Source organism: Kitasatospora sp. NPDC085879 (assembly GCF_040686255.1).
Classification (GTDB): domain Bacteria; phylum Actinomycetota; class Actinomycetes; order Streptomycetales; family Streptomycetaceae; genus Kitasatospora.
This window is the reverse complement of the sequence record NZ_JBFBJZ010000002.1, coordinates 220,446-328,806: the sequence shown is the minus strand read 5'-3', so window position 1 is coordinate 328,806 and position 108,361 is coordinate 220,446. Positions and strand designations below refer to the sequence as shown.

Annotated in this window: 91 protein-coding genes and 2 pseudogenes (1 of these 93 running past the window's edge); 42 read left to right on the top strand and 51 right to left on the bottom strand. The window is 72.3% G+C overall.

Going from position 1 to position 108,361, the window contains the following annotated elements:
- Both AB0P35_RS03190 and AB0P35_RS03185 read left to right on the top strand, forming a co-directional pair.
- Positions 1 to 819 (top strand): AbfB domain-containing protein (locus AB0P35_RS03190; protein WP_363505735.1); only part of this gene is annotated, 819 nt, incomplete at its 5' end.
- 78 nt (positions 820 to 897) lie between these two features.
- The gene (locus AB0P35_RS03185; RefSeq protein ID WP_363505732.1) at positions 898 to 2,826 is read left to right on the top strand and encodes an autotransporter; all 1,929 of its coding nucleotides are present in this window, start codon (positions 898 to 900) and stop codon (positions 2,824 to 2,826) included.
- Positions 2,827 to 3,396: 570 nt separating this feature from the next.
- On the opposite strand, the gene AB0P35_RS03180 is transcribed toward AB0P35_RS03185, so the two are convergent.
- The 5 genes from AB0P35_RS03180 to AB0P35_RS03160 all read right to left on the bottom strand — a co-directional run bounded on the left by AB0P35_RS03180 (position 3,397) and on the right by AB0P35_RS03160 (position 8,759).
- Positions 3,397 to 3,789, bottom strand: a complete 393-nt coding sequence (locus tag AB0P35_RS03180; protein WP_363505729.1) for a hypothetical protein — start codon at positions 3,787 to 3,789, stop codon at positions 3,397 to 3,399.
- Between the two features lie 725 nt (positions 3,790 to 4,514).
- A complete protein-coding gene (locus AB0P35_RS03175; protein WP_363505726.1) occupies positions 4,515 to 5,141 on the bottom strand; it encodes a class F sortase in 627 nt (208 codons plus the stop codon).
- Positions 5,142 to 5,253: 112 nt separating this feature from the next.
- Entirely contained in the window at positions 5,254 to 5,790 is a 537-nt protein-coding gene (locus AB0P35_RS03170; RefSeq protein WP_363505723.1) for a hypothetical protein, read from the bottom strand.
- 349 nt (positions 5,791 to 6,139) lie between these two features.
- Complete coding sequence (locus AB0P35_RS03165) at positions 6,140 to 6,670, bottom strand: CBS domain-containing protein (RefSeq protein WP_363505720.1); 531 nt, start codon at positions 6,668 to 6,670, stop codon at positions 6,140 to 6,142.
- Between the two features lie 1,027 nt (positions 6,671 to 7,697).
- Complete coding sequence (locus AB0P35_RS03160; protein WP_363505717.1) at positions 7,698 to 8,759, bottom strand: amidohydrolase family protein; 1,062 nt, start codon at positions 8,757 to 8,759, stop codon at positions 7,698 to 7,700.
- A 91-nt stretch (positions 8,760 to 8,850) separates the two neighbouring features.
- Between AB0P35_RS03160 and AB0P35_RS03155 the strand changes: the two genes are divergently transcribed.
- Positions 8,851 to 9,585, top strand: coding sequence for a TetR/AcrR family transcriptional regulator (locus tag AB0P35_RS03155; RefSeq protein ID WP_363505714.1), 735 nt, complete (start codon positions 8,851 to 8,853; stop codon positions 9,583 to 9,585).
- A 185-nt stretch (positions 9,586 to 9,770) separates the two neighbouring features.
- On the opposite strand, the gene AB0P35_RS03150 is transcribed toward AB0P35_RS03155, so the two are convergent.
- Complete coding sequence (locus tag AB0P35_RS03150; RefSeq protein ID WP_363505708.1) at positions 9,771 to 10,496, bottom strand: GntR family transcriptional regulator; 726 nt, start codon at positions 10,494 to 10,496, stop codon at positions 9,771 to 9,773.
- A gap of 160 nt (positions 10,497 to 10,656) precedes the next feature.
- Here AB0P35_RS03150 and AB0P35_RS03145 point away from each other — a divergent pair, with 160 nt between their 5' ends.
- Together AB0P35_RS03145 and AB0P35_RS03140 are read left to right on the top strand one after the other, a co-directional pair.
- Complete coding sequence (locus AB0P35_RS03145) at positions 10,657 to 11,196, top strand: YbhB/YbcL family Raf kinase inhibitor-like protein (protein ID WP_363505705.1); 540 nt, start codon at positions 10,657 to 10,659, stop codon at positions 11,194 to 11,196.
- 8 nt (positions 11,197 to 11,204) lie between these two features.
- Positions 11,205 to 11,897, top strand: a complete 693-nt coding sequence (locus AB0P35_RS03140) for a metal-dependent transcriptional regulator (protein ID WP_363505702.1) — start codon at positions 11,205 to 11,207, stop codon at positions 11,895 to 11,897.
- Between the two features lie 249 nt (positions 11,898 to 12,146).
- Here the strand turns inward: AB0P35_RS03140 and AB0P35_RS03135 are convergent, their stop codons facing one another.
- Complete coding sequence (locus AB0P35_RS03135; RefSeq protein WP_363505699.1) at positions 12,147 to 12,899, bottom strand: hypothetical protein; 753 nt, start codon at positions 12,897 to 12,899, stop codon at positions 12,147 to 12,149.
- A gap of 282 nt (positions 12,900 to 13,181) precedes the next feature.
- On the opposite strand from AB0P35_RS03135, the gene AB0P35_RS03130 reads away from it, so the two are divergent.
- Entirely contained in the window at positions 13,182 to 15,539 is a 2,358-nt protein-coding gene (locus tag AB0P35_RS03130; protein ID WP_363505696.1) for an isoamylase, read from the top strand.
- A 127-nt stretch (positions 15,540 to 15,666) separates the two neighbouring features.
- On the opposite strand, the gene AB0P35_RS03125 is transcribed toward AB0P35_RS03130, so the two are convergent.
- The 8 genes from AB0P35_RS03125 to AB0P35_RS03090 all read right to left on the bottom strand — a co-directional run bounded on the left by AB0P35_RS03125 (position 15,667) and on the right by AB0P35_RS03090 (position 27,261).
- Positions 15,667 to 16,341 carry a CBS domain-containing protein gene (locus tag AB0P35_RS03125; RefSeq protein ID WP_363505693.1) on the bottom strand — a complete coding sequence of 225 codons (675 nt, stop codon included), beginning with the start codon at positions 16,339 to 16,341 and terminating at the stop codon, positions 15,667 to 15,669.
- Positions 16,342 to 16,375: 34 nt separating this feature from the next.
- On the bottom strand, positions 16,376 to 16,837 hold the full coding sequence (locus AB0P35_RS03120) for a universal stress protein (protein ID WP_363505690.1): 462 nt from the start codon (positions 16,835 to 16,837) through the stop codon (positions 16,376 to 16,378).
- A 122-nt stretch (positions 16,838 to 16,959) separates the two neighbouring features.
- Positions 16,960 to 17,745, bottom strand: coding sequence for a pyruvate formate-lyase-activating protein (gene pflA / locus AB0P35_RS03115; RefSeq protein ID WP_363505688.1), 786 nt, complete (start codon positions 17,743 to 17,745; stop codon positions 16,960 to 16,962).
- Between the two features lie 78 nt (positions 17,746 to 17,823).
- On the bottom strand, positions 17,824 to 20,091 hold the full coding sequence (pflB, locus tag AB0P35_RS03110) for a formate C-acetyltransferase (protein WP_363505686.1): 2,268 nt from the start codon (positions 20,089 to 20,091) through the stop codon (positions 17,824 to 17,826).
- Positions 20,092 to 20,174: 83 nt separating this feature from the next.
- Positions 20,175 to 22,811, bottom strand: coding sequence for a bifunctional acetaldehyde-CoA/alcohol dehydrogenase (gene adhE, locus AB0P35_RS03105; RefSeq protein WP_363505684.1), 2,637 nt, complete (start codon positions 22,809 to 22,811; stop codon positions 20,175 to 20,177).
- Between the two features lie 222 nt (positions 22,812 to 23,033).
- Positions 23,034 to 23,891 (bottom strand): universal stress protein, encoded by an 858-nt coding sequence (locus AB0P35_RS03100; RefSeq protein WP_363505682.1) that lies wholly within the window; start codon positions 23,889 to 23,891, stop codon positions 23,034 to 23,036.
- A gap of 145 nt (positions 23,892 to 24,036) precedes the next feature.
- The gene (locus tag AB0P35_RS03095) at positions 24,037 to 24,837 is read right to left on the bottom strand and encodes a universal stress protein (protein WP_363505680.1); all 801 of its coding nucleotides are present in this window, start codon (positions 24,835 to 24,837) and stop codon (positions 24,037 to 24,039) included.
- A 39-nt stretch (positions 24,838 to 24,876) separates the two neighbouring features.
- On the bottom strand, positions 24,877 to 27,261 hold the full coding sequence (locus AB0P35_RS03090; protein ID WP_363505678.1) for a phosphoketolase family protein: 2,385 nt from the start codon (positions 27,259 to 27,261) through the stop codon (positions 24,877 to 24,879).
- A 240-nt stretch (positions 27,262 to 27,501) separates the two neighbouring features.
- Between AB0P35_RS03090 and AB0P35_RS03085 the strand changes: the two genes are divergently transcribed.
- Positions 27,502 to 29,091 carry an oleate hydratase gene (locus AB0P35_RS03085; RefSeq protein ID WP_363505675.1) on the top strand — a complete coding sequence of 530 codons (1,590 nt, stop codon included), beginning with the start codon at positions 27,502 to 27,504 and terminating at the stop codon, positions 29,089 to 29,091.
- A gap of 147 nt (positions 29,092 to 29,238) precedes the next feature.
- Here AB0P35_RS03085 and AB0P35_RS03080 read toward each other — a convergent pair whose 3' ends face one another.
- The 5 genes from AB0P35_RS03080 to AB0P35_RS03060 are packed head-to-tail and all read right to left on the bottom strand — an operon-like array spanning position 29,239 to position 34,821.
- On the bottom strand, positions 29,239 to 30,018 hold the full coding sequence (locus tag AB0P35_RS03080) for an HPF/RaiA family ribosome-associated protein (protein WP_363505672.1): 780 nt from the start codon (positions 30,016 to 30,018) through the stop codon (positions 29,239 to 29,241).
- 22 nt (positions 30,019 to 30,040) lie between these two features.
- Complete coding sequence (locus tag AB0P35_RS03075) at positions 30,041 to 31,036, bottom strand: carbamate kinase (protein ID WP_363505669.1); 996 nt, start codon at positions 31,034 to 31,036, stop codon at positions 30,041 to 30,043.
- Between the two features lie 2 nt (positions 31,037 to 31,038).
- The gene (gene argF / locus AB0P35_RS03070; RefSeq protein WP_363505666.1) at positions 31,039 to 32,043 is read right to left on the bottom strand and encodes an ornithine carbamoyltransferase; all 1,005 of its coding nucleotides are present in this window, start codon (positions 32,041 to 32,043) and stop codon (positions 31,039 to 31,041) included.
- A 23-nt stretch (positions 32,044 to 32,066) separates the two neighbouring features.
- Entirely contained in the window at positions 32,067 to 33,290 is a 1,224-nt protein-coding gene (locus tag AB0P35_RS03065) for an arginine deiminase (RefSeq protein ID WP_363505663.1), read from the bottom strand.
- 19 nt (positions 33,291 to 33,309) lie between these two features.
- Positions 33,310 to 34,821: an amino acid permease gene (locus AB0P35_RS03060; RefSeq protein WP_363505660.1), complete on the bottom strand. Its 1,512-nt coding sequence runs from the start codon at positions 34,819 to 34,821 to the stop codon at positions 33,310 to 33,312.
- A gap of 406 nt (positions 34,822 to 35,227) precedes the next feature.
- On the opposite strand from AB0P35_RS03060, the gene AB0P35_RS03055 reads away from it, so the two are divergent.
- Both AB0P35_RS03055 and AB0P35_RS03050 read left to right on the top strand, forming a co-directional pair.
- Positions 35,228 to 35,878 carry a hypothetical protein gene (locus AB0P35_RS03055; RefSeq protein WP_363505657.1) on the top strand — a complete coding sequence of 217 codons (651 nt, stop codon included), beginning with the start codon at positions 35,228 to 35,230 and terminating at the stop codon, positions 35,876 to 35,878.
- A 253-nt stretch (positions 35,879 to 36,131) separates the two neighbouring features.
- Complete coding sequence (locus AB0P35_RS03050; RefSeq protein ID WP_095871543.1) at positions 36,132 to 36,830, top strand: response regulator transcription factor; 699 nt, start codon at positions 36,132 to 36,134, stop codon at positions 36,828 to 36,830.
- 99 nt (positions 36,831 to 36,929) lie between these two features.
- Here the strand turns inward: AB0P35_RS03050 and AB0P35_RS03045 are convergent, their stop codons facing one another.
- Positions 36,930 to 38,627 carry a GAF domain-containing protein gene (locus AB0P35_RS03045; RefSeq protein ID WP_363505654.1) on the bottom strand — a complete coding sequence of 566 codons (1,698 nt, stop codon included), beginning with the start codon at positions 38,625 to 38,627 and terminating at the stop codon, positions 36,930 to 36,932.
- Positions 38,628 to 39,443: 816 nt separating this feature from the next.
- Between AB0P35_RS03045 and AB0P35_RS03040 the strand changes: the two genes are divergently transcribed.
- Genes AB0P35_RS03040 through AB0P35_RS03015 form a run of 6 tightly spaced genes read left to right on the top strand, consistent with a single transcriptional unit; the run spans position 39,444 to position 44,505 of the window.
- Positions 39,444 to 40,619, top strand: coding sequence for a 4Fe-4S dicluster domain-containing protein (locus tag AB0P35_RS03040; RefSeq protein ID WP_363505651.1), 1,176 nt, complete (start codon positions 39,444 to 39,446; stop codon positions 40,617 to 40,619).
- Positions 40,616 to 41,071 (top strand): cyclic nucleotide-binding domain-containing protein, encoded by a 456-nt coding sequence (locus AB0P35_RS03035; RefSeq protein WP_363505648.1) that lies wholly within the window; start codon positions 40,616 to 40,618, stop codon positions 41,069 to 41,071. Before AB0P35_RS03040 ends, AB0P35_RS03035 begins: the two co-directional genes overlap by 4 nt.
- A complete protein-coding gene (locus AB0P35_RS03030) occupies positions 41,068 to 41,865 on the top strand; it encodes an FAD/NAD(P)-binding protein (protein ID WP_363505645.1) in 798 nt (265 codons plus the stop codon). Before AB0P35_RS03035 ends, AB0P35_RS03030 begins: the two co-directional genes overlap by 4 nt.
- Positions 41,866 to 41,867: 2 nt before the next feature.
- Positions 41,868 to 42,701 carry an oxidoreductase gene (locus AB0P35_RS03025; protein ID WP_363505642.1) on the top strand — a complete coding sequence of 278 codons (834 nt, stop codon included), beginning with the start codon at positions 41,868 to 41,870 and terminating at the stop codon, positions 42,699 to 42,701.
- The gene (locus AB0P35_RS03020; RefSeq protein WP_363505639.1) at positions 42,698 to 44,044 is read left to right on the top strand and encodes a nickel-dependent hydrogenase large subunit; all 1,347 of its coding nucleotides are present in this window, start codon (positions 42,698 to 42,700) and stop codon (positions 44,042 to 44,044) included. Before AB0P35_RS03025 ends, AB0P35_RS03020 begins: the two co-directional genes overlap by 4 nt.
- Positions 44,041 to 44,505, top strand: coding sequence for a hydrogenase maturation protease (locus AB0P35_RS03015; RefSeq protein ID WP_363505636.1), 465 nt, complete (start codon positions 44,041 to 44,043; stop codon positions 44,503 to 44,505). Before AB0P35_RS03020 ends, AB0P35_RS03015 begins: the two co-directional genes overlap by 4 nt.
- A gap of 117 nt (positions 44,506 to 44,622) precedes the next feature.
- Here the strand turns inward: AB0P35_RS03015 and AB0P35_RS03010 are convergent, their stop codons facing one another.
- On the bottom strand, positions 44,623 to 45,288 hold the full coding sequence (locus AB0P35_RS03010; protein WP_363505633.1) for a DUF4389 domain-containing protein: 666 nt from the start codon (positions 45,286 to 45,288) through the stop codon (positions 44,623 to 44,625).
- Between the two features lie 310 nt (positions 45,289 to 45,598).
- Between AB0P35_RS03010 and AB0P35_RS03005 the strand changes: the two genes are divergently transcribed.
- The gene (locus tag AB0P35_RS03005) at positions 45,599 to 45,847 is read left to right on the top strand and encodes an SHOCT domain-containing protein (protein ID WP_363505630.1); all 249 of its coding nucleotides are present in this window, start codon (positions 45,599 to 45,601) and stop codon (positions 45,845 to 45,847) included.
- Positions 45,844 to 46,482, top strand: coding sequence for a hypothetical protein (locus AB0P35_RS03000; protein ID WP_363505627.1), 639 nt, complete (start codon positions 45,844 to 45,846; stop codon positions 46,480 to 46,482). The genes AB0P35_RS03005 and AB0P35_RS03000 overlap by 4 nt, the downstream gene beginning before the upstream one ends.
- A gap of 173 nt (positions 46,483 to 46,655) precedes the next feature.
- On the opposite strand, the gene AB0P35_RS02995 is transcribed toward AB0P35_RS03000, so the two are convergent.
- A complete protein-coding gene (locus AB0P35_RS02995) occupies positions 46,656 to 47,096 on the bottom strand; it encodes a universal stress protein (protein ID WP_363505624.1) in 441 nt (146 codons plus the stop codon).
- Positions 47,097 to 47,457: 361 nt separating this feature from the next.
- On the opposite strand from AB0P35_RS02995, the gene AB0P35_RS02990 reads away from it, so the two are divergent.
- Positions 47,458 to 48,318 carry a universal stress protein gene (locus tag AB0P35_RS02990; RefSeq protein ID WP_363505621.1) on the top strand — a complete coding sequence of 287 codons (861 nt, stop codon included), beginning with the start codon at positions 47,458 to 47,460 and terminating at the stop codon, positions 48,316 to 48,318.
- A 39-nt stretch (positions 48,319 to 48,357) separates the two neighbouring features.
- On the opposite strand, the gene AB0P35_RS02985 is transcribed toward AB0P35_RS02990, so the two are convergent.
- The 3 genes from AB0P35_RS02985 to chrA form a co-directional block, all read right to left on the bottom strand.
- Positions 48,358 to 49,341 carry a CapA family protein gene (locus tag AB0P35_RS02985; protein WP_363505618.1) on the bottom strand — a complete coding sequence of 328 codons (984 nt, stop codon included), beginning with the start codon at positions 49,339 to 49,341 and terminating at the stop codon, positions 48,358 to 48,360.
- 381 nt (positions 49,342 to 49,722) lie between these two features.
- Positions 49,723 to 50,487 (bottom strand): hypothetical protein, encoded by a 765-nt coding sequence (locus tag AB0P35_RS02980; RefSeq protein WP_363505615.1) that lies wholly within the window; start codon positions 50,485 to 50,487, stop codon positions 49,723 to 49,725.
- A 95-nt stretch (positions 50,488 to 50,582) separates the two neighbouring features.
- Positions 50,583 to 51,770 carry a chromate efflux transporter gene (gene chrA / locus AB0P35_RS02975; protein WP_363505612.1) on the bottom strand — a complete coding sequence of 396 codons (1,188 nt, stop codon included), beginning with the start codon at positions 51,768 to 51,770 and terminating at the stop codon, positions 50,583 to 50,585.
- Positions 51,771 to 52,052: 282 nt separating this feature from the next.
- Here chrA and AB0P35_RS02970 point away from each other — a divergent pair, with 282 nt between their 5' ends.
- The 3 genes from AB0P35_RS02970 (at position 52,053) to AB0P35_RS02960 (ending at position 53,557) form a co-directional block, all read left to right on the top strand.
- Positions 52,053 to 52,334 carry a dsRBD fold-containing protein gene (locus AB0P35_RS02970; RefSeq protein ID WP_363505609.1) on the top strand — a complete coding sequence of 94 codons (282 nt, stop codon included), beginning with the start codon at positions 52,053 to 52,055 and terminating at the stop codon, positions 52,332 to 52,334.
- A gap of 79 nt (positions 52,335 to 52,413) precedes the next feature.
- Positions 52,414 to 52,836 (top strand): universal stress protein, encoded by a 423-nt coding sequence (locus tag AB0P35_RS02965; RefSeq protein WP_363505606.1) that lies wholly within the window; start codon positions 52,414 to 52,416, stop codon positions 52,834 to 52,836.
- 22 nt (positions 52,837 to 52,858) lie between these two features.
- Positions 52,859 to 53,557: a pyridoxamine 5'-phosphate oxidase family protein gene (locus AB0P35_RS02960; RefSeq protein WP_363505603.1), complete on the top strand. Its 699-nt coding sequence runs from the start codon at positions 52,859 to 52,861 to the stop codon at positions 53,555 to 53,557.
- A 70-nt stretch (positions 53,558 to 53,627) separates the two neighbouring features.
- Here the strand turns inward: AB0P35_RS02960 and AB0P35_RS02955 are convergent, their stop codons facing one another.
- Entirely contained in the window at positions 53,628 to 53,843 is a 216-nt protein-coding gene (locus AB0P35_RS02955) for a BON domain-containing protein (RefSeq protein ID WP_363505600.1), read from the bottom strand.
- Between the two features lie 511 nt (positions 53,844 to 54,354).
- Between AB0P35_RS02955 and AB0P35_RS02950 the strand changes: the two genes are divergently transcribed.
- Both AB0P35_RS02950 and AB0P35_RS02945 read left to right on the top strand, forming a co-directional pair.
- Positions 54,355 to 54,930: a DUF6529 family protein gene (locus AB0P35_RS02950; RefSeq protein WP_363505597.1), complete on the top strand. Its 576-nt coding sequence runs from the start codon at positions 54,355 to 54,357 to the stop codon at positions 54,928 to 54,930.
- A 131-nt stretch (positions 54,931 to 55,061) separates the two neighbouring features.
- The gene (locus AB0P35_RS02945; protein ID WP_363505594.1) at positions 55,062 to 55,592 is read left to right on the top strand and encodes a hypothetical protein; all 531 of its coding nucleotides are present in this window, start codon (positions 55,062 to 55,064) and stop codon (positions 55,590 to 55,592) included.
- 483 nt (positions 55,593 to 56,075) lie between these two features.
- Here AB0P35_RS02945 and AB0P35_RS02940 read toward each other — a convergent pair whose 3' ends face one another.
- The 6 genes from AB0P35_RS02940 to AB0P35_RS02915 all read right to left on the bottom strand — a co-directional run bounded on the left by AB0P35_RS02940 (position 56,076) and on the right by AB0P35_RS02915 (position 64,782).
- A complete protein-coding gene (locus AB0P35_RS02940) occupies positions 56,076 to 56,933 on the bottom strand; it encodes a thermonuclease family protein (RefSeq protein WP_363505591.1) in 858 nt (285 codons plus the stop codon).
- Positions 56,934 to 57,343: 410 nt separating this feature from the next.
- Positions 57,344 to 60,376, bottom strand: coding sequence for a glycoside hydrolase family 38 C-terminal domain-containing protein (locus AB0P35_RS02935; protein ID WP_363505588.1), 3,033 nt, complete (start codon positions 60,374 to 60,376; stop codon positions 57,344 to 57,346).
- Positions 60,377 to 60,404: 28 nt separating this feature from the next.
- The gene (locus AB0P35_RS02930) at positions 60,405 to 61,658 is read right to left on the bottom strand and encodes a glycosyl hydrolase (protein ID WP_363505585.1); all 1,254 of its coding nucleotides are present in this window, start codon (positions 61,656 to 61,658) and stop codon (positions 60,405 to 60,407) included.
- A 29-nt stretch (positions 61,659 to 61,687) separates the two neighbouring features.
- Positions 61,688 to 62,530 (bottom strand): carbohydrate ABC transporter permease, encoded by an 843-nt coding sequence (locus tag AB0P35_RS02925; protein ID WP_363505582.1) that lies wholly within the window; start codon positions 62,528 to 62,530, stop codon positions 61,688 to 61,690.
- A gap of 3 nt (positions 62,531 to 62,533) precedes the next feature.
- Positions 62,534 to 63,406, bottom strand: a complete 873-nt coding sequence (locus AB0P35_RS02920) for a sugar ABC transporter permease (RefSeq protein WP_363505579.1) — start codon at positions 63,404 to 63,406, stop codon at positions 62,534 to 62,536.
- A gap of 89 nt (positions 63,407 to 63,495) precedes the next feature.
- A complete protein-coding gene (locus AB0P35_RS02915) occupies positions 63,496 to 64,782 on the bottom strand; it encodes an extracellular solute-binding protein (RefSeq protein WP_363505576.1) in 1,287 nt (428 codons plus the stop codon).
- A gap of 123 nt (positions 64,783 to 64,905) precedes the next feature.
- On the opposite strand from AB0P35_RS02915, the gene AB0P35_RS02910 reads away from it, so the two are divergent.
- The 6 genes from AB0P35_RS02910 to AB0P35_RS02885 all read left to right on the top strand — a co-directional run bounded on the left by AB0P35_RS02910 (position 64,906) and on the right by AB0P35_RS02885 (position 74,937).
- The gene (locus tag AB0P35_RS02910; RefSeq protein WP_363505573.1) at positions 64,906 to 65,925 is read left to right on the top strand and encodes a LacI family DNA-binding transcriptional regulator; all 1,020 of its coding nucleotides are present in this window, start codon (positions 64,906 to 64,908) and stop codon (positions 65,923 to 65,925) included.
- A gap of 102 nt (positions 65,926 to 66,027) precedes the next feature.
- Positions 66,028 to 68,439, top strand: coding sequence for a discoidin domain-containing protein (locus AB0P35_RS02905; RefSeq protein ID WP_363505570.1), 2,412 nt, complete (start codon positions 66,028 to 66,030; stop codon positions 68,437 to 68,439).
- 205 nt (positions 68,440 to 68,644) lie between these two features.
- Positions 68,645 to 72,844, top strand: a complete 4,200-nt coding sequence (locus AB0P35_RS02900) for an NEW3 domain-containing protein (RefSeq protein WP_363505567.1) — start codon at positions 68,645 to 68,647, stop codon at positions 72,842 to 72,844.
- A complete protein-coding gene (locus AB0P35_RS02895; RefSeq protein ID WP_363505564.1) occupies positions 72,841 to 73,536 on the top strand; it encodes a hypothetical protein in 696 nt (231 codons plus the stop codon). Before AB0P35_RS02900 ends, AB0P35_RS02895 begins: the two co-directional genes overlap by 4 nt.
- Before the next feature lie 35 nt (positions 73,537 to 73,571).
- On the top strand, positions 73,572 to 73,712 hold the full coding sequence (locus AB0P35_RS02890) for a hypothetical protein (protein ID WP_363505561.1): 141 nt from the start codon (positions 73,572 to 73,574) through the stop codon (positions 73,710 to 73,712).
- Positions 73,713 to 73,914: 202 nt separating this feature from the next.
- On the top strand, positions 73,915 to 74,937 hold the full coding sequence (locus tag AB0P35_RS02885) for an alcohol dehydrogenase (protein WP_363505558.1): 1,023 nt from the start codon (positions 73,915 to 73,917) through the stop codon (positions 74,935 to 74,937).
- A gap of 66 nt (positions 74,938 to 75,003) precedes the next feature.
- Here AB0P35_RS02885 and gndA read toward each other — a convergent pair whose 3' ends face one another.
- The 3 genes from gndA to AB0P35_RS02870 all read right to left on the bottom strand — a co-directional run bounded on the left by gndA (position 75,004) and on the right by AB0P35_RS02870 (position 77,496).
- The gene (gene gndA, locus AB0P35_RS02880; RefSeq protein ID WP_363505555.1) at positions 75,004 to 76,446 is read right to left on the bottom strand and encodes an NADP-dependent phosphogluconate dehydrogenase; all 1,443 of its coding nucleotides are present in this window, start codon (positions 76,444 to 76,446) and stop codon (positions 75,004 to 75,006) included.
- A 9-nt stretch (positions 76,447 to 76,455) separates the two neighbouring features.
- Complete coding sequence (locus AB0P35_RS02875) at positions 76,456 to 76,716, bottom strand: co-chaperone GroES (RefSeq protein WP_363505552.1); 261 nt, start codon at positions 76,714 to 76,716, stop codon at positions 76,456 to 76,458.
- Positions 76,717 to 77,244: 528 nt separating this feature from the next.
- Positions 77,245 to 77,496, bottom strand: coding sequence for a hypothetical protein (locus AB0P35_RS02870; RefSeq protein ID WP_363505549.1), 252 nt, complete (start codon positions 77,494 to 77,496; stop codon positions 77,245 to 77,247).
- A 99-nt stretch (positions 77,497 to 77,595) separates the two neighbouring features.
- On the opposite strand from AB0P35_RS02870, the gene AB0P35_RS02865 reads away from it, so the two are divergent.
- The 4 genes from AB0P35_RS02865 to AB0P35_RS02850 all read left to right on the top strand — a co-directional run bounded on the left by AB0P35_RS02865 (position 77,596) and on the right by AB0P35_RS02850 (position 80,666).
- Positions 77,596 to 77,892 (top strand): hypothetical protein, encoded by a 297-nt coding sequence (locus tag AB0P35_RS02865; RefSeq protein ID WP_363505546.1) that lies wholly within the window; start codon positions 77,596 to 77,598, stop codon positions 77,890 to 77,892.
- Entirely contained in the window at positions 77,811 to 78,341 is a 531-nt protein-coding gene (locus AB0P35_RS02860; protein WP_363505765.1) for a transposase, read from the top strand. Before AB0P35_RS02865 ends, AB0P35_RS02860 begins: the two co-directional genes overlap by 82 nt.
- 106 nt (positions 78,342 to 78,447) lie before the next feature.
- The gene (locus AB0P35_RS02855; protein ID WP_363505762.1) at positions 78,448 to 79,206 is read left to right on the top strand and encodes a site-specific integrase; all 759 of its coding nucleotides are present in this window, start codon (positions 78,448 to 78,450) and stop codon (positions 79,204 to 79,206) included.
- A gap of 902 nt (positions 79,207 to 80,108) precedes the next feature.
- Positions 80,109 to 80,666 carry a DUF3291 domain-containing protein gene (locus AB0P35_RS02850; RefSeq protein WP_363505543.1) on the top strand — a complete coding sequence of 186 codons (558 nt, stop codon included), beginning with the start codon at positions 80,109 to 80,111 and terminating at the stop codon, positions 80,664 to 80,666.
- A 154-nt stretch (positions 80,667 to 80,820) separates the two neighbouring features.
- On the opposite strand, the gene AB0P35_RS02845 is transcribed toward AB0P35_RS02850, so the two are convergent.
- On the bottom strand, positions 80,821 to 83,046 hold the full coding sequence (locus AB0P35_RS02845) for a hypothetical protein (protein ID WP_363505540.1): 2,226 nt from the start codon (positions 83,044 to 83,046) through the stop codon (positions 80,821 to 80,823).
- Positions 83,047 to 83,295: 249 nt separating this feature from the next.
- Between AB0P35_RS02845 and AB0P35_RS02840 the strand changes: the two genes are divergently transcribed.
- Positions 83,296 to 84,123 carry an NRDE family protein gene (locus AB0P35_RS02840; RefSeq protein WP_363505537.1) on the top strand — a complete coding sequence of 276 codons (828 nt, stop codon included), beginning with the start codon at positions 83,296 to 83,298 and terminating at the stop codon, positions 84,121 to 84,123.
- 455 nt (positions 84,124 to 84,578) lie between these two features.
- Here AB0P35_RS02840 and AB0P35_RS02835 read toward each other — a convergent pair.
- A pseudogene (locus AB0P35_RS02835) lies at positions 84,579 to 85,939 on the bottom strand (flavodoxin domain-containing protein); the annotation flags it as partial.
- Between the two features lie 291 nt (positions 85,940 to 86,230).
- Positions 86,231 to 86,794, bottom strand: a complete 564-nt coding sequence (locus AB0P35_RS02830) for a PadR family transcriptional regulator (protein WP_363505534.1) — start codon at positions 86,792 to 86,794, stop codon at positions 86,231 to 86,233.
- Between the two features lie 162 nt (positions 86,795 to 86,956).
- Here AB0P35_RS02830 and AB0P35_RS02825 point away from each other — a divergent pair, with 162 nt between their 5' ends.
- Positions 86,957 to 87,358: a nuclear transport factor 2 family protein gene (locus tag AB0P35_RS02825; RefSeq protein WP_363505531.1), complete on the top strand. Its 402-nt coding sequence runs from the start codon at positions 86,957 to 86,959 to the stop codon at positions 87,356 to 87,358.
- Between the two features lie 93 nt (positions 87,359 to 87,451).
- Here AB0P35_RS02825 and AB0P35_RS02820 read toward each other — a convergent pair whose 3' ends face one another.
- Together AB0P35_RS02820 and AB0P35_RS02815 are read right to left on the bottom strand one after the other, a co-directional pair.
- Entirely contained in the window at positions 87,452 to 87,838 is a 387-nt protein-coding gene (locus AB0P35_RS02820) for a VOC family protein (RefSeq protein WP_218835696.1), read from the bottom strand.
- Positions 87,839 to 87,939: 101 nt separating this feature from the next.
- Entirely contained in the window at positions 87,940 to 88,542 is a 603-nt protein-coding gene (locus AB0P35_RS02815) for a TetR/AcrR family transcriptional regulator (RefSeq protein WP_179419265.1), read from the bottom strand.
- A gap of 167 nt (positions 88,543 to 88,709) precedes the next feature.
- On the opposite strand from AB0P35_RS02815, the gene AB0P35_RS02810 reads away from it, so the two are divergent.
- Positions 88,710 to 89,516 (top strand): class I SAM-dependent methyltransferase, encoded by an 807-nt coding sequence (locus AB0P35_RS02810; RefSeq protein WP_363505526.1) that lies wholly within the window; start codon positions 88,710 to 88,712, stop codon positions 89,514 to 89,516.
- A 50-nt stretch (positions 89,517 to 89,566) separates the two neighbouring features.
- Here the strand turns inward: AB0P35_RS02810 and AB0P35_RS02805 are convergent, their stop codons facing one another.
- The 5 genes from AB0P35_RS02805 to AB0P35_RS02785 all read right to left on the bottom strand — a co-directional run bounded on the left by AB0P35_RS02805 (position 89,567) and on the right by AB0P35_RS02785 (position 95,187).
- Positions 89,567 to 90,754, bottom strand: coding sequence for a ferritin-like protein (locus AB0P35_RS02805; RefSeq protein ID WP_363505523.1), 1,188 nt, complete (start codon positions 90,752 to 90,754; stop codon positions 89,567 to 89,569).
- A 257-nt stretch (positions 90,755 to 91,011) separates the two neighbouring features.
- Positions 91,012 to 91,464, bottom strand: a complete 453-nt coding sequence (locus AB0P35_RS02800) for a DUF5990 family protein (protein ID WP_363505520.1) — start codon at positions 91,462 to 91,464, stop codon at positions 91,012 to 91,014.
- A 149-nt stretch (positions 91,465 to 91,613) separates the two neighbouring features.
- Positions 91,614 to 92,414: a VOC family protein gene (locus AB0P35_RS02795; protein WP_363505517.1), complete on the bottom strand. Its 801-nt coding sequence runs from the start codon at positions 92,412 to 92,414 to the stop codon at positions 91,614 to 91,616.
- A gap of 93 nt (positions 92,415 to 92,507) precedes the next feature.
- Positions 92,508 to 93,842 carry an MFS transporter gene (locus AB0P35_RS02790; RefSeq protein ID WP_363505514.1) on the bottom strand — a complete coding sequence of 445 codons (1,335 nt, stop codon included), beginning with the start codon at positions 93,840 to 93,842 and terminating at the stop codon, positions 92,508 to 92,510.
- A 103-nt stretch (positions 93,843 to 93,945) separates the two neighbouring features.
- Positions 93,946 to 95,187, bottom strand: coding sequence for a hypothetical protein (locus tag AB0P35_RS02785; RefSeq protein ID WP_363505511.1), 1,242 nt, complete (start codon positions 95,185 to 95,187; stop codon positions 93,946 to 93,948).
- Positions 95,188 to 95,426: 239 nt separating this feature from the next.
- Here AB0P35_RS02785 and AB0P35_RS02780 point away from each other — a divergent pair, with 239 nt between their 5' ends.
- Both AB0P35_RS02780 and AB0P35_RS02775 read left to right on the top strand, forming a co-directional pair.
- A complete protein-coding gene (locus AB0P35_RS02780) occupies positions 95,427 to 95,675 on the top strand; it encodes a hypothetical protein (RefSeq protein ID WP_363505508.1) in 249 nt (82 codons plus the stop codon).
- 140 nt (positions 95,676 to 95,815) lie between these two features.
- Complete coding sequence (locus AB0P35_RS02775; protein WP_363505768.1) at positions 95,816 to 96,184, top strand: hypothetical protein; 369 nt, start codon at positions 95,816 to 95,818, stop codon at positions 96,182 to 96,184.
- Between the two features lie 90 nt (positions 96,185 to 96,274).
- On the opposite strand, the pseudogene AB0P35_RS02770 reads toward AB0P35_RS02775, so the two are convergent.
- Positions 96,275 to 96,399, bottom strand: a pseudogene (locus tag AB0P35_RS02770) (cytosine permease); the annotation flags it as partial.
- Positions 96,400 to 96,893: 494 nt separating this feature from the next.
- Between AB0P35_RS02770 and AB0P35_RS02765 the strand changes: the two are divergent.
- From AB0P35_RS02765 to AB0P35_RS02755, 3 genes are read left to right on the top strand one after another with little or no spacing between them, the layout of a single operon-like run.
- Positions 96,894 to 97,625, top strand: a complete 732-nt coding sequence (locus AB0P35_RS02765) for a WXG100 family type VII secretion target (protein ID WP_363505505.1) — start codon at positions 96,894 to 96,896, stop codon at positions 97,623 to 97,625.
- Positions 97,622 to 101,479, top strand: a complete 3,858-nt coding sequence (locus AB0P35_RS02760; protein WP_363505502.1) for an RHS repeat-associated core domain-containing protein — start codon at positions 97,622 to 97,624, stop codon at positions 101,477 to 101,479. The genes AB0P35_RS02765 and AB0P35_RS02760 overlap by 4 nt, the downstream gene beginning before the upstream one ends.
- A 6-nt stretch (positions 101,480 to 101,485) precedes the next feature.
- Positions 101,486 to 101,926 (top strand): SUKH-3 domain-containing protein, encoded by a 441-nt coding sequence (locus tag AB0P35_RS02755; RefSeq protein ID WP_095871585.1) that lies wholly within the window; start codon positions 101,486 to 101,488, stop codon positions 101,924 to 101,926.
- 283 nt (positions 101,927 to 102,209) lie between these two features.
- On the opposite strand, the gene AB0P35_RS02750 is transcribed toward AB0P35_RS02755, so the two are convergent.
- The 4 genes from AB0P35_RS02750 to AB0P35_RS02735 form a co-directional block, all read right to left on the bottom strand.
- Positions 102,210 to 103,697, bottom strand: coding sequence for an NCS1 family nucleobase:cation symporter-1 (locus AB0P35_RS02750; RefSeq protein ID WP_363505499.1), 1,488 nt, complete (start codon positions 103,695 to 103,697; stop codon positions 102,210 to 102,212).
- Positions 103,698 to 103,799: 102 nt separating this feature from the next.
- Positions 103,800 to 104,816 carry a TIGR03842 family LLM class F420-dependent oxidoreductase gene (locus AB0P35_RS02745; RefSeq protein ID WP_363505496.1) on the bottom strand — a complete coding sequence of 339 codons (1,017 nt, stop codon included), beginning with the start codon at positions 104,814 to 104,816 and terminating at the stop codon, positions 103,800 to 103,802.
- 7 nt (positions 104,817 to 104,823) lie between these two features.
- Positions 104,824 to 106,224, bottom strand: a complete 1,401-nt coding sequence (gene hydA / locus AB0P35_RS02740) for a dihydropyrimidinase (RefSeq protein WP_363505493.1) — start codon at positions 106,222 to 106,224, stop codon at positions 104,824 to 104,826.
- Positions 106,225 to 106,238: 14 nt separating this feature from the next.
- On the bottom strand, positions 106,239 to 107,081 hold the full coding sequence (locus AB0P35_RS02735) for a nitrilase-related carbon-nitrogen hydrolase (protein WP_095871589.1): 843 nt from the start codon (positions 107,079 to 107,081) through the stop codon (positions 106,239 to 106,241).
- A 264-nt stretch (positions 107,082 to 107,345) separates the two neighbouring features.
- Between AB0P35_RS02735 and AB0P35_RS02730 the strand changes: the two genes are divergently transcribed.
- Positions 107,346 to 108,361 carry the beginning of a DUF3516 domain-containing protein gene (locus tag AB0P35_RS02730; protein WP_363505490.1) on the top strand. It continues 1,528 nt past the right edge of the window, so 1,016 of the gene's 2,544 nt are visible here — the first part of the coding sequence; its start codon is at positions 107,346 to 107,348; the stop codon falls past the right edge of the window.

The window sequence follows — 108,361 nt, the reverse complement described above, 5'->3', positions numbered from 1 at the left end:
ACCCAGAACATCATCGACACCCAGATCATCGAGGTGCCGTCGGGCGTCGGCAACTTCCGCTACGTGCGGGCCTCCGGTGACGGACAGATCACCCTCGAGGGCAGCAACTCGATCCTCGGGACGTGGACCAACCTCGGCAACCTCTCCGGCATCGGCCTCACCGGATCCCAGGTCGAGGGCCCGATGTGGATGAAGTTCAACGGCACCGACAAGTGGGCCCTCTACCTCGACCAGTACGCCAGCGGCGGCGGCTACATGCCCGTCCTGACCACCGACCCGTCCAACCCGGCCGTCTACCAGCGGCAGGCGTCGAGCGACTACAACATGGGCGGCACGAAGAAGCGCCACGGCTGGATCCTCAACCTGACGGCCGCCGAGGAGAGCCGGGTGCTCGCCCGCTGGCCCAACACCCCCGCCCAGCGGCTCCAGTCGTTCAACTTCCAGGACCGGTACGTGCGGCACACCAACTTCGACGTGCGCATCGACCCGAACGTCAACCCCGCCGACGACTCCCGGTTCCGGCTGCGGACCGGCCTCGCGGGCACCGGCACCGTCTCCTTCGAGTCGGTGAACTTCCCCGGGTACTTCCTGCGGCACTCCAACTTCGACTTCCAACTGGCCTACAACGACGGCAGCAGCCAGTTCGCCCAGGACGCGACCTTCCGCCAGGTCGCCGGACTCGCCGACTCCACCTGGTCGTCGTTCCAGTCGTACAACCACCCCGACCACTACATCCGGCACTACGCGTACGAGTTGAAGCTCGACCCGATCACCACCGCGACCGGACGCGGTGACGCCACCTTCCGCGTGACCAGCTGACCCGACCGGGTGCCGGCGCCTCCGAGGAGCGTGCCGGCACCGCCTTCCTTCTCTGCCCGGCACCCAGGAAGCACCCCGATGAAACGTTCATGGCATGCACTGCTGGCGTCCGCGATCGTGGCGGCGACGACCGTGCCCGTGGCCCTGGCGCCGACCGGCGCCGTCGCGGCCGACGGTGACATCACCTCGTCGATCCTCGCCAACAGCGACGTGGTCCTCGGCGGAAACGCCGTCGTGAACGTACCGCCCGGGTCGCACACCTACTCGGGGGTGATCAGCGGGCAGGGGTCCTTGCGGGTCTCCGGCACGGGCACCTTGATCCTCACCAGGGACAGCACCTTCACCCTGCCCGGCTCCCAGCAGGGCCAGTCCGTCAGCATCCCCGGCGGGAACCACCCCTATGTGGTCGTCAACAACCCCGACCGGCCTGCGATCACGGTCGACGCCGGCGCCACCCTGCAGTACGGCAACGGCGGAACCACCGGCCTGATCGGCGCCTTCCCCTACAACTCGCCCGGCTACCAACAGAACCAGGACAACATCCGGGTCGACGGCACGCTCAACCTGTCGCTCACGCGGCTGTTCAACCTGGGCACCATCAGCGGCTCCGGGACGATCTTCCAGCCCCGCAACATGTGGGGCACGCTCCAGCTGTGCGGACGCAGTCCCTTCTCCGGGGTGTTCGACATCGGCACCGGCGCCAACTACGCCGCCACCACCTGCGCGGCCGACCTGCCGAACGCCAAGGCCGTCCTCAACCGCGGCTCGTGGATCATCGACACCCCGCTGAACCAGACGGTCGTCCAGCGCCAGAACTTCTACAGCCGCGAATACGGCAACGACGTCAACGTCCACTCCCGGCCCGGCAGTAAGGTGGTCCTGACGGGCACCTACAGCTACAGTGACAACACCGGCACGGCCTCGCCGGCGCTGCGCAACGGCAACCTCAACCTGGTACCGATCGCCCACCAGTTGAACAAGCGCGGCACCAACATCGAGGGCGCCGACGTCCAGTGGGGGGACGGCACCACCCACCAGATCTTCATGCCGGGCACGGCCGAAACGGCGTACATCAACCTGCACGCCAACTCGCGGCGCTCGCGGCTGACCTTCAACTACAACGGCCCGGTCACCCTCGGCCTGCCCATCGGCGGCGGGAAGTACCACGACACCCTCGCCGCCCCCGGGGCGGGCGACATCGTCATCGCCGGCACGTCCGGGAACGACGTCACCTTCGCCGCCGCGCAGTTCTACGACGGCTCCACCACCATCCAGCGGGGTGCCACGCTGCGCTTCGGATCCGGGACGGCAGGAGCGGACGGGAGTCTCTACACGAAGGGTGCTCTCGACGCGATCAGCGACGAGGGCTCGCTGATCATTCAGAACGTCCGGACGCCCGTCACCCTCCCGGCTGTGTCCGGCTCCGGATCGGTCACACAGAACGGCACCGCGACGACGACGCTGACCGCCGCCTCCTACACCGGCGCCACCACCGTGGCCAAGGGGACGCTCGCGGTGGCCGGTGCCTCGCTCGCCTCGTCCAGCGGGGTCGCCCTCACCGGTGCGTCCGCGGTCCTCGACCTCGGCGCGGCGAAATCGACGACGCTGCGCAAGCTGGAGGTCGTCACGGGCGCGAAGATCATTCTGCCCGGCGGGGTCCGGAGCTTCACCGTGGGCTCGCAGGACGCCGCGCTCTCCGGCGACACCCTCAGCGTGGGAGGAGCGGCCTTCTCGGTCGCCCGCACGGCCGGTCACATCGAGCTGACGGCCACCGAATCCGCTTCCCCGTCGGCAAGCCCCTCGAACGGGCCCCCGGGCCAGGCCGCCCCTTCGGCCCCGGCGGGGTCCACCGACGGCACGGCCGCCGCCCGGGCGGGCGGTATGGCCTGGGGGACACTCGCTTCGGTCGCCGCCGCCCTGGCGACCGCGGCCGGCCTCGTCCTCCTCGCCCTCAGGATTCGGCGCAGACACGGGCCCATCGACCGCCACCGCTCGCGCGGCCACTGACACCAGCCCACCAAAAGCACTTCGCACGGGGACGATCGAAGGCGGCCCTGAGCGCGCGGTACCTGGCCGAGCAGACAGACAGGGCGACCGCGGACCTCGTCCAGGCTGGGTGGGAGCCGCTCGCCGACTACCCGGGTGTCCACCAGGGCTGGAAGGCGCTGCACGCGGTGTGCGGACAGATCCGCTACCCCCGCCCCGCCGAGATCCGGGCGAGTGAGGTGTGCTGCTCGGCGTGCAACGGGTCGGTGCGCCTCAGCGGCGAGGAGGCCGAGGAGTTCATGCGGTCGGCCGGCTTCACGCCGGTGGAGCCCTCCCCCGGGAGCCGTGGCGCAGCCGGTGCCTGCGATGCGGCTCCGCCGTGCGGCCGCGCTTCACCTCCGTACGGATGGGGTCCGGGTGCAAGCCGTGCGGGGAGATCACGCGCGTGGCGACCCGCCGGACCAACTTCTCGGTGCAGGCGGTGGCGGAGATGCGAGTGTCCCGCGTCAGACTTTGTGGCAGGGCTCGTCTTTTGCCCTGCCTTCACCAGCGTGTCCCCGGAGACGCTGCAGAGCTGAGCGGATCGACGGCTCAGCCGAGGAAGGGAAAGGTTGCCATCGTCCAGCACGCGGCCTCCTCCGGGACCCCCGGCTTCAGCGGGGCGGGGGAGCCCATCCCGATCACGTAGAGCCAGCTCAGAACGGCAGCCGCGACAGCCATAGCCGGCAGCAGACACCAGCGGCCCTTCGGCAGACCGTGGAGCACCGCGCCGAGCACAAGCAGCGTGACGATCATGATGGCCCACACCGCCATGAAGGCCATGAACCCGTCGGGGTCGGGCTCATGGTCCTGTGTCAAGCACCAGTGCCACGTCGCTCGGACGCGGTCCGAGGCAAAAAGAAGGCCGCCCGTCGCGAAGACCAACGCCGCCAGCACCCGCACCAACGCCCACACACAGCCAACGGCCCTGCGCCGGTCGTTCACTGACTCCATGCCGCCCCCAAAGTGATCACCGCTGTCTCCGGATCCGGACGCGCCCGGCCGGGGTCCGGTTCCGGAGGGCCAGCGGTGGAAGACCGGGGAGCTCGTTTCGCCGCTGCCGACCCGCCCCAGCCTGGCGGGGCACCTTCGGGGCCTCACTCGATCGGGTGGTGGGGCCAAGTGGGTTCGGAACTTCTGACAGGTACCTCGCCGGGTCGCTCGTCCGGAGCACCGGTAGAGACACCCGGTCGCTGCTCGCAGATGTGCGGCCCTGTGGCGGCCACCCGCTTCTACGCGGAGGAGGCGACCGACGCCCCCCGGGGGGAGAGACCGGACGTATCAGGAACCACCCACTGGAACAGCTTCATTGGGCGGGAAGCGGCGGCCGGACGGTACCGGCGACGAACCCGGCGCAGGTGGCCGTCCACGGTGCCGTACGTGTCGGCGTACCACTCGATGCTCTGCCTGGTGCGGGCTGGAAGCGGGACGTCGCGGTAGTCGCCTGCGGCTCGGCCCGACCCACTGCCGCCGGTGCCGTCGGGCCTCTCGTGGGTTCGGCAAGGTGCAGAGCCTCGGCCGCCCGGTCGCGGGGTGCCGAGTGTGCGCAGGAGTCCCGTCGCCCACCCGGATTCACGCCCGCCCGCCTGCATGCACGACGGCTCGTCCGGTCTCTTCTTCCACCAGGCCAGAGCCCCGGATCGGGGCGGCGTCGACGACGGTCGAGAACGTCAGGAAGCGGGCACAGCCCGGGTGAAACGACCGTAGACGATCACCGTGCCCTGGTAGCCGGTGGTCTTGGTGTACGCACCGCCGCAGGTGACGAGGCGCAGTTGGGGTTGGTCCGCAGCGCCGAACACCCGATCAGCAGGGACGGCGTCCTTCGGGTAGACCTCGACGGCATCGGCCGTGAACTCGGCAATACTGCGGTCAGCGCGGGTGATCTCGATGGTGTCGCCCTTGTGCAGCGCGCCGAGGGAGTAGAAGACGGCCGGTCCGTCGAGGCCATCGACATGGCCGTCGATGACGGCATTCCCGGCGGTTCCGGGCGCAGCGCTCTGCCGGTACCAGCCGGCCGGCCGGCGGTCTGCTGCCGACGGTGCCGGCAGGTTCCCGTTCGCGTCGAGGTCGACCTCGACGATCGGGGCGTCGACGCCGATCCTGGGGATCCGGATCCGCGTCGGCTTGGAGAACGCCATTCCCGACACGGCGGATTCTGCGTCGGGTGGGGTGGTACGCGGTGTCGGAACGGGATGACGCCACGCGTCGGCGGCGCTTGGACGCGGCGGGGCCGACGTCCGGGTCCCCGTCTGGACCAGCCACACTCCGACACCCACCGCGGCACCGGCCAGGATCAAGCCCGCACGGCCCCCTGGTGAGAGTGGTCGTCCCACCCGTTTCACCTTCCGATCGTCGCCCGGCCGCCGACGGCGCTCCCCCGGAGAGCACACGTCGGCCGGCGTGGGCCGGTCACTCGGCGCTGCCGACCCGGCGTCGGCGCAGCACGACGGCAGCGCCGGCGATCCCGGCTACGGCGAGCGCGCCACCGGCGGAGCTCTTGATCACGTCCACTCCGGTGACCGAGCCCCCGGTTCCCGCCAGGGTCGACTTCGGTACGAACGCGGAGGTCGCCGGAACGAGGCTCTTGGGGCAGGTGACCACAGCGCTGGCGCCCCCGAAGCTCACCTCGACGCCGCCGTTCTGCAGGGGCGGGAACTTCTTCCCGGTGTCGAGGGTCTTGAACGCGGCCCCGGCCGGTGTGGTGAAGCTCGTGCCGGGCCCGTCGGTTTGACGGAACTTGCCCTCGGTGTCGGCCACCACCACCTGGTTCTCTGCGAAGCAGACAATGATGTCCCCGCTCCGCACAACGAGGTTTCCGCTCTCGGTGCGGCCCTTGAACGGCGAAGAGACCCCGTCCCCGTACGCAGGGCCGGCGAACACGAAAACTGCGGCCAGAGCCCCAGTTGCAACTGTCGTGGCAGTTATTCTCCTGGTCAGTGCTGACATCCGCGCTCCTCGTACGTCATGGGCGGCAGGATCTCCGCCGCACCCGAGCATGAGGATTCCCGGGGGCAACTGCCCGCCGGCGCAGCCAAATGGGTACTCAGCGCTTGGCAAGCCTCCTTCGACGGCCCCGCCACAGCGCACGGAATCGAGACCGGACGGCGCTGCCCGGCTCGGGCCGTGATCGCCCGGCCGGCGGCTGCGGGACAGCAGCCGTTGAAGGCCGTCAGGGGTGGCGTGGTTGTCCCCCGGTCGAAAGCCTCGTACCGCCTCGACAACCAGTACGGCACGCCTTCACGGTCCCGCGTGCTCCTTCTCGCGTCGGATGCGCCCTTCGCACCGTGTGCCCGCCTCACGGCACCCCGGTCCGGCGCTCCTGCCGGCGTGGCGGAAGACCGGGCAGCAGGACGTGCGGCCCGCCGCCGGGCGGGCCGTCGGCCGGAGCCGTCCAGGCGGCCGGCTGCTGGCCGGCGAACGCGGCGACCACATCGCCGGCCGTCACCAGGCCCACCAGGATCCCGCGTTCAGCAGCCACCACGAGCGCGTCGGCACCGGCAAGGCTGAGGACGACCGCCGCGCGGTGCAGCGTGTCGCCAGGGTGAACCTGAGCAGGGCGGCGGCCCCGCAGCAGCTCACGGACGGTCGTTCGCGACAGCGCGGTGGCCGGTTGAGCGCACGCGATCGCGAGGTCGGCCTTGTCGAGCAGTCCCGCACAGCGGCCGTCCACGCGCACCACCGGCAGGTGCCGGCCCCCCGACCTTTCCAGCAGCTCCCACGCCACCAGAACGCTCTCTTCCTCAGTGACGGCGTACAGCGCGGTTCTCATCACGTCGGCGACCAGCCGTTCGCCTGGCGGCGTCTCAACGCGGGGCGGCGGTTCCATGGCATCTCCTCCGTAGCGGCGGCGCCGACGCACCGGACCGCGGCGGTCGCCTCGTCGTCGCCATGACCTCAGACTCCCCCGCCGACCGGGACGGCGAGCAAGGGTCCATCGGCCCCGCCCGAGGTTCGACCGGTCCCGGACACGGATTGCCGTACGGGCCGCGAGACGACCGGCCCCGGCCGCACCCGCGCCCGTCACCGGACCGGAGCGAGTCCAAGGTCCCGGTGACGGCGGCCCGGACCGCATCCGACGGTGCCGGCCGCACGACGACCGCCCGAGCGTGGCCGGGCGAGAAGGCCGGAACGCCCCTCCAGACGTGGGTCGACGACGGTGACCGGATCATCTTCGCCCCGCTCAGCCACGGGCGCGAACGCCTCGCCGCGGCCCGCTGGTGGCCGCCGTGCGACAGGGGATCCGCCCACCTGATCAAGGCGGAAAGCCGTACTCTCCGCGGAGGCAGACGAACCGCGCCGGGACGAGAGCCCGCTGCCGTCCCTGCCCCGCGGCCGTCCGCCGCAAGGCCACGACCTCCTCCCGGCCACCCGGCACGATCGGCTGGACGAGACAGCCCGAACGCCCGCGCGTGAGCCCGGTCAGGCTATGGGGCGAGTGTCCAGCGAGCAACTCTCCGACGGCCTCCGTCTTGCGAGCCCCGGGCTACGACACCTGTCCCGTCCGTACCCCCGCCGCCCCGTGCAGCCCCGCAGGTCGACTGCGGGGCTGCAAGCCGGGCCCGTTCCCTTCCCCAGGCCGAACCTGCAAGGTGGGCTCCCTGCGCCGGTATTGTCCGGATCCGGTGGTGGAGGTCGCCGTCGGGGTCTCGTCGACCGCGCTCCGGCCTCTCAGCCCGGCCGTCTGATCCAGTCCAGGACAGTGCAGTTGACAGTGCTGGACCATTCCGGGCCGGCGCGGTTGGCGGCGGAGGTACCCAACCGCCGATCCGCCGCTTCGGCGAAGGCGCCGTTGCTCACCGGCCGCTGGCGGATCTGGTCGTCGGGGGCGGTGGTCCTTGTGATGGCAGGCGTGGTCAGGCGTGTGACAGGCCTTGCCGAGGTCGCCGGGTGTGGTCTGTGGCGCGGGACGTGAGGTGTTCCCAGTTGCGGTGCGCGATGTCGGCCTTCTGCTCGTCGGTGAAGGGGGCTTCTTCCAGGAAGGACCGGGCGACGCCGGCGCTGGTGTCCACGAAGGGGAAGCCGCCGGGGCGGAACCCGTAGGTGAAGGGGTAGTCGGTGGAGTACAGCATCCGCTCGGTCCCCACGACCTCGGCTGTCCACCGGAGGTAGCGGGGGCTGACGGTGCCGCTGCCGGCGACCCAGAAGTTCTGCTTGAAGTAGTCGGCGAGCGGGCGGGCCAGGCCACCGGCATCGGCGAAGAACCCAATGTGGTCGAGATAGAAGAGCACGACCTCTCCCCAGTGGCCGGCAATCACCTGGAGATCGGGGTACCGGTCGAAGACACCGGAGAAGATCATCCGCAGGTACTGCACGCCCAGGTCGTAGTACCAGCCGATCGCAGGGCCCGCCAACGCGGTCCCGATGGGGCCGATGTTGGAGTAGTAGGCGTCCATCACCGCCTGCACGGGCATCTGCGGATGGAAGTGGAGGGGGACCTGAAGCCGCTCCGCAGCGGCGTACAGCTCGTCGTGCTCGGGGTCGTCGGCGAGCTTGGATCCGGTGCGCCCGTAGAGCATGGCGCCGGGGAAGCCCAGCTCGGTGACCGCCCGCTCCAGCTCCGCGGCCGCGGCCGACGGCGACCGTGTCGGGATCGCAGCGAACGCCTGGAAGCGGTCGGGGTTACCGGCCACGATCGCCGCGAGCTGGTCGTTGGTGTCGCGGGCCGCGGCGACCGCATCCGCGTCGGGCAGGTTCTGCACGCCCGGCGAGGAGATCGACAGCACCGCCACGTCCACTCCCTGGTCGTCCATGTGCGCAAGCCTCGTCTCCGCTGTGTCGCGCAGTCGGCGGGCGACGGGGCTGTCGCCGAACCCCAGGTTCGGCAGCTCCGGCACCCCTGCCCGCGACCATGCCTCCATGATCGCGGGCAGGGCGACGTGCTCTTCCAGCGCGATGATCCGCAGTCGGTCGGACATGCAGTGCTCCTCCGTGCCTGTTTCCAGTGGAATCACAATGAGCGTATCACTGATACTAACGACGGAACCGTTCACGCGATATCATTGATCCATGCCACTGCGTCCACCCAGCGGGAGCCGCGCCTCCGACGCTGCGCCCACCGGCCGCGAACAGACCCGGCAGCGGGTCATCGAGGCCACCATCGACCTGCTGACCCGAGGCGGGCGCGAGGCGGTCACCACCCGCGCGGTCGCCGAGGCAGCGGGCCTTCAGCCGCCGGCCATCTACCGGCTGTTCGGCGACAAGGACGGACTGCTCGATGCGGTGGCCGAGCACGGCTTCGCCGCGTTTCTCGCCACCAAGCACGTCGACCCCGACCCGCAGGACCCCGTCGAGGACCTGAGGGCCGGATGGGACGTCGCGGTCGAGTTCGGCCTGGCCAATCCCGCGCTGTACACGCTGATGTACAGCGAGCCCACGAGGGCCGCCTCGGCCGCCTTCAGCGCCGGCATGGAGATCCTGATGGGCCGCATCCGGCGCCTCGCCGCCGGCGGCTGGCTCCGCGTCGACGAGGAACTCGCGGCCCAGATCATCCATGCCACAGCGCGCGGCGCAGTGCTCACCTGGCTGTCCCTGCCGGAGCACCGGCGCAACCCGGCCCTGTTGACCACTCTGCGGGAGTCCATGGTCGCCGCCGTAACCAATGAACGGCCGTCCGTGCAGGACGCGGGCCCGGCGGGCGCCGCCCGCGCCTTGCGCGCAGCGCTGCCAGAGCAGACGACCCTCAGCAGCGCGGAGCAACATCTGCTGAGGGAGTGGCTGGGCCGCCTCGCCGCCGACGGTTGAGGCATAGTCGGCACGGACGACCCGCCGGGGTGAGGCTTCCCGGCGGGTCGTCCGTGCCGAGGTCACTGCGGAGGTTCCCGACCACCCGGCGACGGAGTCCGCAGCTTTCTTCAGCCCTGTGGCCGCCTGGCCCGCAGGGCTGCGGCGAGGATGTCAGTCCAGTCGGCCGCGGAGATCCGGCCGATTCATCGGTCTCGGCGAGGCGATCGGGCTTCCTCCACGGATTCGTGGGGGTTGCAGCCGGTCAGTCCGTCAGCGGTCAGAGTGAGGTGCCGGGCCAGCACCTCGGCCGCCGTGTCGGCGTCGCGGGCCAGCGCCGCCTCCTCCAGCCGACGGTGCTCGCCGACGTGGTCCCGGTCGGGGTGGCGGTGAGCGGACCAGCGGCGGGCCAGCTCGCTCGCGGTCCACATCCGGTCGAAGGTCTCCAGTAGGACGGGGTTGCCGCAACCCTCCAGCAGCGTGCGGTGGAAGACCCGGTGGGCCTCCGACCATGCGCCGCTGTAGTACTCGCCCTCCTCCGGCACGTGCGTCGGGGTGCGGGCCAGACGGTGGTGGGCGGCTCGAACGCGGGCCTCCCAGTCGACGTCGCCTCGCTCGACGGACATGCGCAGCACGACCGGTTCGACGGTCCGTCGGGCCTCTGTGATCTCCTGCCAGCGGCGGTCGGAGAAGGCCGGGACGGCGAAGCCGCGGTTGGGCAGCCGGTCGGCGAGGCCATCGCCGACCACCCGCACGAGCGCTTCGCGCACGACGGCCAGACTCACGCTCTGTTCCCTGGCCAGGTCCTGGGGCTTGAGGGCATCACCGGGGGCGTAGTCCCCGCGCAGGATCGCGTCCCGCAGATGCGCGTAGACCTGCTCGGAGAGCATCTGCTTCCCCGACGAGGTCGAGGTGTGGGCCGTCTGGGTCATCCCGACAGCATAGACGATCTCACAAATAATCGATTATCGGTGCTATCGTCGATTGTGTTCGATGAACGGTGACGGGGTGTCTCCGCGATGGACGCTGCGGGGCCTCCGTCGGCCGCATCGCCTCCGCCACCCCGCAGAACGGACTGAAAGGAACGACGCGATGAGCTCCAACGACCCCTTCGCCCGCCTCCCCGAGGCGGCCTGCTTCACCGTCACCAGCACCACCGTCACCGACGGCGGCGCCTGGTCGCCCGAGCAGTTCTCCGGCATCTTCGGCATCCCCGGCGGGCAGGACGTCTCCCCGCAGCTGTCCTGGAGCGGCGCCCCCGAGGGCACCAAGAGCTACGCCGTCACCGTCTACGACCCCGACGCCCCCACCGGGTCCGGGTTCTGGCACTGGGCGGTCGCCGACATCCCCGCCACCGTCACCGAGCTGTCCGAGGGTGCCGGCGACGACACGGGCTCGGGCCTGCCCGAGGGCGCCTTCCAGCTGCCCAACGACGCCCGCGCGGCCCGCTTCATCGGGGCCGCCCCGCCGGCCGGGCACGGCCCGCACCGCTACTTCGTCGTGGTGCACGCCCTCGGAGTCGAGTCCGTCGGCGTCCAGCCCGACGCCACCCCGGCCGTCCTCGGCTTCACCATGGCCGGCCACGTCCTCGGCCGCGCGGTCCTGACCGCCACCGCCGAAACCCCCGCCTGACCACCACCATGTCCCAACTCATCGACACCACGGAGATGTATCTCCGCACCGTCCTGGAGCTCGAGGAGGAAGGCGTGGTCCCCATGCGTGCCCGCATCGCCGAGCGCCTGCACCAGAGCGGCCCCACCGTCAGCCAGACCGTCGCCCGCATGGAGCGCGACGGTCTGCTGCACGTCGCCGGCGACCGGCACCTCGAACTGACGGAGGAGGGCCGACGGGCCGCCACGCGCGTGATGCGCAAGCACCGGCTCGCGGAGTGCCTGCTCGTCCACGTGATCGGGCTGGAGTGGGAGCAGGTCCACGCCGAAGCCTGTCGCTGGGAGCACGTGATGAGCGAGGCCGTCGAGCGCCGCGTCCTCAAGCTGCTGAGACACCCGACGGAGTCGCCCTTCGGCAACCCGATCCCGGGCCTGGAGGAGCTCGGCGGGAAGAGCGCGGCGGATCCGTTCCTCGACGAGTGCACGGTCAGCCTCGGCGACCTGGAGCCCGGGCCGCACGGCGCGAGCGCGGTCGTACGGCGCATCGGGGAGCAGATACAGACCGACCCCCAGCTGATGTACGTCCTGCGGCTCGCCGGAGTCCAGCCCGGCGCGGTCGTGAACGTGACGTCGCTGCCCGGCGGCGTGATGGTCGGCAGCGGCGGGGAGGCCGCTGAACTCCCCGCACAGACCGCCGCGCACGTCTTCGTGGCCAAGCGCTGAGCCCTGCCGGGCGTGGCCCGTTGCCGTGGCCCGTGCGGGCACGAGGATGGTCCTGGAGCACGATCGTGTTCCAGGGCCATCCTCGGTGCGGGAACCCCTGCGCAGGCCCGGTCGACCCGCAGCGGGGTCACGACGTCGGAACAACGGCACGGCACCGGTCGGCGCGACATGCCGACCGGATCCCCGAGTTGGCCATGGGACCGCTGCGTGCTCTGCACCAGCCCACCGAGGCGGGCCGGTGGGGTCCGGTCAGGGAGTGGGCGTGTCCGACGCCGGTGTGCGCTTCACATCGGTCACCTGCACGTCCTCCCGCTCGGACGCCCCGAACGGTTCGACGGTCACGCCGCTCCCGGTGCCGGTGACTTCCAGGGCCAGGTTGTTGCCCATGAAGCGCAGGTCGATCCGCACCCGCGGCGCGCCCGCCCGGTCGGGCATGCGGTGGATCCGCGAGGCCGGGTAGTCCAGGCCGGCCAGCCTGTCGCGCATCGCCTCGAAGCCGGCTGCGCGGCTGTTGGTGAACGCCTCACGGATGCGCTCGGCGTGTTCACGGGCGGCGCACTCGTCGACGCCGACCAGCGGCACCTCCCCGACCGGCTCGGGACCGGCGGGGGCGGAGGCCGGCCCCGACGGCTCGGGGGCGTCCGGGGGAAGCGGGACCGGTATGTCCCCGTCCGCGTTCGGGGTGCCCGGCGGCGTCTGCCCCGGACCGTACCGCGGTGTGACCTCCTCCCCCGCGGCCGCCAGGTCCCCGGGTCTGGGCACCACGCCGCCGCCCTTGTCGCTCGGGGCGTTCGGTGCACACTTCTGCGTGACGCGGGTGACCAGCGCGAGGAAGCGCATCTCCGGGTCACCGGAGTTCGACAGGGCATCGGCCGGGTTCGACGCCGAGTCGAAGCTGCCCGCGAGGGTGTGACCGGCGCCGGGCTGGGGGGCGCAGCCCGCCAGGACCAGGCAGCCGAACGCAGCGGCCAGGACGGGGGCGGGGAGAGAGATCTTTCGCATGCCGCAATCCTGGAGGCCGGTGATCCCCGCGACCATGAGTACGCATACTCACCTCCACCGCCTGACACTCAACCACCCGCGCCCGGCGCTCGGCCCGTTCGCCCGGTCAAGGGCCACACCGCCGCGCCCGCGTCGCTTGCCGCATGCGAACCGTGCGCGACGCCTTTACGCGCAGCTCAACCACCGCTACCTTGCAGCAAAATCCTGCAAACACTTGCAGGAAGTCGGTGCGACCGCCCGGGCATCCGCGGCCGCTCCCCCACCCCGACTTCAGGAGTTGCCATGCCCTTGCCCAGCCATGCCCGCAGCCGGAGATCGACCCGCCTCGGATCGCTCGCCGTCGCCACCGCGACCGCGCTGGCCACGTCCCTGGCCGGCCCCGGGGGCTTTGCTCCTCCGGCTGCCGCGGCCTCCAGCCAGGCCCTCGGCGCCCATGACGACGGCACCGGGACAGGCATCGACTTCCGGCTCTACTCCTCCCGGGCCACCAGGATCGAGCTCTACCTCTACGCGGCGGCCTCCGGCAGTCAGGAAGCCGCCAGGATCACGCTGGTGAAGGACGCCGCCACGAACGTGTGGTCGACGAGCGTGCCGGTGGCAACCCTGCAGGGCCAGTACGGCATCACCGGGCCGGTCTACTACGGCTACCGCGCCTGGGGGCCGAACTGGCCGTACGACCCGTCCTGGACGAAGGGCTCCTCGGCCGGCTTCGTCTCGGACGTGGACGCAGCCGGCAACCGGTTCGACCCGAACAAGCTGCTCACCGATCCGTACGCGCTGGAGCTCAGCCACGACCCGCTCACCCCGGGTGGCCCGTCGAAGACCGTCTACGGCACCGGCCCCCAGTACCGGGCCGTCGACAACGGCGCGCAGGCCCCCAAGGGCATCGTGCTGGCCGCCGACACCACGGCCACCGGCAGCAAGCCGACCCGGGCGCTGAAGGACGACATCGTCTACGAGGTCCACGTCCGAGGCCTCACCAAGAACGACCCGAGCGTCCCCACGGCCTATCAGGGCACCTACAAGGGAGCAGCATTGAAGGCCAGCCAGCTGGCCGCGCTCGGCGTGACGGCGGCGGAGTTCCTGCCCGTCCAGGAGACCCAGAACGACACCAACGACGCCGACCCCACCGGCACTACGGGCGACAACTACTGGGGCTACGAGACGCTCAACTTCTTCGCTCCTGAGCGCCGTTACTCGTCCGACAAGACGGCCGGCGGCCCCACCCGCGAGTTCAAGGAGATGGTCAGGGCCTACCACGACGCCGGGATCAAGGTCTTCACCGACGTCGTGTACAACCACGCCGCCGAGGGCGGCCCGTGGAACGCCGGCGACAAGAGCACCTACAGCCTGTTGAACATGCGCGGCCTGGACAACCCCGCCTACTACTCGCTCACCAGCGACATGCAGGCCTCCTGGGACAACACCGGCGTCAACGGCAACCTGAACACCTACAACCCCGCCACCCGCAACCTCATCACCGACTCCCTCGCCCACTGGAAGGACACCCTGGGCGTCGACGGCTTCCGCTTCGACCTCGCCCCCGTCCTCGGCAACACCTGCCAGCACGGCTGCTTCCAGTACAGCCGCACCGACCCCGACACCGCCCTCAACCGGATCACCGCGGCCATGCCCGGCCGACCCGCGGCCGGCGGCACCGGCACCGACTGGATCGCCGAGCCGTGGGCGCTCGGCGCCGGCACCTACCAGGTCGGCAACTTCCCCAACGGCTGGTCGGAATGGAACGACAAGTTCCGCGACACCGTGCGCCGCGACCAGAACGCCATGGGAAGCGAGAACGTCACCCCGAGCGACCTTGCCACCCGCTTCGCCGGCTCCTCCGACCTCTACCAGGCGGCCGGCCGCAAGCCCTCGGCCTCCGTCAACTTCCTGGTCGCCCACGACGGGTTCACCCTCAAGGACCTGTACTCCTGCAACGGCAAGAACAACAACCAGTCCTGGCCGTACGGCCCCTCCGACGGAGGATCGGACTACAACATCTCCTGGGACCAGGGCGGCATCGCCGCCGACCAGCGCAAGGCCGCCCGCAACGGCTTCGCCCTGCTGATGCTCTCCGCCGGCACCCCCATGATGACCGGCGGCGACGAGTACCTGCGCTCACTCAACTGCAACAACAACTCGTACAACCTCGACTCCTCGGCCAACTGGCTCACCACCTCCTGGACCTCGGACCAGAGCACCTACCGCACCTACGCCCAGCGCATGATCGCCTTCCGCAAGGCCCACCCCGCGCTGCGCCCCGCGGACTTCTACTCCGCCACCGACGGCAACGGCAACGGCATGGGCCGGCTCGACTGGTTCACGCCCGCGGGCACCGCCCCCGACGGCACCTACTGGGGCAACCCCGACAACCACGCCCTGGCCTGGCGCTACGACGGCACCGAACTCGGTGACCCCAGCAGCGCCGTCTACGTCGGCTACAACGGCTGGTCCGGCAACGTGGACTTCACCCTCCCCTCCCCGGGTCCGGGCAAGAGCTGGTACCGCGTCACCGACACCTCGACCTGGGCAGAGGGCACCGACCAGGTCGCCCAGCCCGGCACCGAGGCCTTCATCGGCGGCGCCGGCACCGTGTACCGCCTCCACGGGCGCGCCACCCTGCTCCTCATCGCCAAGTAGCCCGACCCCGCCTCACCGCCTGCTTCAAGCGGCTGAGCAGCCGGTGAGGCACCGGATCGGGGCCCTCCGCGCGCCGCCTCGCGCGGAGGCCCCGCCGGGCGGACGCCCGGGCCCGGCAGGCGGCGGGTCAGCGGGCCGGGGACACCGCGGTGGTGTCGTCGGCGCAGCGGTCGAAGCGGACGGTGACGTCGACGACGCCGTCCACGCTCCGGCACAGCCGTTCCAGCACGGGCACCAGGCTGCGGCGCTCGACCGTGCCGCTCAAGGTGACCCGCCCCTCGTGCACCCGCACGTCGATGCAGTCCGGGGAGAGTCCCAGGACGCGGTCGAGGACGTCCTGGCGGATCTCCTCGCGAATGGCCTGGTCCCGGCGCAGGAAGACGCGCAGCAGGTCGCTCCGGCTGACGATGCCGATCAGCCGGCCGGCCTCGTCGACGACGGGGAGCCGCTTGAGGTGCTCGCGCTGCATGAGGCGGGCGGCCTCGACCACCGTCCACTCGGGGCGGGCGCAGACGGCCGGGCCGGTCATCAGGCCCTCGGCGGTGGTGGCCCGGCTGCGGGCGCGCTCTCGCGGCGCCAGAACCGGGGTCAGCAGCAGTCCGGACGGGTCCTCCTGGGCCGCCTCGTTGAGCAGCAGGTCGGCCTCGGAGACGATCCCGAGCGGCCGGTCCTCACGGTCCAGAACGGGTACGGACGTGATGTCGTGGTCGGCGAGGAGCCGGGTGATCTCCTTGAAACCCGTCTCGGGCCGCGCGTGGACAACGGCACGGGTCATCAACTCGCCCACGGTGCGGTGTCGCATGGTCGGCTGTCTCCTTCTCGGTGGGGCCGTCGGGTCATCCGACGGGCTGTCGGACCTCGCGGTGGCGGACCACGACGACCGGGCAGGGCGCGTGCTGGACGCAGTGCTGGCCGACGGATCCCAGGAGCGCGCCGGTGAAGCCGCCGTGTCCCCGACTTCCGACCACCAGGAGCTCGGCGCCTCGCGCGGCGTCCAGCAGGGCCGGCACCGCGCCGCCCTCCACGACCCGGGCGCCGATCCAGACCGGGCGTTGCGGGTCGCTCACCTCCGCGATGGCTTCGTCGAGGATCTTGCGCGCGATGCCGGCGCCGAACCCGTCCTCGGTGGTCGGCCCGGTCCAGCCGGGGGTCACGGGATACTCCCAGGCGATCACTGCCTCGACGACGGCGCCGACCTCATGGGCCTGGCCGACGGCCCAGCGCAGTGCGTCGATCGAGGACGGCGATCCGTCCACTCCGGCCACGATCCTGCGCCGCGTCACGTCCTGCTCGGTCATGGTGTTCCTCTCTCTTCTCGCGGTTGTCCCCACTCTCCGCCGACCGGGGCCCGGCGGCGAAGGGCCGGAGGGGCACGTACGGGCGGGACCTTCAGCCCCGGGCGGCACCCGTGCTCCAGCGGTCAGACGGCGTGCAGGCCGTGTGCGGCGAAGACCGCGCGGGCCGCGGCCGTCTGGCCGGCGGTGGGTGACGGGGTGTCGGCGAGCGTGAAGTCGAGGCCGAGCGTGCGCCATTTCGCGGCGCCGAGCTTGTGGAAGGGCAGCACGTCGACGCGGGTGACGTTGCCGAGCGAGGCGGTGAACTCCGCGACGCCGTCGATGTTCGCGGGCAGGTCGGTCAGCCCGGGGACGAGGACGAAACGTACCCACACCTCCGTGCCGAGGCCGGCCAGGCGCCGGGCGAAGTCCAGCGTGGGGGCGAGGTCCCGGCCGGTGAGGTGCCGGTAGAGCGCGCGGTCCCAGGACTTGATGTCGAGCAGGACGAGGTCGGTGTCGGCGAGCAGCGCGTCGGTGGCGCGGGCGCCCAGGAAGCCGGAGGTGTCGAGGGCCGTGTGCAGGCCGAGTTCGTGCTTGAGCCGGTGGAGCAGTTCGCCGGTGAAGAGCGGCTGGAGCAGCGGTTCTCCGCCGCTGACGGTCGCACCGCCGCCGGCGGCACGGATGAACTCGGTGTACTTGGCGGCTTCCCCGACGATCTCGTCGGCCGAGGTGCGGCGGCCGTCGCGCATGTACCGGGTGTCGGGGTTGTGGCAGTACAGGCAGCGCAGCGGGCAGCCGGCGAGGAAGGCGACGAAGCGGGTGCCGGGGCCGTCCACGCCGGTCGACAGGTCCCAGGAGTGCAGCATGCCGGTCACCGCGCGCCGGGTGGCGGCGCCGGCGGGGGTCGCGGCGGGTACGGCGGGCTCGGTCATTCCGGTTCTCCTCGCTCGGGGGCGCGGTGCCGGCTCCCGAGGTCGGGGGCGACCGGCACCGCGTCGGGGCGGACGCTGCTACAGCGCCTCGTGGAAGGTGCGGTTGACGACGTCGAGCTGCTGCTCGCGGGTGAGCCGGACGAAGTTCACCGCGTAGCCGCTGACGCGGATGGTCAGCTGGGGGTACTTCTCCGGGTGCTCCATCGCATCCAGCAGGGTGTACCGGTCGAGGACGTTGACGTTCATGTGGAAGCCGTGGCAGGCGACGTAGCCGTCCAGCACGCCCACCAGGTTGGCGATCCGCTCCTCGTCGGTGCGGCCGAGCGCGGCCGGCGTGACGGTGTTGGTGAGCGAGATGCCGTCCTCGGCCCGGTCGTAGGGAAGTTTGGCGACCGACAGGGCGGCGGCGACGTACCCGTGGTGGTCTCGGCCGTTCATCGGGTTGGCCCCCGGGGAGAACGGCAGGCCCGCACGGCGGCCGTCCGGGGTGTTGCCCGTCTTCTTGCCGTAGACGACGTTGGAGGTGATGGTCAGGACGGACTGGGTGTGCTCGGCGCCCCGGTAGGCCGGGTGCTTGCGCACCTTGCGCATGAACTCCTCGACCAGCCGGACGGCGATGGCGTCCGCCCGGTCGTCGTTGTTGCCGTACGCCGGGTACTCGCCCTCCACGAGGTAGTCCACCACCAGTCCGGTGTCGTCCCGCACGGGCCTCACCGCGGCGTGGCGGATGGCGGACAGTGAGTCGGCCGCCACGGCGAGGCCGGCGATGCCGCAGGCCAGGGTGCGCCGGACGTCCCGGTCGTGCAGGGCCATCTCGATCCGCTCGTAGGCGTACTTGTCGTGCATGTAGTGGATGACGTTCAGCGCGTGCACGTAGGTGGCGGCCAGCCAGTCCATCTGCAGGTCGAGCCTGGCCAGCACGTCGTCGTAGTCGAGGAGGTCGCCGGTGACGGGGCCGGTCCGCGGGCCGACCTGGGCGCCGGTCAGCTCGTCGCGGCCGCCGTTGATCGCGTACAGCAGGGTCTTGGCCAGGTTGACCCGTGCGCCGAAGAACTGCATCTGCTTGCCGACCGGCATGGCGGACACGCAGCAGGCGATCGCGGTGTCGTCGCCGAAGCGCGGGCGCATCAGCTCGTCCGACTCGTACTGGATGCTGGAGGTGTCGATCGACACCTTGGCGCAGAACTCCTTGAACGCCTGCGGCAGTCGGGGCGACCAGAACACGGTCAGGTTCGGCTCCGGGGCGGGCCCGAGGTTGTAGAGGGTCTGCAGGTAGCGGAAGGACGTGCGGGTGACCAGGGGGCGGCCGTCCTCGGCGATGCCGCCGATCGACTCGGTGACCCAGGTCGGGTCTCCGGAGAACAGCTCGTCGTACTCGGGGGTGCGCAGGAACCGCACGATGCGCAGTTTGATGACGAAGTCGTCGACCAGCTCCTGGGCTTGTTCCTCGGTCAGCAGGCCGGCGGCGAGGTCGCGCTGGAGGTAGACGTCCAGGAAGGTGGAGGTGCGTCCGAGCGACATCGCGGCGCCGTTCTGCTCCTTGACGGCCGCCAGGTAGGCGAAGTACAGCCACTGGACCGCCTCGCGGGCGGTGGTGGCCGGCCCGGAGACGTCGTGGCCGTAGCCCGCCGCCATCCGCTTCAGCTCGCCCAGGGCCCGGATCTGCTCGGCGAGTTCCTCGCGCTCCCGGATGACCTCCTCCAGCCCGGCCGGATCGCGGGGCGGGGTGTCGAGCTGCGCCTTCTCGGCCCGCTTGGCCCCGATCAGCCGGTCCACGCCGTAGAGTGCGACCCGCCGGTAGTCGCCGATGATCCGCCCCCGCCCGTACGCGTCGGGCAGACCGGTGATGATGCCGGCCTTCCGGGCGGCGAGGATCTCCGGCGTGTAGGCGTCGAAGACGCCGTCGTTGTGGGTCTTGCGGTACTCGGTGAAGACCTTCTCCAGCTCCGGCGGTACCGGGTAGCCGTAGGTCCGCAGGGCGCCGGCCACCATCCGCCAGCCGCCGTTCGGCATGATCGCGCGCTTCAGCGGGGCGTCGGTCTGCAGGCCGACGATCAGCTCCCTCTCGCGGTCTATGTAGCCCGGCGCGTGGGCGGTGATGCCGGCGGGGACGCCGTACGCGACGTCGAGGACACCCTTGGCGCGCTCCTCGGGCAGGAGGTCGGTGATCTGCCTCCAGACCGCCAGGGTCCGCTCCGTCGGGCCGGCCAGGAAGGCGGCGTCACCGTCGTACGGGGTGTAGTTCTGCCGGATGAAGTCGCGCACGTCGATCGCGTCGCGCCACAGCCCGCCCCGGAAGCCGTCCCAGGCTCCGCGGGTGGCCGTCTCCGTCTGCCGGACACTCATGTTCGCTGCTCCTGTCGTGGTTTCTCGGCACCGCGGTGCGCCCGCCCCGGATCCGTGCGGCTCCGGGGCCGGTCCGCCGGTCTTCAGTCGCGGACGCCGTAGTAGGCCTGGCGCATCAGCTGCTGCATGTCGGCGAGCATCGGCATGCGCGGGTTGGCCGGGGCGCACTGGTCCTCGTAGGCGTTCATCGCCTGCTGCGGCAGGGCCTCCAGGAAGGCCGCCTCGTCGACTCCGGCCTCCTTGAAGGAGCGCGGGATGCCCACCCGGTCGCGCAGGTCCTCGACCGCGGCGGCGAGGGACTCGACGCCCTGCTCCGGGGTGTCGGCGGGCAGGCCGAGCATCCGCGCGATCGCCCGGTAGCGCTCGGGGGCGATGTAGCTGCGGTACTTCGGCCAGCTGGTGACCTTGGACGGGGCCGAGCCGTTGTAGCGGATGGCGTGCGGCAGCAGGAGCGCGTTGGTGCGTCCGTGGGCGATGTGGAAGGTGGCGCCGAGGGTGTGCGCCATGGCGTGCACGACCCCGAGGAAGGCGGAGCCAAACGCCATGCCGGCGATGGTGCCGGCGTTGTGCATCTTCTCCCGCGCCACCGGGTCGTCGGGCCCGTCGAGGACGGCTCGCTCCAGGTGGTCGAAGATCAGCCGGATGCCCTGGAGGGCCAGGCCGTCGGTGAAGTCGTTGGCGTAGACCGAGACGTAGGTCTCGATGCAGTGGGTCAGGGCGTCGAAGCCCGAGTCGGCGGTGACGTCCTTCGGCAGGCGGGTGGTCAGCGCCGGATCGACGATGGCCACGCTCGGGGTGAGCGCGTAGTCCGCGAGCGGGTACTTCTGGCCGGTGGCGGTGTCGGTGATCACCGCGAACGGGGTGACCTCGGACCCGGTGCCGGAGGTGGTGGGGATGCACACCAGTTTGGCCTTCTCCCCCAGGTCGGGGAAGGTGAAGGCGCGCTTGCGGATGTCGAAGAACTTCTCCTTCAGGTCCGCGAACTCCACCTCCGGGTGCTCGTACATCAGCCACATCACCTTGGCCGCATCCATCGGCGAGCCGCCGCCGAGCGCCACGATGGTGTCCGGCCGGAACCCGCGCATCAGCTCGGCGCCCTTCCGGACGGTGTCGATGCTGGGGTTCGGTTCGACGAAGTCGGCCACCCGCACCTCGACCGGCTCGCGGCGGCGGTCGAGGATGCCCCTGATCCGCTCCAGGTGGCCGACCTCGACCATCGTCCGGTCCGTGACGATCACGATCCGGTGTGCATCGGGCATGCTCGCCAGGTACTTGACGGAGTTGCGCTCGAAGTAGATCTTCGGCGGGACCTTGAACCACTGCATGTTCGTGTTGCGCCGCCCGATCCGCTTGATGTTGACGAGGTTCAGCGCCGAGACGTTCCCGGACACCGAGTTGTGCCCGTAGCTGCCGCAGCCGAGGGTCAGCGAGGGCAGGAAGGCGTTGTAGACGTCGCCGATCCCGCCCTGGGAGCTCGGTGCGTTCCAGATGATCCGGCACGCCTTGACCGCGTGCCCGAACTCCTCGACGAACGCCGCATCCTCGGTGTGCACCGCCGCCGAGTGCCCGAGACCGTTGAACTCCACCATGGCAGCGGCGAGTTCGACACCGCGCTGGCGCGACTCGGCGGTCAGCACGGCGAGCACCGGGCACAGCTTCTCCCGGGTCAGCGGTTCCGACGGCCCGACCCGCTCGGCGTCCACCAGGATCACCGAGGTGTCGGCGGGCACCGAGAAGCCGGCCGCCTCGGCGATCTGCGCGGCCGACCGCCCCACCACGTCGGCGTTCAGCCGGTCCCCGGCACAGGAGTCGCCGTCACCGGCGCCGAACAGGTGGCGCTCCAGCAGCGCCTTCTCCTCCGTGCTCGCGTGATGTGCCTTCAGCGTGCGGAACTCGGCCAGCGCGGCCTCGCGGATCTCCGCGTCCAGCACGACCGCCTGCTCGGAGGCGCAGATCATGCCGTTGTCGAAGGTCTTCGACAGCACGATGTCGTTCACGGCGCGCTTCAGGTCGGCGCTCTTCTCCACGTACGCGGGGACGTTGCCCGCGCCGACGCCCAGGGCCGGCTTGCCGCAGCTGTACGCGGCCCGCACCATCGCGTTGCCGCCCGTCGCCAGGACGGTGGCCACGTCCGGGTGGTTCATCAGGGCGTGGGTGGCCGCCATCGACGGCTCCTCGATCCACTGGATGCAGTGCTCCGGCGCCCCGGCCGCCACCGCCGCGTCCCGCACGGTCCGGGCGGCCTCGGCGGAGCAGCGCTGCGCCGAGGGGTGGAAGGCGAAGACGATCGGGTTGCGGGTCTTCAGCGCCAGCAGGCACTTGAAGATCGTGGTCGAGGTGGGGTTGGTCACCGGGGTGACGCCCGCGACGACCCCGACCGGTTCGGCGATCTCCACGATCCCGTCGATCTCGTCCCGGCGCACCACCCCCACCGTCTTCGTCCCGGCCATCACATGGGTGACGTTCTCGCAGGCGAAGACGTTCTTCACCGCCTTGTCCTCGAAGATCCCGCGCCCGGTCTCCTCGACCGCCGCCACCGCGAGGCCGGTGTGGCGGGCCAGTGCCGCCAGGGACGCCTTCTTGACGATGTGGTCGATCTGCTCCTGGGTGAAGTCGGCGTACTCCCGAAGGGCCGTCAGGGCGTCGGAGACGAGCGCGGCAACGGCCGCCGGGGCGTCGCCCGGCGCGGGCTGCTGCTCGGGGTGCGGGCGGCGGGACATGGCAGGACCAGCCTTTCGGATCGGGGTCGTCGAGGTGCGAGGCGCTGTCGGTGGTCGCCCGCGCCTCCGGCTCCAGACTGCCGCCCGGGCACCTGGCCCAGGGGCGGCCGATGGGGGTACACCGGGGGGCCGAAGGTCCCGCCCTCGTCCGGCCCGGGCGGACGCGGCCGTGGCCCGGACCGCTGGGCGGTCCGGGCCACGGGAGGCGGTCTGCGGACGGACTCACCCGTGCGGCACGACGGCGACCGGGCCGTGCGCGTGGTGCAGGACGGTGTGCGCGGTGGCGCCGAGCCGCGGCGCCGCGGGGAGCAGCCGCGGCGTCCGGCGGCCGAGCACCACCAGGGCGGCCGAGCGCGACGCCTCCACCAGGGCGCGCCCGGCCGGCCACCCGGTGACCTCGGCCTCGGCCTCGACCTCGGGGTACTTCTCCCGCCAGCGCGCGAGCGCGTCCTGCAGCCGCACCAGCTCGAACTCGGCCACCGCCACCCTGATCTGCGGCTGCGCCAGCGGGGCGTCCGTCACATAGGGCCCGGCGGGCAGGGTCAGGCTCTCCATCGCCCGCAGACCGGCACCGCGCTCGGCCGCCTGCGCGAAGGCGAAGGCCAGCACCTCGTCGCAGGGTCGTCCGCCCTCCACCCCGACCACCACGTCGCCGCTCGCACGGCCGCCGTCCGCGCCCGCCCGGACCAGGACCACCGGGCAGCCGGCGTGCGCCGCCGCCTGCAGCGCCACCGATCCGACGAGCAGCCCCGCGAAACCGCCGAGACCGCGCGAGCCCAGCACCAGCAGCCCCTCCCGCTCCCCGGCGGCGACGAGCGCGTGGGCCGGGCTCCCGGGCACGTGCTCGCACGAGACCTCCAGATCGGGCATCACGTCCACCAGCCGGTCACGAAGCGCGCGGACCACGTCCGGCAGCGACTCGGCCGGGTTCCCGGGCTGCTCCGACAGCGGGGCCTCCGGTCCACCGGCGTGGACCATCCGCAGTGCCCGGCCGCCGCGGTGGGCCTGCTGCGCCGCCCACTCGGCCGCCGCTGTGCTCTCCGCGGAACCGTCGACCCCCACCACCACGGACTGAGTCATGATCACAACCTCCTTCGCTCGGCGTCGCGCGGCATCGGTGCGCGCGACCTCGTGTCTGCAGGACAGGTTCTCGGCGGGCGCCCGCCCGCCACAGGGGCCGGGAAGCCCCGGACCGGGCCCGAAGGTCCCGGGTCCGGGGGCGTGTTCACGCCCCCGGCACGACCGCCACCGGGCAGGCCGCGTGGTGCAGGACGGCATGGACCACCGGACCGAGCAGGGCGGCCGGGCCCGCCGGCCGGCGCCCCACCACCAGCAATCGGGCCTTGGCCGACGCCTCCACCAGCACCCGGCCCGGTCCGCCGCTCTCGGCGTCCGCGACGACCTCGACCTCGGGACGGGCCGCCTTCCAGGGCTCCAGCGCGCCGGCCAGCAGCGCGGCCTCACCGCCGAGGTCCGCCCGCGGCACGGAGCCGGCGTGAACGGCCCGCAGCGGCAGGCCGTAGCGGTGTGCGGCGGCGAAGGCGAAGTCGAGGGCCGCCTCGGCGGGGCGGCGGGCGTCCACGCCCACCACCACCAGGTCGCGCGGGTGCGGGCCCGGCGGTTCCACCGGGAGCACCACCGTCGGGCAGCCCGTCCGGGCGGCGAGGAGCAGGGCGGTCGAGCCGACGCGCAGCTCCGGGAAGCCGTCGCTGCCGCGGGCTCCGAGCACCAGCAGGTCGGCGTCCTCTCCCGCGGCGAGCAGCGCCGCGCCGGCGGCGTCGTGGGCCTCCTCGGTGCGCATCCGCAGGTCCGGATGGCGCATCGCCAGGACGTGCTCCACCTCGTGGAGCAGGTCGCCTCCCGGCCGGCCGCCGGCGGCCCGGGCGGGAAGCAGGTGGGGCATCAGCGGCAGGGCGTGCAGGACGCGCAGGGGGCGGTCGCGCAGCAGCGCCTCACGGGCGGCCCAGTCGGCGGCCGCCAGGCTCGATTCCGAACCGTCGATGCCGACGGTGACGGGCAGGTCCATGGTGTTCGTCTCCTCACGGTAGCCGCCCTCGATGTCGGGTCAGCCGCTCCAGCTCCAGTCGGCGACCTCCGGCAGGTCGGTGCCCTGCTCGCGGATCCAGGCGTGGTGGCGGGTGCGCCGGTCGGCCATCTCCTGCCGCACGGCGGCGGCCCGGACGGCGAGACCGGGGACGCGGTCGACGACGTCCATGACCAGCCGGTAGCGGTCGAGGTCGTTGCGGACGACCATGTCGAACGGAGTGGTGGTGGTACCGGACTCCTTGTAGCCGCGCACGTGCAGCCGGGGGTGGACGGCCCGGCGGTAGGCGAGCCGGTGGATCAGCCACGGGTAGCCGTGGTAGGCGAAGACCACCGGCCGGTCGCGGGTGAACAGGGCGTCGAACTCGGCGTCCGGCATGCCGTGCGGGTGCTCCTCGGCGGGCATCAGCCGGGCCAGGTCGAGCACGTTCACCACCCGCACGGCCAGGTCGGGCAGGTGGCGCCGCAGCAGGTCGGCCGCGGCCAGGACTTCCTGGGTGGGGACGTCGCCGGCACAGGCGAGCACGACGTCGGGTTCGCGGCTGCCGTCCTCGGTGCCCGCCCACTCCCAGATGCCGGCGCCGCGGGCGCAGTGGGTGCGGGCCTCGTCCAGCGTGAGCCAGTCGAAGCAGGGCTGCTTGCCGGCGACGACGACGTTGACGTGGTCGCGGCTGCGCAGGACGTGGTCGGCGGTGGCGAGCAGGGTGTTGGCGTCCGGCGGGAAGTACACCCGGACGGCCTCCGGGCTCTTGTTGAGCACGTGGTCGACGAAGCCCGGGTCCTGGTGCGAGAACCCGTTGTGGTCCTGGCGCCAGACGTGCGAGGTGAGCAGGTAGTTGAGCGAGGCGATCGGCGCGCGCCAGGGCAGTTCCCGGGTGGTGCGGAGCCATTTGATGTGCTGGTTGACCATCGAGTCGACGATGTGGACGAACGCCTCGTAGCAGGAGAACAGGCCGTGGCGGCCGGTGAGCAGGTAGCCCTCCAGCCAGCCCTGGCAGGTGTGTTCGGAGAGGATCTCCATCACACGGCCGTCGCGCGCGAGGTGCTCGTCGACGGGCCGGGTATCGGCCTGCCAGGCCTTGCCGGTGACGCTGTAGACGTCCTCGAGCCGGTTGGAGGCGGTCTCGTCGGGGCCGACCAGGCGGAAGTCGCGGCGCTCGGCGGTCGCCGCCATCACGTCGGCCAGCAGGCCGCCCAGGACCCGGGTCGGTTCGTGCCGGGTGGTGCCGGGCTTGTCCACGGCCACCGCGTGGCGCTCCAGCTCCGGCAGCGGGAGGTCACGCAGCAACAGGCCGCCGTTGGCGTGCGGGTTGGCCCCGAGCCGGCGCGTGCCGGCGGGTATGCACGCCAGCACGTCGGCGGTGGGCCTGCCGTGCTCGTCGAAGAGCTCCTGCGGACGGTAGGAGCGCAGCCAGGCCTCCAGTTGGGCGAGGTGCTGCGGGTTGTCGCGGACCTGGTCGAGCGGCACCTGGTGGGCGCGCCAGGTGCCCTCCACCGGAAGGCCGTCGACCTCCGCGGGACCGGTCCAGCCCTTGGGGGTGCGCAGCACGATCACCGGCCAGTGCGGGCGGCGTTCGGAGCCGTTGGTGCGGGCCTCGTACTGGATCGAGGCGATCCGGTCGAGGGCGGTGTCCATGGCTTCGGCCATGGCCCGGTGGACGGCTGCCGGGTCGGCGCCGGTGACGTACAGCGGGAGGTGTCCGTAGCCGCGCAGCAGGGCGTCGAGTTCGCCCTCGGGCAGCCGGGACAGCACCGTCGGGTTGGCGATCTTGTAGCCGTTCAGGTGCAGGATCGGCAGCACCGCGCCGTCGTGCACCGGGTCGAGGAACTTGTTGCCGTGCCAGGACGCGGCCAGCGGGCCGGTCTCGGCCTCGCCGTCGCCGACCACGCAGGCGACCAGCAGTCCGGGGTTGTCCAGGGCGGCGCCGTAGGCGTGCGAGAGCGCGTAGCCCAGTTCGCCGCCCTCGTGAATGGAGCCGGGCGTCTCGGGGGCGACGTGGCTCGGCACTCCCCCGGGGAAGGAGAACTGACGGAACAGCCGGGCCATCCCCGCCTCGTCCCGGCTCACGTCCGGGTAGGTCTCCGAGTAGCTGCCCTCCAGCCACGAGTTCGCCAGCACGGCAGGGCCGCCGTGCCCGGGCCCCCAGACGCAGATCGCGTCGAGGTCGCGGTTCCTGACGACCCGGTTGAGGTGGGTGTGCACCAGGTTCAGTCCCGGCGAGGTGCCCCAGTGGCCGAGCAGCCGCGGCTTGATGTGCTCGGGGATCAGCGGCTCGCGCAGCAGCGGATTGGCCATCAGGTAGATCTGGCCCACTGCCAGGTAGTTGGCGGCCCGCCAATGGGAGTCGAGAGACCGCAGCTCCTGCTCGGACAACGGACCGGGCACCGGGTTCGGGGTAGCGGGCATGTCGGCGGTCTCCTCCGCATCGGTCCGGCCGGTCCGTCGGAGCGACGGGCCGGGCCCCATCGTCACCCGCTGCGATCGTCCGAGCACAGGGCCGATCGGGCCACGGAACCGGGCCCCGGCCAGGACCTGCGGCCCCGGGGAGAGGGACTGCAGGGCCCTGCACGGCGCGATCCGGGTCCCGGAGGCTTGACGGCGCCTGCCGGCCGGTGCAGGCGGACGCGACGAGGACTGGGACAGGGCATGATCGACAGCGGGCGCACCACGAAGGCGTATCTGGTCGGCGGCGGGATCGCCGCACTGGCAGCCGCGGCCTTCCTGATCCGGGACGGCGACGTCCCCGGCGAGAACATCCGCATCCTGGAGCAACTGCCGCTCGCGGGCGGCTCGCTCGACGGGCTGGGCACACCGGAGGGGGTCTACGTGACCCGTGGCGGGCGCATGCTGGAGGACGAGGCGTACACCTGCCTGTGGAACCTGCTGGAGTCGATCCCCACCCTGGACGACGAGGCCGTCTCCGTCCGCCAGGAGATCACCGACTTCAACCGGGCGTGGCCGACCGACGCCAGGGCCCGGCTGATCGACCGCGACCACCGGATCGTCGACGCGTCGCGGCTCGGTCTCGACGCCCGTGACCGACTGGAGCTGACCCGGCTGCTGGTCACACCCGAGTCGGTGATCGGCGCCCGCCGGATCGACGAGTTCTTCTCCGGGCACTTCTTCGCCACCAACTTCTGGGCGATGTGGCGCACCACCTTCGCCTTCCAGAACTGGCACAGCGCGATCGAGCTCAGGCGCTACTTCCTGCGTTTCCTCCAGGAGTTCCCGCGCATCCACACGCTCGCGGGCGTCCGCCGCACCCGGCTCAACCAGTACGACTCCATCGTCCGGCCGCTCACCAGGTGGCTGCTGGAGCGCGGCGTGCGGATCGAGCACGGTGTCACCGTCACCGACGTCGACTTCACCGAGCAGAACGGAATCCGCCGCGCCAGGCGCCTCCACCTGCGGCGCGAGAGCGGGCCGGAGACCGTCGAACTCGCTGATCTGGACCTGGCGTTCATCACGCTCGGTTCGATGACCGCCGATACCGCCCACGGTGGCGACGACACCGTGCCCGAGCTCGTCCGCGACAAGCGTGACGGCAGCTGGACACTGTGGGAGACCCTCTCCCGCAAGGCGCCGGACTTCGGCCGGCCGGCGGTCTTCAACGGCAGTGTCGCCGAGGCCGCCTGGGAGTCGTTCACGCTCACCATGCGAAGCCCCGCCCTGCTCAAGCGGATCGAGGCGTTCAGCGGCAACGCCCCGGGCACCGGTGCGCTGATGACCTTCAAGGACTCGCCCTGGCTGATGTCGGTCGTCGTGCCCCGCCCGCCGCACTTCGACGGGCAGCCCGAGGACGTGTTCACGCTGTGGGGGTACGGCCTGTTCATGGACACTCCCGGTGAGTACACCGGCAAGGCCATGGCCGAGTGCACCGGGCAGGAGGTCCTCACCGAACTCCTCGGGCAGCTCGGCTTCGAGGACATCGCCGAGGAGGTCCGCGCCACCACGACCGTCATCACCGTGATGATGCCCTACATCACCAGCCAGTTCGCCCGCCGGTCGGTGCACGACCGACCCCGGGTGATCCCGCACGGCGCACGGAACTTCGCCTTCCTCGGCCAGTACGTCGAGATCCCGGAGGACGTCGTCTTCACCGTCGAGTACTCGGTGCGCGGCGCCATGCACGCCGTCCATCAGCTGCTCGGCCTCGACCTGCCGGTCCCGCCGGTCCACCACGCCCTGGCCGACCCGGCCACCGTCCTGTCCGCACTGCGGACCGCCCTCGGCTGAGGGCCGTTCCCGCGGCCGCGGGAACGGCCGGCCGGCTGCGCCACCGGACGGGAACACGCAGGAACCGGGGACGGCCCCCACGCCGTCCCCGGTTCCGCGTTCCGTTCCCGGCCGGCCCCCACAGCCGCCGGGCAGGACCCGCGCCTACTACAGCGCGGGAGTGATCAGGCCGTAGTGGCCGTCGTAGCGGTGGTACAGCACGTTGCCGCGACCGGTCGCGGCGTCGGTGAAGAACACGAACGGCAGGCCGCCGAGATCGAGGCGTCCGACCGCCTCGTCGACGGTGAGTTCCGGCGCGCCGAGCGCGCTTGCCGGCAGGCCCGGGACCTGCTCGGCCCGGGGATCGGCCGTGGCCAGCCGGTACCCGCCGGCGGCGTCCCGGTGGACCACGCTCTCGCCGCCCGCCGTGTCCGTGAACAGGTGGAAGTCGTGGTCCATCGCCTCCAGTTCGAGCACCGCCTCCCAGGCGGTCCGCCGCGCCGGGCTGTAGGACCTGTGCCGCACGATGCGGCGGTCCTCGGGGCTCCGGGTGTGCCGCTGCGGACGGTGCCCGTGCCCGGCACCGTCGCCTCCGGCGTCCGGGGCCGTCCCGTGGTGGCGGTGGTGGTCGCGGTGGTGGCGGACGCGGGCGATCCGGGCGTTCAGCCGGTCCTGGAGGCGGTCGATCGCCTCCTGCATGGTGGCCGCTGCGACATGGGCCCGGACCGGCCGGCCGTTGAGGTCGACCACGGCCTGGGCGGTGGAGGGCTCGGCCACCGCGTGGTTGGACTCCTGGGTGAGCTTCACCCGGGCGGCGAGGACCGGTTCGTCGAGCCGCTCCAGCACGGCGATCATCTTCGTACGGGCGTAGTCGGGTGCGGCCAGGGTGACGGCGCCGCGGGTCTCCACCACGACGGCGGTGGCGCTCAGGGTCTGCGGACGGTTCATCGGAGTTCTTCTCCTGGTGGGTTCAGACTGCCGTGCGCGGTACTGCCGGGCCGAGGGCCGAAGGTCCCGCCGGCAGTGACGTCCGTCCCGAGTCACCCACCGGCGACGGCGCGCGGACGGAGGTGCCCGTGGTGCCGAGGAGTGCGCCGAGGGCGTCGTCCAGCGGGCCGATGACGGCGAGGCGGCCGGTCCGTTCGGCGAAGGCGGCGACGGCCTCGGTCTTGGGCCGCATCGACCCCTCGGGCAGGTCGAGTTCGCGCAGTTCGCCGGGGGTGGCCGTGATGAGCGGGCCGGGGTGGGCGGCGCCGAAGCGGGTGAACACATGGGTGACGTCGGTGAGGATCAGCAGGGCGTCGGCGTCGAGCCGTTCGGCGAGCAGGGCGGCGGTGAGGTCCTTGTCGACCACGGCCTCGACGCCGCGCACCCGTCCGGTGTCCGGATCGCGCGTGATCGGCACACCGCCGCCGCCGGCGGCAACGACGACGATTCCGGCGGCCAACAGGGCCCGGATCGCGGGCAGTTCGGTGATCGCCTCGGGCCGGGGCGAGGGAACGGTGCGGCGCAGCCGGGCACCGTCCCGGGCGGTGGTCCAGCCGCGTTCGATCTCCATCAGCCTGGCCTGGCGGTCGGTCAGTTGGCCGCCGATGAACTTGCTCGGCCGGCGGAGTGCCGGGTCATGCGGATCGACCTCGGTGTGGGTGACCAGTGCGGTCACGGTCCGCCCGGGCAGGCGGGCCGTCAGCTCGCGGACGAGCAGGGTACCGATCATGCCCTGGGTCTCGGCGCCGACGACGTCCAGCGGGTAGGGCGCGGTCAGTGCCGGGTCGGCCTCACTCTCCGCCGTGAGCAGGCCGACCTGCGGCCCGTTGCCGTGGGTGATCACCACCTCGTGTCCGGCGAGGACGAGTTCGGCCAGCGACCGGGCGGCCTCGCGGACGTGGTGCTGCTGGACGGCGGCGTCGGGGTGTTCTCCGCGCCGGAGCAGGGCGTTTCCGCCGAGGGCTGCGACGATGCGCACGGTCAGTCCTTCCCGAGGGTGGCGACGAGGACGGCCTTGATGGTGTGCATCCGGTTCTCGGCCTGCTCGAAGACCAGGGACGCGGGCGACTCGAACACCTCGTCGGTGACTTCGAGGGCGTTCAGGCCGTGCTGCTCGGCGAGTTCGGCGCCGAGGTCGGTGCGGCGGTCGTGCAGGGCGGGCAGGCAGTGCAGGAACGCGGTGTCCGGGTTGCCGGTCGCGGCCATGGTCGCGACGTTGACCTGGTACGGCAGCAGCAGGTCGATCCGCTCCTTCCACCGGTCGTGGTCCTCGCCCATCGAGACCCAGACGTCGGTGTACAGGTAGTCCGCGCCGCGCACGGCCTCGTCGACCTCGTCGGTGAGGGTGAACCGGGCGCCGCTGTCCCGGCCGCGCAGCAGGCACTCCTGCACCAGGGACGGGTCCGGCCACAGCTCGCGCGGCGCGGCGACGCGCACGTCCATCCCGAGCAGACTGCCCATCGCCATCAGCGAGTTGGCGGTGTTGTTGCGGGCGTCGCCCAGGTAGCAGAAGGAGATCTGCGCCGGCGGCCGGCCGCTGTGCTCGCGCATGGTGAAGACGTCGCACAGGCTCTGGGTGGGGTGGCACTCGTCCGTGAGGCCGTTGTACACGGGGACGCCGGCGTGCGCGGCGAGTCCGGTGAGGGTGGCCTGGGCGTAGCCGCGGTACTCGATGCCGTCGTACATCCGGCCGAGCACGCGGGCGGTGTCGGCGACGGACTCCTTGTGGCCGATGTGGGAACTGTCCGGGCCGAGGTAGGTGGTGGTGGCGCCCTGGTCGGCCGCGGCGACCTCGAAGGCGCAGCGGGTACGGGTGGAGTTCTTCTCGAAGATCAGGGCTAGACGGCGGCCGGCCAGCCGCGGGACCTCGGTGCCGGCCCGCCTGGCGGCCTTCAGCTCGGCGGCGAGGTCGAGCAGGTGGTGGATCTCGGCGGCGGTGTGGTCGAACTCGCTCAGGTAGTGGCGGCCGTGCAGGTTGACGGTCATGGCGGATTCCTCCTCCGTGGTGGTCAGTCGACGGGATCGCGCTGGATCGGGCAGCTCATGCAGCGCGGTCCGCCGCGGCCGCGGCCGAGCTCGGAGCCGGCGACGGTGACGATCTCGATGCCCTGCTTGCGCAGGTGGGTGTTGGTGGTGGTGTTGCGCTCGTAGCCGACGACCACGCCGGGTTCGAGGGCGAGGAAGTTGCTGCCGTCGTCCCACTGTTCGCGCTCGGCGGCCCGTACGTCCTGCTCGGCGGAGAGGAGGCGGACCTTGTCCACACCGAGGGACTCCGCGAGGGAGGCCGCCAGATCCGGGTCGGGGGCGACGTCGAACCCGCTCGGCCGCTCGGGGTCCGGGGTGAGGGTCCAGGAGCGCAGCCGGTGCGCCAGGCCGGGGTGGACGGCGAAGGTGTCCCGGTCGATCATCGTCAGAACGGTGTCGAGGTGCATGAACGCCCGGCTCTCCGGCAGCCGCACGGCGATCAGCCGGTGCGCTGCGCCGAACAGGAAGAGGTTCTGGGCCAGTTGCTCGACGGCCTGGGCGGTGGTGCGCTCACCCATGCCGACCATGACCACACCGGGGGCGATGACGTGGACGTCGCCGCCCTCCAGGCTGAGCCCGGGGCGGGCCGCGGTACCGTCCAGCAGCGGCGGGGCGGTCTCGGCGAACAGCGGATGGAAGCGGTAGATCGCGGCCGTGTGCAGGCTCTCCCGTCGGCGGGCGGGCCTGGCCATCGGGTTGATGCTGTAGCGGGACCCGATCCAGCAGGAGTTGTCGCGCGGGAAGAGGTGGTTGGGCAGCGGCGGGAGGGCGAAGTCCTGCTCGCCCAGCGTGTTCCACAGCAGGCTGTGGGGCTTGCGGATCGGCAGGTCGTCCTTGAGGACGCCGCCGATCAGGTACTCGGCGAGCGCCGCACCGTCGAGCTGCTCGCACAGCTCCCGCACCGGTTCCACCAGGGCCGGGCCGACGGCGGCCGGAGTGACGACCTGGCCGAGCAGCCAGGCGCGGGCCGGCGCCAGGTCGAGGGTCTCGGCGAGCAGGTCGGCGTAGTGGTGGACGCGCACGCCGTGGTCCCGCAGCACCTGGGCGAAGGCGTCGTGCTCCTCACGGGCCCGCTTGGCCCACAGGATGTCGTCGAAGAGCAGGTCCTCGACGTTGCGCGGGGTGAGTCGGGAGAGTTCCAGACCTGGGCGGTGCAGGATCACCTGGCGCAGCCGGCCGGCTTCCGAGTCGACACGGAGAGTGGACATGTCGGTGTGCTCCTTGGTCTCAGTGCTGGTGGCGCGGCATCAGCGCGCGACGGAGGATGGTCGGCAGGCCGACCGGGCCTGCGCTGCGGGCCGCCGCGGGCAGCGGCGCGTCGGGCCCGGCCTGCCCGGCCCCGGTGGGCGGGGTTCCGGCGAGGGCGCCCGTTCCGGCTGCGCGGGCGATCGGGCGCTTCAGCCAGATGTAGACGGGGATGCCGAGCAGGATGGTGAACAGGCCGTAGTAGACGGTCTGGTAGCCGCTGCCCTGGATCGACCAGTAGGAGAACGCCAGGGCGGCGACGGTGACGGTGGCGTCCCGGACGAGGCGGCGCCGGTCGAGCTCCTCGCGTCCGTGCTGCACCAGCCAGAGCAGCTGGGCGGCGGTCGCGACCAGGTACGGCACGGCTGCGGTGAGCACGCTCAGCAGCACGATCCCGGTGAAGACCTGGGTGAAGCGGGTGTAACTGACCACGGTGAGCACCGAGGCGAGGACGGTCGCCGAGACGATGCCGAAGGCCGGCACGCCTGCGCGCCCGCGGACCTTGGTGAAGGCGGACGGGAAGAGCCCGTCCCGGGCGGCGGCCATCGGCATCTCGGCGCAGATCAGCGTCCACCCGTTGAGCGCGCCGATGCCGGAGACGATCGCGGCCGCCGCGACCAGGTCACCGGCCCAGTGGCCGCCCGCGACGATGTTCACCGCGTCCGTGAACGGCGCCGTGGAGGAGCCGAGCCGGGCGTGCGGCACGGTGCCGAAGACGGCCAGAGTGCCCAGCAGGTAGATCGCGGCGCACGCCAGCGTGCCGTACACCGTGGCGCGCGGAACGTTGCGCTGGGGATCACGGACCCGTCCGGCAGCCACGGAGGCGGTTTCCAGACCGATGTAGCTGAACAGTGCGATCGCCCCCGCCGCCGACACCGCCCCGAGCGCCGACGTCCCGCTCGCGTTGAAGGCGCCGAAGTTCCCGGACTTCACGAACAGCAGCCCGACCGTGCCCATGAAGGCCAGCGGAACGAACTTCAGCACCGTGGTGGCGACCTGGAACGCACCGACGGCCCGGACGCCGGTCAGGTTGACGACGGCCGGCACCCACAGGCCCGCCAGGGCGATCGCGATCGAACCCCCGGTGTGGTGTCCCTTGTTGACGAACACCTCGACGTAGCCGACCCAGGCCACCGCGATGGCCGCATTGCCCGCCCAGGCGGTGATCCAGTACGACCACGCGGTGAGGAACCCGGCGAACTCCCCGAACGCCTGCCTGGCGTAGACGTACGGTCCGCCGCTTCCCGGCACCCGCTCCGACAGCCGGCCGAAGGTCACCGCCAGTGCCAGTGCGCCGATCGTCACCAGGCCGAACGCCACCAGGGCGATCGGCCCGTACGGGGCGAGCGCGGACGGCAGCGCGAACACGCCGGTGCCGATGACGCTGCCGACCACCAGGGCGGTGGCGGCCGGCAGGCCGAAGCCGCCGGCCGTGCCGGACGGACCGTCATCCGTCGTTGTCTGCCGGGTCTCTCTGCGGCCGTGTGCGGACATCACGCGCTCCTTTGCGGTGTGCTCGGGGACAGCGGTGGGCACCGGTGTGCCCGTGACTCACGGTGAAGATCCTCGGAGAGCGGCCGGATGCCTTCCCAGGGACCGATGGTCCTGTCCTGCTCGGCCGGCAGTCCCGTCGCAGCGCCCCGATGGTCCCGGCCGGGCGGTCCGGCCGACGGACCGTCGCCGGCCCGGAGGTGCCGTCCGCACGGGGAACAGGGGCGGTCAGGGACCACCGGCCCTCCGGTGGGCCCGGTCGGTCCCTGTCGGTGCCCGGCGGTCGCCGACAGAGTTCTCGTGGCACGAGTCCCGCGGGAGTCCCGGCCCTGCACCACCCGACGGCCGGAGAGCGGCGGGTAGCGGGGTCCGCTCCCGATCGCGCATCCCGTCCGCGAAGGAGTTCACGATGGCCCGCACACGCCGCACCCGCGTCACCCGCCCATGGCAGCGCCACCTGCGCCGAGCCCTCGGCGCCGAGCACAACGCGCTGGCCCGGGCTGCGGATCGTTCCCGCAGCCGCTCGCTCGTCCTCGCCGTGCTCGCAATCGTCCTGGCGGCGCTGCTCGGCGCTGCGGCCGCCCTGGCCGACCTCGGCTCGGCCGAGCGGCGAGCCGCCGCGGCGGCACCCCACCTGCACCGCGTCGAGGCCGTCCTGCTCACACCGCCCCTGGACGCGGGCGGCACGGCCGACACCGTGGCCGGCCGCTACCGGGCCACCGCAGCCTGGACATATCCCTCCGGGCAGCACAACACCGGCACGGTCCAGCTGAGCCGGCCGGCTCCGACGGGTGCCACGACGGCCGTCTGGGTGGGCGACTCCGGGCAGCTCGCCCCCGCCCCGCCCAGCACCGCCGCCCTCGTCTCCGACGCGGTCTGCCGCGGCCTGTTCGTCTGCGGCTGCCTGATCGTCCTCACCGCCTGCATCCTGGCTCTCCGGCTGACCGGCCTGGACCGCCGGGCGGACGCCGCCTGGCAGCATGCCTGGGCCGAACTCGAACCCGTCTGGAGCGGACGATCAGCCCGAAAGCCCGGCAACGGCGATGTCCGCCGCGGCTGAACCGGGGCACCACCCGGGAGCGCCGCGGACCGGACCTTCCGGAGAGTGGAGCGCCGCAACCGCTCCTCGCCGAAACCGGCCTGTCGACACCTCGGCCGACCGGGTGACGACGGGAACTCGCGACCACCGGACGGTCGTCGCTGGGAGAATCGGGCCGCCCGGCCCTATTGTGCCTGTCGGAGTACACGGCAGACTGCTGACGGTTTTTGCCCCGCCTCCTGCACGGGGGCGGACGGAGAAGTACGGAGAAGCGATGGCGGACAGCGCAGTGGCCCGGGCGAGCGCCCCGATCAAGGTGTTCCTGCTCGACGACCACGAGGTCGTCCGGCGGGGCGTGCACGACCTGCTGGACGCGGAGCCGGATCTGACCGTGGTCGGCGAGGCTGCCACGGTCGAGCAGGCCCTGGCCCGCATCCCGGCGCTTCGCCCGGACGTGGCGATCCTGGACATGCGGCTGCCCGACGGCGACGGGGTGACCGTCTGCCGTGAGCTGCGCTCACGGATGCCCGAACTGGGCTGCCTGATCCTCACCTCCTTCGACGACGAGGACGCACTGCTCGACTCGATCATGGCCGGCGCCTCGGGGTACGTGCTCAAGCAGATCAGCGGCACCGACCTGGTCTCCGCCGTGCGCACGGTCGCCGCCGGGCAGTCGATGCTCGACCCGGGCGCCACCACCCGCCTGATGGCCCGTCTGCGCGGCGACACCGCCCCGCAGGTCTCCGGCCTCCCCCAACTCACCGACCGGGAGCAGGAGATCCTCGCGCTGATCGGCGAGGGCCTGACCAACCGCGAGATCGGCCAGCGGCTCTACCTGGCCGAGAAGACCGTCAAGAACCACATCTCCCGGCTGCTGGCCAAGCTCGGTGTCGAACGCCGCGTCCAGGCCGCCGTCATCGCCACCCAGGCGCTGGCCGCCCAGGACCGGACGCCTGGCCGGCTCCCCCGCTGAGGCCGCTCCCTGCGGGCCCGTCGGACCCGCCCGCAGGGTGCTCCCGTCCGCGTTCTCGGTTCTCGCCCGCTGATCCCGCCGCCCTCCGGAACGGCGCGGTCAGCCGCCCAGTGGAGCCGTCCACACCAGCCTGGCCCCGCCGTCCGGCGGGCTCGACAGCTCCAGCACTCCCCCGAGACTCTCCGCCCGCTCGGCCATGTTCCGCAGGCCGCTGCGCCGCCCCTGCTCGGGGATGCCGACACCGTCGTCCTGCACGGCGAGCTCCAGGTGCGTGCCGGTCGCCCGCAGCGAGACTTCCACGCGGCGGGCCCGGGCGTGCCGGGCCGCATTGCTCAGCGCCTCCGCCAGCACGGCCATCACATGGTCGGCGGCCTCCGCGGGGACGGCGGTGTCGAGCAGGCCCTCCATGCTCAGCCGGGGTGCGAAGCCCAGGGCGGACTGCGCCTCCTCGACGGCCCGGACCACCCGGGCGCGCAGACCGTTGCTGGCCGCGTCCTCCCTGACCCGCAGGCCGAAGATCGTCGACCGAATGATCTTGATGGTCTCGTCCAGGTCCCCGACCGCGCGCAGAACCCGGTCCGCAGCACCCGGGTGTTCGATGAAGCGGGCGGCGCTCTGCAGCGTCATCCCGGTGGCGAACAGCCGCTGGATCGCCAGGTCGTGCAGGTCGCGGGCGATCCGGTCGCGGTCCTCCAGCATCGCCAACTGCTCGGCGTCCCAGCGTCGTTCGGCCAGCTCCAGCGCCAGAGCCGCCTGGTCGGCGAAACCGAGCAGCGGGCCGATCTCCCGTTCGGTGAAGGGCGCTTCGCCGGACCGGCGGGCCAGCAGCAGGACACCCTCGATCTGGCGGCCGGCCCGACCCAGCGGCACTGCCACTGCGGGCCCCAGACCGGCGAAGCGCTGTGGCCCGGCGGACAGCAGCGGATCGCCGGCCAGGTCGACCGTGGTCACCGGTTCCGCCTTCGCCACGGCCTCTCCCGACAGCGTTCCGCTCGCCGGAACCACCAGGCCCCGACGGTCCGCCGGGTCTCCGCCGAGTGCGAGCTCGACCCGCAGCGAGCCGGTTTCGGACACCGGCGCCGACATGTCCGCCAGCTCCGCTCCGGTGATCTCCCGGGCCCGCTGCGCGATCAGCTCGACCACCTCGGAGCGGGAGCTGCCGGAGAGCAGCGTCCGGGTGATCTCCGCATTCGCGCTCAGCCAGCGCTGCTGACGCTGCGCCTCCTCGTAGAGCCGGGCGTTGTCGATCGCCACACCGGCGGCGACCGCGAGAGTCGAGATCACCGATTCGTCGTCGGCGTCGAACTCCTCCCCGCCGCGCTTGTCCGTGAGGTAGAGGTTGCCGAAGACCTCCTCGCGCACCCGCACCGGGACGCCGAGGAAGGTCCGCATCACCGGGTGGTGCGCCGGGCAGCCGAACGAGGCCAGGTGTTCCGACAGCTCACCCAGCCGCAACGCCTCCGGCCGGCGGATCAGCTCCCCGAGCAGCCCCTTGCCGGTCGGGAACGGGCCGATCCGCGCGATCTCCTCGTCCGAGAGACCCACCGTCAGGAACTGGGACAGGCTCTCGCCGTCCGGGCCGATCACCCCGAGTGCCGCGTACCGGGCGTCCACCAGCACCGCCGCGGCCTCCACGATCCGCCGCAGGACCTGCGTCAGCTCCAGCTCCCGGCCGACCGACAGCACCGCCTCCAGCAGACTGTGCACCCGGTCACGGGTTCCGCGGGCCGCGTCGATCCGGGCCTGCAGCTCCTCCAGCAGCTCGTCCAGCCGCAGCTGCGGAATACGGGACCGCACCTCGCCCCCACCCACACGAGCCTCCCGAGCCCCTCGTTGCCGACCGGTCGATTCTGTCAGACGACCGCCGGTCCGTGGCCATGGCCGACCGATGCCCGCCGGAGCACACGCCGGCGGTCGGTACCCGGGCCGGTTCGGCGCCGTGGGCGCCGGTGCTTCCACCCCGACGGCGGGCAGGTACCCCGGGCGAACGCACCCGGGTCGACGGCCGCCCGTGCCTGCGTCAGCGCCGGGCGGTCCGGTCCAGCCGGGTCGCGGCGAAGGTGACGATCCCTCCCGCGGTCCCGCTCATGGCCGTGACCGCACCGTGCGCACGCCAGGCCTGGAGGACGTCGAGCTTCTGCTGCGGATCGGTGCGTGCGAAGACCGAACCCGGGTGAGGTCGCCCACCGTCCCGGCGGCGAGTTCGCGGCCGGTGACCACGACCGCGGGGTCCGTCGTGCCGGGTTCCAGCAGGCCGACCCGGCCGGCGACGGCACGGGCGGTGGCCGGATGGTCGCCTGTGACCAGCACCGGCACGATCCGGGCACGCCGGCAGGCCTCGACGGCACGGCTCACTGCCGCACCGGTTCGGGTGGAACGGCGGCTACCTGGGAGGGACGGCGACAGCTCCGGCGTCCGTGGTCCCCTCCCATGCTCGGCCGGGTGTGTCCGCATGCGGCAGGGCCTCCCGGCCCCGGCGCCGAGGCCGGCCGTCCCTCGGACCCGGAGTGCACCCGTCCGGGCGTACCGGGCGGTGTCGGGGGCGCGGCTGCTGTCATCGGCAACCGTTCTGTGCGAGAGATGGGCTCGACGGCCAGCGAGGAGGTGCGCGGCATGACGACAGGCGGCGGCACCCCGGACGTGTCGGCCGAGAGCTGGGTGATCGGCACCGACGGCTTGGCGGCCCTGGTGGACGTCCTGCTGACCCGTGGCTTCACCGTCGTGGGCCCGACCGTGCGCGACGGGGCGATCGTCCTGGACGAGCTGGTCTCCGCAGGGCAACTCCCCTACGGCTGGGGCGTCGAACTGGAAGCCGGGTCGTACCGGCTGCGCGAGCGGGCCGACCGCGCCGCCTTCGCCAACGCGGCGGGGCCGCAGTCGTGGAAGTCCTACCTGCACCCGGCGCGGGTCCGCCAGTGGCGGGCCGACCGGGCGACGGGCAGGCCGACGTTCGAAACGGACGAACCCGCACCGCACCGCTTCGCCTTCCTCGGGGTGCGCCCGTGCGATCTGCGCGCCATCGCCGTCCAGGACCGGGTCATGGCCGGCGGCCGCCACCGCGATCCCGTGTACGAAGGGCGGCGGACGGGAGCGTTCCTGATCGCGGTCGAGTGCACCGAGCCCGGCGGGACCTGCTTCTGCGTGTCGATGGGCACCGGCCCGGCCGCCGGCCCCGGCCACGACCTGGTGCTGACCGAGGTCGCCGACGCAGGTGACCACCGGTTCTGGATCCGCAGCGGCAGCCCGGAGGGCGCGGAGATCCTCGCCGAACTGCCGCTGCGGCCCGCGGACCCGGGGACGGTCGACGCGGCACGGCAGGGCGTGTCGACCGCCGCCGACCGGATGGGCCGCAGCATGCCGGAGGTGGACCTGCACCGACTGATGGCCGGAACGCTGGACGCACCGCGCTGGAACGAGGTCGCCGAACGCTGCCTGACCTGCGGGAACTGCACCATGGTCTGCCCGACCTGCTTCTGCACCACCACCCAGGACGTCACCGACCTCACCGGCGACCACGCCGAACGGTGGCGGGTGTGGGACTCGTGCTTCGACCTCGACCACTCGTATCTGCACGGCGGACCGGTGCGCCCCTCCGCACCGAGCCGCTACCGCCAGTGGCTCACCCACAAGCTCGGCACCTGGTGGGACCAGTTCGGCTCCTCCGGCTGCGTGGGGTGCGGACGGTGCATCGTCTGGTGCCCGGTCGCGATCGACATCACCGAGGAGGCAGCGGCCCTGCACGACTGGGCCGGCCGGCAGGACGCGGACGACGGGGACGGACGGCCGTGACGGAACCCCGGCGACTGCTGGACGGCCTGCCGGACGCCCACCGGGAGCGCCTCCTCTCACTCGCCCACGACCGGGAATTCCCCGCGGACACCCGGCTGTTCGACGAGGGCGGGCCTGCCGACCGGTTCTGGCTGCTGCGCTCCGGCGAAGTCGCCCTCGACCTCTACGTGCCCGGGCGCCTTCCTCCGGTGGTCGAGACCGTGGGGCCCGGCCAGCTGCTCGGCTGGTCCTGGCTGTTCCCGCCGTACCGCTGGCACCTCGGCGCCCGGACCCTCGGACCGGTCACCGCCGCGGAGTTCCCCGCGGCCGAGGTGCGGGCCCTGTGCGATGCCGAGCCGGAGCTCGGCCACCGGCTGGTGCTGTGCTTCACCGCCGTCGTCGCGGAACGGCTCCAGGCCACCCGCCTACGGCTGGTGGACCTGTACGCCCCGGGCGGAGGCGGCCCCTCGTGAGCGCGGTGCCCGTGCCCTACCGGGTGGCCTCCGCCCGGCCGGAGACCGCCGACAGCGTCTCCCTCGGACTCGTCGCCGACGGCCCACCGCTGCCCGCGTTCTCCCCCGGGCAGTTCGCCATGGTGTACGCCTTCGGCGTCGGCGAGGTGCCGATCTCCGTCAGCGCGATCGACGACGGGGGCCTGACGTTCACCGTCCGCTCGGTCGGCGCCGTCTCGGGCGCCCTCTGCCGGCTCGGGCCCGGCGGCTTCGTGGGGCTCAGGGGCCCGTACGGCGCCGGGTGGAACCTCGACGGGACGCAGGGCGCCGATGTCCTGGTGGTGGCCGGCGGCATCGGGCTCGCACCGCTGCGCCCGGTCGTGCACCGCCTGCTGGGCACGGCCGGAAACCTCGCAGTCCTGGTGGGGACGCGCACCCCGGCCGACCTCCTGTACCCCGACGAGCTGGCCGTCTGGAGCGCTTCGGCCCGGGTGGAGGTGACGGTGGACCGGCCCGACGAGGCCTGGCCGGGCAGTGTGGGCGTGGTGACCTCCCTCCTGGACCGCGTACGACCTGGGCCCCGGACCGCGGCGGCCCTGGTGTGCGGTCCCGAGGTGATGATGCGCCGTACCGCGGATGCGCTGCTGGCCCGAGGCGTACCGGCAGAGCGCATCCAGCTCTCGCTGGAGCGCAACATGCGCTGCGGGACGGGGCACTGCGGTCACTGCCAGCTCGGTCCGCTGCTGCTGTGCCGCGACGGCCCGGTGGTCGACTGCACGGTCTCGCGGCAGCTGCTTTCGGTGAGGGAGTTGTAGACATGGACGGTGCCGGCCCGCCGACCCTGGCGGTGTGGAAGTTCGCCTCCTGCGACGGCTGCCAGCTGACCCTCCTCGACTGCGAGGACGAGCTGCTGGCACTGGCCGACCGGGTGCGGATCTCCCACTTCCTGGAGATGAGCAGCGCCGAGGGGACCGGCTCCCGGGGCCCGGCGGGCCTGGAGGGCGCCGGGCCGTACGACCTGTCGCTGGTCGAGGGCTCGGTCACCACCGCCGAGGACACCCGGCGGATCCGGCACATCCGCGGCATCTCGCGCCGCCTCGTCACGATCGGCGCGTGCGCGACTGCCGGAGGCGTCCAGGCGCTGCGCAACTTCGCGGACGTCGCCGAGTTCCGTGCCGCCGTCTACGCCCGCCCGGAGTTCATCGCCACGCTGGACACCTCGACGCCGATCTCGGCCCACGTGCCGGTCGACTTCGAGCTGCGCGGCTGCCCGATCGACCGGCACCAACTGCTCGAAGTGATCACCGCCTTCCTGGCCGGCCGCGCCCCCGGGATTCCGTCGCACAGCGTCTGCTTCGAGTGCAAGATCCGGGGCACCACGTGCGTGACCGTCGCCCACGGCACCCCGTGCCTGGGTCCTGTGACCCACGCCGGCTGCGGCGCGCTCTGTCCCGCCCACCGACGCGGATGCTACGGCTGCTTCGGACCGGTGGCCGACCCCAACCTGGAGTCGATGGTGCGTCAGCTGGCCCGGGACGGCATGTCCGCGCGGGACGTCGTCCGGATCTTCCGCACCTTCAACGCCGCGGCGCCCGAGTACGGGCCGGTGCCGGACGTCGCCGCCCGCCTGGCACCTGACGAGCCCCGATGAACGGGCCGGCGTCGCGCACCCTGCATCTGGGCGCCCTGGCCCGGGTGGAGGGCGAGGCAGCCGTCAGGTTGCGCCTGCAGGACGGCCGGGTCACCGCCGCCGAACTGCGGATCTACGAGCCGCCGCGGTTCTTCGAGGCTTTCCTGGTCGGCCGCGGGCACTCCGAACCGCCCGACCTCACGGCCCGGATCTGCGGAATCTGTCCGGTCGCCTATCAGATGACGGCCTGCCAGGCGATCGAGGCGGCCTGCGGGGTGGCCGTCGACGGACCGATCGCACAGTTGCGCCGACTGCTCTACTACGGCGAGTGGATCGAGAGCCAGTCCCTGCACATCCACCTGCTGCACGCCCCCGACTTCCTCGGCTGCGCCGACGCCGTCGAACTCGCCCGCGGAAACCGCCGAGCCGTCGAACGGGGGCTGCGGATCAAACAGGCGGGCAACGCGGTGATGGAACTGCTCGGTGGACGCCCGATCCACCCCGTCAACGTGAGGATCGGCGGCTTCTACCGGACCGTGTCGCGGGATGAACTAGCCCCGCTCGCCGACCGCCTGCGCCGCGCCCGGGACGACGCCTTGGAGACGGTGTCGTGGGTCGCCGGCTTCGACTTCCCCGAGGCGTCCTTCGACGGCGAGTTCCTGGCCCTGCACGACCCCGGACGGTACGCCGTCGACTCCGGGGCACCCGCCGTTCTTCCCGCGCCCGGCGGCGAGCACCGGGTACGGGGCTTTCCAGTGGACGAGTTCGAGCAGCACGTGGTCGAGAAGCAGGTGCCGTACTCCACCGCCCTCCAGTCGAGACTGGACGGAGGCCGCCACCTCACCGGCTCGCTCGCCCGCTACGCGCTCAACGGCCGCTGGCTGCACCCGACCGCCGCCGAGGCGGCCCGGGCGGCCGGCCTCGGCGACCCCTCCGCGGGAGACGTCTGCCGCAACCCGTACCGCAGTATCCTCGTCCGGGCCGTCGAAGTCGTGCACGCCCTGGAGGAGGCGCTGCACATCATCGAGGGCTACCGGCCGCCGCCCCGGCCGCACGTCGACGTACCGGCGCGGGAGTCCGCCGGCTGCGCGGCGACCGAGGCGCCCCGCGGTCTGCTGTACCACCGGTACGCCCTCGGCCCGGACGGCACGGTCACGCACGCCCGGATCGTGCCGCCGACCTCACAGAACCAGGCGGCCATCGAGGAGGACCTGCGCCGGCAGGTGCAGGCCCGGCTGGCCCGATCGCCCACGGCGGTCGGGGACGAGGAGCTGGCCGCGCTGTGCGAACGAGCCGTCCGCAACCACGATCCGTGCATCTCCTGCTCGGCCCACTTCCTCGACCTCGCGGTGGAGCGGGAATGACCGGCCGGGTCGTGGTGATCGGCGTCGGCAACCCCTTCCGCCGTGACGACGGCGCCGGGCCGGCCGTGATCGAGTCGCTGAGGAGCCGAGGCGAGCCGTCCGCGGAACTCGCCGTGAGCGACGGCGACCCGGGCCGGCTCCTGGAGCTCTGGCGCCCGGCCGACAGCGTGATCGTCGCCGAGTCGCTGCGCTCCCCCGCCGGTCGTCCCGGCCGTCTGCACACGCTCCGCGCCGACCGGGCCGCCCGCCTGGCCGCCGAAAGTGCCAGCACCCACGGGCTCGGCCTTGCGGAGGCCCTCGCCCTCGCCGCGGCCCTCGGACGGCTGCCGCACGCCGTCGTCGTCCATGCGGTCGAAGGAGCGGACTTCAGCGTCGGTGTCGGCCTTAGCCCCGCGGTCCGGGCGGCGCTCCCGGCCCTCGTCCACCTGGTGGCCGACTCCGTGCGGGCGGCACACCGGTAGCCCCCGGCCGTGGTGGAGCACCCTGACAATCGTCGTGCCCGGCACCAAGGGCACACGTCTCCCCCGACCCCGTGGAACGGCCGCCGACCCGCAGTCGTGTGTGGCTCACGGGTCGGGTCACCGTCCCGGTGACGGCGGCCCCGGCTCGCCGACCGGGTCGGTGGCGCCCTGGTCGAGGCGGAAGGGCGGATAGGTGTCGGTCATCAGGGCTGCGTACGCGACGACTCGGAAGACCCAGCGGTTCAGTCCGACGATCAGGTCGAAGATGCCCGCCGGATAGCGGGCGGTGAAGGCCAGCGACACACCGGCGAACAGGGCGAGCAGGCCGATCAGACCGCCACCGCCCCTGTCTCCGACGCCGCCGAGGAAGAAGCCGAGGACGGCGTACTGCGGGAGCGCCAGCAGCCACCACTTCACCAGGACCAGCCCCCGGGACAGCCGTTCCGGGCGGGCGACGGCAAGCGTGGCGGGGTAGTCGGGCTCCTCCGCGAGGCTGAACGGCGGATAGCGGTCTGTGCCGAGGCCTCCGTAGGAGTAGTACGAGACCCGCCACGTCCAACGCAGCACCCCGAGGTTGAAGTCGAAGATCCACCGCGGATAGGCGCCCGTGAACAGGATCGCGAAGAACACGACCACCGTCAGCAGGGCGAAGGCTGCCCAGAGGAAGCACAGGACGATCCAGTGGGGTATCGCCAGAAGCCACTTGACCAGCCAGAGCCAGCGCGAGACCGGTAGGTCCAATCTGGCTTCGAGCCGTACGGGAACCGTCTGAACGCCGGTCACGGCGATCACCTCCTGGCCGGTTGACGCGATGCCGGGAAGACCGGCACGGCGGGGACTCGGCCGGACTCCGACACACTCTGGACAGCCCCATGGTCCAACGGCCGCGACGGTCGGCGGCAGGGCCACCCGGCCCCGACCCGAGGGACGTCCGCGGCGTTCGCCCCGCAGGGGCCTTCGGCGCCGACATCCTCGGGCGGGCCGGTGCCGTTCGGACCGGCCCCGGGGGCCGGAGGACCCACGCCACCGCCGCCGTTTCCGGCAAGGCTTGAAGAGACTGAAGAGGAAGCTCTCCAGGGAGGTGGGCTCGGTGATGTACTGGAACGACGCCGGCTGGGCCTGGATGATGTTCATGCCGCTGTTCTGGATCGCCCTGATCGGTGCGGTCGTCTGGGCCACCATCCGGCTCACCCGCCGCCCGTCCGAGCGGCCAGGCGACGGCACTCGGCCGAACGAGACGCCGCGCGACATCCTCGACCGCCGCTACGCCTCCGGCGAGATCGACACCGAGGCCTACACCGAGGCCCGCGCGCACCTCGCCGACCGGTCACCGGGGCCATGAAGACCGGCCGGCTCGGCGGGCGGTGGCTGCCCCTCGTGGTGCTCGTCGCCGCCCTGGCCGCAGTCGTCGCATCCCTCGTGTGGGTCGCCGGCGGCACCGGCGGCTCCCCCTGGCGGTCCGGCCCCGGCCCGATGACGGGCGCCGTCCCGGCCGGCGCACCGGTGCGCTCGTTCGCGGACGCCGACCGGGCCGTCGAACGCTTCGCCGCCCCGCGGAACCTGCACGTGGGCGAGGTCATGCAGTTCAGCAACGGCTACTACGCCGAACTCCTCGACCCGGCCGGCCGGCGCGCCACCGAGGTGCTCGTCGACCCCGGCAACGGCACCGTCCGGGTCGAGTTCGGTCCGGCCATGATGTGGAACACGGTCTACGGCATGATGCCTGCCCCGGCCCGCGTCACCACGGTCGGCCCGGAACGGGCCGTCGGCATCGCCGACGGGTGGCTGGCCCGGCACCGCGCGGGCGAGCACGCCGGCGAAGCGGACGACTTCCCCGGTTACTACACGCTGCACACCCTCGACGGCACCGGCCGGATCACCGGCATGCTCTCCGTCAACGCCGCCACCGGCCAGGTCTGGTACCACACCTGGCACGGCACCTTCCTCCGCATGCAGGAGCACCCCGGGCACGGCTGACGCGACCGCCCGCCCGCCCGCCCGCCACGGCCCCGCTGCCCGGCGCGGTGTGACAGACACGCCCAGCGGCGCGAAGATCGCTGCCTCTCGCGCGCGCCGGCGCCTTGCTCCGGTGGGCGCCCGGCCGGGCCCGCAGTCAGGTCTCCTCCGGGTCGGCGACGGTCGCCCCCGGTTCAGGCGTGGCGGACGACGACGACCGGGCAGCGGGCGTGGTGGACGCAGTGCTGGCTCACCGATCCGAGCAGGGCCTCGGCGAATCCGCCGTAGCCCCGGTTCCCGACGACCAGCAGGGAGGCTCCGTCGGCGGCCCGGAGCAGTGCGGCGGCCGGGTGGTCCTGGACGACGTGCTGCTCGATCTCCACTCCGGGGGACTCGCCGGTGGCGGCGGCGACGGCCTCGGCGAGGCCCGCGCGGGCGTTGCCCTCGAAGTCGAAGCCCTGTACGACGGGTGCGGGCCAGCCGTAGCCGACGGGGTACTGCCAGGCGATCACCGTATCGAGTACGGCGCCTGTCAGCTCCGCCTGGCGGGCCGCCCAGCGCAGGGCCGCGACCGATGCGGGCGAGCCGTCCACTCCCACCACGATCCGGGGAGCACCGCCGTCCGCTGCCGTCATCACGCCTCCAAGCCGCCGTAACCCCCGTGGCCACCATCCGCGACACCGGCACCGTCGGCCACTCGAACGCTTCGGTAGCGGCCCGCCCGGGGCGGCGAGGGCTGCGGCGTCACTCGGAGCCGGGCGGCGATCGGGGCGGTGTCGTCGGTGGCACCGCCGACCGGGAGGAGCTCCGGCAGCGGAGCATCGGCGAGGTCGTCGGGGGCGTCCCGACGGTGCCGAGGGAGTCGGCAGGACGGCCCGTGGCGGACCGGTCTGATGCACCCGGCCCACCCGATCGGGACCGCTCGGCCCTGCCGACGGCGGTACCACTGCCCTACGGTGCCCCTGAGGGCACGTAACGGCTCGGGTTGGAGGAGCAATGACCGGCTCTCGGCAGTCCCGCCCGATCGTCGTCGGCGTGGACCACAGGGACAGCGCACAGCCGGCCCTGGTCTGGGCGGCCGACGAAGCCGCGCGTCGTGGAGTGCAGCTGCGACTGGTGCACTCGACGCCGCCGAACCACCACAGGTCGCACCGCGCCGTGGGCCCGGGGCGACGGAAGGCCGGGCGCCGGGTTCTCGAGGAGGCCGCCGCCTCCGCCTCCGGTGGACACCCCGACATCGACCTCGCCACCGTCCTTGCCGAGGGCCCTCCTGCCGAGGTGCTGTGCCATGAGTCGCACGACGCGTGCCTGGTCGTCCTCGGTTCGCGGCGGCTGAACCGTCTGGAGGAGTTCCTCAGCACGAACTCGGTGGCCGTCCCGGTCAGTGCCCAGGCGGCCTGCCCGGTGGTCGTGGTGCTGGGACCGGGGAACAGTACCGCGCAGCCGCCGTACCTCGTCGCCGGTGTCGACGGCAGCCCCGCCTCCGTTGCCGCCTTGGAGCACGCCTTCACCGCCGCCGCAGCCCGCGGCGCGGACCTGCGCGCGCTCTGGGTCTGGCAGCCGTCCCTGCTGGAGTCCACGGACGAAGTCGTCGTGCTCCAGAAATGCCGCCGCCTGCTCCACGATGCGGTGGCCGAGCAGGCGGAGACCTTCCCGGACACCACCGTGACCCGGCAGGTCGTGCGCGGCCATCCGGTGGAGGAACTGGCCGAGGCCTCCGAGGACGCACTGGCGCTCGTCGTCGGACGGCGCGGCCGGGGCGGGTTCACCGGGATGCGGCTGGGCTCCGTCCCCCACGGCCTGCTGCACCGCGCCCACTGCCCGGTCATCACCGTGCCCGCATCCGACACCGGCTGAGAGCCGTCACGGCCGGATGCTGCGGCGTACTGCTCTCCGTCAGCCCCATTCAACGGTCAGCCGGCCGCCGTCCTCGTTCACGGCGGTGCCCAGTTCGGCGCACGCGGCGCTGAAACGGTCCCGGATCCACTTCCGGTCGACACCCCGTGCGAGCCGGGTGTGGCAGTAGTCCAGGAACAGCGGCACACCCTGTAGCCGAACCGGTGCGAGGCCGGCCGGGCCGGGGCCTTCCAGGGTCACCAGGAACAGCAGTCCGAGATCGTTGCGGAACTGCGGATCGGCGGCGTAGTCGTCGACGAAATCGCCCATGTCGTAGATGACGCGGTCGGCCACGCCGTGGAAGACGTGCGCGGAATGCCCGGCGATCAGGGTCGCGCCGGCGGCCGAGAGCCGCGATGCCGCCGACTGCACGTGCCGCGGCGGCCGGGTCGTCATGTTGGGACCCCAGTGCGGTGTGACCAGTACGACGTCGGCCTGGGCGGCGGCACGGGCCACGGTGTCCTCCAGCCAGCCGGGTACGCCCGCCCTGAGGTCCGCCCATGCCACGCCGGGACGCCGGTCGGAGGCCGAGAAGCCCGCCGGATGGTCCGTCACCCCGACCACGGCCACGCGCGTGCCAGCCGCCTCCAGCACGGCGAACTCACGGGCCGCCGCCGCGTCCGCCCCCGCGCCGACCGCGCAGACTCCGGCCCCGGCGAGCAGGGCGCGCGTGTCGGCAAGCGCCTCCGCGCCGAAGTCCAGCGCGTGGTTGTTGGCGAGTGTCACACAGTCGACGCCGAGCCCGGCAAGGACCCCGGCAGCCGCAGGTGGAGCACGGAAGAAGTACCGCTTGTACGGGTCGGACCAGCGGTCGCCCCGGTCGGAGATGCAGCACTCCAGGTTCAGGACGACGAGGTCGGCCTCCGCCAACGCCTCGCGCACACCGGTGGAGAACAGCGCCGCCGGCCTGGCGGAACGCTTCAGCATCGCGGCGACGCCCCGCCCCAGCATCGTGTCGCCCGCCAGCGCGATCGTGAGCGTCATCGTTCGACCACCCCGTCTCTGCTGCGGGCACACCGTGCGCGGGGAGTCTCGTCGGGGCGACGCCTCGTCGACCGTCCGGCCGATCCGGCCGAACTCCGTCACCCGCCCCGCAGGTCGGTTGCCACGCTACGCGCGCTGCGGCCGCGTGCCAGGGCCGATCGGCCCCATCGGACCGGCTCGTGCGGCCCCGGACGCGGCGTGCCGTCCCGACCGAACCCCCTGCCGAACCCGCGGCTCAACCCTCGTGGTCTCCGCCGCTCGGCCGCCCCGACTGCCCCGGTGGCCTGCGAGCCGGGCATTCCGCGCAGGACCCGGGTCGGCGGCACGGCGCGATCGCGATCGCCGGAATGTGCTCGGGGCTCGTGGGCCGCAGGTGGTCCGTCAGGCGCCGTCCGGCCGTTCGGCCCCGGCGCACCGGCCCCGGAGAGCGTCGACCCGGGTGCGGAAGGTGCGCCAGCGGCGTTCGTTGTCGTGCACGAGGCCGGCCGACTCGCTCAGCAGGTCCGCGGCACGGGAGATCAGCTCGGCGGCCGAGCAGAGCCGCTGCGGGCCCGCCGGGCCCTCGGCGAGGGCCGCTCTGAGCGCGGCCGGATCGAGGTCGACCCGGCCGAGGACGTCGACGGCCCGGTGCAGCAGCAGACCGGCCAGATCGGCGAGGTGTGCCGCCTGCCAGTCGTTGAGGATGATGCGGTGCCGTTCGCCGAGCAGATCCGCGAAGTCGGCGAAGCCGAGCAGTGCCCGCGCGCTCTCCCATGACGCCTGCATCGCAGCGGCGAGCCAGGTGGCGCCCGACCGGAGATCGTCCGCGGTCCGCGCGAGATCCCGCTTGAGGTGGGCCAGTTCGACGGGCTCGCCCTCGCCCTCCATGAACAGGACGCCGCGCAACTGGACGCCTGCCGGTGCGGTGAGGTCGTCGGCGCCCTCGAACGGATTGAGCGGTGTCGGCGGCGACGGGGGCTGCGCCGTGGACCAGCGGTCGGCCAGGGCGAGGAGCGTTCGCGCGTCGCGCTGGAGCAGAACGGCCTGTTCGCGGGGCGCCGAGGCGTAGAACTCCTCGTGCTCACGGTGGAACCGCGCCAGGTTCGCCATCGCGTCGAGCATCGCCTCCGGAGGAGCGTCCGAACCGGATCCGGGAGTCTCGCCCATGCCTCCATCGTCACGCGCCGGAATCCGTCCGGCCTCCCGGGCCCGGGCGGCGCGGCACTACGGGTCCGGCGTGCGGCACCACTGCTCCGGCCGGGTCAGACCGGCAGGCCGACCACGACGGCGAGCACGCCGAGTGCTCCGGCGCAGAGCAGGGCCCCGACGGCACCGCGCTTCGCGGCGAGCAGCCAGGCGGCGGCAGCGGCGAGGATCGCGTACTGCCAGGCGTGCTGGAGCGCCAGTGCCAGGGGTACGGCCGAGCCCGCGATGGCTCCGATCACCGCCGGGCCTGCGCCGGTGAAGAATCCCTGGACACGGATGTCGGCCCGGAGTGAGTCGAAGCGCGGTCCGCCGAGGATCACGAACAGGAAGGAGGGGGCGAACGCGACGGCTGCGGCGAGCAGGCCGCCGGGAACGCCCGCCGCGGCATAGCCGACGACGGCGACGGTCTGGACGACGGGGCCCGGCGTGATCTGGCCGAGGGCGACGGCGTTGAGGAACTCGCCGCCGGTCATCCAGTGGTAGTGGTCGACGGCGTCCGCCTGCATGAGCGGAATGATGACGAACCCGCCGCCGTAGGAGAGGGCACCGACCTTCAACGCGACCCAGGCCACCGCGAGGAGACCGCCGGCCATCGGGGTCGCCGTGGCGAGCGGCAGCGGCCATGCCGTTGCACCGACCCGGGTCGGCCCGGCGGCGGATCGGGTGCGGACGGCGCTTTCGATCAGACCGGCGGCGATGAGCACCAGGACCAGCCAGGGCCCGGCCAGTGCCGCTGCCGCGCCGCCGGCGAGGGCGTAGCCGAGCCAGCGGGCCCGGGCCGGGCGCGCGGAACCCGCCCGTTGCCGGCTCGCGGGGAGCAGTGCGTGCGCTGCCTGCACGGCAACCGCCGCCACCGCCGATCCCGCCCCCGCGGCGGCGCCGCGCACCCACAGCGGCGGGCTGCCCGCGAGAAACACGGCGGCCAGAGCCAGGATCAGGACCAGACCGGGGACGATGAAACAGAGACCGCCGACCAGGGCACCCGGAACACCCCGCAGCCGCCAGGCGGTGAAGATCGCCAACTGGGTGGAGGCCGGGCCCGGCAGCAGGTTGGTGGCCGCGATGCCGTCCTCGAACTCGCCGGCCCGGATCCACCTGCGCTCCTCCACACACAGGCGGCGCAGCAGGGTGATGTGCGTGGGCGGGCCGCCGAATCCGATGCAGCCGATACGTCCCCACTCCCGTGCGATCGTGCCGAGCCCGACCCGCGCCGGCTCCGGTCCTTCAGCCGTGCCCTCGCCCATCCTGCCCCTCTTCCGTCCCGCCGTCCGTGCCCGGACCGCGGTGAGGGTACCGGACGGGGGTGAACGGGGGTCGAGCCGTTCGGGCCCGGCACGCTCACGTACCGCCCGGTCCACCCTCCGGTTGGCAGCCGGTCGCTGTGTGCCCTTCCGTCTCCCTGATAAGGGTCGAACGGCCCCAGCGGCCGGCCGTGTCGGCGTTTCACCCTGATGGCAGGGGTACGGCGCGGCGGCCCGCCGAGGACGGGACGTGTCCTCCCGGGAGTGTCGGAGGAGGCCGAGACGATGAGTGAGCCGACGGCGCGGGCACCGGTGCACGTCAGGACGTGGACGGTCAGGCTCGACGTGTTCCAGACCGGCGACACGACCTCGGTGCACGGCGTCCTGGACACCGGTGAGAACGTCCTGGAGAGCCGAAGCCACGCCCGCCGCAACCCGCGGGACGCGGCCGTACCGGAGATCGGCGACGAGTACGCAGCCGGGCGGGCCCTGGTCGACCTCGGGCATCAGCTCCTGCGCGCCGGTATGCACGACGCGGCTGCCAGCACGGCGCCCGAGAACGGCTGAACGCCGTGTGCGGCGCGGGCACCGCGGCGGGAGGAGAGATCATGACCAGCCATCGGACGGGAGAGGCGATCGTCGTCGGGTGGACGGCTCCGAGCAGTCGCGGCGGGCCCTGCGCTGGGCGGTTCGCCAGGCCGAGGCCACCGGCGCCACGGTACGGGCGGTCATCGCCTGGGAGCCGCCCTTCTCCGGATGGGGTGCGGACATCCCGGCCGACGAGGAGAGAGCGGTCGGCGACATCGCGGAGAAGGTCCTGGCGGAGAGCGTCGAGAAGGCCGTCGGCCCCGGGTCTCCGGTCGAGATTCGCACCGTTGCGGCCGAGGGCACCGCAGCGCAGGTGCTGCTCACTGCGGCCGGCTCCGAGGACGTGGTCCTCCTGGTGGTGGGGAGCCGCGGTATCGGCGGATTCGCCGGCGCGCTGCTCGGTTCCGTGGGTCAGCACTGCGCCCAGCACGCTCCCTGCCCGGTCGTCATCGTTCGCGGCGGCCGGATTCCCTGGACATAGCGGCGAGGAGAAGGGACGAACCATGTCCGAACAGCGATCCCGCGCAGGATCGACCGAGTGGCCGTCGGAGCGACGGGGTGACATGGCGCGGCGTGTGTCGCTGCGCAGGGAACGACTCGGACTCAGCCGACAGGAGGTTGCGGACCGGGCGGGGATGGCGGTGGAGTACCTGGAGTACCTGGAGTCGTCCGCCGGGATGCCGGACGCGGCGGCCCTCGCCCGACTGGCCGGTGCGCTCGACACGTCCGTCCAGGAGCTGCTCGGCGTGGGCCTGGAGGCGCCGCCGGGACGTGCGGCCGCCGCGGCCGATCCCGTCATGGAGGAGCTGTCGGCGCCGGTGTGCTGGTCGAAGCTGGCACCGGGAGGGATCGGCAGGGTGGTGCTGTCCACGCGTGAGGGTCCGGTCGCGCTGCCGGTCAACTTCCGGGTTCTGGACGGGACGGTGGTCTACCGCACCGCAGAGGGGAGCACCGCGTGTGCCGACCGCGGTGCCCTCGTCGCCTTCGAGGTCGACCACATCGACGAGGCCGTGCGGTCGGGCTGGAGCGTGCTGGTGAGGGGTACCGCCGCACGGCTGGACGAGCCCGAGGCCGTCGAGCACCTGAAGCACCGCGGCAACCCGGATCCGTGGGCCGGCGACGGGCGTGATGTGTGGATCCGGATCCGTCCGGCCTCGGTCACGGGCCGGGTCATCCGCACCGGGATCGACCCGGGGCGCTGACCCCTGAGCGGTGCCGGCGACCATGAGCCTGCGGCCCCGTACTCGGCGATCGGTGCTCAGCGATCGGTGCTCAGCGGTCGGCCCGGTAGGCGTGCGGGTGTTCGAGCCCGACGTCGGTGTCGTCCTCGGCCCAGTCGAGTGTCTGATGGACCGCCACGACTCCGTCGACTGCTCGGCACAGCTGCTCGGCGATCGGGATCAGGCTGCGGCGGGGCAGGCGGCCGGCGACGGTGACGACGCCTTCTGCTCTGGGTACGGTCGGCGCCGTGGTGCTGTTCTCGTTCATGTCCTTCGACCGTTCAAGTCCGGAAGGAGCGCCGTCGGGGCACGGTGCCCGCCGCAGCCGAGCGGACTCCGCCACGCCCGGGCACTCCCCCGGACGTCCGGGTACCGCCACACGCACCGTGCTTCTCCCTCCACGGTCACCCCGTCGAGCACGGGTTCCACAGGCGTCCGGCCAGGCCCGGGCCGGCGTCCTCGGCTCTGTCTCCTGTCGAGGTGGTCACAGCTGGTGCCTGCCTGCACGGACGCGCACGGGCGTCCTGACCGGGCAGATCCATCAGGCCGGAACGCCTGCGGCCTCACACCCGAGAACACCCCCGCGAACCCGGACGGCGATGGCCGCATCGACGGCGTGGACGGCCGGTGCAACCGGGGCGAACCGGCACCCGCGGGCGGACCGAGGCGCCGGCCGGCCGGCCAGAGATGTTTCCCGACAGGTCGGCGCGCCTGGTGGAAGTGGAACCGAGGCCTGTGGCAGATGGTGAGCGGCAGCACCTACCGCCCGAGGAGTCTCGATGCAACCACCCGTTCCCGATGACCGGCCCCGGCCCCGGCCGTGGCAGGTGCTGCTGTGGATGCTCCTTCCGGTGGCTGTCACGCTCGGCCTCTACTGGTACGGCCGCACCCACACGCCGGACTACACCAGCCACCTCTTCGGCCAGCAGGGCGATGACGCCAACCAGCTGAAAGCCCAACTGGGCAGCGCGCTGTTCGGCCTGGCGCTGGTCCAGCTGCTCCTCGCGCTGTGGATGTACGGACGGCTGCCCGGCGCGCCTCGCCCGGCACCCAGGCCCGTCCCGACCATCCACCGGCTGGTCGGACTGAGCGCCTTCCTCCTCTCGCTGCCGATCGCCCAGCACTGCCTGGTCACCTACGGCGTGCAGCTGAGCGACCCCCGGGTGGCACTGCATTCGATCACCGGATGCGTGCTGTACGGCGCGTTCGTGGCCAAGGTGATCGTGGTGCGACACCGTCGGCTGCCCGGCTGGATGCTGCCGCTCGCCGGTGGCGTGCTGGTCGGCGCGATCGGCCTGCTGTGGTACTCGGGCGCGCTCTGGCTGCTGAACGGATACCAGGCCCCCGGCCTGTGATCACTGGCGGACTCGTGCTCGATCCGGCCGTGCACGGGTGAACGTCGGCACCCTCCACCGCGTACTGAAGGGTGCACGGCTCGCCCGGCCGCCACACCGGGGCCGGCGGCCCGCCGAAAGGAGAGACGAACATGCGACGTCTCATCTGGGTGGCCACGATGGTGCCCGCCCTCGCTCTGGGAGCAGCCGCGTGCGGCAGCGGCGGCTCGAAGTCCGCCCCGGCAGCGGTCACCACCTCCCCGCCGGCCTACTCCGCCCCGGCTCCCGGATCCGAATCCCCCAGCCAGCCCGGCGCCACCGGCGCCGTCGTGGTGGTGCACGACTCGAGTCTCGGCAAGATCCTGACCGACAGCCAGGGGCGCACGCTGTACCTCTTCGAGAAGGACAGCCCGACGATGTCCGCCTGCGACGGTGCCTGCGCCGCCGCCTGGCCTCCGCTGACCACGACCGGCACCCCGCAGTCGGGCGCCGGGGTCAACGCCGCCGACCTCGGCACCATCGCCCGGGCCGACCACAGCACCGAGGTCACCTACCACGGCCACCCGCTCTACTACTACGCCGGCGACCACAATCCCGGCGACACGAACGGCGAGGGCTCCCATGCCTTCGGCGCCGGCTGGTACGTCCTCAACCCCAGCGGCAACAAGATCGACAACGACTGAGCGCCCGGGCGCGCAGCGAGTTTGATCAATGTGCGGTATCCGCCCGCGTGGCTGGGCCGGATCCGGTGGATGGTCCTGCGCGACGCGAGTGCACCTGGCGCGACAGGCCCCTCGGGGACCACCGTCCCGGCCGGGCGCCGCCCGCCCGGTCAGCGCAGCGCGTCCCCTCGGCTGCCGGCCGCGAACCGCAGGGTGACCAACTCGAACGGCCGCAGCCGCAGTGCTGTCGTCCCCTCCCCCGTCGGGCGTTCCCGGAGGTCGCAGCGGTCCACCCGGGCCTACGCGAAGCCCGGTGCGACGCGGACGCGGGCCCGGCCGCCGCCGGCACCTACCTGGACGTCCCCGATGTCCCAGCCCCCGCGCCCACCCGGGCAGAGGGTCGAACCGGTTGAACACCGCCGGCTACCCGCAGATCTGCCTGACCGCCCTGGTCCTGCGGATCATCAGGAAGTCGGCGGCGTCGATCACCGTCGGGGTTCCTGCTCAGCTCTCGGCGAAGACGGTGTCCTCGGGCTGCGCGGTCATCCGAACGGCCGTGTCGTTGATGATCTGGACCAGGGGCGCGAGGCTCAGCTGCTTCGTCCTCGTCGACAGGACCTCAACGTGGTCCTCCTTGCCCGCCAGGTAGGCGGGGAAGCAGGTCAGGGACTGCTCGACCAGGTTGAAGTGGTCGACCAGCCGCCGGAACAGCTTCGGGAGGATGACCACCTCGGTGAGAGAGGGCATCCCGGTGATCGGTGCTCCGCCCGGGATCGTGGTGGCGTCGAGCGGCCACAGCCCCAGGCCGGCCTCTCGCGCCTGGCGGGTGACGGCGGCCAGCTCCTCCCGGAGGTTGCGGAACAGCTTGTCGTAGAAGCCGGGGTAGACCAGGCCGGTCTTGAGCAGGTGGTGGTTGACGGTGGTCTGCAGCAGCGGGACGTCCACCTGCATCTCGGTGCCGTCTGCGCCGGGAGGAACGCCCGTGCCGAGCAGGGCGACGCAGCGCTTGAACGGGTCCCCGCCCTGGGTGAGGACCCACGCGGGCGTCTGTGGCGGGTTGGCGGAGACGACCTTCTGTCCGCTGCGCTGGACGTCGCTGAACCCGAGGAAGGTCAGGAGTTCCTGCGCGGCCCTGTCGCCGAACTCGGCAGGCTGGCGGATCCTCGGCCCGGTCCGGTCGTAGTGGGTCTCCAGGGAGTCGATGCCTTCGAGCCTGAGCCTGGCGGTGCCGTTCTTGACCTCGACCGGGGCGTCCTTGAGCTTGTCGAAGGCCAGGGGGTTGGTGGGGACGAAGTGGATGGTGTCGCCGTCCGGCTCGGTACCGATGATCCGGCACTCGCCGAGGACAAGCAGCATGGACATGGCAGCCCCTTGAGTGGGAGGGCGGGCGCCACATGCCTGCTCTGTCGGCGTCCGCCGGTTCGCGCGGTGGAATTCACCATGAGTGTTCACTTCGTCACGGGGTGGCGAAGGCGTCGCCACTGTACGTTCGTATCCGACCGGCTTCAACGATCGCCGCGCCGCCGCGGCTGCCCATCTGTGCGCGGTCGGCCAGGAGCAGCCCGGTCGAGAAGTGACAGAGGATCAACTGGCCGGGGGCGGACGGAGTGCAGGCACCCGTGGCGGCAGCGTTGGCGGCAGGCACGAGGTCGACGAGGTGGCGGCGGTCGGCCGCAGCCGGTCTCGAACGAGCCCGGCCGCCGCCCCTCTCCCCTGGGCTTCGGCCCGGGTTCATCCTGGCTGGTCAGAACGGCGGCGGCGCCGCGGCCCGGTCAGCCCAGCTCGCCCCCGCCCCCGCTGCCGTCGGCCGCGAACCGCAGGGTGACCAACTCGAACGGCCGCAGCCGCAGTTCTGTCGCACCCTCCCCCGTCGGGCGTTCCAGGAGGTCGCAGCGGTCCACCCGGGCATACGCGAAGCCCGGTGCGACGCGGACGCGGGCCCGGCCGCCGCCGGACTCGTACAGCCGGACGACGACGTCGCCGCTGCGGTCGTCGGCGAGCTTCACGGCACTGACGACCACGGCGTCGTTGTCGAGCGTGACCAGCGGGGCGACCTCCGCGGACCCGGGAACCCGCCGTTCCGGCAGGTTGATCCGGTAGCCCTCGCGGACCGCTTCGCCCACACCCGCACCCGGGACGAGCGCGTGCCGGAAGCGGTGCAGCCCCTGGTCGGTGTGCGGGTCGGGGAAGCGCGGGGCTCGCAGCAGGGAGACCCGGACGGTGGTCGTGGTGCCGCCGTCCTCCGGGCGTACCGTGCGGGTCACGTCGTGGCCGTAGGTGGACGCGGTGACCAGGGCCACGCCCCAGCCGGGCTCCTCCAGGTGGACGAAGCGGTGGTTGCAGGCCTCGAACTTGGCCGCCTCCCAGCTGGTGTTGGTGTGGCTCGGCCGGTACAGGTGGCCGAACTGGGTCTCGGCGGCGTACCGGTCGGTGCGCACGTCGAGCGGGAAGGCGGTCTTGAGGAACTTCTCGGTCTCGTGCCAGTCGATCTCGGTGTCGAGGTCGAGCCGCCCGGACCCGGCGGTGAGGGTGACGGTCTGGACGGCCCGGGAGGACCCGAAGGTGCGGGTCGCCCGGACGGCGACGGCGTCGGGCCCGGAGGCGGTGACCTCCACCGAGTCCACGGCGGTCAGGTCGGTGACGGTGTTGCGGTAGAAGGAGTCGACGTCCCAGGCGTCCCACATGGTGGGGAAGTCCGGGTGGATCTGCAGCAGGTTGGCGGCCGCACCGGGAGCGAGGGCCTCCCGGCCGGAGACGAGGTCCAGCACCGACACCACCAGCCCGCGTGCGTCGACGGCGACCCGCAGCAGTCCGTTGTCCAGCAGGTACCCGCCCTCCGGCCGGGCGACGACCGTACAACCGCCGGCGGTAGGGGCTTCGGCCCGGGCGCCGCCGGCCGGTACTCCCCCGCGATCGTGCGGGGCGGCGTTGAAGACGACGGTGCCGTCCCCCTCGCCGGCCAGCGCCCGCTGCGCGCGGTCGATGATCGCGGCCAGTTCCTCCGCCACCGCGGCGTACGTCCCCTCGGCCTCCCGGTGCACCCAGGCGATCGAGGAGCCCGGCAGGATGTCGTGGAACTGGTGGAGCAGCACGGTCTTCCAGATCCGGTCCAGTTCCGCGTACGGATACGGGAGCCGGGCCCGTACCGCCGCCGTGGCGGACCACAGTTCGGCCTCGCGCAGCAGGTTCTCGCTCGCCCGGTTGCCCTGTTTGGTCCTGGCCTGGCTGGTGAGGGTGGCCCGGTGCAGTTCGAGGTACAGCTCGCCGGTCCACACGGGCGGGTCGGGGTACTCGCTCTCGGCCTTCGTGAAGAACTCGGCGGGCCGCTCCCACCGCACCCGGGCCGACCCCTCCAGGTCGCGCAGGCGTGCCGCCTTGGCGACCATCTCCCGGGTGGTTCCGCCGCCGCCGTCGCCCCAGCCGGTCGGGGCGATCGAGTGCCGGGCGCGGCCCTTCTCCTTGAAGTTCCGGGCGGCGTGGGCGATCTCCTTGCCCTGCATGGAGCAGTTGTAGGTGTCGACGGGCGGGAAGTGGGTGAAGATCCGGGTGCCGTCGATGCCCTCCCAGAGGAAGGTGTGGTGCGGGAAGGTGTTGACCCGGCTCCACGAGATCTTCTGGGTCAGCAGCCACTTGGACCCGGCCGCCTTGATGATCTGCGGCAGCCCGCCGGCGAAGCCGAAGGTGTCGGGCAGCCAGGCCTCCTCGTTCTCGACGCCGAACTCCTCCAGGAAGAACCGCTTCCCGTGGACGAACTGACGGGCCATCGCCTCCGATCCGGGCATGTTGGTGTCGGACTCCACCCACATCCCGCCGGCCGGGACGAACCGCCCCTCCGCGACCGCCTTCTTGACCCGGGCGTAGACCTCGGGCCGGTGCTCCTTGATCCAGGCGTACTGCTGGGCCTGGGACATGGTGTAGACGAAGTCGGGTTCGTCCTCGAGCAGCGCGGTCATGTTGGCGGTGGTCCGGGCGACCTTGCGGACGGTCTCGCGCAGCGGCCACAGCCAGGCGGAGTCGATGTGGGCGTGGCCGACGGCGCTGATCAGGTGCGCGGACGGCTCGGCGGGCGAGGCGAGCACCGCCGCCAGCTCGCGCCGGGCGGCGGCCGCGGTGCCGTTGACGTCCTGCAGGTCGATCGCGTCGAGCGCCCGTTCGACGGCGCGCAGGATCTCCCAGCGGCGGGCGCCCTCCACCGGGAGTTCGGCCATCAGTTCGCCGAGCACCTCCAGGTCGACGACCAGCTGCCACACCGTCTCGTCGAAGACCGCGAGGTCGGTGCGCTCCAGCCGGTACTGCGGCCGGTCCCCGGCGGTCTCCTTGTCGCCCAGCTCTGTGGGCAGGAAGGGGTGGTAGTCGAGGATCACGGGATTGGAGGCGGCCTCGACGTGCAGCAGCACCTCCTCCCCGCCCGCGGCGGGCGCGGCGATCCGCACCCACTGGTTGCGCGGGTTGAGGCCCTTCACCGGGGTGCCGTCGGGCCGGTAGACCAGGCCCTCGCACTGGAAGCCCGGCATGTTGGCGTCGAACCCGAGGTCGATCAGCGCCTCGACGGTCCGGCCCGCCCAGGCGTCGGGGACGGTGCCGGAGACGGTCAGCCAGCTGGTCCCCCAGGGCGCGCCCCACTGCGCGCCGGCCGCGATCGGAGTGCGCGGCGCGGCCAGGCCCTCCGCGACGGGGACCGGCTCGTCGGGGGCCGTCCAGATCGACACCTCCAGCGGGACCGACTCGGGGTACACGGCGGGCCGGATGCGCTCCTCCAGGACGCGCTTGAGCCGGGACTCGACGAGGCTGCGGTCATCGTGCATGCGGGCTGCTCCCAGAGGTGGCGGACGGTCAGCGGAGCTGGTCGATCGTGACGAGTTCGGTGATACCCCGGGCGGACAGGTGGTCCACGTCCGCGGCGCGCCCGGCGAGGACCGCGGCCGGCCGGGCGCCGGTGGCGGCCAGCCGCATGAACGCCTCGAAGTACGCCCCGCCGGGCGCGCACACCGAGCGTTCGGGGGCAGCGTCCGGCAGGTCGAGGACGAGTCCGGTGGTCCGCACCGGCGGCGGGGTCCACTCGGCGCGGACCTCCGCGGCCAGCGCGGCGATCGCCGCGCCCGCCGGTTTGGCCTCCCGGGCATTGGTCAGCAGGCCGAGGCCGTACTCGAGTTCGGGGAAGTCCGCGAGGGCGCGGTCGACGTCGTGCGAGCACCACCAGGTGATGCCCCACAGGTCCGGACAGTCCAGGGCGTTGGCGACGGTGGTCCGGGCGAACGCCGCGGCCCGCCCGGCCGGGATGTGCGGGGCGGGCGCGCCGACCTCCTGGAGCCAGACCGGGCGGTGCGGGTCGTCGGCCCAGGCCTTGGACAGTTCGATCAGGTAGGCGGCGTGCTGCCCGGTGGCGGCGGACTCGGGGCCGTGGCGCTGGGCGGTGCCGTTGAAGACCCAGGAGTGCACGGCGGTGGCCGCGCCGATCCGGGCGGCGTGCGCGGGGGTGAACGGGTGGCCGTCCTGGTACCAGGCGGCGTCGTACGCGGCGTGCAGGTGGAGGCGGCCGGGCGCGCCCTCCTCGCAGGCGGCGAGCATCCGGTGCAGCCAGGCCTCGGCCCGGGCCGGGGTGATCCGGTCGGGGTCGGGGTGCGGGTGGCCGGAGAACTGGTCGATCTCGTTGCCGACGGTCATGCCGATGAAGTTGGGCCGGTCGGCGAGGGCGGCGGCGAGCGTGCGCAGGTAGGCGCGCTGGCCGTCGATCACCTCGGGGTCGGTGAAGAGGTTGCGGCGGTGCCAGGTGGTGGTCCAGGCGGGCAGGAAGTCGAAGCTGGAGAGGTGGCCCTGGAGGCCGTCGACGGCCACGTCCAGGCCGCGTTCGGCGGCGGCGTCGGCGACGTCGAGCAGCTGCTCGACGGCCCGGGGGCGGATCAGTGTGCGGTTGGGCTGGAAGAGCGGCCACAGCGGGAAGACCCGGAGGTGGTCCAGGCCGAGTGCGGCGATCGAGTCCAGGTCGGCGCGCACCTCGTCCGGGTCGAAGTCCAGCCAGTGGTGGAACCAGCCCCGGCTGGGCGTGTAGTTGACGCCGAAGCGCGGGGGCCGGGCGGTGTCGGTCATACGGCGGCGGGTTCCTTCGTGAGTCGCGGTCATCCCTTGACGGCCCCTTCCTCGACGCCCCGGAAGAAGAACCGCTGCAGCGAGGCGAAGACCACGACGACCGGCAGGAAGGCGATCATGGTTCCGGCGGCGATCAGCCGGGGGTTGGCGCTGAAGGTGCCGTTCAGGTACTGGAGGCCGACGGTGAGCGTGTACTTGCCCGGGTCGTTGAGGACGATCAGCGGCCACAGGAAGTCGTCCCAGGCGCCGATGAAGGTGAAGATGACGACCACGCTGAGCATGCCGCGCACGTTCGGCAGGCCGACGTGGACCAGCCGCTGCCAGACGTTGGCGCCGTCGACCAGGGCGGCGGCGTCCAGGTCGGGCGGGACGGCCTGGAAGGCGGTGCGCATCAGCAGCACGTTCAGCATCGCGATCGCGCCGGGCAGGGCGACCCCGGCCAGCGTGTCGGTCAGGCCGAGGCTTCGCACCGTGACGTACTGGGAGACGATGGTGACCTCGCCCGGCAGGACCAGCGTGGCCAGGAACAGGCCGAGGACCAGGCGGGAGCCGCGGAAGCGCAGCCGGGCCAGCGCGAAGCCCGCCAGGGTCGCGCCGGCCGTGTTGCCGATCACCGCGATCGCCGCCACCACCAGGGAGTTGGCGGCGTACGTCCAGACCGGGACGGTGTCGGCGACCTTCGCGTAGTTGGCGAGGGTCGGCTCGTGCGGCAGGAAGCCGGGGGTGCGGGACCAGATGTCCTCGCCGGGCCCCTTGAGCGAGGTGGAGAGCTGCCACAGGAACGGGCCGACGGTGAGCAGCAGGACCAGGGCCAGCAGCAGGTAGCGGACGGCCTTCCCGGCCGGTGACGGGGTGTTGAATCCTCGGGCCATCGGTCAGGCCGCCTTCCTGCCGAGCCGTGCGAGCAGCAGCATCGGTCCGACGGTGATCGCGAACAGCAGCAGGCTGAGTGCCGAGGCGTACCCGATGTGCCCGGTGAAGCCGCGGCTGTACAGCTGGATGAGCATCACCACCGACATGTCGCGTCCGCCCGGGCCGCCGGTGCCGTGGGAGAGCACGTACAGCTCGGAGAAGACCCGCAGGGCGGAGACCGAGATGAGCACGGAGACCAGCAGCATGGTGGGGCGCACCCCGGGGAGGGTGACGTGCCACAAGCGCCGGGCGGCCGACGCTCCGTCGACGGCGGCGGCCTCGTGGAGCTCGCGGCCGACGTTCCCGAGCGCCGACAGGTAGATCACCATGTAGTAGCCGAGTCCCTTCCACACCGTCAGGCCGATCGCGCTGAACAGCAGCAGCCAGCGGTCGGTGAGGAAGGAGACCGGCCGGTCGGCCAGGCCGAGTTGGCCGAGCAGGCCGTTGAGCAGGCCGCGGTCGTCCAGCACCCACCCCCAGATCAGGGCCACCACCACGGCGGACGCGATGACCGGGGTGTAGAAGGCGGTACGGAAGAAGGTGATGCCGGGGAGCTTCCGCTCCACCAGCAGGGCGAGCAGCAGCGGCAGCAGGGTGAGCAGCGGGAGGCAGATCAGCAGGTAGACGATGCTGTTGACCAGCGCGTCCGCCAACTGGTCGTCCTCCAGGGCGCGTTGGTAGTTGGCGAGGCCGGTGAAGCGGCCGCCGCCGAGCGGGCGGGCGTTGGTGAAGGAGAGGATCACCGTGTTGACGGCCGGCCACAGGTTGAAGACGGCGAGCCAGAGCACGGCCGGGCCGGCCAGCAGCCAGGGGGTGAACCAGCGCCGGTGGGTCATCGGGTGCCTTCCTCGGAGGTGGCGGGCGGGACCGGGCGGTCTCCTGCGGGCGGCGGCCGGGTGGGGCGGTCGCCGCCCGCGGGGCGCGGTCAGCCGCCGAGCAGCTTGTTGCAGCGGCTGACGGCGGTGTCCAGGGCCTGCTTGGAGCCCGTCTCGCCGCTGATCGCGAGGGCGATCTGCTGGTTGACGACCGTGCTCATCGCGTCGTTGACCTGGACGGGCTGGAGCATCCGGGCCTTTCCCAGCGAGGTGAAGGCGATCACCTTGGCGTCGGAGGCGTTGCTGCCGTCGCTCCTGCTGAAGAACGGGTCGCCGGCCGAGGCCTTGGTGGAGGGGAAGATGCTGGTGAGGTGGGCGAACGCGGCCTGGTTCCGGGCGTTGGTCACCCAGCGGGCGAGCGCTACGGCGGCTGCCCGGTTCTTGCTGCTGCGCGCGACGGACAGGCCCTGCACGTACAGCGGCGGGGTGCCGATCGCCGCGGACGGGACGACCTTGGGCGCGAGGGTGGGGTTGTCGGTGGCGAGGCCGGTGATGTAGTTGCCGCCGCCGGTCGTCCAGGCGACGGTGCCGGCGTTGAAGAGTTTGGCGTTTCCGGCGTACGTCTCGGTGAGCACGTCCTTCGGCAGCAGGCCGTCCTTGTACGCGTCGCGGTACTTGTCGAGCAGGGCGGCGGCCTCGGGGGTGTTGAAGGTGAAGCTCCTGCCGTCGTCGGCCATGATCTTCACGCCGGCGTCGGCGAGGTCGCCGAGGCCGGGCTTGCGGCTCATCAGGTAGGTCGAGCCGCCGGACTTCTCCTTGACGGTCCTGGCCTGGGCGATCAGCTCGTCCAGGGAGGCCGGGGGCTTCTTCGCGTCCAGCCCGTACCTGGCGAGCAGTTCGGAGTTCCAGTAGTTGACGTCGGTGTTGAGGTACCAGGGGTAGCCGTAGGCGCCGTCCCGGCCGGCGAAGCGGTACGCGTCGATGCCGCCCTTGACGTAGTCGTCGGCCAGGTGCGGGTCGGCCGCGGCGACGTCGAGCAGCATGCCCTGCGCGGCGAGCGGCAGCGCGAAGTCGGGCGGGAGGTTGACCACGTCCGGCAGGGTGCCGCCAGAGGCCTCGCTGAGCACCTTGTCCGAGTAGCCGTCGCCGGGCTGGTCGAGCCACTCCACCTGGACGCCGGGGTGCTGCTGCCGGAAGGCGTCCAGGACGCCCTGCATGTAGTCGGTGAACTTCGGTTTGAGGGCCCAGGTCTGGATCGAGACCTTGCCCTTGACCTCGGCGCCGGCGGTCACGGCCGGACCGTCCGAGCCGGTGTCCGGGTCGCTCAGGCCGCAGCCCGCCAGTGTGGTGGCCGCGATGGCGGCAAGTGCCAGCCGTGCCCAGTGGCTTCCTAACATGTGGCGTCTCCCGATTCGTCGAGCAGACTTACTAAAGCCCTTTAGCGCTTCGGCAGCATCTCCCTGGTTACACTCGGCGTCAAGGGATCGCGCACCCGAAATCTCCGAGGAGGGCCCCGCCCGATGCCCAGACCGACGATCGCCGACATCGCCCGCGAGGCCGGGGTCTCCAGTGGCGCGGTGTCGTTCGCGCTGAACGGCCGGCCGGGGGTGAGCGAGGCGACCAGGAGCCGGATCCTGCAGGTCGCCGAGCGCATGAACTGGCGGCCGCACAGCGCGGCCCGCGCCCTGGGCGGGGCCCGGGCACGGGCGGTCGGGCTGGTGCTGGCCCGCCCGGCGCGCACCATCGGACTGGAACCCTTCTTCGGACAGCTGCTGTCCGGCCTGCAGGCCGGGCTGTCCGGCGACGGCACCGCCCTTCAGCTGCTGGTCGTCGAGGACACCGCGGCCGAGATCGAGGTGTACCGGCGCTGGGCGTCCGAGCACCGCGTGGACGGCTTCGTCGTGGTCGACCTGCAGGTCCACGACCCGCGTGTGCCGGTGCTGGAGGAGCTGGCGGTGCCCGCGCTGGTGATCGGCGGGCCCGGCCGGCACGGCTCGCTGCCCAGCGTCTGGGCCGACGACCGGGAGGCGATGGTGTCGATCGTCGACTACCTGGCCGCGCTCGGGCACCGCCGGATCGCCCACCTGGCCGGGCTGCCCGCCTTCCAGCACACCCGGCGCCGGATCCGGGCGGTGCGCGACTGCGCACGGCGGCTCGGGCTCACCGAGGCGGTGTCGCTGCCGACCGACTTCTCGGACGCCGAGGGCGCCGCCGCCACCCGGGCGCTGCTGGCCCGCCGTCAGCGGCCGACCGCGATCATCTACGACAGCGACGTGATGGCCGTGGCCGGGCTCGGTGTGGCCGCCGAGATGGGCGTCTCCGTCCCCGGCGACCTGTCGGTCGTCTCCTTCGACGACTCGGCACTGGCGCGGATCGTCCACCCGTCGCTGACGGCGCTCTCCCGCGACACCTTCGCGCTCGGCGAGCAGGTCGCCCGGGAGCTCCTGGCCGTGATCGCCGATCCGTCCGCCGCCCGCGACGTGCAGAACCCGACGCCCCGGCTGACCGTCCGCGAGTCCACGGCCCGCCCGGCCTCTTGACAGCAGGAACTAAAGCTCTTTAGCCTGCGGGACGCTCGCCGCTTCACGTCATCCGCACCACCACTGCACCAGCACCCATCCCCCGCTGGACCGGAGTCCCGGATGAAACGACGCCTCGCCCTGCTGCTGAGCACCACCCTCGCCGCCTTATCGGCCGTCCTCCTCGCCCCCGCCCCGCAGGCCGCGGCCGGCACCGGCGGAAGCCAGCCGTACGCCTCCTACTGGTACCCGAACACGATCCTCGACTGGGATCCGGCAACCGACCCCGACGCCCGGTTCAACCGCGCCACCGTCCCGCTCCAGCCCCGCGTGTCGGACCCGGCGCTCAAGGCCAACGCCAACGCCCGCCCCGGTGAGGGCAAGGTGGTCTCGCTCGTGTCGTTCGGGCCGACGTCCAACAACCCCTCGCAGGGCTCCACCGACCCGAACTACTACGCCTTCGGCCACTGGCAGTACGTCGACACGCTGGTGTTCTGGGGCGGCTCGGCCGGCGAGGGCCTGATCCTCGCCCCCAACCCGACCGTGATCGACGCCGCCCACCGCAACGGCGTGAAGGTGTACGGAACGGTCTTCTTCCCGCCCACCGCGTACGGCGGCAAGCTCCAGTGGGTGCGCGACTTCGCCCAGAAGTCCGGCAGCCGCTACCCGGTCGCCGACAAACTCGTGCAGGCCGCCCAGTACTACGGATTCGACGGCTGGTTCGTCAACCAGGAGACGGACGGCGGCGATTCGGCGCTCGCCACCGCGCTGCGCGACGAGATGCGCTACGCCCGCTCGCTCGGACCGGTCGGGTTCATGTGGTACGACGCGATGACCGAGTCCGGCTCGGTGAGCTGGCAGAACGCCCTCACCTCCGCCAACGACGCGTTCCTCCAGGAGTCCGGGCAGAAGACCTCCGACTCGGCCTTCCTCAACTTCGGCTGGTCCGCCTCCGGCCTCGACTCCTCCCGGACACTGGCCCGCTCGCTCGGCCGCAGCGAGTACGAGCTCTACTCCGGCATCGACACCGAGGCCAACGGCTACAACTCCTCGGTGAACTGGAACGCGCTCTTCCCCGCGAACCGGCCGCACACCACCTCGCTCGGCCTCTACCGCCCGGAGTGGACCCACACCTCGGCCACCGGCCGCGCCGACTCCTACGCCCGCGAGGCACGCTACTGGGACGGCGCCAACGGCGACCCGTCGAACACCGCGACCTCCTCGTCCTGGAAGGGCCTCGCGACCTACGTCCCGGAGTCCTCGCCGATCACCGCCAAACCGTTCGTCACCTCCTTCGACGCCGGGCAGGGCGACTTCTGGAACTCCGGCGGCGTGCGGGTCTCCTCCGCCGGCTGGAACAACCTCTCCGTCCAGGACGTCCCACCGACCTACCGCTGGCTGGTCTCCTCCACCGGCACCAGGATCACCCCGTCGATCGACTTCACCGACGCCTACGAGGGCGGCTCCGCGCTGCGCCTCACCGGCACCCTCGACTCCGACAACACGGTACGGCTCTACCAGACCCGGCTGCCGGTGGCCGCGGACACCCGCCTCGACGTCGTCCTGAGGACCCCCGCCGCCGGGGCCACCCACCTCCGGGCGGCCGTCGCCTTCACGGACTCGCCGACCGTCTTCACCACCCTCGACCTGGGCTCCACCACCACGGCAGGCTGGGAGCGCCGGACGCTCGACCTGTCGCCGTTCGCCGGCCGCACCATCGCCCAGCTGGGTCTGCAGACCACCGGAACCACGCCCTCCCTCGACGTCAAGGTCGGCCAACTCGCCGTCCGTGACGGCGCCGTGGACACCGCCTCCGCCCCGACCGGACCGACCGTCCTCGGCTCCACCGACGTCAGCCCCACCCGCCGGTCGCTGCGGCTCGCCTGGGCCCCCTCCGCCACCGGCTCGGTCCACCACTACGAGGTGTACCGGCGCAACCCGGACGGCAGCCGCACCTTCCTCGGCGCGACGCCGAACAGCGCCTGGTTCGTCCCGCAGCTCGACCGGGTCGGCACCGAGACCTCGACCGTGCTGGACGTCGAGGCGGTCTCCACCGAGTACGGCCGCTCCGCCGCCGCGAGCACCACCGTCACCTGGTCCGCCGCGACCGGCAGCAACCTGGCGCTGAACCGCCCGGCCACCGCGTCCGGCCAGTGCAACGCCGGCGAGACGGCGGCGAAGGCCGTCAACGGCTCGGTGTCCGGCGGCAACAGCGACAAGTGGTGCACGCTGACCGGCAGCAAGTGGCTGGAGGTGGACCTCGGCTCGGCCCGCGGCCTGACCGGCTTCGTGGTCAAGCACGCCCAGGCGGGCGGTGAGAGCCCTTCGTGGAACACCCGCGACTTCACCGTCCAGGTCCGGGGCGCCACCAGCGACCCGTGGACCACCGCCGTCACCGTCACCGGCAACACCGCCGCAACGACCACCCACCCGGTCTCCCTCACCGCCCGCTACGTCCGGCTGGTGATCACCGACCCGACCCAGACCAGCGATCCGGCCGCCCGCATCTACGAGTTCGAGGCCTGGGGCACCTAGGCCCCACCACCGCACCTCTCCGCCCACTGCGGGCGGGCCGCGTCGCCGTGGCGTACGACGCGGCCCGCCCGCTCGGGCAGAGGCCCTCTCTTTCGGATCTTGCCGGGCGCGCGACGCCGGGCATCCTCCCCCAGCGCTGATCCGACAGGATCCGAAAGAGAGGCCCTAACCTCGTACCAGGGCCAGCCCCGAGGAAGGACACCCCGTGTCGGTCGTCCGCATCACCAAGGTCACCTCCACCGATCTGTTCACGGGCACCGAGGCCGCGCCGCGCCAGATACTGCGGCTGACGGTGGACGGCCCGCCGTCCCGCATCGTCGTGACCGGCCCGGGCGTCCGCGGCGTCGCGACCGGCGCGGGCACCGTCGAGGTCCCGCTGGAGGTCGACGCCCCGGTGCCCGGCGAGCGCCGCCCGGTCAGAGTGACCGCCGGCGACGCCGAGGCCCCCGGCGAGCTGGAGGTCGCCGAGCCCGGCTGGACGATGTTCATGGTCTCCCACTTCCACTACGACCCGGTCTGGTGGAACACCCAGGCCGCCTACACCTCCCCCTGGGAACTGCTGTCCGGCGACGCCACGACCCGCCCGCTGTGGGAGCGCAACGGCTTCGCCCTGGTCGACGCACACCTGGAACTGGCGCAGCGCGACCCGGTGTACAAGTTCGTCCTCGCCGAAGTCGACTACCTCAAGCCGTACTTCGACCAGCACCCCGAGCGCCGGGCGCAGCTGCGGGAGCTGCTGGCGAGCGGGCAGGTGGAGCTGGTCGGCGGCACCTACAACGAACCGAACACCAACCTGACCGGTGCCGAGACCACGATCCGCAACCTGCTGTACGGCATCGGCTACCAGCGCGACATCCTCGGCGGGGATCCGCAGACCGCCTGGCAGCTGGACGTCTTCGGCCACGATCCCCAGTTCCCCGGCTACCTGGCCGCCGCCGGACTGACCGGCAGCGCCTGGGCGCGCGGCCCGTTCCACCAGTGGGGGCCGATCCAGAAGAACTTCCGCACGGCCAAGGACGACGCGACGGTCATGCAGTTCCCGAGCGAGTTCGAATGGATCTCGCCGTCCGGGCGCGGGGTGCTCACCCACTACATGCCGCACCACTACTCGGCGGGCTGGTGGATGGACTCCTCCCCCGACCTGGCCGCCGCCGAGCAGGCCGTGTACGAGCTGTACCGCGGGCTCAAGCCGGTCGGCGCGACGCGGAACCTGCTGCTGCCGGTCGGCACCGACTACACCCCGCCGAACAAGTGGGTCACCGAGATCCACCGCTCGTGGGCCGCGAAGTACCTGTGGCCACGGTTCGTCTGCGGCACCCCGCGGGACTTCCTGACCGCCGTCCGGGCCGAACTCACCGCCGCCGGACGGCATCCGAGCCCGCAGACCCGGGACATGAACCCCGTGTACACCGGCAAGGACGTCTCCTACATCGACACCAAGCAGGCCCAGCGGGCGGCCGAGACGGCGGCGCTGGACGCGGAGCGGTTCGCCACCCTGGCAGCCGTCCAGGGCCTCGGCCGCTACCCGGAGGCGGCACTCGACAAGGTGTGGCGCCACCTCGCCTACGGCGCGCACCACGACGCGATCACCGGATCCGAGTCCGACCAGGTCTACCTGGACCTGCTGGGCGGCTGGCGCGAGGCCCACGACCTGGCCGCCGCCGTCCGCGACGCCTCGCTCGATGCGCTGACCGGCCGGATCGGCACCGGCGACGACCACGCGGTGGTCGTCGCCAACTCCCTGTCCTTCCAACGCTCCGGCATGGTGTCGCTCCGGCTGCCGGACGGCCTCGACGACACGCGGGTACTCGACCAGGACGGCCGACCGGTGCCGTGCGCGGTCGACCGGGGCACGCTGCACTTTCGCGCCGACGCGGTACCGGCACTCGGCTGGCGCACCTACACGCTGGCGGACGGCCCGGCCGACGCCCTGTGGCAGGCCGCGGACGGTCTCAGCGCCGCCAACGCCCGCTACCGGGTCACCGCGGACCCGGCGCGCGGCGGCGCGCTCAGCTCCGTCCACGACCTGCTGCACGGACGGGAACTCCTGCGCGAGGACCAGGTCGGCAACGAGGTGCGGGTGTACGAGGAGTACCCGCAGCACCCGGACTTCGGCGAGGGGCCGTGGCACCTGGTCCCGAAGGGCCCGGTCGTCGGTTCGTCCGCCGCGGACGCCACCGTGCGGCGCGAGACCGGCCCGCTGGGCGAACGGCTGGTGGTCACCGGCACCGTCGACGGCATCGCCTACCGACAGACGGTGACCCTCTGGGACGGCGTGGACCACGTCGACTGCCGGACCGTGCTGGCCGACTACGCCGGCGCCGACCGGCTGCTGCGATTGCGCTTCCCGGTCGACCTGCCGGGCGGCCTCCCGGTCAGCGAGGTGGCAGGAGCAGTGGTCGGGCGCGGCTTCGCCCTGCCGGACGTGGACGCCGCCGAGGCACCCTGGACGCTCGACAACCCGGCCAACACGTGGTTCGGCCTGGGATCGACCGCCCGCGTCTCGCTCACCGACCCGAACGGCGACCCGCTCGGCGACCGGGCGCTCGGCGTGGCCGAGGTGATCGTTCCCACCGTCGACGATGCCCACAGCGCAAGGGAGTTGGTGGTCGCCCTGGCCCGCGTCGGGGTGACCGCGACCACCACCAGCGCCGACCGGGCCCGGTACGGCTGGCTCGACGTCGACTCCAACCTGCCCGACGTCCGGATCGTCCTCGGCGGCCCCGACGCCAATCCGGCCGCAGCGGCGCTGCTGGAACGGGCCGGCGCCACGCACGCGGCGGCCCTCGCCGAGCACGGCGCGGTCTGGGTGCCCGCCGACAAGCCACTGCACGAGGTCTGGCAGCCCAACGCCGACCTCCGCGACCTGTGGGCCCTGCCCGCGCTGGTCACCACCGACCCGGCCGCACTCGCCGCCGACCTCGCCGACGCCGTGATCCGCGCCGTCTGCCCCGGTCGGCTCCCCGACGGCGAACGGCTCGCCGACCGCACCGTGGCCCTGCTCACCCGCGGACTGCCCGGATTCGCCGTCGACCCGTCCGGCGCCCTCCACCTGTCGCTGATGCGCTCCTGCACCGGCTGGCCCTCCGGCGTCTGGATCGACCCGCCGAAGCGCACACTGCCCGACGGCGCGTCCTTCCAACTCCAGCACTGGACCCACGAGTTCGGGTACGCCCTGACCGGCGGCGACGGCGACTGGCGGGCACAGCACCTGCCCGCACAGGGCCAGGAGTTCAACCACCCGCTGCACGCCCGGCTGCTCCCGCCCGGCCGGGCCGGCGGGCTGCCCCGGGCCTGCTCCTGGCTGCGGGTCGAACCGGAACGGGAGGTGCTGCTGTCCGCCCTCAAGCCGACCGGCAACCCGATCGCGCACGGTTCCGCGGCGGCCGTCTCCCCCGGGTCGTCGGTCACCCTGCGGCTGATCGAGTCCACCGGCCTCGGGCGGACGGCCCGGCTGGACGGCTCGCTCCGGCTCTCCACGCCGTACGCCTCCGACCTGCTGGAGCAACCGGGCGGGCCACCGGCCGACCTGGTGCTGGCCGGCGCGGAGGTGCTCACGGTGACGGCGGTGCCCGAGGCCACCGGCTCCCCCGGACCGGCGACCGCCGTGCTCGGGCCGGCCGGGGAGGCCGCGCAGCCCGTCCACGCCCGGTACTGGCTGCACAACCGGGGCCCCGCGCCGATGGGGTACCTGCCGGTGTCGGTCGGCCTCTCCCCCGGCCTCGTCCGCACGGCCGGCGGTCCCGTCGAGCTGTCCGCCGTCCTCGCCTCGCACCTGGTGGACGCCGAGGTGGAGGGCACCGCCGAGGTCCTCGCCCCCGACGGCTGGCGCGTCTCCGTCCGCCGCCGCCCCTACCGGCTAGTCCCCTCCGGCCATGTGCGCTTCCCGCTCACGCTCGACCCGCCGGCCGGCACCGAGCCCGGCCTGTACTTCGTCGCCGTCCGCACCGAGTACGGCGGCCAGCTCGTCGAGGACGTCGCCACCGTCGCCGTCGGCGACCTGCCCGCACTGCTGCCCGCCGGCAGCGGGACTCCCGAGGACTGGACGGCCGCCCAGGGCACCCGGGCCGCCGACGGACGCGACACCGGCCTGTCCGTCTCCGTCACCACCCCCTCGGTCCGGCTGTCGCCGGGCCGGCGCAGCACGCTCGGCGTCGTCCTCGACAACCGCACGCGCGGCGAGATCCGCGGCGAGATCCAGGTGGTCGCCCCCTACGGCTGCTGGGACGCACTCCCCGACCCCGTCCGCGGCTTCACCCTGCCGCCCGGCGCCCGACACACCGTCACCCTCGACATCACCGTCCCGGCCGACGCCGAGCCCGGCGCGTACTGGGCGCTCGCGAAGGTGATGTGGTTCGGCCGCTGCCAGTACACCCCGACGGTGGAGCTGGTGATCGAGCCGTGACCGCCGGACCCGCCCTCCTCGGCCTGCTCGACGGCCGCCCCCTCCCCCGCACCGAGCTCGACCGCCGGCTGGCCGCCCTCCGCACCGGCCCGCGGTCCTCCGCACTGCCCGCCCCCGGCAGCCCGGAGGACCGCCAGCTCACCCGCTGGGTCGCCCAGGTCCTGCTCACCGAGGCGCTCTGCACCGCCGAGGCCCGCGTCCGCCGGCTCGACTGCGCCGCCGCTCCACCGGTCCGCCTCGACCAGCGGGCCGCCGTCGAGATGGGCTCGATCACCGCCGCGGCGTTCGAGGGCTGCGCCGCCGTCCGCGCGGTCTTCGCCGCCGTCACCGCCCACGTCACCGCACCACCGCTCGACCCCCACCGGCCCGCACCCGCCACCGTCTGGGAACTCGCCACCGCCGACGGCGACTTCGAGGCCGACCCGGAGACCCTCCCCGTCGCGCTCGCCGCCGCTCTGCGTGCCGCCCCGCCCGGCCGCCGGGTCACCGCCGCCGGCTGGACGGCGGCGCTCGTGTCGACCCGCACCCGTGCCGTCCCCGGCCCGGACGCAGCCCTCGACCTGCTCGGCCCGGCCCGCCGCCTCGCCTTCGTCCGCTGGCTCGACCACGCCCGCGCCCACCGCCTCACCCTCGTCCCCGGGCTCGAACACCCCGGCGACCCGTCGCAGCCCGACAACCACCACCGCCACTGACCCCACCGGGAGCCGAGTCCTGCCGGTCCGGGAGGGTGCAAACCACCGATTCCGGGCACACCGACTGCCCCGACCCGGCGAGACCGACCGTGATCACCATCGGCGACGGCTGCGACCAGCAGCTCCACGCCTGCCCGGCATCGCCGGAACACCCGCACACCGCACTGCTCCAGTAGCCGGTCGGGGTGCCGGCAAATCCGCACGCCGTTCACCCGATCGGCACAGGCGCGCAGCCGTGAACGGCCGGACCGGTACGTCCACAACCCGCTGCCCGCCCTGCGCGATCGAGCCGAAACTGATGTGCTGGGCGCGGGAATGCCTTCTGCGGGGGCTGCCCTCGCAGTACCTGGTCGTACCAGTGCTTGGGAGAGATCCGGATTGAGTACCTATCGAGTCGCACAAGTCCCGGCCGCCGGCGGGCGCTTCGAGATCGTCGAGCGTGACGTACCCCAGCCGGGCCCGGGCCACGTACGGGTGGTGGTGGAGGCGTGCGGGATCTGCCACAGCGACACCGCCTTCGTGGATGCCCTCCTGCCGGGCGTTCGGTTCCCGCTGGTGCCGGGCCACGAGATCGCGGGGCGCATCGAGGCCGTGGGCGAGAGCGTCCACGCCAGTTGGCGGGTGGGCGACCGGGTCGCGGTCGGCTGGTTCGGCGGCAGCTGCGGCCACTGCCGGCGCTGTCGACAGGGCGACTTCATCGTCTGCGAGAGCCTGAAGGTGCCCGGCTGGGCCTACGACGGGGGGTACGCCGACGCGGTGATCGCACCGGTGGACGCCCTGGCCCGGATTCCCGACGGGCTGTCGGCGGTCGAGGCGGCCCCGCTGGGCTGCGCGGGCGTCACGACGTTCAACGGACTGCGGCGCAGCTCCGCCAAGCCGGGCGATCTGGTCGCGGTGCTGGGCATCGGCGGTCTCGGCCACCTGGCGGTGCAGTACGCGGTCGCCATGGGCTTCGAGACCGTGGCCATCGCCCGCGGGGCCGCCAAGGCGGACTTCGCCAAGGAGCTCGGCGCGCACCACTACGTCGACAGCACGGCGGGCGCCGGCGTCGGGGAGGCACTGCAGTCGCTCGGCGGAGCACAGGTGGTCCTGGGAACGGCCGCGAATTCCGAGGCCATCACGGCGACCGTGGACGGTCTGGCCACCCGGGGCGAGCTCGTGGTGATCGGCGCGGACGCCGCACCGCTGGGCATCAGCCCGAACCAGCTGCTCATGAGCGGCAAGATCATCCGCGGCCACCCCTCGGGCACCGCGCAGGACGTGCAGGACACCATGGAGTTCAGCCTGCTCCACGGCATCCGCGCGATGGTCGAGACGGTACCGCTCGAAGGGATCACCGCGGCCTACGACCGGATGCTCGCCGGCGCCGCCCGCTTCCGGATGGTCGTCACCACCGGCTGACCGGCGCGCCCGCGTGCCACGGCCCCACCGGGTTCGCCCGCTGGGGCCGTGGCACGGGCGCGCCGGTCAGCCCTCCTCCGGACGGCTCGGCTCCTCCCAGCGGGTGTGGAAGACCCCGTCGCGGTCGACCCGCCGGTAGGTGTGCGCGCCGAAGAAGTCCCGCTGCCCCTGGATGAGGGCGGCCGGCAGCCGCTCCGCCCGCAGGCCGTCGTAGTACGCGAGCGCCGTCGCGAAGCCCGGTGCCGGCACGCCCAGCTGCGCCGCCGTCGAGACCACCCGCCGCCAGGCCGACTGCGCGGACCCGAGCGCCTCCCTGAAGTGGACGTCGGTCAGCAGGGTGGGCAGCGCCCGGTCCTCGTCGTACGCGGCCTTGATCCGGTTGAGGAACCGCGCCCTGATGATGCAACCGCCGCGCCAGATGGCGGCCATCGCGCCGGGGTCGATCTGCCAGGAGTACTCGGCGCTGCCCGCCTGGATCTGGTTGAAGCCCTGGGCGTACGCGACCATCTTGGAGGCGTACAGGGCCTGCTCGACGTCCTCGGCGAAGCGGTCGAAGGCAGCGCTGTCGAGCCAGGTCTCGGTCGGTCCCGGCAGACCGCGGCCCGCCTCGCGCAGGGGCACGCTGCCGGACAGCGAGCGGGCGAAGACTGCCTCCGCGATGCCGCCGACGGGGGCACCGAGCTCCAGCGCGGTCTGGACCGTCCAGCGTCCGGTGCCCTTCTGCTCGGCCCGGTCCAGCACGACGTCGACGAAGGGCCGCCCGGTCTCCGGGTCGGTGTGGGCGAGGATGTCCGCGGTGATCTCGATCAGGTAGGACTCCAGCCGCCCTCCGTTCCAGGTGCGGAACACCTCGGCGATCTGGGCCGGCTGCATGCCCGCCGCGTGGCGCAGCAGGTCGTACGCCTCGGCGATCAGCTGCATGTCCGCGTACTCGATGCCGTTGTGGACCATCTTGACGAAGTGGCCGGCACCGTCCGGTCCGACGTGCGTGCAGCAGGGCCTGCCGTCGACCTGGGCCGCGATGTCCTCCAGCAGCGGCCCCAGCAACCGGTACGCCTCCGCCGTGCCGCCCGGCATGATGCTGGGCCCCTCCAGCGCGCCCTGCTCACCGCCGGAGATGCCGCTGCCGACGAAGTGCAGCCCGCGCTCGCGAAGGGCGGACTCCCGACGTCGGGTGTCGAGGAAATGGGCGTTCCCGCCGTCCACCAGCACGTCGCCCTCGTCGAGCAGCGGGACGAGCTCGTCGATGACCGTGTCGGTCGGAGCACCCGCCTTGACCATGATGACGATCATGCGTGGGCGTTCGATCGCCGCGACGAAGGCCTCCGGCGACTCGGCCGGGACGAACTCGCCTTCGTGGCCGAACTCCTCCAGCAAGGCGTTGGTCCTGGCCTGCGTGCGGTTGTGCACGGCGACCCGGTAGCCGTGGCGGGCGAAGTTCCTGGCCAGGTTGCGGCCCATCACGGCCAGTCCGGTGACGCCGATCCGGGCCTTCGACTGCTCGGCCATGAGGCTCTCCTACTCGGCGGACAACGAGAGGACCTCGTCCTCGGGGACCTCCAGGTACGTCTCCCCCTCAACCTCGATCGCCGAGCCGGAGAACGTGGCGAAGACGATTCGGTCGCCGACCTTGACGTCCACCGGGTGCGGCTTGCCGCTCTCCAGGGGCCGGCCGGGTCCCACCGCCACCACCTCGCCCCTACGGGTGTCGGCGCCCGCGGCGGGTTCCCCGATCGGCCTGACGACCAGGCGATCGTGCTCCGGGTGGAAGTCGGGCATGGGGTGCTCCTCTGAACTGGGCGGTACGGGTGCAAGCAGGCGGACCGGCGGAACCGGGCGACGGAGGCGCGGACGAAGCGGTCCACATTCGATTCTGCCGGGGTTCCCGGATCCTGCACGGTATGACCACAGGCCTTCGGCCTCATGGAGTCGGGGCCACCCGGCTGCCCGACGCCTCGCCCGCCGAAGTGCGGCTCCGCAGGATCGCACGGTGGCGCGCCCGGGCCCGACGCTCCACCGCCCCCGGCCTCACCCGAACAGCGGAGCGACTCGGCACCGGGGGCTGCTGCTCGGCGGGGCTGGAGCCGGGTGCGCAGGAGGCAGAACTCGTTGCCTTCCGCGCCGGCCGGTACGCAGCACCGCTGCAACACCGGAACGGCCCGGAACGCGGCCCGGGCCGCAGCCGGGCTCTCCTCGGTCCGGTCTCCTCGGTCCGGTTCTCCTCGGTCCGGTCGGCGAGGAGGACATCGACGGCGGCGAGACACCGGCCAGGCCGACGGGAGGTGGCGGCCTCCCGTGGACTTCACATCAGTGCTGCTCCGCCATGCTGCGGGCCCGGCTACCGAGCACGGGGACGTAGCGCTCGGCGAAGTCCTGGAAGTCGGCGGCCGTGTTGTAAACGTGGGTCGAGGGGCGGAAGTAGCCGACGCCGTCGACGTTGGTGAACGCGGCCTCGACGCCCAGCTCGGCCGCGACCCGGTCGCGCAGGGCGTCGGCTTCGAGTCGGGTGCCCTCCAGGCCGTCGGGGAGCCGGACCGGTCGTAGGGCGTTCACCAGCATGCCGACATCGACGGCGGCGCTCTCACCGGTCAGCTTCGTGACGGCCTTGCTGACTGTTCGTCCCCCGTCGGCGACGAGGCGGCGGCCACGACGGCGCCGGTGGCCAGGTACCCCGATCCGGCCCGCAGCGTGAAGGCACTGGTGGTCGAGGCGGGCCGCGGTTCGGCCAAGCCGGTGTCCTGGCGCGAGGGTTCACGCCCGGGCAAGGGCCGTAGTGGATTGAAGCGCATGTACTCGCGGTTCGTCGCGCTACGGATCCGCCCCGCCGGACGCGAGATCCGCGACGCCACCGACGGCGTCGAGCTGCCCGAGGGCTGGCTGCTGGCCGAGTGGCCGGCCAGAGAACCCGAGCCGGTCCAGTTCTGGCTCTGCGACCTCCCGCCGACACCCCGCTGACCACCCTGGTCGGACTCGCCAAACTCCGCTGGCGCATCGAACACGACTACCGCGAGATGAAGCAGGCCCTCGGACTTGCCCACTTCGAGGGCCGCACCTACACCGGCTGGCACCACCACGTCACCCTCGTCGCCCTCGCCCACGCCTACTGCACCCTGCGGAGGAGGCTGACCCGGGCCCCAAAGGAACGGCAGCGGCCTGAGCCTCCACCAGGTCGTCCGCGAGCTGCAGTCACTCCTCGCCACCCGGGCCGGCGCATGCCCCACCTGCCACTGCGACATACCCACACCCCCTATGGACCTGACCAAGCCCTACTAGGGTGGCCCAATGGCAGACGTCCCAGTGGCAGCAACGGCCTCAGTCGAGGCGCTGAACGCCGTGGTGGAGCTCGCCTGCGCACCACCCACGAGCAAGTCCCGCGCGAAGCAACTCCGGTGGGTGGCCGGTGAACTCCGCACCGCCCTGGAACGCGGCGAGATCCCGTCGGCGGCTGCCGAATCACTCGCCGAGATCCTTGCACCGGACACCCTCGCCGCCTATCTCGGGGCGGCGGAAATGGGCCTGCTCCGGCGCAAGCCGGCCGCCCGGCCGGACCAGCCGTCGCCCGCGTCCATGAGGGTGCGGGAGGACTGCCTGCAGATCCTCGGCGCCCGGGCGGGCATCGCCGTCGTGCTCCCGGACCGCGACCTGCGGGTCGTGCTCCGGCCGGTCGTCGCCGCCCGCCCGCGCAGCATCCTCCTCGGCCACCTGGAGCGGGCGGTCCGGCCTGGCCGGTCCGAGGCCCGCAGCCGGATTCTCGCAATCATCGGCACGGTGCTGGACACCGGCTGCCGGGCCGGCGAACTCTGCCACCTGCGCGTGGGCGACGTCGACGCCGGCCGCGGCAGAATCCGCGTCACCCGGCTGCCCCAGCACCGGAACCTGCACGCCGAACCGGTCACCGAGACCGTGGCGCTGTCGCCCCAGACACAGGCGGCGATGAGGCACTGGCTGACGGTGCGCAGCCGCCTGGTCGTGCGGGACGCCGCGAAGCCCGCCGGCCGGAAGAACGAGACCACCGACGCCCTGTGGGTGAGCGTCTCCCCCAGTGGCCGCAGCCGGCCCGGCCTGCCGCTGCACTTCCGGGGCCTCGCCCGCGCCTACGTCCGCGAGATCCAGGGCCTCAACCTCGACATGGCCGGCGAACCCGGCTGGGAACCGCTGCCGGAACGCATGGAGCAGCTCCGCCGCGCGATCGAACTCGAACCGACCGACCTCGTCGACGCAACCGTCCTCCGCCGCGCGCCGGCTCCTCGGATCGACGGTGATCCGTGACGTTCCGACCACAGGTCACATGTCGACTTAGTGATCGGCACCGTAAATCCTTCGGGGGCTGTTCACGCTGCCGGTGCGACAGAGGATTCCTCTCGGTGATCGGCGGTGTGCCGGTCGATCCTGGCCAGCAGATCGTCCAGGAGCGGTGCTGCCAGGGCTTGAGCGCGTCCTGGGCCAGCCGGCGACGCACGGTCGACGCCGACATGAACGGGGCGATGCCCGGCCGGGCGGCCTCGCGGCCGGTTCCGGGCACGACCAGCGTGAGAGCGGTACTTCACTCTGGGCAGGCAGCCGGCAGGCCGGCGCCTTGACCTCGGCGGCCTGCAGCGGTGTGAACGAGGCGGCACGGCCGCAGCGTTGACGGTCTTTGAGCCCGGGCAGGCGCCCGCCTGGGCGAACCGGCCGCGCCAGCGGCGCACGGTGTCCACATGCAGCCCCCTCCTCCCGGGCGATGCATGCGTTGGAGCGTCCACGCGCGGCGTGCAGCACCACCCGTGCACGCACCCGCAGCCGGTGCTCGGTCGTGTAGCCGTAGGCCGTCTTCTTCAACCGCACGCGCTCGGCGGCACTCGGGGCTGTCGGACAGGGGGTGCGGACGGGCATGGCGGGCGAACCGATCGGCCGAAGTGGATCACTGGTACCCCGCAGCGCCCGTCACCGCCCCGGCCCCCGCAATGACCGGTGCAAGAGGCCACTTGGACAGGGAAAACGCAACTTCGACATGGCCCGCAGAGGCAGCTACCTTCACCTTGTCTTCGGCGATCGCCCACGGTTGCACAGGAGTTCCTTCAGGCTGAGCCACCCGCGACGGGATGAGTCGGTCACGCCCCACGAATCCGCGCCCCCATGCGTAAGCCACCGAACCGGGTCCACACCAGACACCCCCAACCAGGGAGAGACACATGCCCCATCTCGCGCTGTACACATTCGGCGTCCTGAAGTCACCTCTCGCCGATCCAACACCTCTCACGAACGAGTTCTACGACAGCGGCGCGGCCGTCTACCGGAAGATCAGCCAGCACCCCGGGTACCTCGCTCGTGCTGAAGCGGCAGACGGCGACCGGGGCACACTCTTCGAGGCCGACTGGGGTGCATGGGGAGAGTTCGCCGTACCGACCTGGTACGGCAAGGGCCGTACGGTGGAAACCACCGCCCTGGCCGCGACCCTCTCACTCTGGACCGACCTGCCCTCCGCCTTCGACGCCATCTACACCGGTCTGCACCGTGAGGCGCTGAACAGGCGTTACGACTGGTTCGAGAGGACAGCACACCCGAGCTACGTGTTCTGGTGGGTCTCCGACGGCGTGATACCCACCTGGCAGGACGGGGTTTCCAGGCTGGAACACCTCCACGACCACGGCTCCGCGCCGCAAGCCTTCACCTTCCACCACTCGTTCGCCCCGGAGGGAACTCCGACCAGGGTCAAAGGCATCGGGCCCAAGAGCGACCAGGTTCGCTGACAAGGAGGCCTGAACGACTGGGTTTCGCTCACGCCATCCTGCCCACCAGCGGCTTCGCCGGCACCCCCGGAGGATTTACGGCGCCGACCACTTGGGTACGGCCAGCGGCCGATGCGTGTGCGGCGTGAGTGAGCCCTCCCGGCGCGTCGGACGTTCAGCGTGTCAGGTCTGCCAGCACGCGCCGGGCGACGGTGCGGACCTCCTCGTCCTCGCGGATGAGCTCGGTGTGGCTTCCGAGGCCCACGATGCGGCTGTCCCCCTCGGCGAGCTGCCGGACGCTCTCGATCTGGATCGGAGTGAAGGCGGCAGGGCCGAGGGCGGCGAGTGTGTCCAGCGCAGCCAGTACGGAGCGCTGGGACGCAACCGGCCCGGCGGCGGCGCGGACGCGGTCGACGAGGTCGGTGAGCGTGACGCCGGCGGGGCGGTCGCTGCCGGGATGTGCGGCCACCAGCGCCCGCGCGGCGGCCGCGGCGGTGTCCGGCCGGTCGAGCATCGGCAGCAGGTGCACGACGGCCGGCCGCGCGGCGGGGCCGAGGAGGGCGGCGACCCGGGCCGCGTGGTTCGCGACCCGGTGGAACCAGAAGCCGGGCGGCCAGGTCAGGCCCTCCAGCACCACGGGAAGGACGGCTTCCTGATCACCGGTCAGGTCCCAGACCGCGGCGGCAGCCGCCAGGCCCGCCTCGACCGCGTGGAGGTCGGCCCGGCTCTCCGCCGGTTCGGCGAGCAGTGCCAGGAGGTGGGGAAGCAGCGGACGGGCCTGCTCGCCGAGCGAGGCGGCGGCCCGGACGGCGTGGTCGCGCGATCCGGAGCGTTCGCCGAGCGCCAGGGCCAGGACGGTGAGCAGGGGCTCCATGTCGCCCGTCCGTGCGTGGAGCGCTGTCGCGGCCTCCTGGCGGTCCGGCAGGGAGCCGGTCACGGCACGCTCCCGCAGCGCGGCAGCCACACCGGGGTGGAGCCGCGCGTCGGCGACAACGGCGAGCGCCCGGGCGACGGGGGCGGGGCGATGCGGCAGCGCGTCCACCAACTCGGGAACCGCGTCCCGGGCGGCGGGCCCCCAACCCGCCAGCAGGCCGATGAGATGGACCGGCTCGTTGACGGCCGCGAGGCCACCTGCCGTCAACGACGGGCGCTCGCGCGGGGTCGAGGCGTCGGCAGTCCGGGCCGCCAGCCGGTCCCGGACGGCGAGCAGCAGCGCCGGAGTGCACGGAAGCGGCGCCGGGGGCTTCTGCACGGCGCGGCGGAAGGCGGCCTCCAGCGCGTACGGCCGGTCCGGCAGGTGCCGCGCGAGGAGATCCGCGGCCTCGGATGCGCCCAGCGTCACCAGGGCTGCCAGGGCCCGGTCGGCCGGCTCGTCGGTCCCCTCGGCGAGGCGGACGAGGGCCGGGACCGCCTGCGGGGCGGGCACGGCCCACTCGCTCACCGCGGCGCTGACGCCGCCGGCGGTGGCCGGGGCGTCGAGCAGCGGCAGCATCGCCGGCAGCAGCCGTGCCGGGGCGCTCCGAGAACGCAGCGCAAGCGACTGGGCGGCCCAGGTCGCCTCGCCGGCCGCCGCCCCGGGATCCGCGCCGGAGCGCAGCTCCCGCGCCGCGCGGTCCAGCGCCACGGCGACGAGATCGATCGCCGCGTCCACGTCGCCGCGCTCGTGCAGGGCGACGGTGAGGGCCTTCAGAGGCTCCCGCTCCCACCGGCTGCCTGCCAGGTGCGGCCGCAGCGGCAGCAGCGCCGCGAGCTCGGCGGCGGACTCCTCGTCCCACGGACAGCCCGCCGCCCCGCGCGCCAGCAGCGCGGCCACCCGCACCGCCGGGGGCTCCGCCGCTCGCAGCGCGGCCGCGCACAGCTCCTCCGCCGCGTCCCGGTCGACCAGGACGCACGCGGTCAGCACGTCCGCGCGCACCACCGGATCGGTCTCCGCCGCCCAGCGCCGCCGCAACGCCGCCCGGGCCTCCGGGCCCGCGTCCTGCCCGCAGTGGCCCACCGTCCAGGCCGCGTACTGCCGCACCTCGCGGGCGGCGTCCGCGAGCAGGGGCAGTACCAGCGGCAGCTGGGCGACGACCGCCGCGCGTGCCGCACCCGGCCGGGCCGGGCCGTGCTCGTCCGTGCTCTCGGCGACGGCTCCCAGCATGCCGAGCAGCTCCGCGCGGCGCAGTCCTGCCGCCGCGAGGCGGGCCAGGAATGGGACGGCCGCCACCGTGGCCTCGTAGACCGTGCCCTGGTGCACGAGGCCGCTCCACAGCTCGTACTCGGCCTCCGCGACGGCCTCCGGGTCGGCCGCGGTCAATGCGCGCAGCAGATCGGGGACATCACCTGCGGGGCCGTAGGCATGGTGCAGCTCCGACCAGGCGACCCGGTCGAGGTCCGCGAACACGGTGGCGAGATCCATGTGGCGGATGCTTCCACCCGGGTCCGACAGCACCGCGCTCGCATCTCGAAGCGGTGTCCCGCGGCCGATCGGCGTGGACATCGTGACGGCAGCGGTCCGGGATCCGGGCGCGGACCACGGTGGACGGTGCCTCACGGCCCGGACTGCGCGTCAGATCCTGACTGCTGCACCGGGCGGCCCGGTCACCCGGGTCCGGGCCGCCCGTGCGAGGATCGCAGGTAGGGGACCGCCGGGGTGAGGGGATGCGCCGTGTGCACCGTGTTCGTCAGCTTCGATCCAGGCTCGGCGGTGCCGGTCCTCGTTCTCGCCGCACGCGACGAGTACGCCGACCGGGCGTGGCTGCCGCCCGCCCGGCACTGGCCCGCCCGGCCGCGGCTGGTGGGCGGCCTCGATCTGGTGGCGGGCGGCACGTGGCTGGCCGTCGACCCGGGCGGCGCCGGCCGCACCCCCCGCCTGGCCTGCATCCTGAACGGGTTCGGGCTCCCGGCCGATCCGGCCGGGCGGCTCTCGCGCGGTGAGCTACCGCTGCTGGCCGCGGAGGGCGACGACCTCGCCGACCGCGACTGGGCGCGTTATGACCCGTTCCACCTGATCACCGCCGGGCCGGACGCGGTGTCGATGCTGGGGTGGAGCGGCACCGAGGTGACCCGCAGGTCGCTGGAGCCGGGCCTGCACGCCGTCATCAACGACGGGATGGAGGGCCTCGCCTCGCACCGCACGTCCTCGCGGCGCGCCTCGCGGATGATGGCCGCCCGGCTCGCGCACTTCCGGCCCCGCCTGGCCGAGGTCCGCCGACCGGAGCCGCCGACCGCGCCCGCCCCCGCCTCCTCCGACGGCGCCGACGCCCTGACCGCCGAGGTGTGGGGCGACTGGCCGGCGATCGCGGACGGTGACGGGCTGGACCGCACCCATCCGGCCGCCCTCGTCCAGCGCCGCGACTTCGGCGACGGACGGATCTGGGCGACCACCTCGCTCGCACTGGTCGGGCTGGGCCGCGACGGCGTCCGCTACGACTTCAACCCGGCACCGGGCAACGCCGCCTGGTACCCCGTCGACACCCGGCTGTCCCTCGGCTGAGCCGTGCCTCCCGGGGGGCCTCGACCCGCCGCTGTGCGCACCACGTTGACATGACGACGGGCCCGCGGGATGCCCGGCGGTGGTTGGAGACCGCCGGGCATCCTGCGCCGCCCCTGCGGGCGGGCACACAGCGGAGCGCGGCGGCCGCTGTTCCACGAGACGGCCGGGGCACTCCCCGAAGGCAGGAACTCTGCCAGGGATCAGCTCTCCGCGCAGCGCGCCACCCCGCAGGACTTCGGTAACGAATTGTTCAATTCCGGCATTCCGAACAGCGCGCCCATGCGAGCCGATGACGGCGGCTCAGGTCGCGGGCGGGGGTGTGCTCAGACGCTCCACCGGCCGGTCCAGGTCGAAGCGCGCCGCTTCGGCACCGCGGAAGGCGGGGCAGGCCGTCCGCCCGCCCCGATCCGTCTCGCCCTGTCCACGGCCTGTCCCCGATCCGTCCGCGATTCATCGAACAGCGGGATCTCCGTGCCGGGCGCGGCGTCCGCGAGGAAGGTGGAGGCGACGCCCTTGCCCTGCTGGCCGCGCGGGCTCTCGTACCGCAGCACGGAGACGGTGAGGCTGACCCGGCTGGGGGTGGCGAGCGGGCTGGAGGCGATGGAGTAGAGGCGCGGCTGAAGGCGCTTCAGCAGGTCGATCCAGTCCTGCGCGCTCTGCCGGACGGGGAACTCGGCGAGGACGTCGACCGCTTGCCGGCCCCAACTCCACCGGGCGAGGCCGTCCTTGTCGTCCGGGCGGAGCAGGTGCTTCGGCTCGCGGTCGCCGGTCTGTTCGACGGCGAGGCGGAGCAGCGCGGGGGTGATGCGGGTGATGTCGAGGTGGCGGGCGAGGGCGTCGGCGAACGTGGCGGTGCGGGTGCCGGTGAGGACGACTTCGGTGGCGGGGTCGAGTCCGGTGGCGGTGAGCCATTCGTAGACGAGCTCGGGGCAGTTGGCGGGTCGGACGCCTAGTGCGTCGCCGGGTTCGTAGCGGAGGTCGTCGCCGATGTCGAAGGTGAAGCGCCGTACCTCCTTGCCCGCGCCGGGATGGCTGAGGAGCCGGTTCTCGGTGAGGGCGACGCGGGGGTGTCGGTGCGCGGAGGGTCGAGGGCGTCGACGGTGTCGAGGGTGGTGAGGACGGCGCCGAGCCAGGGTTCGGCGGCCTCGCCGTCGGGTTCGCAGTCGGTGCGGGGGTAGAGCCGGGTGGCGCCGAGTTCGGCGAGGCGTTCGTCGAGTCGGCGGCCGTGTCCGCAGAAGTCGCCGTAGCTGGAGTCGCCGAAGGCGAGGACGGAGTAGCGGACGCCGTCGAGGCGCGGCGCGTCGGTCGCGCCGAGCGCCTGCCAGAAGTCTGCGCCGTTGTCGGGTGCGTCGCCGTCGCCGAAGGTGCTGCTGAACACCAGCAGGTCGGTGTCGCCGGTGAGCGCGCCGGGTGCCGTGTCCGCCATGGCGAGCAGTTCCGGTGCCCGTCCGGAGGCCGCGAGCCGGGCGGCCGCCGTCGCGGCGAACTCCTCCGCCGTGCCGGTCTGGGACGCCCAGAGCACCACCAGCCTGCGGGTCGGTGCGGCCGTGGCCACGCCGGTGGCCGCCGCGGGTGCGAGGGCCGGGGCGCCGGCGGCGGGGCGGGCACCGGCGATGGTGCGGGAGAACATGCCGGCGAGGACGCCGTCGATCCAGACCGCGGTCCTCGGGTCGACCGGGGCGGAGGGCGGCAGCACCGGCACGCCGCCGGGTGCCGGTGCCAGCGCGACGCCCGCGAGGTAGCCGGCCAGGTAGCGGCGTTCCGGCTCGCCGAGCGGCGGGGGCGCCAGGTCGGTGAGGCCGAACACGGCGGCGAGCGCGGCCAGTTGGCCGCCTTGAATCCCGGGCTGAGGTGCGGGTCCGACGAGCGGCACCGGCGCGGTCGGCGCGGCGGCAGTCACGACGTGGTCCTCACAGTCTGCTGGGCGGGCAGGACGGCACCGGGCACGGGCCGAATAGCCGAAGCCTAGGAAGGCCCTGTTGCCGCCGGGGCCCGGCCGGGGGTCCCGGGGGTTACACCGTCCGCACGTCCACGGATCGACCCTGTGAGGAGCGGCCGGGAGGACGGCCGGGAGGACGGCCGGGCCGCGCGCCGGACCGGTCCGCGGTCACTGCACGGCGGCGGCCCGCCGGTCGAGGACGGCCAGGGCGCGCCGCCCCCAGCGGATGTTCTCCTCCTCGAAGGCGAGGCCGCGCAGCAGGGTGAGGTAGGGGCCGACCCGGTCGGCGCCGGCGAGGAACTCGTCCTCGGTGCGGCCGTCGAGGAGCCTGGCCCGGAGCCGCTCCCAGCGGGCGATCTTCGCCTCCGCCCAGGCGATCCGCTCCGCGATCGCGGCCCGCACGGCCTCGGCGTCACCGGCGTCCACGGCCCGGACCTTGACCATCAACTCGTCGCGGATCGCCCCCGGGCGCGGCGGCTCGGCGGTGAAGGCGCGCAGCTGCCGGCGGCCCTCCTCAGTGAGCGAGTAGAGGCGTTTGTTGGGGCGGCGCTCCTGTTCGACGACGCGGGCCCGGACGAGCCCCTCGGCCGCCATGCGGTCGAGCTCGCGGTACAGCTGCTGCGGGGTGGCCATCCAGTAGTTCGCGACCGAGGCGTCGAACTCCTTGGCCAGGTCGTACCCGGACGCCTCGCCCTCCAGAAGTGCGGCCATCACCGCGTTGCGCAACGCCATTCGGACAGGGTATCCCCGCCGCCGTCCGCCTCGGCCGTCAGCGGCCGGCCACCCCTGGACAGCGGCCGGGGCAGCCGCCTAGTCTCCTCCACACCTATTCAAAAAGTTGAGTATCCACCCCCAGTTCATCCCCCAGTACCTGTCCCCACCGGAGGTGACCGGATGCACCCCTTCCGCCAGGCCGTGGAGCGGCGCGACGCGGCGGCGATCGAGGCCCTGCTCGCCGAGGACGTCGTGTTCACCAGCCCCGTCGCGTTCAAGCCCTACCCGGGCAAGGCGATCACCGCGGCGATCCTTCGCGCCGTGATGCAGGTCTTCGAGGACTTCCGGTACGTCCGGGAGTTCGCGAGCGAGGACGGCCGCGGGCACGCGCTCGCCTTCACCGCCACCGTCGACGGCCGGCGCGTGGACGGCTGCGACTTCCTGCACCTGAACGAGGACGGCCTGATCGACGACCTGACGGTGATGGTCCGGCCGCTGTCCGGCGCGAACGCGCTCGCCACGGCGATGGCTGCCAGGTTCGAGCAGATCAGCCGGGAGGCGCTGGAGGCCTCCGGCCGCTGACCGCCGCTCAGACGGGGTCCACGGCACGGCCGGTGCGGGCAGCCGCACCGGCCCACCGGGCCGGCAGGTCCGGCCGCACCTTCGGACGGGTCGTCAGTCGCCCGTCTTCTCGGTCACGCAGAGGATGTTCCCCTCACTGTCCTTGAACCAGGCGGCCCGCATCCCCGAGGCCTCCGCCACGCCGTCGACCGTCTTCAGGCCGGGCAGGTCGTAGTCCTCGAACGCGACGCCCCGGTCGCGCAGTTCCTTCATCTCGGCGTCCAGGCTGCCGACCTTCCAGCTGGCCAGCGTGTGTCCGGCCTGGCCGCCGTGCGGGGTCTCGTAGATGCCGAACCGGGTGCCGCCGCACTCGAAGGTGACGTCCTCGGGGCTCGTCTCGGAGATCGTCAGCCCCAGGGTGTCGCGGTAGAACGCCTTCGCCCGTTCCAGGTCGGCGGCCGGAATGATGGCAAACAGTGGTGCATCAGCAAGCATGTCCATCGCCTCCTCCCTCCAGGCTAGGCCCGCCCGGGTGACGGCGACACCGACGCCCGACGGGCCGGCCGGACGGAACCGACCGCGGGCCGTGTCCGAGAAGCCCGTCAGCGGGCCAGGCCGTGCAGGAGCAGCTCGGCGAGGTTGGCGTACGCGTCGGCGTCGGCCAGCCCGGTGGCGGCGGCGACCTGGCGCCGCTGGATGCGGACCATGACGGAGGTGATCACGTCCGCGGCGAAGACCACGTGCACCTCGCGGAAGGCGCCGTCGGCGACCCCCTCGTCGATGAGCTCCTGGACCCGGCTGGCGGCCGCACGGGTGTTGCGCTCGTACACCTCGGCGGCCGGCTCGAACGCCGCCACGTCGTCGAAGAACGCGGCCGACACCGGGGCGAGTTCGGCGGCCACCGCGCGGAGGTAGGCGGCGAGCCGCCTCGCCGGGTCGGTCTCGGCGGCGAGCGCCGCCTCCACCCGGACCGTCGCCCGGCGGAAGAAGTGCACCACGGCCGCCCGGACGAGCTGCTCCTTGCTGCCGGCCAGGCCGTACAGGGTGCGCTTGGAGCAGCGCAGCCGGGCGGCCAGGTCGTCCAGGGTCAGCTGGGCGAAGCCCTCCGCGATCAGGAGGGCCGTCAGCTCCTCGAAGAGCTCGGTGCGGCGGGCCGCGCCTCGCCCGGTGAGCCGTGGGCCGTCCGCGCGTGGGGTCTCGATCACCCGCCCAGTATTCCAGGGGTGATCGCCGGGCCCGCCGCCGCCGTCCACCCGCGCCGCCGTGCACCCGCGGTGTCCGCCCCCGGCGCGGGCCCCGGTTCCCCGGGGCGGGGCCTGGCGCGGGCACCTAGGCTCGAAGGGGTCGGGCCGCGGCGGGACGGGAGGTCGCGATGAGCGTCGAGCCGGGCAGGACGGACCGGGGCGGGTACGGCGAGACACTGTTCGAGCCGTGGCAGCCGGGCGAGGGCGAACGCATCGACCTCGGCTCGCTGGCGTACGACGACACCACCCGGCGGCGGCTGCTCGCCCTCGGGGTGGGGCCGGGCAGCCGCTGCCTGGACATCGGCGCGGGCACCGGAACGATCGCCCGCTGGCTGGCCGAGGAGGTCGGCGTCGACGAGGTGCTGGCGGTGGACCGGGACGTCCGCTTCCTCGAACCGCACGCCGGCGGGGCGCTGCGCACCCTCACCGCCGACATCACCGCGCCGGACTTCGACCCGGGCCGGTTCGACCTGGTACACGCCCGCTTCGTGCTGATGCACATCCCGGAGCACCGCCGGCTGGCGGCCAGGCTCTGCGAGTTCCTGCTGCCGGGCGGCCGGCTCGTCCTCGGCGACGCGGTGGACCTCACCTCGGCCTCGCCGCCCGACACCCCGTACCGGCTGGCGATGCGGGCGATGTGGCGGGCGCTGCGGGAGACCATCGGCACGGACGTCTCCTGGACGCCGCAGTACCCGCGGCTGCTGGAGGGGCTCGGGCTGACCGGGGTCGGCGCGGAGATCACCGTGCCGCCGCTGACCGCGGGCAGCCCGATCGCGGCGTTCTGGCTGGACACCTGGCGGCGCTCCCGCTCCGCGATGCTGGCCACCGGCCCGGTCACCCCCGACGGGCTCGCCGCCGCCGAACGGGCGCTGGCGGAGGGCACCGCCGCCGACCTCTCCCCCGGCCTGATCACCACCTGGGGCCGCCGCGGCTGACCACCGCGCGGACCGGCGACTCGGCCACTGTCGATCCCCGTGGGCCGCGCTCAGGCCGCTCCGTTCATCGACCGGCGCAGGACGCGGAACTGCGGGCCGTACATGCCGCTGCCGTCCGGCAGCGGGATCTCCATCAGGGCGACGGCCGGCTCCTCCAGGGCGCGCATCGAGCGGACCGCGCCGTCCAGGGCCCGCCGGTCGCCGATCGTCCAAGCGCCCTCCAGGGAGTGCAGGACCCGGCTGAACAGCAGGTCGGACTTGCCGAGCAGGGCCGCGGCCTCGGGAGGCGGGTCGGGCCAGCCGCCGGCCGGGACGACGCCCATCGGCCGGGCCTCGGGGAAGGGCACCGGGTCGCCGTCGTAGCCCCAGCGGTCGGCGGAGGACACCACCCGGCGCTCGTGGAAGATCTCCCCGAAGGCGTAGTAGTGGGCGGGTGCGCCGTGGCCGGCGGGCACGTCCGGGCTGGCCGAGGTGCCCTCGCCCTGCTCCTTGATCACCTCCAGTGCCTCGTCGACGTCGGCCGGGGTGGCCAGCGGGCGCAGCGTGTCGGGCCCGATCCGGACGGACAGCTGGCCGCGGGTGTCGAGGTGCGGGCGGACGTGCTGGAATGCGTCCTGCAGTGCGGTGTAGAACCCGCCGATGGTCGGGCCGGACGCCCGGGCGAGCGGCGACTCCGGGGCCTCGATCGACATCAGGACGTCGCGTACGTACGCCTTGGTGAGGCCGGAGAGGCAGACCGTCAGGTCGGGCCGGACGCCGCCGGGCAGCGGGCCCGGGTAGCCGAGGACGGAGTCGACGATCCGGGGCCGGCCGCCGACCGCGGTGAGCAGGTTGCAGGTCAGGCCCATGTGGAACATCTCGTCGCCGACGATCCCCTGGATCAGCCGGGCGGGTTCGCTCGTCCGGTCCTTGATCGACCACAAGGCGCACAGGTACGGCGGGATCGTCGCGAGTTCGACGGCGACGGCGATCTGCAGGGCGCGCCGGATCCAACGGATGTCGCGCCGATCGGCGGGGGTGGTCAGCAGGCGGGCCACCGCGTCGCCGTCGGCGGGGGCCGTCAGCAGGTCCGTCAGGTCGGCCGAGTCCGTCGGCACCGGCGCGGGGGGTGCGGCGGCCGCGTCGGGGGCGGTCAGCAGGACGGGCACGGCGGCCAGGCCGGCGGACTTGAGGAACCTCCGGCGTCCCAGGGCCGTCCCCGGCGGCCGGACCGTCCCATCCTCGGCTGCGTCGACCACGTGCGCTTCCCTCCCCGACTCGTCGCCCGGCGGCATCGTGCTGCAGTTGTGTGCTGCGGCTGCTGCTCCGCCGAACCGCCCGGGCCGTCGCCCTGCGGCCGCCCCGGGCACACCGGCCGAGACTGCCGACGCTACCCAGCGGGCCGGGAGCGGGCACGTGTCGCCACCGTTTCGGCGCGGGCCGTCACCCGGGGAGAGCACCGGTCCGGCCCGCGACGCGGGTGATCCGGGCCGCGTGCGCGGTCCGGGCGGTGCGGTCAGCCGGCCGACCAGGTGATCGCCGGCGGGCGGACCGCCGCGCACCGCGGGTTGCCCCTGCCGTCGGTGAGCCCCAGTCGGGCGACCAGCAGGCCGGAGTCCACGGCCGCCGCGGCGGTGTCCGGGTCGACGGCGTCCAGCATCAGCTTGGCGCGCCGGAACACGGCGAAGGCGCCGGCCGCGTCCACACTGCCCCAGGAGAGGTACACGAACCGGGCGTGCGGGCCGCCCTGGATGTGGGATCCGCGCAGGTCGATGCCCCGGGGTGTGCGGGTGGCGGTGCACTCCAGCGTCCAGGTCGCGGCTGGGGCGTCCCCGGGCTGCGGGTCGAGCAGCTCGTCCGGCCGCCCGCGGCGCTGCACCGCGACGTGGATGCCGGTCGCGCCGGGGAAGCCGGGGCCGGGGGCGCAGCTGCGGCCGGGCAGGTCGGTGGCGTCGATCCGGAGCTTCATTCCGCCATCATCGCGCGGTCGTCCCCCCGAGCGGGGCGCTCGACCTGCCGGCCGGCATGCGGACGGGCGGGCATGCGGACGGGCCGGCCGGGCGGGGTGCCCGGTCGGCCCGTGCCGTCGGTCGCGCGGTGGCGGGTCGGCGACCGGTGTCAGGCCGCCGGCGAGGGCTTGAGGACGACGAAGTCCGCGCCGTTGGGGTCCACGCAGACCGCGAGGCGGCCGACGCCGGGGGCGTCCTCGGGCTCCATCTGGAGGCTGCCGCCGTTGGCGGTGACCTTCGCGGCGGCGTCGTCGGCGTCCTCGACGGCGAACACCGGGTGCCAGTACGGCTTGCCGCCGGTGAGCACCAGGTGCTCCGGGGGCAGCTGCATCAGGCCGCCCTGCATCCGCTCCTGGGGGAGGCCGGCGGGGGTGATCAGCCAGTAGGTGCCCTCCATGCCGCCGGGCAGCGGCATGGCCCCGAACTGCCAGCCGAAGAGCTCGCCGTAGAACTCGCGGGCGGCGGACGCGTCGGTGGTGTACAGCTCGGTCCAGTTCAGGCTGACCGGGTCGTCGACCTGCTCCACGCCGGGATCGCCGATCGGCTGCCAGGCGGCGAACTGGCCGCCGAGCGGATCGGAGAACTGGGCCATCCGGCCCTCCTCGCCCGCGCCCATCGGGGGCACCCGGACGGTGCCGCCGAGCCGCTGCACGGCCTCGGCGGTGGCGTCGACGTCGGTGGTCTTGAAATAGAGCATCCAGGCGGAGCGGGCGCCCTCCTCGGTGAGGGGCCCGATACCGGCGACGGTCTTGCCGTTGTGGCGGAAGGCCCGGAAGTCGCCGGCCTCCTCGCCGAAGGACTTGGTCTCCCAGCCGAGAACGGCGCCGTAGAAGGCGGCGGTCGCGGCGACGTCGGGGGCGCCGAGGTCGAGCCAGCAGGGGGAACCGGGTACGAAGTCGGTAGTGATCACGTCTTCTCCCATCGAGAGTGCCACCGCGGCCCAGCCTTGCAGCGGCCGACGCCGCCCGCCCGTCGGCACACCGCCCGCCACTGCGTCCGAATGTCAGGAGGACACGGACCTGGCCGAGGGGGCCGGCGACGCGTCGGGCTGGGCGGGCGGCGGCGACACGGCCGGCTCCGTGGAGGTCAGCCGGCGCAGGCTCGCGCGCCGTTGCAGCATGCCGAGGCCGGTCGTCGCCCCGCCCAGGGCGATCCAGCCCAGCGGGCCGGCGGTCATCACCACCCCGGTGAGCAGCAGCGGCCCGACCGACTTCTGCACCGACTGGGCCATCCCGGCGACCCCCAGGTACGAGGCCCGGGCCCGTGGCGGCGCCAGGCTCACCGCCAACTCCCAGGAGCTGACCGAGCGCAGCAGCTCCGCCAGGGTGACCAGGACGGCGGCCGTCAGCAGCGCCACCGAGGCCGGCCAGGCGCCGCCGCCGGTCGCGGCCGCCAGCACCAGGCAGCAGGCGAGCAGCGTCAGCCCGTACCAGCGCAGGGCCTTGACCGCTCCGTGCGGGCCGTCGGCCCAGGCGGAGACCCTCAGTTGCAGCAGCACGACGAGGACGGTGTTGAGCACCAGAAACGCGGGGACGAGGGCGTGCGGCGCGGCAGTGTGGTGGACGAGCCACAGCGGCAGGCCCACGTTGAGCACCGAGTCGTCGAGGTTCAGCGGGATGTCCAGCAGGACGAACCGCAGGTAGCCGCGGTCCCGCCAGGGGCTGGGTGCGGCCGCCGTCGCGCCCGGGGTCTCCGCTCCCCCGCCTTCCGGATGCCGGGCGACCACCAGGCCGTGCCCGTCCGGCTCGCCCGTGCGCAGGACCAGTGCGGCGGCCAGGACGAAGGAGAGGGCGTTGGCCAGGATCAGTGCGCGGTAGGCGTTCGCGGTGCCCACCGCCAGCCCGAGGGCGGCGATGCCCGCGCCGAGTGCGTAGCCGGCGTTGGCCGTGCTGCGGAACAGTGCCTGATAGACGCCTCTGCGCTCGCCGGCGATCCGGGTGGCGAAGAGCATCTCCAGTGTCTTGGCCGCCCGCTCGCCCAGGCAGGTGAGGGCCACCACGACCAGCAGGACCGCGAAGTCGTGCACCACCAGCAGCAGGGCCATGGTGGCGAGCCGCAGCAGGTGGCAGGCGATCAGCAGCCCGCGGACCGGGAGCCGTTCGGCGGCCCGCCCGGCCAGCGGGGATCCGGCGATTCCGGCCACCGCGGCAACACCGAGGAGCAGGCCGACCTGTCGGGCGTCCAGGCCTCGGAGGAAGGTGAAGTACAGCACCGACGCCGCCGCCCATACGCCGGTGCCGGTGCGGTCGACGAACTGGGCGAGCAGCATCATCCGCCCGTCCCGACCGCCCGGCGGCCGCTGCAACTGCGCCACCAGCCCGTTCCCGCTCCGCCGCATGGCGAGCCTCCGTCCGCCCCTCCGTAAAAATCTCGACATCAAGATACTTCATGTCGAGATTCACCGGAACACCAGGGACGGACGAGGGCGTACGACTACCCGATTACCCCACGAACTCGGCCTGCGGGAAGCCGCTCGACGGGCCGTCCAGCAGGTGGGTGTCGCGGTGGCGCAACCCGAGGTCGAAGAAGGCATCGACGTAGGCGCGCTGGGCCGCGACCGAGTCGCCCGGGTCGATGGTGCCGACCTGGGTCTGCACGGCGGCGGCTGGCACCCGGCCTGCGGCCGCGATCTGCGGCAGCTGCACCTGCAGGTCGGTGTACGAGAGGTGGCCCGAGCCGGTCAGCCGGATGTTGTGGTGCGGGCCGCGGAGGTTGGCCCAGAACGGCTGCCAGAACGCGTCGTTGTGCGTCCACTCGCCGCTGTTCATCAGCAGGAACGGCCGGTCGAGTCCGTCCGCGACGACGCTGCCGACCGGTCCCTCCTCCCCGAAGTCCAGCCCACCGTCGAGGTCGACCGCGGCGTCCACCCGGGCGTCGTCGTGCATCACCTGGGCGGCGGTGGCGCCGCCGAGCGAGTGGCCGGCCATGCCGACGGCGGCGAGGTCGATCCGGCCGGCCAGCCCGGCGGGGAGGCGGCGGTGCTCGGCGTCCGGGTTGCCGCCGCGGTTCAACACCGCGAGGCGGTCCAGGACGAATCGGGTGTCGGCGACCCGGATGTCGACCAGCCGGCGCGGTGCGGCGCCCGCCGCGGCGGGGTCGGCCGTGGCCATCCGTCCACCGGGAAACTCCACCGCCAGTGACTCGTAGGTGTGGTCGATCGCCACCACCAGGTAGCCGCGGGCGGCCAACTCCTCGGCGAGGAAGGTGCCCTGGCCGCGCAGCCCGCCGGCGCCGGGCGAGTACAGCACGACGGGCAGGCAGTCCCGGCCAGCCGCAGCGGGTACGCCGGTGCGGGCGTGGGTGAGGGTGCCCGCCCAGTCGGCGGTGTCGGCGGGCAGCCCGAACTGCCGCTGCAGCGAGTCCGCGAAGGCGGCCGCGGTGCCGGCCGACAGCTGGGGCGCCCGTGCGCCCGCGCCGCCGAAACGGGCCGGGTACCAGAGCGTGACCATCAGCTCTCGGGAACGGCCGGGCTGCCAGGGGTCGGTGCGGTTCCGGTCCACCAGGTGCAGGTCGGTCGTGCCGACCGCGTACGGGCCGTGCGGCGCCGGGAGGGTCAGGTGCACGGGGGTGCTGGCGGGGGCCGGGTCCGCATGGGCCACCGGGGCGGCGGCGAACGGCCCTGCCAGCGCGAGCAGGACGGAGGCGGCGGCCGTGGTGGACCGCCGGATTCGGTTCGTCGTCATAGCTTCACCCTATGCGGCGGAGCCTACCAATGGGTATTGGTTTGATCGAACACGCGCTCCATCTAGATGGGCTGACGCTCTCTCAAATTCTGTCCCATCATGTTCGGCTCCGCGAAGGCCCCTTCCGCGCTGCCGGGCACGCCGGGGGAGGGAAGGGGCCGGCGGCTCAACGGGCGGCGCGGGGGCCGGCGCCCGTGCCCCCGTGGCCGTCTCAGGCGTCGGCGGCCAGTAGGGACGAGGTGACGATCCACCCCGATCACAAGGGCCGGACCGATGCCAAGGGAATTAGGATGACTCACGGCATGGCCTCGGATAAAAAACTCAAGGAAGCGCCTGACATCTCGCACTCCCGACCAGAAGCGCGCGCCGACCTGATAGTCAAGGCCCGTTCCGCCATGGGGCACATGGACGATCATAATTGGGGAAACGAGAGGAACCGGGCTGCGGAGATGCGGCAATTGATTCAACCACTGGAGCGAATGGATTGAGAACCGAGAAAATCATTGCAGATATTCTCGCCACGGACACCTTCTGAGGAATTTGCACCGGATCGTCCCCGCAGGAGCTCGATGCGGTTCTGGGGAAGGATTACCACGAAGAGGTGCACGGCAGGGGTCCTGTTCGCACGTTGCGGCGCGACTACGGGCTGGTAGAAGCCATCTTCGGCGATCCGGAGAACTGGAGTTGCAGAGCTCTCATCATAGAGGTGCATCGCCTCGCCGGAAATCCTGGCCTGAGTCTCCACCGAGCGGACCAGAACCCGCGCATCGAGAAATACGTCCGCTGGTCTAACGTCCTCCGGGAACTCGGCGGAAGAGGTCTCGCAGACCGCGTGGTCCTGGTGTCGAGGGACTCCACCTACGCGGAGTACGTCGTGGATGGCATGAATGCCGCAGCGCACGTGGTGGCGGACGAGTCATGGCAGAGAGACGAGGATTTCCCCGGATTCGGCGACTTGTGGAGCGTGTCGGTGGCGCCGAGGAAGAAGTCTCGCTGACCTCGGGGCACCGGTGCCCCGTTCAGTACGGAGCGCTGCAGCCTTCACCAAGAGAAGGAGAACCAGCAGGCAGCAGGACAGCCGCCCTGTGCCGGCGCGCCCGGTGAGCAGCATCGGCACCAGGACGATCAGGTTGGCGAAGCGATGGTGAGGACGGCCTGCTTCCGGTCCATGCCGAGCGCGACCAGACCGGAGGCCAGCGTCCACGATGGGATGGTTGGGCCATGCCGACCCACAGCGCACAAGAGGCGTGGATGGTCGGCTGGCTGCGGTTGCCGACGGTGCCCTACGCCCGGGCTCGGGCGCAGCTCCCGGACGTGCACATGCAGCCGACCGCCAGGAGGCGAAGGGCCTGGTGCAGGAGCTGTACCAGGTCGGCGTCCTCGTCGCGCAGCCAGTGGTCATCGGCGGCACCCAGGGCGGCACGGGCAAGGACCGGCGGGCGCCATGGCATCCACCGGTGCCGTAGCGCTCCGCCGCACGGTCGGCGATGACGGGCCGCCAGGCGGCGTAGCGCAGCGTGGAGAGCTCCTACCGTTCGGGGACGGCGAGGATGAGTGCCATGGGCGGCACCGGCCCAGAGCTGGTGGCCCCTGAGAAATAGGCGAGACCAGGCCTGTTGACGCGCCTGGTCCAACAATCGCGACTTCAGCTCTGTCGGACTCCTGTGCGATCGTGGACGCGCATGCAGTGACGGGGGAGGATCAGCATGGCGATCGAGTTGCCCGATGAGGTGGAGTCGTTCCTGGCGTTCATCGGGATCAGGTGGCCGTCGGTGAACGAGGACAAGGTCCGCGAGTTCGCCGATCACGTCCGGGAGTTCGCCGACAGGATAGACGAGGCGCATCGGGAGTCGACGGCGACGATCAAGGCGCTGGGTGAGGCGTACGAGGGTGCCTCCTACGAGGCATTGCTGACGAAGTGGGCGTCGCTGTCGGACTCCCACATGAACGAACTGGTGCAGGCCTGCCGGGTGGTGGCGACCGCGCTGGATGTCGCAGCGGATGTGATCGTGGCGATGAAGGTGGAGGCGATCGCCGAACTCGTGGTGCTGGCGGCCACGCTGATCGCCGAGCAGGCGGCTGCGGTGGCGACCCTGGGCGCGGCGGAGGCGGCTGCGGCGGCGACGGTGCTGGCCGGGCGCAAGCTGGTGCAGTTCCTGGAGCAGCAGCTTGAGGACTACATCATCGGCCAGGTGATCGAGGCCGCGATCGACCCGTTGGTGGGGGTCGTCGCGGGTGCGGTGTCGGGCCTGGTGTTCCAGACCGCCGAGTCGGCGCTCGGCGTCTCCGGCGGTGGTGGGGGCGGGGGCGGCACCGGATTCCGAATCAACCCGGACGCCCTGGAGGCCCACGCCCGCACCATGCACCAGCACGCCGAGACCGTTGCCGGGCACGCCCAGGCCTTCCAGTCCAAGCTCGCGGGGGTGAGCTTCGAATGAGCAACCGGATCGTCAAGGCACTCGAACACGGCGCGCAGAAGCTCGGCAAGACACTGGCCGACGACGCCGGCAAGGCCGTGCACAAGCTGTACAAGCAGGCCGGAGACAACCTGACCAAGGTCGCCAAGAACGTTCGCGACGTCGACGCCAAGCACGCCAAGGAACTGGAGAAGATCCTCCACGGTGGGGGCGGCAAGGGTCTGCCCCACCCGCGGTCCGGTGGCGGGGGCGGCCGCGGGGGCGGTTCGCATCCGCGGGGGCGGGGCCGGGACCAGGTGAAGAGCCCTCGCACCGAGGGCCGTCCGCAGGACACCCGGTGCGGCGGCGGTGAGCCCGTCGACATGGCCACAGGCCGGATGTACATCGACCAGGTCGACGCGTCGCTGCCCGGCTCCCTGCCTCTGGCGTTCACCCGCAGCTTCGACTCCGGTTACCTCGCCGGACGCTGGATGGGCCGCCGGTGGGTGTGCACCTTCGACGAGCGGCTGGAGATCGACGGCGAGGGCGTGGTCCACGTCCGCCCGGACCGGATCACCCAGGCCTACCCGCACCCCGAGCCTGGCGACCCGGTGTTCGCCTCGGCCGGCTCGCGCCACGAACTCGACCTCGACCCGGACACGGGCTTGTACACGGTCACCGACCCGGCCACCGGTCTGGTGAAGGAGTTCACCCCCGCCCCGGACGGCACCGAGGCCCACCTCACCACCGTCCGGGACCGGCACGGCCGCCACTACACCCTCCACTACGACCCGGACGGCGTCCCGCTCTCCATCAGCCACTCCGGCGGCTACAAGCTGCTGGTCACCGTCGACGCCGAGCGCATCACCGCCCTGCGGCTGGCGAATGCCGGCGAGGGTGGCGGTGACGCAATGCTGATGCGCTACGGCTACGCCGACGGCCACCTCACCAGCGTCTACAACTCCTCCGGCAAGCCGATGCGCTTCGCCAACGATGCCAGCGGCCGGATGCTCTCCTGGACCGACCGCAACAACTCCCAGTACGTCTACACCTACGACGCCCACGACCGGGTCGTCGACGAGGGCGGCACCGACGGCGCCCTGCGCTTCCACTTCACCTACGGCGCCCCGGACCCCGCCACCGGCCTGCGCACCCACACCGAGACCAACGCGCTCGGCCACACCACCAGCTACCTGGTCAACGAGCACGCCCAGATCACCGCGATCACTGACCCGCTCGGCCACACCACCCACTACGAACGCGACCCCTACGACCGGCTCCTCGCCGAGACCGACCCCCTCGGCCGCACCACCCGCTACGCGTACGACGGCGCCGGCGACCTCACCACCATCACCCGCCCCGACGGCGAACAAGCCACGGTCACCTACGCCGCGGGGCTGAGCCTGCCCGAGACCGTCGCCGAACCCGGCGGCGCCACCTGGCACCACACCTACGACCGATTCGGCCGGCTGACGACCTCCACCGATCCGACCGGTGCCATTACCCGTTACACCTACGACGAACTCGGCCATCTCGCTTCCGTCACCAATGCGCTCGGCAGCACGACCTCGGTCCGTTGCAGTCCGGCAGGCCTGCCGATGGAAGTCACCGATCCAGCAGCCGCCACGACGCGCTTTCAGCACGACGCCTTCGGGCACATGACGGCGGTCAGCGGACCAATGGGGGATGTAACCCGCCACACGTGGACAGCGGAGGGATACCCGCTGAGCCGTGTTGCCGCGGACGGCACCACGGAGTCGTGGGCATACGACGGCGAAGGAAACCTACTGACCCACACCGACCAGATCGGGCAGGTCAGTACGTTCGAGTACACGCATTTCGAGACCCCCGCTGCGGCGATTGGTCCTGACGGTGCCCGGTACGCCTACACCTATGACGCCAATATGCAACTGGTGTCGGCCATCAACCCTCTTGGTCAGCATTGGGAATACACCTACGATGCGGCTGGCAGGCTGGTCGAGGAGCGGGACTTCGATGGCCGGAGCGTCAGTTACCGACTGGACCCAGCCGGTCAGGTGATTGCTCGTGTCAACCCGCTCGGACAGGAGGTCCAATACACTTACGACCTGCTCGGGCGTGTTGCGGCCAAGAGCGTCGGAGGCGATGTTACTTCCTATGTCTACGACGATGCCGGATACCTGATCCGGGCCATCGGTCCGGACGCGGAGGTGGTCCGAACCGTTGATGCGCTGGGTAACCTGCTCACGGAGTCGGTCAATGGACGCACACTCGTTCAGGTTCGCGATCCGCTGGGACGGCGAGTCCAGCGCACCACACCTGGTGGGCACGTCAGTACCTGGACGTATGACGCCGCCGGTCGGCCGGCGGTCTTGGGTACCAGCGGCGGCGACCTCAGATTCACTTTCGACCTCCTTGGACGCGAGCAGCACCGTGCATATGGCGACCACCTGAGCCTGACTAGTTCGTGGGATGCCCGATTCCACCTGACCGGCCAGACCCTGAGTACGACGGGACCGGGCCGTTCCTCCCCTCTCCAAGACCGCAGGTACAGCTACCGTGCCGACGGTAATCTGATGGCCGTCGAAGACATTCTGTCGGGCCGGCGCACCTTCGATCTCGACATGGCTAACCGTGTCACCCGGGTCCAGGCAGAAGACTGGACCGAGACATACACATACGATGAGGCGGGCAACCTCACCACTGCTCAATGGCCGGCCACCAGTGCCACCGAGGCCGCGCTTGGGGTTCGGACCTACGGCGGCACTCAGCTCATCTCGGCCGGCCGCGTCCGCTATGAGTACGACGCGGCCGGCCGCATCACCCTTCGACAGAAGACCCGACTGTCCAGGAAGCCGGAAACCTGGCGGTATTCATGGGACATCGAAGGCCGAATCAGTGGCGTCATCACTCCTGACGGGACGGAATGGCGCTACCTATACGATCCGTTCGGCCGTCGAATAGCCAAGCAGCGGCTCGGAACTGACGGCGTCACAATCGAAGAGCAGACCGACTTCACCTGGGACGGCCCCGCCCTGGCTGAACAGGCGACACGTGCGCCGTACTTGCCCGGCCTGCACACGATCAGCTGGGATTACCACGAGCTGCATCCGATCACTCAAAGCGAGACGATCACCACCCCGGCCGGCGATGAGACGCAGGAACGAATCGACCGCAGATTTTTCGCCGTCGTCACCGATCTGGTCGGCTCTCCGGCCGAACTTGTCGACCTTGATACAGGTGACATCGCCTGGCATGCGACCACCACTGTCTGGGGCAATACCACGTGGTCCAGCGCCAGCAATGGTTACACGCCGCTACGATTCCCGGGGCAGTACTTCGACCCGGAATCTCGTCTGCACTACAATGTCAATCGCTACTATGATCCTGAAACTGCGCGGTATGCCAGCCCGGATCCCCTCGGTCTTGCGCCGGCCCCAAATCCGGTAGCCTACGTTCACAACCCGCACACGTGGTCCGATCCTTTGGGGTTGTCCCCGCATCAGCACGATGACCTTCTCAGGGAAGTCAAGATCGTGGCGGATAAAAATACAAAGGTCACTCCGTCGAAAATGCGGCCCGTGGCTTCGGAGGGGCTCAAGCTTCCCAATGGAACGATTTGGACGAGCCCTAGCATCAGAGGGGCTGCACCCGTCCTCCATCCTGACGTGCAAGCTCTTGTAGACGGCGTTCCGATGGACAAGCGCGGACGGGGCCACGGCATGTGCGGCCTTCCCGTGCTTCTGTCCCGAGCCCTGGACTCCAATATCGATCCGACGGGCTCTACGGCGGCCGCGATGATCATTCGCAGTACTACGGAGCACGAGAAGCACGGTCGGCCAATCGGTCCGTGTTCGAGCTGCAGGCCGTTGAGCGAGCATTATAAGCTGGACTTCATAACGGATGACGGGATTTGAACGTAAATGTCGAGATTCTCCGATGAGACCGAGCGCGAGCTTCTGGCTGCGGGCTGGCGACCCGGGCGGAAGGTCGATGTTCTGCCCTGGCGTCGCAGGCTCGAATCTTCCGGCTTCCACATGCATGCCGCAGCCGAGCTGTTTCTATCCGAGTTCGGCGGCCTCACGGTCGATGTCGATGGTCCGGGGATCTCGTGTGCGCGTGTTCCGTTCGAGTTGGATCCCTCTCTTGCGGACGGCGAGGACGACAGATTTTCAGAATGGGGGCAGGAGGTTGGCGAGGAAATATTCCCGATCGGCGAGATGGATGGAGGGAGATATTTTCTCGGAATTTCATCATCTTCGGAGATTTACATCGTCGCTGACTGGCTCGCGTCGCTCGGAGTAGGCGTCGAGGCTCTGGAGAGGCTGGTTCGGGGAATTGCAGCCGATACCGTCTGCCAGTAAGCGGACCGGCACAAGAGGCCTACCGACGGATGGCTCGTCGGACGGAGTAGATCCGGGATCCGACGGCGGTTCCGGTAGAACGGTTTCCAACACATCGACCATCTGATGGATGACGACGTTGCCACGATTCGCATGAGATCCATCGCGCGATCTGGTGCTGCCAGGTAGATCGTGTCGCTTCCGGCCACTGGATGATTGATTCCCAGGGATGGCTGCGCAGATGGCGCGAGGGTGTCCAACCTCGGTTTGTGACGACCGAGATGGACACCCTCGCGACCGCACTCTACGTGCGGACCGACGACGTGCTGAAGAGCGTGTAGAGGGCGAGGGAGGTGGCGAGGCCGACGGCCCAGCCGTAGTCGGCCAGCGGCTTGAGGAGAGGGATCAGGCCGTCGGCGGGGAAGGGGCCGCCGTAGGAGCCGCCGACGGCGAGCAGGCCGCCGACGAGCAGGGTGGTGACGGCGCGCCAGTTCCAGCCGCCGGTGTACCAGTAGGCGCCGTGCGGGCGGTACAGCTCAGCGAGGTGGAGCGAGGTGCGGCGGACGATCCAGTAGTCGGCGATGAGGATGCCTGCGACGGTGCCGAGCAGGCCGCCGACCACGCCGAGCCAGGTGAAGATGTAGATCTGCGGGTCGGAGATCAGCTTCCACGGGAAGATGACGATCCCGACCACGCCGGTGATCATCGCTCCGGTACGGAAGTTGACGAACCTCGGGGCGAGGTTGGCGAGGTCATAGGCGGGCGAGACCACGTTCGCGGCGATGTTCACCGACAGGGTGGCGATCAGGACGGTGAGCAGGGCGAACAGGATGCCCGCGGTGGAGTCCATCTTGGCGGCCAGCGCGATCGGGTCCCAGATCGGCTCGCCGTAGACGGCCTGGGAGCCGGAGGTGACCAGGACGGACAGCAGTGCGAAGAGCGTCATGGTGGTGGGCAGGCCGAGCGCCTGGCCGCGGATCTGGGCCTTCTGCGAGCCGCCGAAGCGGGTGAAGTCGGGGATGTTCAGCGAGAGCGTCGACCAGAAGCCGATCATGCCCATCAGGGCGGGGAAGAAGACCTTCCAGAAGTCGCCGTCCCAGCCGAGCTTGGACGGCTGGTCGAGCAGCGGTCCGAAGCCACCGGCCTTCACGCTGATCCAGATCAGCAGGGCGAGCGCGCCGACGATGACGAACGGCGCCGCCCAGTTCTCGAAGCGGCGCAGCGTCTCCATGCCGCGGGCGATGATCGCCATCTCGATCAGCCAGAAGATCAGGAACGAGAGCCACTGCGTCCAGGGGTAGCCGCCGACGTGCCCGGCGTCCTGCCAGCCGGAGCCGAGCAGTTTGCCGGCGAGCAGGAAGATGCCCTCGCCGCCGATCCAGGTCTGGATGCCGAACCAGGCGCAGGCCACCGCGGCCCGGACCATGGCCGGCAGGTTGGCGCCGCGCAGGCCGAACGAGGCGCGGGCGAACACCGGGAACGGGATGCCGTACTTGGTGCCGGCGTGGCCGGTGAGCAGCATCGGCACCAGGACGATCAGGTTGGCGAGCGCGATGGTGAGGACGGCCTGCTTCCAGTCCATGCCGAGCGCGACCAGGCCGGAGGCGAGGGTCCAGGACGGGATGTTGTGGGCCATGCCGACCCAGAGGGCGAGGAAGTTGTAGGTGGTCCAGCGGCGTCGGGCGACGGGGACGGGTCTCAGGTCGTCGTTGGCGAAGCGGGGGTCGGAGAGGTCGGCGTCGGGGGCGAGCTCGACGCGGCCGTCGGGCTGCACGGTCTGGGCTGTGGACACGGGCTACCACCTTGTGCGGGGGGACGGCCCGGCGGCCGCCGTGGGGGGCGGCCGCCGGGGACGGAAGGTGATGGTGCGTCTGGTGCCGGTGGGTCAGGTGGGTCAGGAGAGAGCAGGGATGACGCTCTTGCCGTAGGCGTCGATGGTGGGCTCGATGGCGTCGTGCATGGCGTACACGGCGAACTGGTCGACGCCCAGGGCGCGGAGCTGTCCGAGCTTGGCGAGCTGCCGTTCGGGGGTGCCGATCAGGCAGAACCGGTCGACGATCTCGTCGGGGACGAAGGCGGTGTCCGGGTTCCCGGCCCGGCCGTGGTGGCTGTAGTCGTAGCCGTGGCGGTCCTTGATGTAGGCGGTGAGCTCCTCCGGGACCATCGAGGAGTGCTCGCCGTAGCGGGAGACGAGGTCGGCGACGTGGTTGCCGACCATGCCGCCGAACCAGCGGCACTGCTCCCGGGCGTGCGCCAGCGCCTCGGGCGAGTCGTCGGCGGTGACGTAGGCGGGGGCGGCGACGCAGACGGTGACCTCGGACGGGTCGCGGCCCGCCTCGACGGCGGAGTCGCGGACGGCCTTGACCATCCACTCGGTGAGGTAGGGGTCGGCGAGCTGCAGGATGAAGCCGTCCGCGACCTGCCCGGTGAGGTGCAGCGCCTTGGGGCCGTAGGCGCCCATCCAGACCGGCAACCGGGCGCCCTCCTTGACCCAGGGAAGGTGGATCTCGGTGCCGTCGACCTCGACGGTGCGGCCCTCTGCGAGCCCGCGGATGGCGTGGATCGCCTCGCCGAGCATGCCGAGCCCGGCAGGGCGGCGGCCGGCGACCCGCTGCGCGGAGTCGCCGCGGCCGATGCCGCACACGGTGCGGTTGCCGTACATGTCGTTGAGGGTGGCGAAGAGCGAGGCGGTGACCTCCCAGGTGCGGGTGGCGGGGTTGGTCACCATCGGGCCGACGATCATGCGCTCGGTCTCGGCGAGGATACGGCTGTAGATGACGAAGGGCTCCTGCCAGAGCACGACGGAGTCGAACGTCCACCCGTGGGTGAAGCCGGCCGCCTCGGCGCGCTTCATCCGGTCGATGAGCAGTTGGGCGGGCGGGTCGGTCTGGAGGACGAGTCCGATGTCCACGGGGCTCCTAGCGGTCGAGGTACTGACAGGTGGCGCGCGGCTGGTAGCGGCCGTGGCCGGCGCGTCCGAGGTAGTTGTCGCCGTCGATCACGACGGTGCCGCGGGAGAGCACGGTGCGCACCTTGCCGGTGATCCGTTTGCCCTCGTACGCCGAGTAGTCGACGTTCATGTGGTGGGTCTCGGCGGAGATCGTCTGCACCGCGTTCGGGTCGTAGACCACGATGTCCGCATCGGCGCCGGGCGCGACCGTGCCCTTCTTCGGGTAGAGGCCGAACATCCGGGCGGGGGTGGCGCAGGCGATCTCGATCCAGCGGCGGCGGGTGATGTGCCCGTCGACAACGGCCTGGTGGAGCAGGTCCATCCGGTTCTCCACGCCGGGCAGGCCGTTGGGGATCTTGGAGAAGTCGCCGCGGCCGAGTTCCTTCTGGCCGACGAAGCAGAACGGGCAGTGGTCGGTGGAGACCACCTGGAGGTCGTTGGTCCGCAGGCCCTTCCAGAGCTCGGCCTGGTGCTCCCTGGGCCGCAGCGGGGTGGAGCAGACGTACTTGGCGCCCTCGAAGCCGGGCTCGGCGAGGTTGTCGGTGGAGAGGAAGAGGTACTGCGGGCACGTCTCGCCGAAGACCGGCAGGCCCTGGTCGCGGGCGCCGGCGATCTCGGCGACCGCGGAAGCGGCGGAGACGTGCACCACGTACAGCGGGGAGCCGGCGACCTGGGCGAGCTTGATCGCCCGGTGGGTGGCCTCGGCCTCCAGCAGTTCGCGGCGGACCTCGCCGTGGTAACGGGGGTCGGTCCTGCCGGCGGCGAGGGCCTGCTCGACGAGGACGTCGATGGCGATGCCGTTCTCGGCGTGCATCATGATCAGGCCGCCGTTGTCGGCGCCGCGCTGCATGGCCCGAAGGATCTTGCCGTCGTCGCTGTAGAAGACGCCGGGGTAGGCCATGAACAGCTTGAAGGAGGTGACGCCCTCCCCCACCAGCAGGTCCATCTCCTTGAGGCTGGCGTCGTTGACGTCGGCGAGGATCATGTGGAAGCCGTAGTCGATCGCGCAGTTGCCCTCGGCCTTGGCGTGCCAGGCGTCCAGGCCCTCGCGCAGCGACGCGCCGACGGACTGGACGGCGAAGTCGACGATCGTGGTGGTGCCGCCCCAGGCCGCGGCCCGGGTGCCGGTCTCGAAGGTGTCGGAGGCGAAGGTGCCGCCGAAGGGCAGCTCCATGTGGGTGTGGGCGTCGACGCCGCCGGGGATCACGTACATCCCGGCCGCGTCGATCACCCGGTCGGCCGTCCAGTCGGCGGCGCTGCTGCCGGGCGCGGCGAGGGCGACGATCTTCTCGTCCTCGATCAGCACGTCGGCGGCGATTTCCTCGGCGGCGGTGATCACCAGGCCGCCGCGGATCACGGTACGGGTCACGGGCGCTGCTCCTCTCAGGCCTCGCCGAGCGGGCCGTAGGCGTCCGGGCGGCGGTCGCGGTAGAACGCCCACTGCTGGCGGACCTGCTCGATCTGGCCGAGGTCGAGGTCGCGGACGACCAGCTCCTCGTTCTTGTCGGAGGCGACGTCGCCGACGAACTGGCCGCGCGGGTCGACGAAGTAGCTGGTGCCGTAGAAGTCGTTGTCGCCGTACTCCTCGACGCCGACCCGGTTGATCGCGGCGATGTAGTACTCGTTGGCGACGGCCGCGGCCGGCTGCTCCAGCTGCCACAGGTACTGGGAGAGGCTGCGGCTGGTGGCCGAGGGGTTGTAGACGATCTCGGCGCCGGCGAGGCCCAGGGCGCGCCAGCCCTCGGGGAAGTGCCGGTCGTAGCAGATGTACACGCCGACCTTGCCGACGGCGGTCTCGAAGACCGGCCAGCCGAGGTTTCCCGGCTTGAAGTAGTACTTCTCCCAGAATCCCTTCACCTGCGGGATGTGGTGCTTGCGGTACTTGCCGAGGTAGCTGCCGTCGGCGTCGATGACGGCGGCGGTGTTGTAGTAGAAGCCGGCCTGCTCGACCTCGTAGACCGGCACGACGATCACCATGTGCAGTTCCTTGGCGAGGGCCTGCATGCGCTGCACGGTCGGCCCGTCCGGGACGGGCTCCGCCCACCCGTAGTGCTCGGGCTCCTGGACCTGGCAGAAGTAGGGGGCGTTGAAGACCTCCTGGAAACCGATGATCTGCGCGCCCTGCGCCGCCGCGTCGCGCACCGCCTTTTCGTGGGCGGCGACCATCGTTTCCTTGTCCCCTGTCCATGCGGTCTGGAACAGCGCCGCCCTGACGACTCGGCTCATCTCAACTCCTCGCAGAAGTCGGTGTAGACCGTTGACATTAGGAGTTTCACACCCCGAGGTGCAGTACCACGCTGTAACGCTCTCCGGTGTTTTGCGTTCCGCCGCGAAACCATGATCGGATGTAAATCCGACCCAGATGACAAATAGCGCCGGACGGGGTTACATCGGAGTTTCCGATGGGGATGATGGGTTGATCCGGCCGCGCGGGGCCGGGCCCCGCCGGGCCGCCCGGCGACGGCCCGCACCGCAAGGGCTTTGCCCGGGATGATCCGGACCAGGCAAGATGGGCCGGTGACCCTCCTGGACCTGATGCCGAAGCCCGCCACCCCCGACGCCCTGTTCGAGACCTTCGCCGAGTGGGCGACGGAGCGCGGCATCACCCTCTACCCCGCCCAGGAGGAGGCGCTCATCGAGCTGGTCTCCGGGAACAACGTGATCCTGGCGACCCCGACCGGCTCCGGCAAGAGCCTGGTCGCCGCGGGCGCGCACTTCGCCGCGCTCGCCGAGGGCAAGCGGACCTTCTACACCGCGCCGATCAAGGCCCTGGTCTCGGAGAAGTTCTTCGACCTCTGCAAGATCTTCGGCACCGAACAGGTCGGCATGATGACCGGCGACGCGAGCGTCAATCCGACCGCGCCGATCATCTGCTGCACCGCCGAGGTGCTGGCCCAGATCGCCCTGCACGACGGCGAGCGGTCCGACATCGGCCAGGTCGTCATGGACGAGTTCCACTTCTACGCCGAGCCGGACCGCGGCTGGGCCTGGCAGATCCCGCTGCTGGAGCTGCCGCAGGTGCAGTTCCTGCTGATGTCCGCCACCCTGGGCGACGTCCGCCGCTTCGAGGAGGACCTCACCCGCCGCACCGGCCGGCCGACCGTCGTCGTCCGCTCGGCGACCCGCCCGGTGCCGCTCTTCTACGAGTACCGGCGCACCAACCTGCACGACACCCTGGAGGAACTGCTCTCCACCGGCCAGGCGCCGGTCTACGTCGTGCACTTCACCCAGAAGGAGGCGGTGGAGCGGGCGCAGTCGCTGATGAGCATCAACATGTGCACCAAGGCGGAGAAGGACGCCATCGCCGCCCTGATCGGCAACTTCCGCTTCACCACGAAGTTCGGCCGCAACCTCTCCCGGTACGTGCGGCACGGCATCGGCGTGCACCACGCCGGCATGCTGCCCAAGTACCGCCGGCTCGTCGAGCGGCTCGCCCAGGCCGGCCTGCTGAAGGTCATCTGCGGCACCGACACGCTGGGCGTCGGCGTCAACGTGCCGATCCGCAC

Bases quoted from the DNA above. Each gene is read 5' to 3' on its own strand.
- AB0P35_RS02970 (WP_363505609.1), top strand. From the start codon at position 52,053: ATGAGTGAGCCGACGGCGCGGGCACCGGTGCACGTCAGGACGTGGACG.
- AB0P35_RS03085 (WP_363505675.1), top strand. From the start codon at position 27,502: ATGATCGACAGCGGGCGCACCACGAAGGCGTATCTGGTCGGCGGCGGG.
- AB0P35_RS02930 (WP_363505585.1), bottom strand. From the start codon at position 61,658: ATGACCGACACCGCCCGGCCCCCGCGCTTCGGCGTCAACTACACGCCC.
- AB0P35_RS02920 (WP_363505579.1), bottom strand. From the start codon at position 63,406: ATGACCCACCGGCGCTGGTTCACCCCCTGGCTGCTGGCCGGCCCGGCC.
- AB0P35_RS03150 (WP_363505708.1), bottom strand. From the start codon at position 10,496: ATGACCCAGACGGCCCACACCTCGACCTCGTCGGGGAAGCAGATGCTC.
- AB0P35_RS02755 (WP_095871585.1), top strand. From the start codon at position 101,486: ATGTCGAGATTCTCCGATGAGACCGAGCGCGAGCTTCTGGCTGCGGGC.
- gndA (WP_363505555.1), bottom strand. From the start codon at position 76,446: ATGGCCGAGCAGTCGAAGGCCCGGATCGGCGTCACCGGACTGGCCGTG.
- AB0P35_RS02765 (WP_363505505.1), top strand. From the start codon at position 96,894: ATGGCGATCGAGTTGCCCGATGAGGTGGAGTCGTTCCTGGCGTTCATC.
- AB0P35_RS02910 (WP_363505573.1), top strand. From the start codon at position 64,906: ATGCCCAGACCGACGATCGCCGACATCGCCCGCGAGGCCGGGGTCTCC.
- AB0P35_RS03065 (WP_363505663.1), bottom strand. From the start codon at position 33,290: ATGTCCACTCTCCGTGTCGACTCGGAAGCCGGCCGGCTGCGCCAGGTG.
- chrA (WP_363505612.1), bottom strand. From the start codon at position 51,770: ATGGGCGAGGGCACGGCTGAAGGACCGGAGCCGGCGCGGGTCGGGCTC.
- AB0P35_RS03100 (WP_363505682.1), bottom strand. From the start codon at position 23,891: ATGACTCAGTCCGTGGTGGTGGGGGTCGACGGTTCCGCGGAGAGCACA.
- AB0P35_RS03090 (WP_363505678.1), bottom strand. From the start codon at position 27,261: ATGCCCGCTACCCCGAACCCGGTGCCCGGTCCGTTGTCCGAGCAGGAG.
- AB0P35_RS03005 (WP_363505630.1), top strand. From the start codon at position 45,599: ATGTACTGGAACGACGCCGGCTGGGCCTGGATGATGTTCATGCCGCTG.
- AB0P35_RS02935 (WP_363505588.1), bottom strand. From the start codon at position 60,376: ATGCACGATGACCGCAGCCTCGTCGAGTCCCGGCTCAAGCGCGTCCTG.
- AB0P35_RS02800 (WP_363505520.1), bottom strand. From the start codon at position 91,464: ATGAAGCTCCGGATCGACGCCACCGACCTGCCCGGCCGCAGCTGCGCC.
- AB0P35_RS02785 (WP_363505511.1), bottom strand. From the start codon at position 95,187: ATGACGACGAACCGAATCCGGCGGTCCACCACGGCCGCCGCCTCCGTC.
- AB0P35_RS03125 (WP_363505693.1), bottom strand. From the start codon at position 16,341: ATGCGACACCGCACCGTGGGCGAGTTGATGACCCGTGCCGTTGTCCAC.
- AB0P35_RS02945 (WP_363505594.1), top strand. From the start codon at position 55,062: ATGCGACGTCTCATCTGGGTGGCCACGATGGTGCCCGCCCTCGCTCTG.
- AB0P35_RS03165 (WP_363505720.1), bottom strand. From the start codon at position 6,670: ATGGAACCGCCGCCCCGCGTTGAGACGCCGCCAGGCGAACGGCTGGTC.
- AB0P35_RS02925 (WP_363505582.1), bottom strand. From the start codon at position 62,530: ATGGCCCGAGGATTCAACACCCCGTCACCGGCCGGGAAGGCCGTCCGC.
- AB0P35_RS03155 (WP_363505714.1), top strand. From the start codon at position 8,851: ATGCCACTGCGTCCACCCAGCGGGAGCCGCGCCTCCGACGCTGCGCCC.
- AB0P35_RS03130 (WP_363505696.1), top strand. From the start codon at position 13,182: ATGCCCTTGCCCAGCCATGCCCGCAGCCGGAGATCGACCCGCCTCGGA.
- AB0P35_RS03000 (WP_363505627.1), top strand. From the start codon at position 45,844: ATGAAGACCGGCCGGCTCGGCGGGCGGTGGCTGCCCCTCGTGGTGCTC.
- AB0P35_RS03170 (WP_363505723.1), bottom strand. From the start codon at position 5,790: ATGTCAGCACTGACCAGGAGAATAACTGCCACGACAGTTGCAACTGGG.
- AB0P35_RS02855 (WP_363505762.1), top strand. From the start codon at position 78,448: ATGGGCCTGCTCCGGCGCAAGCCGGCCGCCCGGCCGGACCAGCCGTCG.
- AB0P35_RS02990 (WP_363505621.1), top strand. From the start codon at position 47,458: ATGACCGGCTCTCGGCAGTCCCGCCCGATCGTCGTCGGCGTGGACCAC.
- AB0P35_RS03140 (WP_363505702.1), top strand. From the start codon at position 11,205: ATGTCCCAACTCATCGACACCACGGAGATGTATCTCCGCACCGTCCTG.
- AB0P35_RS02850 (WP_363505543.1), top strand. From the start codon at position 80,109: ATGCCCCATCTCGCGCTGTACACATTCGGCGTCCTGAAGTCACCTCTC.
- AB0P35_RS02820 (WP_218835696.1), bottom strand. From the start codon at position 87,838: ATGGACATGCTTGCTGATGCACCACTGTTTGCCATCATTCCGGCCGCC.
- AB0P35_RS02760 (WP_363505502.1), top strand. From the start codon at position 97,622: ATGAGCAACCGGATCGTCAAGGCACTCGAACACGGCGCGCAGAAGCTC.
- AB0P35_RS03095 (WP_363505680.1), bottom strand. From the start codon at position 24,837: ATGGACCTGCCCGTCACCGTCGGCATCGACGGTTCGGAATCGAGCCTG.
- AB0P35_RS03050 (WP_095871543.1), top strand. From the start codon at position 36,132: ATGGCGGACAGCGCAGTGGCCCGGGCGAGCGCCCCGATCAAGGTGTTC.
- AB0P35_RS03145 (WP_363505705.1), top strand. From the start codon at position 10,657: ATGAGCTCCAACGACCCCTTCGCCCGCCTCCCCGAGGCGGCCTGCTTC.
- AB0P35_RS02905 (WP_363505570.1), top strand. From the start codon at position 66,028: ATGAAACGACGCCTCGCCCTGCTGCTGAGCACCACCCTCGCCGCCTTA.
- AB0P35_RS03020 (WP_363505639.1), top strand. From the start codon at position 42,698: ATGAACGGGCCGGCGTCGCGCACCCTGCATCTGGGCGCCCTGGCCCGG.
- AB0P35_RS02735 (WP_095871589.1), bottom strand. From the start codon at position 107,081: ATGAGCCGAGTCGTCAGGGCGGCGCTGTTCCAGACCGCATGGACAGGG.
- AB0P35_RS03040 (WP_363505651.1), top strand. From the start codon at position 39,444: ATGACGACAGGCGGCGGCACCCCGGACGTGTCGGCCGAGAGCTGGGTG.
- AB0P35_RS02875 (WP_363505552.1), bottom strand. From the start codon at position 76,716: ATGCCCGACTTCCACCCGGAGCACGATCGCCTGGTCGTCAGGCCGATC.
- AB0P35_RS02825 (WP_363505531.1), top strand. From the start codon at position 86,957: ATGCACCCCTTCCGCCAGGCCGTGGAGCGGCGCGACGCGGCGGCGATC.
- AB0P35_RS02830 (WP_363505534.1), bottom strand. From the start codon at position 86,794: ATGGCGTTGCGCAACGCGGTGATGGCCGCACTTCTGGAGGGCGAGGCG.
- AB0P35_RS03080 (WP_363505672.1), bottom strand. From the start codon at position 30,018: ATGAACCGTCCGCAGACCCTGAGCGCCACCGCCGTCGTGGTGGAGACC.
- AB0P35_RS02940 (WP_363505591.1), bottom strand. From the start codon at position 56,933: ATGTCCATGCTGCTTGTCCTCGGCGAGTGCCGGATCATCGGTACCGAG.
- AB0P35_RS02845 (WP_363505540.1), bottom strand. From the start codon at position 83,046: ATGGATCTCGCCACCGTGTTCGCGGACCTCGACCGGGTCGCCTGGTCG.
- AB0P35_RS02950 (WP_363505597.1), top strand. From the start codon at position 54,355: ATGCAACCACCCGTTCCCGATGACCGGCCCCGGCCCCGGCCGTGGCAG.
- argF (WP_363505666.1), bottom strand. From the start codon at position 32,043: ATGACCGTCAACCTGCACGGCCGCCACTACCTGAGCGAGTTCGACCAC.
- adhE (WP_363505684.1), bottom strand. From the start codon at position 22,811: ATGTCCCGCCGCCCGCACCCCGAGCAGCAGCCCGCGCCGGGCGACGCC.
- pflB (WP_363505686.1), bottom strand. From the start codon at position 20,091: ATGAGTGTCCGGCAGACGGAGACGGCCACCCGCGGAGCCTGGGACGGC.
- AB0P35_RS02985 (WP_363505618.1), bottom strand. From the start codon at position 49,341: ATGACGCTCACGATCGCGCTGGCGGGCGACACGATGCTGGGGCGGGGC.
- AB0P35_RS02810 (WP_363505526.1), top strand. From the start codon at position 88,710: ATGAGCGTCGAGCCGGGCAGGACGGACCGGGGCGGGTACGGCGAGACA.
- AB0P35_RS02915 (WP_363505576.1), bottom strand. From the start codon at position 64,782: ATGTTAGGAAGCCACTGGGCACGGCTGGCACTTGCCGCCATCGCGGCC.
- AB0P35_RS03160 (WP_363505717.1), bottom strand. From the start codon at position 8,759: ATGTCCGACCGACTGCGGATCATCGCGCTGGAAGAGCACGTCGCCCTG.
- AB0P35_RS02955 (WP_363505600.1), bottom strand. From the start codon at position 53,843: ATGAACGAGAACAGCACCACGGCGCCGACCGTACCCAGAGCAGAAGGC.
- AB0P35_RS03060 (WP_363505660.1), bottom strand. From the start codon at position 34,821: ATGTCCGCACACGGCCGCAGAGAGACCCGGCAGACAACGACGGATGAC.
- AB0P35_RS03120 (WP_363505690.1), bottom strand. From the start codon at position 16,837: ATGACCGAGCAGGACGTGACGCGGCGCAGGATCGTGGCCGGAGTGGAC.
- AB0P35_RS02870 (WP_363505549.1), bottom strand. From the start codon at position 77,496: ATGCTGGTGAACGCCCTACGACCGGTCCGGCTCCCCGACGGCCTGGAG.
- pflA (WP_363505688.1), bottom strand. From the start codon at position 17,745: ATGACCGAGCCCGCCGTACCCGCCGCGACCCCCGCCGGCGCCGCCACC.
- AB0P35_RS03135 (WP_363505699.1), bottom strand. From the start codon at position 12,899: ATGCGAAAGATCTCTCTCCCCGCCCCCGTCCTGGCCGCTGCGTTCGGC.
- AB0P35_RS03025 (WP_363505642.1), top strand. From the start codon at position 41,868: ATGGACGGTGCCGGCCCGCCGACCCTGGCGGTGTGGAAGTTCGCCTCC.
- AB0P35_RS03055 (WP_363505657.1), top strand. From the start codon at position 35,228: ATGGCCCGCACACGCCGCACCCGCGTCACCCGCCCATGGCAGCGCCAC.
- AB0P35_RS02995 (WP_363505624.1), bottom strand. From the start codon at position 47,096: ATGACGGCAGCGGACGGCGGTGCTCCCCGGATCGTGGTGGGAGTGGAC.
- AB0P35_RS03185 (WP_363505732.1), top strand. From the start codon at position 898: ATGAAACGTTCATGGCATGCACTGCTGGCGTCCGCGATCGTGGCGGCG.
- AB0P35_RS03015 (WP_363505636.1), top strand. From the start codon at position 44,041: ATGACCGGCCGGGTCGTGGTGATCGGCGTCGGCAACCCCTTCCGCCGT.
- AB0P35_RS02960 (WP_363505603.1), top strand. From the start codon at position 52,859: ATGTCCGAACAGCGATCCCGCGCAGGATCGACCGAGTGGCCGTCGGAG.
- AB0P35_RS02980 (WP_363505615.1), bottom strand. From the start codon at position 50,487: ATGGGCGAGACTCCCGGATCCGGTTCGGACGCTCCTCCGGAGGCGATG.
- AB0P35_RS02790 (WP_363505514.1), bottom strand. From the start codon at position 93,842: ATGCGGCGGAGCGGGAACGGGCTGGTGGCGCAGTTGCAGCGGCCGCCG.